The 113,036-nt window shown below is 69.7% G+C and carries 105 protein-coding genes and 6 pseudogenes (2 of these 111 running past the window's edge); 49 read left to right on the top strand and 62 right to left on the bottom strand.

What is annotated here, in order from left to right:
- On the top strand, positions 1-348 hold the 3' portion of the coding sequence (locus OHT57_RS31505) for an oxidoreductase (protein ID WP_328750028.1). Its footprint begins 501 nt before the window's first position; 348 of the gene's 849 nt are visible here — the last part of the coding sequence; its start codon lies off the left edge, out of view; the stop codon is at positions 346-348.
- 85 nt (positions 349-433) lie between these two features.
- Here OHT57_RS31505 and OHT57_RS31500 read toward each other — a convergent pair whose 3' ends face one another.
- Positions 434-841: an ATP-binding protein gene (locus tag OHT57_RS31500; RefSeq protein ID WP_328750026.1), complete on the bottom strand. Its 408-nt coding sequence runs from the start codon at positions 839-841 to the stop codon at positions 434-436.
- Between the two features lie 223 nt (positions 842-1,064).
- Between OHT57_RS31500 and OHT57_RS31495 the strand changes: the two genes are divergently transcribed.
- From OHT57_RS31495 to OHT57_RS31485, 3 genes are all read left to right on the top strand, one after another.
- Entirely contained in the window at positions 1,065-1,916 is an 852-nt protein-coding gene (locus OHT57_RS31495; protein ID WP_328750024.1) for a helix-turn-helix domain-containing protein, read from the top strand.
- 8 nt (positions 1,917-1,924) lie between these two features.
- Complete coding sequence (locus OHT57_RS31490) at positions 1,925-2,125, top strand: DUF397 domain-containing protein (RefSeq protein ID WP_328750022.1); 201 nt, start codon at positions 1,925-1,927, stop codon at positions 2,123-2,125.
- A gap of 75 nt (positions 2,126-2,200) precedes the next feature.
- Positions 2,201-2,881, top strand: a complete 681-nt coding sequence (locus OHT57_RS31485) for a class I SAM-dependent methyltransferase (protein WP_328750020.1) — start codon at positions 2,201-2,203, stop codon at positions 2,879-2,881.
- 239 nt (positions 2,882-3,120) lie between these two features.
- Here the strand turns inward: OHT57_RS31485 and OHT57_RS31480 are convergent, their stop codons facing one another.
- Positions 3,121-3,849: an SDR family oxidoreductase gene (locus tag OHT57_RS31480; RefSeq protein ID WP_328750017.1), complete on the bottom strand. Its 729-nt coding sequence runs from the start codon at positions 3,847-3,849 to the stop codon at positions 3,121-3,123.
- A gap of 76 nt (positions 3,850-3,925) precedes the next feature.
- On the opposite strand from OHT57_RS31480, the gene OHT57_RS31475 reads away from it, so the two are divergent.
- On the top strand, positions 3,926-4,303 hold the full coding sequence (locus OHT57_RS31475) for a MerR family DNA-binding transcriptional regulator (protein ID WP_328750015.1): 378 nt from the start codon (positions 3,926-3,928) through the stop codon (positions 4,301-4,303).
- Between the two features lie 170 nt (positions 4,304-4,473).
- Here OHT57_RS31475 and OHT57_RS31470 read toward each other — a convergent pair whose 3' ends face one another.
- The 15 genes and pseudogenes from OHT57_RS31470 to OHT57_RS31400 form a co-directional block, all read right to left on the bottom strand.
- A complete protein-coding gene (locus tag OHT57_RS31470; protein WP_328750013.1) occupies positions 4,474-5,172 on the bottom strand; it encodes an alpha/beta hydrolase in 699 nt (232 codons plus the stop codon).
- A 405-nt stretch (positions 5,173-5,577) separates the two neighbouring features.
- Complete coding sequence (locus OHT57_RS31465; protein ID WP_328750011.1) at positions 5,578-6,030, bottom strand: barstar family protein; 453 nt, start codon at positions 6,028-6,030, stop codon at positions 5,578-5,580.
- Positions 6,031-6,040: 10 nt separating this feature from the next.
- Positions 6,041-6,253: a hypothetical protein gene (locus OHT57_RS31460; RefSeq protein WP_328750009.1), complete on the bottom strand. Its 213-nt coding sequence runs from the start codon at positions 6,251-6,253 to the stop codon at positions 6,041-6,043.
- Between the two features lie 114 nt (positions 6,254-6,367).
- Positions 6,368-6,814: a hypothetical protein gene (locus OHT57_RS31455; RefSeq protein WP_328750007.1), complete on the bottom strand. Its 447-nt coding sequence runs from the start codon at positions 6,812-6,814 to the stop codon at positions 6,368-6,370.
- Positions 6,814-7,683: pseudogene (locus OHT57_RS31450) on the bottom strand (RHS repeat-associated core domain-containing protein); the annotation flags it as partial. The gene OHT57_RS31455 and the pseudogene OHT57_RS31450, both read right to left, overlap by 1 nt.
- A 225-nt stretch (positions 7,684-7,908) precedes the next feature.
- Positions 7,909-8,094: a hypothetical protein gene (locus OHT57_RS31445; protein ID WP_328753543.1), complete on the bottom strand. Its 186-nt coding sequence runs from the start codon at positions 8,092-8,094 to the stop codon at positions 7,909-7,911.
- A 218-nt stretch (positions 8,095-8,312) separates the two neighbouring features.
- A pseudogene (locus OHT57_RS31440) lies at positions 8,313-8,726 on the bottom strand (ankyrin repeat domain-containing protein); the annotation flags it as partial.
- A 334-nt stretch (positions 8,727-9,060) separates the two neighbouring features.
- Positions 9,061-9,477: a contact-dependent growth inhibition system immunity protein gene (locus tag OHT57_RS31435; protein ID WP_328750005.1), complete on the bottom strand. Its 417-nt coding sequence runs from the start codon at positions 9,475-9,477 to the stop codon at positions 9,061-9,063.
- Between the two features lie 41 nt (positions 9,478-9,518).
- Positions 9,519-14,216 carry a putative T7SS-secreted protein gene (locus OHT57_RS31430; protein WP_328750003.1) on the bottom strand — a complete coding sequence of 1,566 codons (4,698 nt, stop codon included), beginning with the start codon at positions 14,214-14,216 and terminating at the stop codon, positions 9,519-9,521.
- Positions 14,216-14,818 carry a hypothetical protein gene (locus OHT57_RS31425; RefSeq protein ID WP_328750001.1) on the bottom strand — a complete coding sequence of 201 codons (603 nt, stop codon included), beginning with the start codon at positions 14,816-14,818 and terminating at the stop codon, positions 14,216-14,218. Before OHT57_RS31425 ends, OHT57_RS31430 begins: the two co-directional genes overlap by 1 nt.
- A complete protein-coding gene (locus tag OHT57_RS31420) occupies positions 14,815-15,216 on the bottom strand; it encodes an SseB family protein (RefSeq protein WP_328749999.1) in 402 nt (133 codons plus the stop codon). The genes OHT57_RS31425 and OHT57_RS31420 overlap by 4 nt, the downstream gene beginning before the upstream one ends.
- 117 nt (positions 15,217-15,333) lie before the next feature.
- Positions 15,334-16,398, bottom strand: coding sequence for a hypothetical protein (locus OHT57_RS31415; RefSeq protein ID WP_328749997.1), 1,065 nt, complete (start codon positions 16,396-16,398; stop codon positions 15,334-15,336).
- A 97-nt stretch (positions 16,399-16,495) separates the two neighbouring features.
- A complete protein-coding gene (locus OHT57_RS31410) occupies positions 16,496-17,437 on the bottom strand; it encodes an N-acetylneuraminate synthase family protein (protein ID WP_328749995.1) in 942 nt (313 codons plus the stop codon).
- A 14-nt stretch (positions 17,438-17,451) separates the two neighbouring features.
- A complete protein-coding gene (locus tag OHT57_RS31405) occupies positions 17,452-18,717 on the bottom strand; it encodes an N-acylneuraminate cytidylyltransferase (protein WP_328749993.1) in 1,266 nt (421 codons plus the stop codon).
- A gap of 35 nt (positions 18,718-18,752) precedes the next feature.
- A complete protein-coding gene (locus OHT57_RS31400) occupies positions 18,753-20,096 on the bottom strand; it encodes a DUF6716 putative glycosyltransferase (RefSeq protein ID WP_328749992.1) in 1,344 nt (447 codons plus the stop codon).
- Between the two features lie 198 nt (positions 20,097-20,294).
- Between OHT57_RS31400 and OHT57_RS31395 the strand changes: the two genes are divergently transcribed.
- The 6 genes from OHT57_RS31395 (at position 20,295) to OHT57_RS31370 (ending at position 26,416) form a co-directional block, all read left to right on the top strand.
- Positions 20,295-21,281: a glycosyltransferase family 2 protein gene (locus OHT57_RS31395; protein ID WP_328749991.1), complete on the top strand. Its 987-nt coding sequence runs from the start codon at positions 20,295-20,297 to the stop codon at positions 21,279-21,281.
- The gene (locus OHT57_RS31390) at positions 21,281-22,624 is read left to right on the top strand and encodes an alpha-2,8-polysialyltransferase family protein (protein WP_328749989.1); all 1,344 of its coding nucleotides are present in this window, start codon (positions 21,281-21,283) and stop codon (positions 22,622-22,624) included. Before OHT57_RS31395 ends, OHT57_RS31390 begins: the two co-directional genes overlap by 1 nt.
- A gap of 135 nt (positions 22,625-22,759) precedes the next feature.
- Complete coding sequence (locus tag OHT57_RS31385; RefSeq protein WP_328749987.1) at positions 22,760-23,611, top strand: FkbM family methyltransferase; 852 nt, start codon at positions 22,760-22,762, stop codon at positions 23,609-23,611.
- A 108-nt stretch (positions 23,612-23,719) separates the two neighbouring features.
- Positions 23,720-24,742: a glycosyltransferase family 2 protein gene (locus tag OHT57_RS31380; protein ID WP_328749985.1), complete on the top strand. Its 1,023-nt coding sequence runs from the start codon at positions 23,720-23,722 to the stop codon at positions 24,740-24,742.
- On the top strand, positions 24,732-25,151 hold the full coding sequence (locus tag OHT57_RS31375) for a GtrA family protein (protein WP_328749983.1): 420 nt from the start codon (positions 24,732-24,734) through the stop codon (positions 25,149-25,151). The genes OHT57_RS31380 and OHT57_RS31375 overlap by 11 nt, the downstream gene beginning before the upstream one ends.
- Positions 25,148-26,416: an NAD(P)/FAD-dependent oxidoreductase gene (locus OHT57_RS31370; RefSeq protein WP_328749981.1), complete on the top strand. Its 1,269-nt coding sequence runs from the start codon at positions 25,148-25,150 to the stop codon at positions 26,414-26,416. Before OHT57_RS31375 ends, OHT57_RS31370 begins: the two co-directional genes overlap by 4 nt.
- Here OHT57_RS31370 and OHT57_RS31365 read toward each other — a convergent pair.
- From OHT57_RS31365 to OHT57_RS31355, 3 genes are read right to left on the bottom strand one after another with little or no spacing between them, the layout of a single operon-like run.
- A complete protein-coding gene (locus tag OHT57_RS31365; protein WP_328749979.1) occupies positions 26,406-28,097 on the bottom strand; it encodes a hypothetical protein in 1,692 nt (563 codons plus the stop codon). The two genes, OHT57_RS31370 and OHT57_RS31365, sit on opposite strands and share 11 nt — an antisense overlap.
- A 7-nt stretch (positions 28,098-28,104) precedes the next feature.
- The gene (locus OHT57_RS31360; protein WP_328749977.1) at positions 28,105-30,438 is read right to left on the bottom strand and encodes a glycosyltransferase; all 2,334 of its coding nucleotides are present in this window, start codon (positions 30,436-30,438) and stop codon (positions 28,105-28,107) included.
- Positions 30,435-31,898, bottom strand: coding sequence for a glycosyltransferase family 29 protein (locus OHT57_RS31355; RefSeq protein WP_328749975.1), 1,464 nt, complete (start codon positions 31,896-31,898; stop codon positions 30,435-30,437). Before OHT57_RS31355 ends, OHT57_RS31360 begins: the two co-directional genes overlap by 4 nt.
- A 239-nt stretch (positions 31,899-32,137) precedes the next feature.
- On the opposite strand from OHT57_RS31355, the gene OHT57_RS31350 reads away from it, so the two are divergent.
- A complete protein-coding gene (locus tag OHT57_RS31350; RefSeq protein WP_328753377.1) occupies positions 32,138-33,259 on the top strand; it encodes an acyltransferase family protein in 1,122 nt (373 codons plus the stop codon).
- 78 nt (positions 33,260-33,337) lie between these two features.
- A complete protein-coding gene (locus tag OHT57_RS31345; RefSeq protein WP_328749973.1) occupies positions 33,338-34,210 on the top strand; it encodes a class I SAM-dependent methyltransferase in 873 nt (290 codons plus the stop codon).
- Here OHT57_RS31345 and OHT57_RS31340 read toward each other — a convergent pair.
- Complete coding sequence (locus OHT57_RS31340; RefSeq protein ID WP_328749971.1) at positions 34,197-34,853, bottom strand: TetR/AcrR family transcriptional regulator; 657 nt, start codon at positions 34,851-34,853, stop codon at positions 34,197-34,199. The two genes, OHT57_RS31345 and OHT57_RS31340, sit on opposite strands and share 14 nt — an antisense overlap.
- 70 nt (positions 34,854-34,923) lie before the next feature.
- Between OHT57_RS31340 and OHT57_RS31335 the strand changes: the two genes are divergently transcribed.
- Positions 34,924-36,321, top strand: a complete 1,398-nt coding sequence (locus OHT57_RS31335; RefSeq protein ID WP_328749970.1) for an FAD-dependent oxidoreductase — start codon at positions 34,924-34,926, stop codon at positions 36,319-36,321.
- A 65-nt stretch (positions 36,322-36,386) separates the two neighbouring features.
- Here OHT57_RS31335 and OHT57_RS31330 read toward each other — a convergent pair.
- Positions 36,387-36,698: pseudogene (locus OHT57_RS31330) on the bottom strand (methylmalonyl-CoA mutase family protein); the annotation flags it as partial.
- A 206-nt stretch (positions 36,699-36,904) separates the two neighbouring features.
- Here OHT57_RS31330 and OHT57_RS31325 point away from each other — a divergent pair.
- Entirely contained in the window at positions 36,905-37,720 is an 816-nt protein-coding gene (locus OHT57_RS31325) for a L,D-transpeptidase family protein (protein ID WP_328749968.1), read from the top strand.
- A 221-nt stretch (positions 37,721-37,941) separates the two neighbouring features.
- Here the strand turns inward: OHT57_RS31325 and OHT57_RS31320 are convergent, their stop codons facing one another.
- From OHT57_RS31320 to OHT57_RS31310, 3 genes are all read right to left on the bottom strand, one after another.
- The gene (locus OHT57_RS31320) at positions 37,942-39,060 is read right to left on the bottom strand and encodes a hypothetical protein (protein ID WP_328749966.1); all 1,119 of its coding nucleotides are present in this window, start codon (positions 39,058-39,060) and stop codon (positions 37,942-37,944) included.
- Positions 39,060-39,722, bottom strand: a complete 663-nt coding sequence (locus OHT57_RS31315; protein ID WP_328749964.1) for an RNA polymerase sigma factor — start codon at positions 39,720-39,722, stop codon at positions 39,060-39,062. The genes OHT57_RS31320 and OHT57_RS31315 overlap by 1 nt, the downstream gene beginning before the upstream one ends.
- Before the next feature lie 341 nt (positions 39,723-40,063).
- Positions 40,064-41,629 carry a hypothetical protein gene (locus OHT57_RS31310; RefSeq protein ID WP_328749962.1) on the bottom strand — a complete coding sequence of 522 codons (1,566 nt, stop codon included), beginning with the start codon at positions 41,627-41,629 and terminating at the stop codon, positions 40,064-40,066.
- Positions 41,630-41,820: 191 nt separating this feature from the next.
- Here OHT57_RS31310 and OHT57_RS31305 point away from each other — a divergent pair, with 191 nt between their 5' ends.
- Positions 41,821-44,736 (top strand): AfsR/SARP family transcriptional regulator, encoded by a 2,916-nt coding sequence (locus OHT57_RS31305; protein ID WP_328749960.1) that lies wholly within the window; start codon positions 41,821-41,823, stop codon positions 44,734-44,736.
- A gap of 106 nt (positions 44,737-44,842) precedes the next feature.
- Here OHT57_RS31305 and OHT57_RS31300 read toward each other — a convergent pair whose 3' ends face one another.
- The 4 genes from OHT57_RS31300 to OHT57_RS31285 form a co-directional block, all read right to left on the bottom strand.
- Positions 44,843-46,441 carry a glycosyl hydrolase gene (locus tag OHT57_RS31300; protein WP_328749958.1) on the bottom strand — a complete coding sequence of 533 codons (1,599 nt, stop codon included), beginning with the start codon at positions 46,439-46,441 and terminating at the stop codon, positions 44,843-44,845.
- A 113-nt stretch (positions 46,442-46,554) separates the two neighbouring features.
- Entirely contained in the window at positions 46,555-47,931 is a 1,377-nt protein-coding gene (locus OHT57_RS31295) for a hypothetical protein (protein WP_328749956.1), read from the bottom strand.
- Positions 47,932-48,055: 124 nt separating this feature from the next.
- A complete protein-coding gene (locus tag OHT57_RS31290) occupies positions 48,056-48,250 on the bottom strand; it encodes a hypothetical protein (protein WP_328749954.1) in 195 nt (64 codons plus the stop codon).
- A gap of 112 nt (positions 48,251-48,362) precedes the next feature.
- Entirely contained in the window at positions 48,363-48,764 is a 402-nt protein-coding gene (locus OHT57_RS31285; RefSeq protein ID WP_328749952.1) for a DUF4913 domain-containing protein, read from the bottom strand.
- Between the two features lie 151 nt (positions 48,765-48,915).
- Between OHT57_RS31285 and OHT57_RS31280 the strand changes: the two genes are divergently transcribed.
- Positions 48,916-50,352: a hypothetical protein gene (locus tag OHT57_RS31280; protein ID WP_328749950.1), complete on the top strand. Its 1,437-nt coding sequence runs from the start codon at positions 48,916-48,918 to the stop codon at positions 50,350-50,352.
- An 80-nt stretch (positions 50,353-50,432) separates the two neighbouring features.
- On the opposite strand, the gene OHT57_RS31275 is transcribed toward OHT57_RS31280, so the two are convergent.
- Complete coding sequence (locus OHT57_RS31275; protein ID WP_328749948.1) at positions 50,433-52,085, bottom strand: hypothetical protein; 1,653 nt, start codon at positions 52,083-52,085, stop codon at positions 50,433-50,435.
- A 280-nt stretch (positions 52,086-52,365) separates the two neighbouring features.
- Between OHT57_RS31275 and OHT57_RS31270 the strand changes: the two genes are divergently transcribed.
- On the top strand, positions 52,366-52,845 hold the full coding sequence (locus tag OHT57_RS31270; RefSeq protein ID WP_328749946.1) for a DUF4913 domain-containing protein: 480 nt from the start codon (positions 52,366-52,368) through the stop codon (positions 52,843-52,845).
- A gap of 84 nt (positions 52,846-52,929) precedes the next feature.
- On the opposite strand, the gene OHT57_RS31265 is transcribed toward OHT57_RS31270, so the two are convergent.
- Complete coding sequence (locus OHT57_RS31265) at positions 52,930-53,964, bottom strand: C40 family peptidase (RefSeq protein WP_328749944.1); 1,035 nt, start codon at positions 53,962-53,964, stop codon at positions 52,930-52,932.
- 163 nt (positions 53,965-54,127) lie between these two features.
- Here OHT57_RS31265 and OHT57_RS31260 point away from each other — a divergent pair, with 163 nt between their 5' ends.
- Together OHT57_RS31260 and OHT57_RS31255 are read left to right on the top strand one after the other, a co-directional pair.
- Complete coding sequence (locus tag OHT57_RS31260; protein WP_328749942.1) at positions 54,128-54,523, top strand: DUF3592 domain-containing protein; 396 nt, start codon at positions 54,128-54,130, stop codon at positions 54,521-54,523.
- Entirely contained in the window at positions 54,520-55,752 is a 1,233-nt protein-coding gene (locus OHT57_RS31255) for a DUF418 domain-containing protein (protein WP_328749940.1), read from the top strand. Before OHT57_RS31260 ends, OHT57_RS31255 begins: the two co-directional genes overlap by 4 nt.
- Here the strand turns inward: OHT57_RS31255 and OHT57_RS31250 are convergent.
- From OHT57_RS31250 to OHT57_RS31215, 8 genes are all read right to left on the bottom strand, one after another.
- The gene (locus tag OHT57_RS31250; protein ID WP_328749938.1) at positions 55,655-57,463 is read right to left on the bottom strand and encodes a type IV secretory system conjugative DNA transfer family protein; all 1,809 of its coding nucleotides are present in this window, start codon (positions 57,461-57,463) and stop codon (positions 55,655-55,657) included. The two genes, OHT57_RS31255 and OHT57_RS31250, sit on opposite strands and share 98 nt — an antisense overlap.
- Positions 57,460-59,262 carry an ATP/GTP-binding protein gene (locus OHT57_RS31245; RefSeq protein WP_328749936.1) on the bottom strand — a complete coding sequence of 601 codons (1,803 nt, stop codon included), beginning with the start codon at positions 59,260-59,262 and terminating at the stop codon, positions 57,460-57,462. The genes OHT57_RS31250 and OHT57_RS31245 overlap by 4 nt, the downstream gene beginning before the upstream one ends.
- Complete coding sequence (locus tag OHT57_RS31240; protein WP_328749934.1) at positions 59,259-60,752, bottom strand: SCO6880 family protein; 1,494 nt, start codon at positions 60,750-60,752, stop codon at positions 59,259-59,261. The genes OHT57_RS31245 and OHT57_RS31240 overlap by 4 nt, the downstream gene beginning before the upstream one ends.
- Positions 60,753-60,907: 155 nt before the next feature.
- Positions 60,908-62,149, bottom strand: a complete 1,242-nt coding sequence (locus tag OHT57_RS31235) for a hypothetical protein (RefSeq protein WP_328749932.1) — start codon at positions 62,147-62,149, stop codon at positions 60,908-60,910.
- Position 62,150: 1 nt separating this feature from the next.
- Entirely contained in the window at positions 62,151-62,918 is a 768-nt protein-coding gene (locus OHT57_RS31230; protein ID WP_328749930.1) for a hypothetical protein, read from the bottom strand.
- Positions 62,918-63,232: a hypothetical protein gene (locus OHT57_RS31225; protein ID WP_328749928.1), complete on the bottom strand. Its 315-nt coding sequence runs from the start codon at positions 63,230-63,232 to the stop codon at positions 62,918-62,920. Before OHT57_RS31225 ends, OHT57_RS31230 begins: the two co-directional genes overlap by 1 nt.
- Before the next feature lie 80 nt (positions 63,233-63,312).
- Positions 63,313-63,594, bottom strand: a complete 282-nt coding sequence (locus OHT57_RS31220; protein ID WP_328749926.1) for a hypothetical protein — start codon at positions 63,592-63,594, stop codon at positions 63,313-63,315.
- Positions 63,591-64,157, bottom strand: a complete 567-nt coding sequence (locus OHT57_RS31215) for a hypothetical protein (RefSeq protein ID WP_328749924.1) — start codon at positions 64,155-64,157, stop codon at positions 63,591-63,593. The genes OHT57_RS31220 and OHT57_RS31215 overlap by 4 nt, the downstream gene beginning before the upstream one ends.
- Before the next feature lie 426 nt (positions 64,158-64,583).
- Here OHT57_RS31215 and OHT57_RS31210 point away from each other — a divergent pair, with 426 nt between their 5' ends.
- The 3 genes from OHT57_RS31210 (at position 64,584) to OHT57_RS31200 (ending at position 67,074) form a co-directional block, all read left to right on the top strand.
- Complete coding sequence (locus OHT57_RS31210) at positions 64,584-65,420, top strand: lytic transglycosylase domain-containing protein (protein ID WP_328749922.1); 837 nt, start codon at positions 64,584-64,586, stop codon at positions 65,418-65,420.
- 11 nt (positions 65,421-65,431) lie between these two features.
- Positions 65,432-66,307: a hypothetical protein gene (locus OHT57_RS31205; protein WP_328749920.1), complete on the top strand. Its 876-nt coding sequence runs from the start codon at positions 65,432-65,434 to the stop codon at positions 66,305-66,307.
- 182 nt (positions 66,308-66,489) lie between these two features.
- A complete protein-coding gene (locus tag OHT57_RS31200; protein ID WP_328749918.1) occupies positions 66,490-67,074 on the top strand; it encodes a sigma-70 family RNA polymerase sigma factor in 585 nt (194 codons plus the stop codon).
- Between the two features lie 25 nt (positions 67,075-67,099).
- On the opposite strand, the gene OHT57_RS31195 is transcribed toward OHT57_RS31200, so the two are convergent.
- The 8 genes from OHT57_RS31195 to OHT57_RS31160 form a co-directional block, all read right to left on the bottom strand.
- Positions 67,100-70,033: an AfsR/SARP family transcriptional regulator gene (locus OHT57_RS31195; RefSeq protein WP_328749916.1), complete on the bottom strand. Its 2,934-nt coding sequence runs from the start codon at positions 70,031-70,033 to the stop codon at positions 67,100-67,102.
- Between the two features lie 83 nt (positions 70,034-70,116).
- Positions 70,117-70,863, bottom strand: a complete 747-nt coding sequence (locus tag OHT57_RS31190; protein ID WP_328749914.1) for a hypothetical protein — start codon at positions 70,861-70,863, stop codon at positions 70,117-70,119.
- The gene (locus tag OHT57_RS31185) at positions 70,860-71,477 is read right to left on the bottom strand and encodes an RNA polymerase sigma factor (protein WP_328749912.1); all 618 of its coding nucleotides are present in this window, start codon (positions 71,475-71,477) and stop codon (positions 70,860-70,862) included. The genes OHT57_RS31190 and OHT57_RS31185 overlap by 4 nt, the downstream gene beginning before the upstream one ends.
- A 289-nt stretch (positions 71,478-71,766) precedes the next feature.
- Positions 71,767-72,189, bottom strand: coding sequence for a hypothetical protein (locus OHT57_RS31180; protein ID WP_328749910.1), 423 nt, complete (start codon positions 72,187-72,189; stop codon positions 71,767-71,769).
- Between the two features lie 144 nt (positions 72,190-72,333).
- Positions 72,334-72,915: a hypothetical protein gene (locus OHT57_RS31175; protein WP_328749908.1), complete on the bottom strand. Its 582-nt coding sequence runs from the start codon at positions 72,913-72,915 to the stop codon at positions 72,334-72,336.
- A gap of 76 nt (positions 72,916-72,991) precedes the next feature.
- Entirely contained in the window at positions 72,992-73,495 is a 504-nt protein-coding gene (locus OHT57_RS31170; RefSeq protein WP_328753376.1) for a hypothetical protein, read from the bottom strand.
- A 96-nt stretch (positions 73,496-73,591) separates the two neighbouring features.
- The gene (locus OHT57_RS31165) at positions 73,592-74,356 is read right to left on the bottom strand and encodes a DUF4328 domain-containing protein (protein ID WP_328749906.1); all 765 of its coding nucleotides are present in this window, start codon (positions 74,354-74,356) and stop codon (positions 73,592-73,594) included.
- A 144-nt stretch (positions 74,357-74,500) separates the two neighbouring features.
- Positions 74,501-76,150 (bottom strand): beta-N-acetylhexosaminidase, encoded by a 1,650-nt coding sequence (locus OHT57_RS31160; protein ID WP_328749904.1) that lies wholly within the window; start codon positions 76,148-76,150, stop codon positions 74,501-74,503.
- Positions 76,151-76,305: 155 nt separating this feature from the next.
- Between OHT57_RS31160 and OHT57_RS31155 the strand changes: the two genes are divergently transcribed.
- From OHT57_RS31155 to OHT57_RS31120, 8 genes are all read left to right on the top strand, one after another.
- Positions 76,306-76,854, top strand: a complete 549-nt coding sequence (locus OHT57_RS31155; RefSeq protein WP_443053505.1) for a 2-oxo-4-hydroxy-4-carboxy-5-ureidoimidazoline decarboxylase — start codon at positions 76,306-76,308, stop codon at positions 76,852-76,854.
- Between the two features lie 191 nt (positions 76,855-77,045).
- On the top strand, positions 77,046-77,426 hold the full coding sequence (gene sdhC / locus OHT57_RS31150) for a succinate dehydrogenase, cytochrome b556 subunit (RefSeq protein WP_079076942.1): 381 nt from the start codon (positions 77,046-77,048) through the stop codon (positions 77,424-77,426).
- 5 nt (positions 77,427-77,431) lie between these two features.
- The gene (locus OHT57_RS31145) at positions 77,432-77,914 is read left to right on the top strand and encodes a succinate dehydrogenase hydrophobic membrane anchor subunit (RefSeq protein WP_328749899.1); all 483 of its coding nucleotides are present in this window, start codon (positions 77,432-77,434) and stop codon (positions 77,912-77,914) included.
- A gap of 22 nt (positions 77,915-77,936) precedes the next feature.
- A complete protein-coding gene (sdhA, locus tag OHT57_RS31140; RefSeq protein WP_328749898.1) occupies positions 77,937-79,691 on the top strand; it encodes a succinate dehydrogenase flavoprotein subunit in 1,755 nt (584 codons plus the stop codon).
- Positions 79,691-80,470, top strand: a complete 780-nt coding sequence (locus tag OHT57_RS31135; RefSeq protein ID WP_328749897.1) for a succinate dehydrogenase iron-sulfur subunit — start codon at positions 79,691-79,693, stop codon at positions 80,468-80,470. The genes sdhA and OHT57_RS31135 overlap by 1 nt, the downstream gene beginning before the upstream one ends.
- 148 nt (positions 80,471-80,618) lie before the next feature.
- Complete coding sequence (locus OHT57_RS31130) at positions 80,619-81,239, top strand: hypothetical protein (RefSeq protein ID WP_328749896.1); 621 nt, start codon at positions 80,619-80,621, stop codon at positions 81,237-81,239.
- A gap of 3 nt (positions 81,240-81,242) precedes the next feature.
- Positions 81,243-81,587 (top strand): hypothetical protein, encoded by a 345-nt coding sequence (locus tag OHT57_RS31125; protein ID WP_328749894.1) that lies wholly within the window; start codon positions 81,243-81,245, stop codon positions 81,585-81,587.
- 95 nt (positions 81,588-81,682) lie between these two features.
- On the top strand, positions 81,683-82,369 hold the full coding sequence (locus OHT57_RS31120) for a hypothetical protein (protein ID WP_328749892.1): 687 nt from the start codon (positions 81,683-81,685) through the stop codon (positions 82,367-82,369).
- Here the strand turns inward: OHT57_RS31120 and OHT57_RS31115 are convergent.
- Entirely contained in the window at positions 82,307-83,119 is an 813-nt protein-coding gene (locus OHT57_RS31115; RefSeq protein WP_328749891.1) for a hypothetical protein, read from the bottom strand. The genes OHT57_RS31120 and OHT57_RS31115 overlap by 63 nt on opposite strands.
- Before the next feature lie 807 nt (positions 83,120-83,926).
- Between OHT57_RS31115 and OHT57_RS31105 the strand changes: the two are divergent.
- The 5 genes and pseudogenes from OHT57_RS31105 to OHT57_RS31085 all read left to right on the top strand — a co-directional run bounded on the left by OHT57_RS31105 (position 83,927) and on the right by OHT57_RS31085 (position 87,813).
- Positions 83,927-84,713 (top strand): annotated as a pseudogene (locus tag OHT57_RS31105) (hypothetical protein).
- A gap of 103 nt (positions 84,714-84,816) precedes the next feature.
- Positions 84,817-84,960, top strand: a pseudogene (locus OHT57_RS31100) (site-specific integrase); the annotation flags it as partial.
- 146 nt (positions 84,961-85,106) lie between these two features.
- Positions 85,107-86,327 carry an MFS transporter gene (locus OHT57_RS31095; RefSeq protein WP_328753375.1) on the top strand — a complete coding sequence of 407 codons (1,221 nt, stop codon included), beginning with the start codon at positions 85,107-85,109 and terminating at the stop codon, positions 86,325-86,327.
- A gap of 356 nt (positions 86,328-86,683) precedes the next feature.
- Complete coding sequence (locus OHT57_RS31090) at positions 86,684-86,824, top strand: hypothetical protein (RefSeq protein WP_328749890.1); 141 nt, start codon at positions 86,684-86,686, stop codon at positions 86,822-86,824.
- Positions 86,825-87,222: 398 nt separating this feature from the next.
- Complete coding sequence (locus tag OHT57_RS31085; protein WP_328749889.1) at positions 87,223-87,813, top strand: ATP-binding protein; 591 nt, start codon at positions 87,223-87,225, stop codon at positions 87,811-87,813.
- Between the two features lie 170 nt (positions 87,814-87,983).
- On the opposite strand, the pseudogene OHT57_RS31080 reads toward OHT57_RS31085, so the two are convergent.
- From OHT57_RS31080 to OHT57_RS31070, 3 genes and pseudogenes are all read right to left on the bottom strand, one after another.
- Positions 87,984-88,232, bottom strand: a pseudogene (locus OHT57_RS31080) (Tn3 family transposase); the annotation flags it as partial.
- Positions 88,233-88,567: 335 nt separating this feature from the next.
- Positions 88,568-88,963 carry a DUF2752 domain-containing protein gene (locus tag OHT57_RS31075; RefSeq protein WP_443053634.1) on the bottom strand — a complete coding sequence of 132 codons (396 nt, stop codon included), beginning with the start codon at positions 88,961-88,963 and terminating at the stop codon, positions 88,568-88,570.
- A gap of 73 nt (positions 88,964-89,036) precedes the next feature.
- Positions 89,037-89,519, bottom strand: a complete 483-nt coding sequence (locus OHT57_RS31070; protein WP_328749888.1) for a TM2 domain-containing protein — start codon at positions 89,517-89,519, stop codon at positions 89,037-89,039.
- Between the two features lie 125 nt (positions 89,520-89,644).
- Between OHT57_RS31070 and OHT57_RS31065 the strand changes: the two genes are divergently transcribed.
- The 4 genes from OHT57_RS31065 to OHT57_RS31050 all read left to right on the top strand — a co-directional run bounded on the left by OHT57_RS31065 (position 89,645) and on the right by OHT57_RS31050 (position 91,883).
- Positions 89,645-90,055 (top strand): VOC family protein, encoded by a 411-nt coding sequence (locus tag OHT57_RS31065; protein WP_328749887.1) that lies wholly within the window; start codon positions 89,645-89,647, stop codon positions 90,053-90,055.
- A 174-nt stretch (positions 90,056-90,229) separates the two neighbouring features.
- Entirely contained in the window at positions 90,230-90,625 is a 396-nt protein-coding gene (locus OHT57_RS31060; protein WP_328749886.1) for a hypothetical protein, read from the top strand.
- Entirely contained in the window at positions 90,622-91,122 is a 501-nt protein-coding gene (locus tag OHT57_RS31055; RefSeq protein ID WP_328749885.1) for a thiol-disulfide oxidoreductase DCC family protein, read from the top strand. Before OHT57_RS31060 ends, OHT57_RS31055 begins: the two co-directional genes overlap by 4 nt.
- Positions 91,123-91,133: 11 nt before the next feature.
- Entirely contained in the window at positions 91,134-91,883 is a 750-nt protein-coding gene (locus OHT57_RS31050) for a TetR family transcriptional regulator (protein ID WP_328749884.1), read from the top strand.
- Between the two features lie 5 nt (positions 91,884-91,888).
- On the opposite strand, the gene OHT57_RS31045 is transcribed toward OHT57_RS31050, so the two are convergent.
- Entirely contained in the window at positions 91,889-94,300 is a 2,412-nt protein-coding gene (locus OHT57_RS31045) for an MMPL family transporter (RefSeq protein WP_328753373.1), read from the bottom strand.
- A 167-nt stretch (positions 94,301-94,467) separates the two neighbouring features.
- Between OHT57_RS31045 and OHT57_RS31040 the strand changes: the two genes are divergently transcribed.
- Positions 94,468-95,193 carry a response regulator transcription factor gene (locus OHT57_RS31040; RefSeq protein ID WP_328749882.1) on the top strand — a complete coding sequence of 242 codons (726 nt, stop codon included), beginning with the start codon at positions 94,468-94,470 and terminating at the stop codon, positions 95,191-95,193.
- The gene (locus OHT57_RS31035) at positions 95,190-96,650 is read left to right on the top strand and encodes a sensor histidine kinase (RefSeq protein WP_328749881.1); all 1,461 of its coding nucleotides are present in this window, start codon (positions 95,190-95,192) and stop codon (positions 96,648-96,650) included. Before OHT57_RS31040 ends, OHT57_RS31035 begins: the two co-directional genes overlap by 4 nt.
- An 18-nt stretch (positions 96,651-96,668) precedes the next feature.
- On the opposite strand, the gene OHT57_RS31030 is transcribed toward OHT57_RS31035, so the two are convergent.
- The 4 genes from OHT57_RS31030 to OHT57_RS31015 form a co-directional block, all read right to left on the bottom strand.
- Positions 96,669-97,085 carry an ATP-binding protein gene (locus OHT57_RS31030; RefSeq protein ID WP_328749880.1) on the bottom strand — a complete coding sequence of 139 codons (417 nt, stop codon included), beginning with the start codon at positions 97,083-97,085 and terminating at the stop codon, positions 96,669-96,671.
- A gap of 122 nt (positions 97,086-97,207) precedes the next feature.
- Positions 97,208-98,764, bottom strand: coding sequence for an ABC transporter substrate-binding protein (locus OHT57_RS31025; RefSeq protein ID WP_328749879.1), 1,557 nt, complete (start codon positions 98,762-98,764; stop codon positions 97,208-97,210).
- 337 nt (positions 98,765-99,101) lie between these two features.
- Positions 99,102-100,400: a metallophosphoesterase gene (locus OHT57_RS31020; protein WP_328749877.1), complete on the bottom strand. Its 1,299-nt coding sequence runs from the start codon at positions 100,398-100,400 to the stop codon at positions 99,102-99,104.
- A gap of 6 nt (positions 100,401-100,406) precedes the next feature.
- Positions 100,407-100,667, bottom strand: coding sequence for an SCO4848 family membrane protein (locus tag OHT57_RS31015; RefSeq protein ID WP_328749876.1), 261 nt, complete (start codon positions 100,665-100,667; stop codon positions 100,407-100,409).
- 91 nt (positions 100,668-100,758) lie between these two features.
- Between OHT57_RS31015 and OHT57_RS31010 the strand changes: the two genes are divergently transcribed.
- Complete coding sequence (locus tag OHT57_RS31010; RefSeq protein WP_328749875.1) at positions 100,759-102,048, top strand: D-alanyl-D-alanine carboxypeptidase family protein; 1,290 nt, start codon at positions 100,759-100,761, stop codon at positions 102,046-102,048.
- On the opposite strand, the gene OHT57_RS31005 is transcribed toward OHT57_RS31010, so the two are convergent.
- The 3 genes from OHT57_RS31005 to OHT57_RS30995 form a co-directional block, all read right to left on the bottom strand.
- Positions 101,993-102,904, bottom strand: coding sequence for a YihY/virulence factor BrkB family protein (locus OHT57_RS31005; protein WP_328749873.1), 912 nt, complete (start codon positions 102,902-102,904; stop codon positions 101,993-101,995). The two genes, OHT57_RS31010 and OHT57_RS31005, sit on opposite strands and share 56 nt — an antisense overlap.
- A 97-nt stretch (positions 102,905-103,001) precedes the next feature.
- Complete coding sequence (locus tag OHT57_RS31000; RefSeq protein WP_328749871.1) at positions 103,002-103,982, bottom strand: decaprenyl-phosphate phosphoribosyltransferase; 981 nt, start codon at positions 103,980-103,982, stop codon at positions 103,002-103,004.
- Positions 103,979-104,494 carry a phosphatase PAP2 family protein gene (locus OHT57_RS30995; protein WP_328749869.1) on the bottom strand — a complete coding sequence of 172 codons (516 nt, stop codon included), beginning with the start codon at positions 104,492-104,494 and terminating at the stop codon, positions 103,979-103,981. The genes OHT57_RS31000 and OHT57_RS30995 overlap by 4 nt, the downstream gene beginning before the upstream one ends.
- A gap of 133 nt (positions 104,495-104,627) precedes the next feature.
- Between OHT57_RS30995 and OHT57_RS30990 the strand changes: the two genes are divergently transcribed.
- Positions 104,628-106,034 (top strand): FAD-binding oxidoreductase, encoded by a 1,407-nt coding sequence (locus OHT57_RS30990; RefSeq protein ID WP_328749868.1) that lies wholly within the window; start codon positions 104,628-104,630, stop codon positions 106,032-106,034.
- A gap of 46 nt (positions 106,035-106,080) precedes the next feature.
- A complete protein-coding gene (locus OHT57_RS30985) occupies positions 106,081-106,836 on the top strand; it encodes a decaprenylphospho-beta-D-erythro-pentofuranosid-2-ulose 2-reductase (RefSeq protein WP_328749866.1) in 756 nt (251 codons plus the stop codon).
- Between the two features lie 27 nt (positions 106,837-106,863).
- Here the strand turns inward: OHT57_RS30985 and OHT57_RS30980 are convergent, their stop codons facing one another.
- On the bottom strand, positions 106,864-107,448 hold the full coding sequence (locus OHT57_RS30980; RefSeq protein WP_328749865.1) for a 2'-5' RNA ligase family protein: 585 nt from the start codon (positions 107,446-107,448) through the stop codon (positions 106,864-106,866).
- 181 nt (positions 107,449-107,629) lie between these two features.
- Positions 107,630-108,622, bottom strand: coding sequence for a tryptophan--tRNA ligase (gene trpS / locus OHT57_RS30975; protein ID WP_443053633.1), 993 nt, complete (start codon positions 108,620-108,622; stop codon positions 107,630-107,632).
- A 217-nt stretch (positions 108,623-108,839) separates the two neighbouring features.
- On the opposite strand from trpS, the gene OHT57_RS30970 reads away from it, so the two are divergent.
- The 4 genes from OHT57_RS30970 to OHT57_RS30955 all read left to right on the top strand — a co-directional run bounded on the left by OHT57_RS30970 (position 108,840) and on the right by OHT57_RS30955 (position 111,909).
- The gene (locus OHT57_RS30970; protein WP_328749862.1) at positions 108,840-109,400 is read left to right on the top strand and encodes an RNA polymerase sigma factor; all 561 of its coding nucleotides are present in this window, start codon (positions 108,840-108,842) and stop codon (positions 109,398-109,400) included.
- Complete coding sequence (locus OHT57_RS30965) at positions 109,387-110,304, top strand: hypothetical protein (protein WP_328749861.1); 918 nt, start codon at positions 109,387-109,389, stop codon at positions 110,302-110,304. Before OHT57_RS30970 ends, OHT57_RS30965 begins: the two co-directional genes overlap by 14 nt.
- Before the next feature lie 227 nt (positions 110,305-110,531).
- Entirely contained in the window at positions 110,532-111,134 is a 603-nt protein-coding gene (locus tag OHT57_RS30960; RefSeq protein WP_328749860.1) for a hypothetical protein, read from the top strand.
- A gap of 79 nt (positions 111,135-111,213) precedes the next feature.
- Positions 111,214-111,909: a hypothetical protein gene (locus OHT57_RS30955; protein ID WP_443053504.1), complete on the top strand. Its 696-nt coding sequence runs from the start codon at positions 111,214-111,216 to the stop codon at positions 111,907-111,909.
- A 63-nt stretch (positions 111,910-111,972) separates the two neighbouring features.
- On the opposite strand, the gene OHT57_RS30950 is transcribed toward OHT57_RS30955, so the two are convergent.
- Positions 111,973-113,036: the 3' portion of a glycine hydroxymethyltransferase gene (locus OHT57_RS30950; protein ID WP_328749858.1), read on the bottom strand. It continues 388 nt past the right edge of the window; the window shows 1,064 of its 1,452 coding nt (coding positions 389-1,452); the start codon falls outside the window, past its right edge; the stop codon is at positions 111,973-111,975.

The following is a 113,036-nucleotide window of genomic DNA, read 5'->3' as shown; positions in this document are numbered from 1 at the left end:
GCCCAACTCGCCGAGGCCCGGGCGATCGCACCCGTCGCGGCGGTGCAGAACCGGCACACCGGTGACATGGCACTGCTGGCGGAAAGCGAGGAAGCGGGCATCGCTTACGTTCCGTACTTCCCGCTCGGCGGCGGAATCGGCGGCGGCACGCCCGACGCCGAACGGCTCGACAAGGTCGCGGCACGTCTGGGCGCGACCTCAGCGCAGGTTGCGATCGCCTCGCTGCTGGCGACCTCGCCGACGGTGCTGGCGATTCCGGGTACCGGTTCCCTTGAACACCTGATGGAGAACCTCGCGGCGAACGAGCTCAGCCTCAGCGACGAGGACCTGTCCGACCTGCGGGGCTGACGGGCCGGCTCCGGAAGTGGCTTGCCTGCCATGCCCGTTGCCCTTGCAGCTTGGCCGACCCCCGAAGGACGCCCGGGGTCGGCCACTAAGCCGCGGCCAGTTCGCACCACACGTACTTTCCTCGATTGCCGCCCCTGGACAAGGGCTGCCATCCCCACAGATCGGCACAGGCCCGCACCAGCGCCAGCCCTCGGCCCTCCTCGGCGTGCGGCTCGAACTCCCCCGGCGGTTCGGGAGGTTCGGGATCCGCGTCCCAGGCCCCGATCCGCAACACCGCCGCCGCGTGACGCACCCTGAGCGCGGCCGGCCCCTTGGTGTGCCGTACGGCGTTGGAGACCAGCTCCGTCGCGAGCAGCTCAGCGGTGTCGACCAGGCGGATCAGGCCGTGCATGGTGAGGATGAGCCGGAGGGTGCGGCGGCTGACGGTGACGGCTCGGGGGTCGTTGGGGATGTACAGGGTGTATTCCCAGGGTTCCGGCTCGTTTTCGGGCATGCAGCAGCTCCGTTTCGGTGATCGGGGATGCGGTAGGCAGGCGGTGGCAATGCCGCAGGCGTCATGGCAGGACGGGACGGTGCGCTTCCGGGATTCCGCTGTTCCGCAGAGTGTGCGTCGCACCACCGAAAGTAGACCTTAGATTTAAGAAACGGCAAGCCGATCGCGTAATCTGAACCCGAACGAGTCGTGCCCACAGGCACGTTGAATCGAAGGGTGGTCGATGGGGACCAAGCGCGAGCCCACAGCCCGGCAGATGCGTCTGGCGGTCGAGTTGCGCAGGCTCCGCGAGGCGGCAGACCTGAGCGCCCGCGAGGCAGCGGCGCTGCTCGGAGTGAACTCCGTCCAGATCAGTCAGATCGAGTCGGGTGTCTCGGGTGTGAGCGAGAAGCGCCTGCGCCTTCTCGCCGCCAACTACTCCTGCTCAGACAGCGAATTGATCGGCGCCCTGATGGTCATGGCGACCGACCGGAGCCGCGGCTGGTGGGAGGAGTACCGAGGGCAGTTGCCCTCGCCGTTCCTCGACCTCGCCGAACTGGAGCACCACGCCACCTCGTTGCGGGAGGCTCAGTTCCTGTACATCCCCGGCCCGCTCCAGACGGAGGACTACGCCCGCGCCGTATACGCCTACCGGGTTCCCGAACTTCCCCAGGATGCGCTGGAGTTGCGCGTCGAACACCGAATGCGACGCAAGGTGATCCTCGAAGGCTCCACCCCCAAGCCGTACGAAGCCGTCATCCACGAAGCAGCGCTGCGCATCATGGTCAGCAACCGCGCCGCCTCGCGAGCCCAGCTCTTCCGCGTCCTTCAGCTCTCCGAAGCGGACCACATCACTGTCCGCGTCATCCCTTTCACCCTGGAAGAGTTCGCAGGTGCCGCGGGCGCCATGACATATGCGGGTGGAGCGGTACCCAGGCTGGACACGGTCGTACGGGACGGTCCTCACGGTGCGACCTTCATCGATGCCGAAGCCCAACTCGGCGCTTTTCGAACGCTCTTCCGTAAAGTGAAGGCCGTGTCGCTCGCCCCGGAGCGGTCGCGGGACTTCATCCACAGACTGGCGAAAGAGCTGTGAGGCACCCCATGGACACCCCCGGCAACTGGCGGAAGTCGTCCTACTCAGGCCCCGGCGACGGCGACTCCTGCGTCGAGATAGCGAACTCCCCCACCCACATAGCCATCCGCGACTCCAAGACCCCGGCCGGGGCCAACCTCACCTTCCCGACCGGAGCCTTCACCGCCTTCCTCGAAACGCTGAAGTCGCCGCAGTCCACCGCCCGATGACCGCCAGGAAAACTCCACGCGGCGCTCCGCAACTTCCCACCCGCCGCCCCGAGTCGCCCCGCTAGGGTGCAGCGCGTGAACGCCGAGACCCCCGACTTCATACGGGCCACCCGAACCGCGTACGACACGATCGCCGATGCCTACACCGAGCAGTTCTCGGACTGGGCCGGCATCCCGCTGCTGGACAGAGTTCAGATCAACGGCTTCGCGGAGCTGGTGAGGGAACAGGGCACCGGCCCGGTGGCGGACGTGGGCAGCGGCCCCGGCCACGTCACCGCCCGGCTCTCCGCGCTCGGACTCCAGGTCTTCGGCGTGGACGTCTCACCGCGGATGGTGGAACTGGCCCGCCGGGCCCACCCTTCCCTGCGCTTCCACGTGGGTTCGATGACGTCCCTGGACCTGCCGGCCGAAACCCTGAACGGGATCACCGCCCTCTACTCGATCATCCACGTCCCCGACGACCACCTCCCGAGGGCGTTCGCCGAGTTCCACCGCGTCCTGAAGCCAGGTGCGCACGCCCTGATCGGCTTCCAGTACGAGCCCGGCGGCGGCCACCTCCACCTCACCGAGCGCTTCGGCCAAGAGATCTCCCTCGACTACCACTGGCGCACCCCGGACGAGGTGGCGGAACACCTCACGGAGGCGGGCCTCCAGGTGATCGTCCGGGTACTGCGGGAAACGTTGAACGAGGAGAAGTACGCCCGGGCGTTCCTGGTGGCGAGGAAACCGGCGCAGGAGAGCGTCGCTGGCACGTGATACCGGCTTCGGCGTGCCAGAAGCTCGGCCAGGGCCGAAGGTAGATCCAATCTTCGTAAGAGCTGCTTTGCGGTACTGAGGTTGAACTCATGGACGGCTGCCTCGCCGAGACCGGCCTGACATGGCCATCGGACCCGCGAGATCGGTGCCACGAAACCACGAGTTCAACCTCAAGTAGCGGAGTTCGAGCGGCCGTTGGAGAAGCAGCCGACCGAAGTCCGTGCGGCCCGAGGGGCCCCTCAGGTCGCCATCAGCGCCGCCAGGGCGCGGTCCATCGCGGCGTTGAACTCTTCCGGCGTCAGCGGCAGACGGGACTTGATGTCCCGACTCCACTGGTCGGCGAGGACCTCGGCGGAGCCCGCCTCGACACCGTCGAGCGCCGCGTCGGCCAGGTCCGACGGCGCCAGCTTGTCCACGGGCCAGCCCGCCGCCATGTCGGTGTCGGCCAGGCCGAGGTGTACCGCTGTGACGAGCGTGCCCTGCTCGGCGAGCTCAAGGCGGACGCCGTTGGTCATGGCCCAGGCGGCGGCCTTGGTCAGGTGGTAAGCGTTGGCGCCCGCGCCCCCGAACCACGACATGGCGGAGAGGACGTTGACGATCGCGCCCCCGCCGTTCCTGGCGAGCGTTGGCGCGAACTCCCGGATCATTCCCAGGTGGCCGAACGTGTTGGTCTCCAGCTCGTGCCGCACCGCGTCCAGCGAACCGGTCACCAGGTCGGTCCCCGTATTGATTCCCGCGTTGTTGATGAGCAGCGAGACGTCCGGGGCGGCCTCGGCGGCGGCCCTCACGGATGCGGGGTCGGAGATGTCGAGGGGCAGTACCTCGACCCCGGGCAGGTCCACGGTCTCCGGTCGGCGGGCCGTCGCGTAGACCTTGCGGGCGCCCCTTTCGAGCAGACGCTGGGCGAAGGCGCGGCCCAGGCCGCGGTTGGCTCCGGTGACAAGGGCAACTGAGTTGTTGATGTCCATGGCCGGTACGCTAAAACCTGACGCTAACGTCAGAGGCAAGCGCTGGTCGTCAGGGCCAGGGGTGAGAGGAATCACCATGACCGTCACAGACGTCGCGGCCGAGCGGTTGATCCGCATCGGCGAGGTGGCACGAGGTGCCGGTGTCTCGGTGCGCGCCGTGCGCTACTACGAGCAGCAGGGGCTGCTCATCGCGGAGCGCAGCCCGTCCGGCCAGCGCCTGTACCGGCAGGACGCCATCCCCCTGGTCCGCTTCTTCCAGCAGATGTTCGCCGCCGGCCTCACCAGCCGAAGGATCAGCGAACTCCTGCCGTGCTGGGACTCCGGGCACACCGACGCCGAGCAACGAGCCATGCTGCGAGCCGAACGCGGGCGTATCCAGGCCAAGATCGACGACCTGCAGGGCGCCCTGGACCACCTCGACGGAGTCATCGCGATCACGGACACGCACCCGTAGGCAGCTGGTCCTACGCGAAGGCCTCCGGCTGGTCCAGGACCACGGGCATCACCGTGCACCCGCGGACAGTCGGCTGGCTCTCGCTGCGCCCCGACATGCGTGCCGTACGCAGCAACCAAATCTGCCCCGGCTCGCCGTCCTCTACGAGACGGCCGTCTTCATCTCAGCCGTCAACGAGTGGTTGTGACTCCTTCGTCTCGCCTGCGTGGGGTGTCGGTGGCGAGCAGTTCCTGCAGGAGTTCAACGATGAGATCAGGCTGTCCTACGAACGGGGAATGGCCCGTCTGCCACTCGCGCACGTCGCTGCAGCGCGAGGCCATCTTCCGCTGCAGGACCGGGTCGATGGCCCGGTCCCGTCCACAGACGACATAGGTGGAGGGAGTGTGCTTCCAGCTGTGGCGCTCTGGGACTCCTCGCCCACAGCCGGGGGCTTGCGCACGCAGCAGGCCAACCGCCCAGGCGGCGAGAGCTTGGGGACAGTCGCCGTAGAGAGTGTCGGCAGCCCGGTCGGGGTGCAGGCTGGTCGAGCCGTCGGGCTCGGGGTTGACCGCGTCCTGGAGGTGCGGGGACGCCCCTCCCAGACCGGCCGCGCTCTCGCCGACATCCGGAACGAAGGCCGCCAGGTAGACCAGGTGTCCCGCTCCGCACACCCCAGTGATCACTGACCCGCCGTAGGAGTGACCGAGCACAATCGGAGGCTCCTGCAGCGAGTCAATAGCTGCCTGGACCGCGGCTGTGTCAGCGGGCAATGAGCCCCGGTGGAGCTCGGGAACGACAACCTCGGTTCCTGCGGTCCGCAAGCGTTCTGCCACCACGGCGAAGTGCTCGGGACGGTGATACAGGCCGTGAACGAGCACCACGGCGGCCAATTCACCTACCTCCTCAGGTCGGTGTCAGGCCAGTGATCCTAGCTGCGGACCATGGCCGGCCATCACTCACCGCCTTGATCCACTTCCGATACACGTTCTACCGCCGCCAGGCAGCCCTCGACCATGAAGATCACGATCTACTGCTGGAGTACCGGGAGCACTGCGCTGGTCCTTTGCGCCAGTTCTCCGACAGGAAGACCGTGGATACATGCCCACATCAACAGACCGGGGCGTGGCGACAACTTTTGTAAGGCGCCCAGAACAGTATGGGGAAGCTGTGCTTCAGGTGCTTCCCAGGAGTGCGTCGTAAAGAATACCCATCGAAAGGGGATTCATCCCGCCCGAAGCAGAGGTTGATCGCATCAACATCTACTTCACGTTGTCGAACTGCAGGCAGGAGTGGCGTCAGTCTTCAGCGAGCTCCTTGCGGAACTCTGCGCACGCCTCAGGAGGACACAGGAGCAAGACAGAGAAGGTGACCTTCGTCCTCTCAGGAAAGTCAGGCTTCCTCGCCCAGTATTCAGCGGCACCCGAAAGTATCCGGAAAAGAGTGCGACGCTCATCAGGACTGCTGGCCAGAATAGAATCTGCGTCCTCAATGATCAGCCGATAGCGGGTTGTACTGATCCAGTTTAGATCCTCAATGCAATCACGCAAAGCGTTCCAGCTCCACCCGAAATAACTCGGAAGGCGCAGATTTTCATAAAACTGATTAAAAACACCGTCAGTATCCGACATTTCCAGCCCTTGCATTCTTGCGATAAAGGCGGAGCCGGTGGGTGGTAGAGCATCGATGATAGGAATGTTAGCGTCCGCGGAAATTACACGGATCCACGGAGGAGTGTCGCCCTGAAGCAAGAGATTCCACCTACAACTCGATGGGGCGGTAGGTGAGAGCCTTGTCCACCACTTCCTCGGCTCCCAGCTTGGGGGTGTTGTAATAGATCAGGTCGATAACACGAGGATGCAAGACACTCGACTTCAACTCCTCAATCATTCGGTCCTCCTCCCCTTCGGGAAGACCAGCATCGATGAGATGTTGAACCATGCGAACCAATTCCTCGCGAGTTTTCTTCACCATGACCCATCACCCTAGTCACCCACGGCTACGTCACCTCCTGCGACCCCAGCCGAAACCGCTCCTACGCCGACTTCACCGCCGACCTCGCGCAGTGGAAGTGACGAGATCCCATCACTACAGGGGTTCGCTGACATCCAGGCTGACAATCCAGTACTGGTATTCCTCAGCCGTTACGCCGCAAATGTGGTGCCCACTGATTGACCGAGAAACAAATTCCACCTTTCCTTGGTCATCAATCAGGCGTGACACATCGAATTCCGGTGTCCAGCGAACGCGCACCCATCCGACTTCATGGCTTCCCGTGCTGACAATCGTGATCAGGAAAGAGCCGTCTTCGGAAATCACTCCAGACAGCCGGGCATTCTGAAGCCAGAGAGAGTTCAGCCGCGAGGCAATGTCTTCTCCCCCCAGGGGAGTGCTGGCAACTGGCCGCACTTCAAAGTTTGCAATCGACATCCACGCCTGATCAACAGAAGGGGGTGGCTGATTGCCAGAGATTTCGATTACTTCCAGGCCGCTTACCTGAAGTTTCTCAAGCAAGACCTTCTCATGCCGGGACATTAATTCCCTCCATTGTGGAAGAAATGGTGATCTCCCCCTGGCTTGTCGAGCGCCCTGTACCTCTCCATGGTCCTGTAACCTTTCACCGTCCTATCCCAACCGAAATTCACTTCGCTTCGCGTCTGGTCTTCAAGCGTGCGACCCTTCGGCGCACTGGCATGGAAATGTGGTCCTGCCGGATCGTGCGTGTGTTCCACGATCACGCGGGACCCGTTCTCGGTCTCGAATTGACGGAAATTTCCCCAGTGGGTTTCGTCAGGAGAGTAGACGTGACCGGGCATGTTCTTGAGTGTCTTGTCCCCCATGACAACCCACTCTGCGTCCGGGGTCGTTCCGTACGGCACTCCCGCCACCTCAAACGCTGCTTCTTCCGCATCCGCACGCCTTTCAAACGGGTTGCCTCTTTCGCCCTTCGGGATGCATGGCGTGAGACCAAGGGGGTCAGCCCAGGTCAGAGGGTTGTCTACGTAGGTGGCGGGGTTGGGCGCGGGGGTGAGGCCCAGCGGGTCAGACGTGGTGTAGCGCGCCGTCTCGGGGTCGTAGTAGCGGAAGTAGTTGTAGTGAAGTCCGGTTTCGGGGTCGAAGTACTGGCCCGGGAAGCGGAGCGGCGTATAGGCGGTGCTGTCCGCCGTCCACACCGTGGTGCCCCAGAGGGTGCTCCGGGTGCGCCAGGCGATATCGCCCTGTTCGTCGATGAGTTCGGGCGGTTTGCCGACCAGGTCCGTGACGATTGCGAAGAAGCGGGAGTCGATCTCGTCCTGCGGGGCGTCTACGGCCGTGATGCGTTCCGTCTGGGCGATCGGCTGTCGGCCCTGGTGGTCCCACGTCAGCGTGACCGGGTTGGGGAGGGACAGGGACGTGCTGGTCTGTCGTGTTTACATGTGAGCCGCGTTGTTTCAGTTGTCCGACGCGGGGACTTCTTGCATATGACCGATGATCAAATCAAGATCCGACAAGGCAATACGACAGAATTTCTGATCCCGGGTGTTGATGAAGTGGACAACTTCCGCAAAGGCTGGATTCTCAAGCCCGCCCGCTTCATGCAGAATTCGGGAAGGTAGCAGAAGCCAGTTCCTTCTCGTAGTGTCGAGTTTCTACTCAACCTGAGTCGTCAATCCCTCAACGGAATCTTCGATGAACTGCGAGATCTCTTCGCTGGGCGCCTTATAACGCCAACCGATGTACGGAATCTGCAAGTAGCCGTATACAGGGTGAATTTCTGCGGGCAATGAGAACCATGCAAGCTCTCCAAACCTGCCGAGAGACTGCATGGCTTTCATGCTGCGAGTCGACATTCAGGAATCCCTTCGCTCGTCACCGAAGGGGATCGGAATATTTGCCATTTTGGACCACAAGTTTCTTTCCTGGATTGAGTAGACGAATTACTCTCTCGTAATCGCCGTAAGGGATTGGATCTGATCTCATCGCCGGGTCGTACACATATCGTCCGTCTGTGTGGACATCGCGATAGCGATATTCCGTCACTGTTCGACCCGCATCGTGCTCCTGCTGCCCTGAGGATTTCGACAGTGTCGGGGTGGAGGCCATTGTCCGCCCAGTCCAGCGGGGACCAGCCTGCGCCGTGGTCTTCGCGGAGGGTGGGATCGGCGCCATGCGCCAACAGTTCCCGGACCGTTGCGGTATGTCCCCAGCAAGCTGCTGCGCACAGCGGGGTGCCCTCCGAGCCGGGGCCGCTGCTTTCAGCGTCAGGGGAAGCCCCGGCCTCCATGAGCAAGCAGGCCACCTCAGCCTCTCCCTGAACCGATGCCAGGTACAGAGGCGTGGTGCCGTCGATGCTCCTTCTCTCCGGACTTGCTCCACTGCGCAGCAGGGTCCTCGCGCTCCTGGCGTCACCTGACAGGATTGCCTCGAAAAGGCGGTGAGAGAGCTTCTTCTGCTGCCGCTGCTTCATAGCCGGTGAGGCTAGCGACCATGGGCGCGTCAGACCACTCATATCCATTCGTTGATCATCGCGACCGGCCACAGTGGCCTGGTAGCGGACGGTGATCTTGATTCCTCTATGAGCTCGTAACAGGATTACGGGTGGGGGCCTTTTTGAGGCGTCGCCAGCAGATGAGGCTGCATGCCAGGGAGACGAAGGTGCCGCTCGGGCCAAGGCGGCAGTAACGGCTCGATCAGCGCCCACAAGTCGTCGTCCACGATCCACGGCCGAGCCGTCGCACCCACCCGAACGATCAGACCGTCGCAACAGTCACGCCCGACCAGGACCGTTCAACAAGATCGCGTTACGAGCTCTCAGGAAACGCTGCCAAAAACGCCTCAACCTCGCGCTTCTCATAGGCCGACAGATCGGTCAGCAAGGTTACGGCTCCTTTTAGCTCGCGCGCGAGCTCGGGATGAGCCATCCATACTTCCGAACTTCTCGTGACCACCGCATAAAGCAAGTCACCGTCGATGAAGCCACCAGCAGGCTGTTTAAGCGCTTCGTCCCGAAGAATCTCCACCGCCAGAGGGAGCAGCCACGGCAAGCCAACATCCTGGCCGATCAAACGTGCCAGCTCATCGGGTTCCAGCGTTCCGATAGGTCGTCGGCGCCACTCGTGGACCGTTCTGACCAGTGACGTCGCATCGGCAGGCGGGTCTCCCCAGCGTTCGCCATCCAGTTGTTCAAGGGACTTGGTGCGATCGACAGATTGCGACATCATCGGATCCTTTCATAGTGGATTCGCATTGCTTTTCTCCGTCACCGATGACCTATGGAGTGCAGGAAGCCGTTCAGCCGGTCAAGCTCTTCAATGGCTTCCTTGCGTTTCTTGATCAGAATTTCCATGCCACGTCCAGTTATACCTGCGGGCGGCTTCTCCAGCTCTCGCTCAAGAGCCAACCTCACATTGTCCAGGCCATTGCGTGCCCCCTTCAAATCCGCAATATGATCGAAGGGCGTGCCGTCAGGCTTGCGTGCCACGACCTCGCCTTGCGCTTCACGCCTAGCCGCATTGTAATGGTTGTGATTGGGCTGCGAGTTTATCTCCCCAATCGGATCCTTCTTGATGTTTTCAAGCTTCCTGATCGCCTTCATGGCGTCTTCCCGCAAACCCAGGTCACGATATGGGGAGAGGCCGAGGGAATCGGTCCAGGTATGAGGGTTGTGGACGTACGCGACGGGGTTGTCGGCGGGGGCCAGACCGAGGGGGTCAGGGGTGGCGTAACGGGCCGTTTCAGGGTCGTAGTGGCGGAAGTAGTTGTAATGCAGGCTGGTTTCGGGGTCGTAGTACTGCCCGGGAAAGCGTAGAGGGGTGTACGCGCTGCTGTCGGTGGGCCAGGCTGTCTTGCCCCACAAGGTCGAGCGCTTGCGCCACGCGATGTCACCGCGTTCGTCCACCAGTTCCAGAGGGGTTCCGACAAGGTCGGTGACGATGGCGAAGAAGCGGGAGTCGATCTCCTGCTGGGGCGCGTCGGCCGCGTTGATGCGTTCGGTTTGAGCGATCGGGTGCAGGCCCTGGTGGTCCCAGGTCAAGGTGACAGGGTTGGGCAGGGACGCCGAGGTAGTGGTCTGCTCGCACAGGGTGGTGCCGTCCCAGACGAAGTCGACTCGCTCGATGACTGTCTTGCCGTCGCTTGCGAGGCGGAGCTTTGCCGTGCGGCGGCCCAGGGGGTCGTAGGTGTACCGCCAACAGGTGCCATCCGGTGTGGTGGCCGACGTCAGGCGGTTTTCTGCGTCCCATTCGTAATGCCAGGTGTCCGGTCTGCGGGACAACCGGGTCTTCTGGCGGAGGCTCATCCGGCCGGCCGCGTCGTATTCGTAGCGGACGCTGCCCGCACGGGTGATGCGGGTGCCGGTGTAAGCGCGGTCACCCGTCGCCCCTTGGCCCGGGTGAGTGGACGGCCAGGCAGCCCGTGTCTGGTTGCCCACCTCGTCGTAGGCGTACGTCTCTGTCCAGTTCGCCGCATGGACCGTGGTGACCCGGCCCACCGCATCGAGTTCGAAGCGGCGTGCACCGTTCAGATGGTCGTCGACGGCGGTCAGGTTGCCATCCGCTCGGTAGGTGTAGGCGCGGTGCTGGAGGCGGTGACCAGTCGGGGCGACGACGTCCTGTTCCGTCAGGCGCCCGAGGGAGTCGAAAGCGTGGGTCAGGGTCAGGGACTCGGCCACGTTGCGGGACAGTTCACGGCCTGCCTCGTCGTGCGTGAAGGTGAGGGTGCGGCCCGACGCCACCATGGCAGTACGGTTACCGGCCGCGTCATAGGTCCAGGTGCTTGTGGCGCCGGCGGGAGTGGTGCGGCTGATGCAGCGGCCCAACTCGTCGTAACCGTAGGTGAGGGAGCGGCCATTGACCGTCTCGGCCAGCGCACGTCCCATGGTGTCCCTCTGCACGGTCACCACCGCGTCCGGTCCCGTTGCCCGGATCAGAGCACCCGGCGGATCGTACTCGAACGTCGTGACCGCTCCTGCCACTTCCTTGCGGATCACCTGGCCCAGAAGGTCACGCTCGAGGTGAACGGTCTCGCCCGATACGGTGGTTGTGGCTATCAGTTGGCCGATCGTGTCGTGTCCATAGGTCAGCGTCCGGTCGTCGAAGTCGGTCTCCGCCGTCAGGCGGCCCACTGAGTCGTACTCGTAATTCCAGGTCAGACCCTGCGGGTTGGTCACCCTGGTCAGGCGTAGTTCTGTGTCGTGGTCGAAGGTGTAGCGGGTGCCGTCCGGGCCGGTGCGGGCGGACATCAAGTCGAAGTGGGTGTATTCATAGCGCGAGACTGCGCCCAGGGCATCGGTGTGGGTGGTGCAGTTGCCCTCGCCGTCGTACGTCCACGATTCGCTTGTGCCGTCCGCGGCTGTACGGCGAGTCAGGCGGCCCTCCACCGTCCACTCCAGGTGGGTCACCGCTCCGGTCGGATCCGTGATCGTCACCGGGCGGCCGAAGGCGTCGCGTTCGTAGCGTGTCACCGCGCCCAACGGGTCGGTGATCTCCAGGGTCAGGCCCCCGGCGTTGCAGCGGACCAGTGCGACCTCCCCGAGAGCGTTGGTGACGGATTCGAGGTGGCCACGGTCGTCGTAGGCGAAGTGGGTGGTTGCCGCGGACGCGTCCGTCACGGCGGTGCAGTTGCCGTACGCATCGAACCGTTGAGTGACATGCGTGCCGTCGGCACCGGCCACCGTGACAGGCAGGCCCTGGTCGTTGTAGGCGATGCTGGTGTAGCGACCGTCGGGACGGATGGCCAGAACCGTGCGGCCCACCTCGTCGTAGGTGTAACTGCGCGTGCGGCCCAGCGGATCGGTGACGGTGAGCGGGCGGTTGGCCTGGTCGTAAGTGGTGTACGTCGTAGCGCCGTCCGGGGCTGTCAGCGCTGCCACTTGCAGGTCGCTGTTGATCTCGTATCGCGTGCTGTGCCCCAGCGAATCGACCGCCGTGACGATCCGATTGCCGGAGATCGGGTCGGGGTCGCCATATGTGTAGGTGTAGCGCAGGTGGCCCTTCTGGCCGCCCTGCGCGGTGCAGCGGTCCTCGTCGTCGTAGGCGTAGTGGTACGACGAGCTGTTCGTATCCGTCCAGGCGGTGATACGGCCGAGGGTGTCGTTGGCGAAGCGGGTGGGCAGGCCGGAGGACTTCGTCACCGTCGACAGGTGGCCCCCCGCGTCATAACCGAAGCGGACCAGCTCGATGTCTGCGGCCGAGGCCAGGTGCAGGGCTGTTATCCGGCCGCCCTCGGTGGTGATCTTCAGGTGGTAGCCGGCCGAGTGCACGATCCCGGTCGGGGCGCCCTCGGCGTCGTACTCGAAAGTCAACCACTGGCCCGAGCGGTCGATGATCTGGGAGAGCAGGGCGATGCCGTTGCCGTCGCCGCCCGGGCCCGCGAAGTCCCAGATGCGCCCGGTTTCCGGGTCGGTGACGGTGTAATCGCCGTAGGCGTCTACCGTCAGTGGGTGGCTTTCGCCGGCCAGGGGCAGGGTCGGGACGCCGGGGGCCGGGTGCGGATATGCCAGCAAGGAGCCGTCCCCGCGGACGAAGACGGCACCTTCCGCGTCGATCTCCAGGCGCTGGTCGGCCGTCGACGTCCAGCACGGGCCGAACCAGCGGCCCGCCCGGTACGACGACTCGAACTGGCGGGAGAAGAACAATGGCAGCCGGGCGGGCAGGGTCACATCCGTCTGCGGCAGGGACATACGTCCGGTGGCCATGTCAATCGGATCACCACCCAACGTCTTGCACCACAGTTGCCGGGCGACGTCCCGCAGCCCACTGCCGACGCTTCTGCGTGCGGCGCTCGTTGCGGCGTCCCTGCCAACTCCGCGCAGAGCATCACGCGCGGCTGCCCGGCCCACGCCGCCCGCGCCCTTCCCCCCGATCAGGTTCGAGAACAGATAGCCCGCCGAGTCGCCCGGGTCGCTGGACCACCCCGTGCCCAGCAGCGACATCGGCAGGCGTTCCGGGTGGGCCGCCGTGCCGACCAGGCCTGCCAGCAACATGCTGGAGTTCTTCGACCACTCGCCGGGGTGGGTCAGGTTGTAGGGGTCCAGGGGGTTGGCCGTACGGGCCAGTTTCAGCATGTCCGTGCCGCCGCGCAGGAGGCCGCCCAGGACGTGGACCGAGTTGAGCTGGGTGCCGACGAACAGGTCGGTCGCGTCGGCGGCCATGCGGTCCGTGAATTCCGGCTTCGGCGGGGCCGACTCCAGGGCCGCCGATATGCGGCGGCGGGCCTCGTCGGCGGAGTCCGTGCGCTGGCGGCGGGCATGCGTGAGGATGTCCTGCGCATCCGCACGGGCCGCCGTGCCCGGGTCGACGAAATCGCCGGGCGCTGTCGGTTTCACGCCCGGGTCCCGGCCCGCCTCGGCGGTCGCGTTGTAGCGGTCGGCCGCCTGGTTGTACGCCGTCACCTTCGCGTCGTAGGACTCCGCCGCCCGCCGGGAGGCGTCCTGCGCGGCGCGGTAGGCGTCGATCGCCGCCTGCGCCTGCTGCTGGGCCCACCCCACCATGTCCGCGTACGCCTCCAAAGCCCCGGACGCCGCCGTGCACGCGTCCGCCGCCGTCAGCCACTGCTTCGGCTGTACGTCGAACTTGGCGCGGAAGGCGTCCGCCGCCTGGCCCCGCCACTCGCCCGGGTCCAGCGAGCGCATGCCCTGGCCGACGTTCTCGAAGGCGGCTGCGAACTTCCGTAGATGTCCGGCCCGTTCGCGGAGCGCCCCCGCGCTGCCGTGGATCAGTTCCTTCGGGTCCTCGGTCTCGCCCAGCGCGCGTTCGGAAACCGTGCCGCCCAGGCGGTTGTTCACGCTCTCGCCGAAGTCGCGGACCTTCTCGGCCGCGCCGTCCGCGCCCACGTCCGACAGCAGTCCCGCCGTCTTGTCCGCGCCCCAGTCGACCGCCTCGCCGACACCCTTGTTCAGACCGCCGGCCGCGCTCTCCAGCCCGTCGCCGAGCCCGTCGACCACATCCCCGAAGCCCATCAGCCCTCACCCTCCGACTTCGAGGAGTCCGCAGAGGGCGGCCCGCTCCACTGCCAGTCCGTGTCCGGGTCCAGGAACGCGTCCGGTGTCACCGTCGATGTCGAAACGTCTTCCGCCGCCTGCGACCAGGCCGCCTTCACCTCGTCCTGGCCGGACGTGAAGGACTCCGCGCTGTAGTCCGCGTTCGCCACCTGCGAGACCGGGTTGTCCTTCAACGTCTCTGACCAGGAACGCGCCTTGACCTCCTCCGGGGAGAGGTAGGGGTTGCCGGTGCCGGCGGTCCACACCGTCTTCAACGTGTCCGAGACGTACTGCTCCTGCTCGTGGTAGATCCCCGCCGACAACCCCAGTCGGCCCGCGAACTCGTTCGCGTCCCCCATCAACGAGCGCACACCCCAGCCCCAGCGGTCGCAAAAGTCCCCGAAGACCTGCTGAAGACCGTCGTCTCCCGCCTCCAGGCCGGTCAGCGAGAGGTCGTCGAAGCCGCGGCCCAGGTTCGCCTCGATGTCGAAGCCGAACTCCTTCAGCTCCGCCATCGCCTGGTTGATGCCTTGGGTGATCCGCTGCATCGCCTCCGGATCGACCTGGTAGCCGTCACTCATGCCGCCCCAGCCCCTTCCGGAGTGGCATCCACGGCGACCGCGTCCGGCACGATCCCCTCAACCGGCGGCAGGACGAACCCTGTTGGGCTGCCCGCGTCCACCGCGATGCCCGTCGGACCGTCCACCCTCGGGATCACCTGGTCCAGCAACCGCGCCCCGAACACCGGCACCCAGTCGGGTGCGGCCTCACCTCGCGCCTCGGCGAACCGTTCCAGCGCCGCGACATCCGTGAACGCAAACAGCCACCGGATGCCGCCCGACTCCGCCGACAGCAACGAGCCGTCCACCACCGGCACCAGCACCTCGCTGCGCCGGAACTCCCCCACCAGCGCCCGCAGATCACCCTGCCCGGTCGCCGTCAGTTCCGTCAGCCGTTCCCGCAACGCCTCGGCACTCACGCCAGCCGCCCCCGTCGTAGCCATCGTCGAACGTCGCACAAGTGAACGACGATGCTAGACGATGAAGCTGAGCAGCGGCTCAGGCGTTTTCGGCCACCCGACCGAAGCCGAGGAGGCTCAGCCCGCCACCACCGCCGACAGCCGGTGCACACCCTTCGCCGTCCCCGTGACCCCCGACAGGAACCCCTGCGCGCGGGGCGACGCCGTCGCCGTCAGCCAGTCCGGGTCGATGTCGCAGACCGAGACGCGGACGTCCGTGCCGGCCAGGGCCAGGGGGAGGGTGTGGACAACTGTCGACGGGAAGCTGAGGATCGTACGGCCGATGGGGCCCCGGCGGGCGATCAGTTCCAGGGGGAGGTCGGGGCGGACGATCTCCAGGCCCGTCTCCACGGCCAGCCGGTGGAGCTTGTCCGTGGACTCACGGCGGTGGGCGAAGTAGCGGGTCGTGCCGTGGGTCTTGGCGAGGCCGGTCACCGCCTCCAGATAGCGCTCGCCGTCCACCACGCCCGTCTCCACCAGCGAAGTGCCCACCATGTCGGCGCCCTTGGTGATGCGGGGCGGGCCGAAGCGGGAGCGGGTCCAGGCGAAGGTGTTGGAGGAGACCGTCACCCCGGCGGGCGTCTCCTCCATCGGCATGGAGGAGAAGATCTGCACCGCGCGCCCCTCACCCGGTGTCAGGCGCTTGCGGGCCGCCGCCGAGACCGGGGCGAAGGCCAGGTCCCGGGGGCTGGGACGGCCGCCCTTGCGGTGCCAGCGCACGAGGCGTTCACCGCGGGCGAGTTGGGCCACGAACTCCATGGTGGCCGTGCCGTCGTCGACGACGACGAGGTCGGGGGCCTTGGTGATGGTCAGCAGCAGCTGTACGTAGCGGGAGAAGGGGTCGCCCAGGACGATCCGGTCGGCCTTGCGGAGTCTGCCCGCGAGGCCCCCGATGGTCTGGAAGGGGGCCGCGGGGCCGCCTCTGGCCTCCTCCCAGCGGACCTCGTGGCCCTCGCCGCGGGCGAGTTCCGCCATCCGGCGCAGCTGGCCGCGGGTCATGGGATCGGTCGGGGCCAGCACGACGAGGGTGAGCTCCGCGCCGGGCGCGTGGGCGTGCGCCCATTCCAGCACGTTCAGCAGCTGGACCGGGCTCTCGACGAAGGCGAGAGTGTGGGAGCCGGTGTTCCCGGCGCGGGGGCTCATCGACGTACGACCGTCCCGTCGTAAGGCGCTCATGGGCGCGGGTGACGAACACCGGGTCCCCGGGCGGACAGCCGCCGGGGACCCGGTACCTGGTGGGTCAGACCGAGACCGGCTCGCCCGCGGCGGCGGCGATCTCCGCCTCGGCGACGACGCCCGAGACGCGGCGCAGCTTCTTCATGGGGCCGAGCTCGGAGTCGTAGACCTTCTTGACGCCGTCGCCGAGGGAGGCCTCGATGGTGCGGATGTCCCTCACGAGCCTCTGAAGGCCCTGCGGCTCCACCGACGCGGCCTGGTCGGAGCCCCACATGGCGCGGTCCAGGGTGATGTGGCGCTCGACGAAGGTGGCGCCGAGGGCGACCGCCGCGAGGGTGGTCTGCAGGCCGGTCTCGTGGCCGGAGTAGCCGATCGGGACGTTCGGGTACTCGTCCTGGAGGGTGTTGATGACGCGCAGGTTGAGCTCCTCGGCCTTGGCCGGGTAGGTCGACGTGGCGTGGCAGAGCAGGATGTTCTCCGAGCCGAGGACCTCGACCGCGTGGCGGATCTGCTTCGGGGTCGACATGCCGGAGGACAGGATGATCGTGCGGCCCGTCTCGCGCAGGGCGCGCAGGAGCTCGTCGTCGGTGAGGGAGGCGGAGGCCACCTTGTGGGCGGGCACGTCGAACTTCTCCAGGAAGGCGACGGCCTCGGTGTCCCACGGGGAGGCGAACCAGGCGATGTTCCGGCTCTTGCAGTACTCGTCGATCTGGCGGTACTCGTCCTCGCCGAACTCCACGCGGTGGCGGTAGTCGATGTACGTCATCCGGCCCCAGGGGGTGTCGCGCTCGATGTCCCACTGGTCGCGCGGGGTGCAGATCTCGGGGGTGCGCTTCTGGAACTTCACGGCGTCGCAGCCGGCCTCGGCGGCCACGTCGATGAGCTTGAAGGCGTTCTCCAGCTCGCCGTTGTGGTTGATGCCGATCTCGCCGCAGATGTAGACGGGCTGGCCGGGACCGGCGATGCGCTCGGTGCCGAAGGTGCGCAGGCGGGAGTTAACAGACATGGCGGGAACGTTCCTTAACTGTCGAGGGAGTCGAGAGAGGGGCCGAGGATCCAGCTGGCGATCTCTCGGATCGCGCCGTCGCCACCGGGGACGGTGGTGACCGCACGGGCGGCGCCGCGTACCACGTCGTGGGCGCTCGCGACCGCCACGGGCCAGCCCACGAGGGCGAAGCACGGGAGGTCGTTGACGTCGTTGCCGACGTAGAGCACGCGCTCGGGCGCGATGCCCTGCTCCTCGCACCACTGCTTCAGTGCGAGGTCCTTCCGGTCGATGCCGTGCAGGACCGGGATCTTGAGTTTCCGGGCCCGGGCGGCGACGACCGGGTTCTGCTCCGTGGAGAGGGTCAGCATCTTCAGGCCGCTCTTGCGCAGGGCGGCGATGCCGAGGCCGTCCCCGCGGTGCACGGAGACGAACTCCTTTCCATCGGCGTCGATCAGCACCCGGTCGTCGGTCTGGGTGCCGTCGAAGTCCAGTACGACCGCGTCCACGTCGTCGGCGGTCGGCAGTGAGCCTGCGCGGTCCGCGTCGAACAGGGGGGCCAGGGCGCGGGCGCGGGCCAGGTCGTGCGGGTCGTCGATCTCCAGCACGCGCGCGGGGTCGGTGCGGACCAGTTCGGTGCGGCCGAAGAAGCGGTGCCGGTGCTTGCGGAAGCCCGGTGCGTCCATCGCGTAGGCGGCGCCGGTCTCCAGGAAGTCCTGGGGGCGGTCCTGGCGGCGGGGGCGGTAGGACTTGTCGTGGTTGACGCCGTAGCCGCCGCCGGTGGCCGCGTCGGCCTCGGTGACCGTGCCGGCGTCGGCCTCGGTGTCCGCGTCGCGCCACACGAAGCCGTGGAAGGGGGCGACGGTGACGGCCGTGTCGGCGCCGTTCTCGGCGATCGCGGCGGCGACCCCGTCGATGTCCTCGCGGACGATGAACGGGCTCGTGCACTGCACGAACACCACCACGTCGACGGCGGCGCCGTGCAGGGCCTCGTGGGCGTCCATGGCGTGCAGGACGGCGGCCTCCGAGGTCGCCGTGTCACCGGCGATGGCGGCGGGCCGCAGCACCACCTCGGCGCCGGCCTCACGGGCGGCGGCGGCGATCGCCTGGTCGTCGGTGGAGACCAGGACGTCTGTCACCAGCCGGGTGGCCAGGCACTCGCGCACCGCCCGCGCCACCAGCGGCACTCCCCCGACGGGAGCGAGGTTCTTCGCGGGCACGCCCTTGGAGCCGCCGCGCGCGGGAATCACCGCGAGCACCCGGCGCACCGAAGGGCCTTGGCTCGTCTGCGGGTTGGACATCGGGTCTGCTCCTTGGGAAGGGCCTTGGAAGGTGGTCACAGCTCCCCCATCCGCCGGATCACCGGAGCCACCCGCTGAACCCCGTGCCGGTAGGCGCCGCGTGCCGCGCGGCGGACGATCTGGCGGACCGGGCCCGGCTCCTTGTCGTGGGCGGGGGCGCCCGGCAACGGCGTGCCGTCGGGGCCGAGGTGGTGGCGGGCGAGGATGCCAGGGACGTAGCCGGGGGCCGTCGTGGGCGTGTAGTACGGGGTCAGCGGGGGCCGTTCGGGCGAGGCCAGCAGCTTGGTGATGCGCTCGCGGGCTGCGTCGAAGGCCTGCGCGTACGAGCCGTCGACGGCGACGCCCTGCCGGCCCACCCACTCCTCGTCGGGCACCGGGCGGTACCCCTCGTCGAGCTGGTCCCAGGAGGCGAGGCAGCCGGAGCCCACGAAGTGGTGGTTGCCCAGGACTTCCCGCACGCCCAGATCGGTCAGGACGACCGTGGGGATACGGCGGTGCAGCGACTCCAGCGCGGCCGTGGAGCTGATCGTGACCAGCAGGTCGGTGCGGTCGAGGACCTCGCCCATGTTTCCGTACACCAGGCGGAAGTTGGCCGGCGGGTCGAGCCGCTGGACCAGCTTCTGGTACGGCAACTCCTCGATGTGAGTGGTGTGTTCGCCGGGCCTGGAGCGCAGCTTCAGCAGCACCTCGCGCTCGGGATGCAGCCGGGCGTGGGCCACGAGCCGCTGCAGCAGGTACACCCGGTCCCTGCGGTTGTCCGGCACCGAGGGCTGGACCGCGAACACCACGGTGTACGGGTCGTGTTCGCCTTCGTACGCCGCGCCCCCGAGGAACGGCAGCGCCACCTCGGTCACGGACGAGGCGTCCGCGCCCACTCCCTCGTACACCGCGCGGAAACGCTCGGCGTCCTGGCGGGAGTTGGCGAGGACGAGGTCGGCTCCGTGCCGCAGGAGGAGGCCGTCGGCGAGCTTCTCGTAGACGACGCCGACGTAGCCGGTGACGACGACGGGGCGCTTTTCGAGGCCCTCCCACACGCGCTTCAGCCCGTGCAGCATCGCCTGCACACCGCCGCCGACCAGGGCCAGGACGACGATGTCGTACGACGTCTCGGCCATGGCGCGCAGGAACTCGACGGCGGTGACCTCCCGCAGGGAGTCCGCGCGCACCCCGACCTCTTCGAGCTGGCGTGCGGTGGGCGTGGCCCGGCCGCGCAGCAGGAATCCGTCCAGCGCGAGACCGACTTGCGCCCCGCCTCGCGGTCCGGCTTCCATGGACGGACCCGGGGCGATGCGGTCGGCGGTCAGCGCACCCCATTTCCAGCGGGTGTCGGAGTCCGCGAGGACGGCGATTCGAAGTGGCTTCGATGTACTTGGCGGCACGACGAAGACGCTAGGAACCAATTTCAAGGTCCTGCCCAACCGCGAATCAACGAGAAGTTAACAAAAGCCCACCGAGAGCCGAACTGGCCCGCCGAAGACCGGGAAGTACACGGGATGCACCGTTCCGACACACCGAGTTCACCCACAGTCTCTTTGCCGGAAAGTTCCGCTGCCAGACCGCCTTCTAGCGTTTTGCGGGTGCCCAAGCTCTCCGTCATCGTGCCGTTCTACAACGTGCAGCAATACGCCCCGGACACCCTCCGGAGTCTTCGCCTGAATGCGCGGCGAGATTTCGAGTTCGTGCTGGTGAACGACAAATCAAAGGACGAAACTCCGGCGATTCTCGACCGTGCGGCCGAGGAGCTCTCGGACGTCGCCCAGGTGCAGGTCATCCACCACGAGACGAACGGAGGGCTCGCCACCGCGCGCAACACCGGCCTGGACGCGGCGCGGGGCGAGTACCTGACGTTCCTGGACGGCGACGACTGGCTCGCGCCGGGCTATCTCACGGAACTGGTCGCCGCCATCGAGGGGTTGGGTTGCGACTTCGTGCGCACCGACCATGTGCAGACCGTCGCGCGCGCCCGCACCGTGCACCGGGTGCCGATCGGGCGGCGGAACGAGGTGCTGAACCCGCGGGAGTCGATCCTGCCCGCCGACCGCTCGACGTCCGTGGACTACGCGTACGCGTGGGCGGGCGCCTACCACCGCCGTCTCCTCGACAGGGGCCTGCTGCACTTCACCGACGGGCTGCGCACGGCCGAGGACCGGCCGTGGATCTGGAAACTGCACCGCGAGGCCGAGTCGTTCGCCGTGGTGAGCCTGCTGGGCGTGTTCTACCGGCGTGGGGTGGCCTCCTCCCTCACCCAGATCGGTGACGCCCGCCAGCTCGACTTCATCCGTGCCTTCGACCAGGTCATCGAGGAGACGGCCGCGGACCCGGACGCCGACCGGCTGCTGCCCAAGGCGGTGCGCACCTACTGCGCGATCATGGCCCACCATCTCTCCGACGAGTCCAAGTGGGAGCCGTCCGTGGCCAGGCAGCTGCGGGCGATGTGCGCGGCGGCCATCAAACGGATGCCGCAGGACGCGCTCGGGGACGTACTCGACACCATGGACCTGCGTCGCTCCGCCGCACTGCGGCGACTGCGGCGGCGGGTCACCTCTACCAAGGCGGCCGCGTGATGTCCCCCCGTACCCCTCACACCACGCAGATCTTCTGCGCGTCCACGCTGTACGGCGCGGTCACGCTGGCCGCCGCGATCGACTCCGACCTCTTCGAGGATGCCGAGCGCCGGGTGCTGCTGGTGTTCAACAACACGGCGACACCGGAGACCTCGACGCCGCTGGACGAGATGCCGGGCTTCGCGCCGCTGCGCGACCACTTCGACGCGGTGCTGTCCTGGAACGAGGCCATCTGCCCCTTCCACCCGGGCGCCTGGACCCCCCGCCCGGACGACGTCCCCCTCTTCGAGCGCTATCTGCGCCTGCTGTGGGGACTCGGCGACGACCGTGTCGAACTGGTCATGGAGTCCATCCAGGTCACCCCCGCCCTCGCCGTGGCCCAGCTGTTCACCGGCGCCCCCATCGACGTCTACGCCGACGGCCTGATGAGCTACGGCCCCACCCGCAACAAGCTCGACCCGCTGGTCGGCACGCGGGTGCGGCGGCTGCTCCACCTGGACCTGATCGCGGGCCTCACGCCGATGCTGCTGACCGAGTTCGACGTGCCGCCGGTCGTGGTGCCGACGTCCGCCTTCCTGAAGGCGATGGGTGAACTCACCGCGGCCGTCGAGGAGTTGCCGCCACTGCCGGACAACGCGGCGCTGCTGCTCGGCCAGTACCTCTCCGCGCTGGACATCCTCTCCCCACAAGAGGAGGAGGACCTGCACGTACGGATGCTGAAGGGCGCGGTGGCCAAGGGGCACCGCTCGGTCGTCTTCAAGCCGCACCCCAGCGCGCCGGCCCGTTTCAGCCGCGCCCTGGAGGCCGAGGCCGAGTCGCTCGGCGTGGACCTCACCGTCCTGGACACGCCCGTGCTCGCCGAGGTGCTGTTCGAGGAGGCCCGGCCCGCGCTGGTCGTCGGCTGCTTCTCCACCGCGCTGTTCACGGCCTCCGCGCTCTACGACCTGCCGGCCGCCCGCATCGGCACCGACCAGCTGCTGCAGCGGCTGACGCCCTACCAGAACAGCAACCGGGTCCCGGTGGTGCTGGCCGACGCGGTACTGCCGGACCTGGAGGGCCGCAAGGGGGAGGAGTCGGTCCCGGCCGACACGCTCAACGCCCTGGTCGCAGCGCTGAGTTTCACTCTGCAGCCGCAGATCCACCCATCACTGCGCCCGGCCGCGGAACGCTATCTCGCCAAGCACCTCGGCCCGCGCACCCGGCGCTACTTCAGGAAGAAGCGCCTGACCTCGCTCGGTCTGCCCGGCGGCATCCCGAAGCGCCTGGGCTTCCTGCCCCACAACGCGACCGCGCGCCGGATGGTGCGCAGGGCGCGGGCTTTGAAGAAGGCCGTGAAACGCTGAGCGAAACAATGGGTGAACGACGGGAATCCCGTGTGCGACCCCTTCGGAAAAGGCCAGGTCATAAGCTACTGACCTGGCCTTTTCGATATGTGCAGGACCTGTGACAATCCCACGGGGCGCCCCTACGATCGCGGAATGCGTATCACCCAGCTCGAAGAATCCAACGCCCGCATGCTGGCGCACGCACCATCGGTCCGGCCGGTGGCCACCAGCGACATCATCCGGATCCACCGGAAGAAGTTCCCTTATCGCGGCTATGTGGAGATCGACTCCCCTTACTGCCCGCCTTTTCTGATGTTCTGCGTGAATGACGACGCGGTCGGCCTGGACACGCTGTGGAACGGCCGGTTCGGCTACGAGCCCGGCAGCCTCGCCACCTGGTCCCGGCTCGCCGCGACGAGCGCGACGAGCGCGACGATCGCGGACGTCGGGGCGCACGTCGGCTACTTCTCCATGATCGCCGCCCTCGCCAACCCGAAGGCGAAGGTGCACTCCTTCGAGCCCGTGGACCAGATCCACGCCCGGCTGTCGGTGAACGTCCGGTCGAACGGCGCCCAGAACATCAGACTCCACCAGGCGGGCGTGTCCAGCGCGGCCGGCTGGGCCGAGATCAGCGTCCGCTTCGCGGGCAACCTCCTGTCCACGGGCTCGACCCTGGAAGGCGGCGCGGCCGACGCCGAACACAAGCGGATCCGTCTGCTGTGCCTCGACGAGGTGTTCGCCGAGACCAAGCTGGACCTCATGAAGATCGACGTCGAGGGGCACGAGCTGTCGGTCCTGGAGGGAGCCCGCCAGGTCCTCAAGCGCGACCGGCCGACCGTGCTGCTCGAAGCGCTGCGGGACGTGGACATGCAGATCCTCCTCGCCGAGTTCGACTCCCTCGGCTACGACTGCCACTGGATCACCGAGCACGACGGCACACTCGTCCCCTGGTACGCGCCCCGGCCGCCCAAGACGCGGAACCTGCTGTTCACGCCGAACGACTGACCCGCCGGCCGGCCGGAGGCAGAGGTGGGAGGGAAGCGAAAGGGGGCGGACGGCTCCCGGCCACGGCCAGTTCGACGGACGTTCACAGACCTTCCATAGCTTCTCCCAATGGCCCAGCAGGACGTTCGACCACGCATACCCGATGTCGTCCCGGCGCAGCCGGCACCGCCGGAACGGCAGCCCGTCCGCCGATCCCTCGTCTCGTACGTCCTCCCCGTCTACGACGAGGAAGACGGCATCCAGGCGTTCCACACCGCGCTGGCCGCGGCCCTTGCCGAACGCCCCGAGTTCGACTACGAGCTGCTGTACGTCAACGACGGCTCCGGCGACGGCTCACTGGCGATCCTCAGGGATCTCGCCAAGAACGACGAACGGGTCCGGGTCGTCGACTTCGCCCGCAACTTCGGGCACCAGATCGCCATCACCGCCGGGCTCGACCTCGCGCAGGGCGACGCGGTGATCGTGATGGACACCGACCTCCAGGACCCGCCGAAGGTCAGCCTGGAGCTGGTCGACGCCTGGCGGGCGGGTGCCGAGATCGTGCACGCGCGCCGGCGGTCCAGGCAGGACACCGCGTTCAAGCGGGCCACCGCCCACCTCTACTACCGGGTCCTGCGCTCCTCCACCGACGTCGACATCCCGCTGGACACCGGGGACTTCCGTCTCCTGGACCGGCGGGTCGCCGACGAGCTGCGCAAGTACCGTGAGCGCAGCCGGTTCGTGCGCGGCATCGTCGCCTCGATGGGCTACCGGCAGACCGAGGTGGCCTTCGACCGCGACGAACGGTTCGCGGGCGAGACGAAGTACCCGCTGCGCAAGATGGCCCGCCTCGCGATCGACGGCATGACCAGCTTCTCCACCGCACCGCTGAAGATGATCACCCGGCTCGGTTTCGTGGTGCTCGCGCTGTCGCTGCTCGGCATCCTCTACGCGCTGGCCATGAAGTTCTTCCGCCCCGACATCACCGTCTCCGGCTGGACGATGATGATGTGCGTCGTCCTGTTCCTCGGCGGCACGCAGATGCTGTCGCTGGGGGTCATCGGCGCGTACATAGGGCGCATCTACAGCGAGGCACAGGGCCGGCCGCTGTATCTGGTGCGTGACGTGATCGGCGGCGACGGTGACCGCTGACACCACCTCGACGACGGCCACCGCACCGGACCGGCGGCGCGTCTCGCGGCAGCTGCTCAGCTACACCCTGATCGGCGGCAGCGGGGTGGCCATCGATCTCGTCGTCTTCCTGCTGCTGCACAACACGGCCGGCATGGACGAGCAGCTCGCCAACGCGATCAGCACCACGCTCGGCATCGCCAACAACTTCGTGCTGAACGCGCGGTTCACCTTCGAGCGCCGCGACCGTCTCGTCGTGCGCTTCCTGCGGTTCTACGCCGTCGGCCTGACCGGCATCGTCCTGACGAACCTGCTCTTCCTCGCCTTCACCGACGGTCTGGGGATCGACGCCAACCTGATCAAGGCGGGTTCGCTGCCGCTGGTCCTGGCGCTGCAGTTCGTGCTCAACAGAAAGTGGAGCTTCGCATGAACCTCGGCATCATCGGCGCGGGCGCCACCGGCCTCACCGCCGCCTGGGACGCCGTACGCGCCGGCCATCAGGTCACCGTCCTGGAGGCGGCCGACGAACTCGGCGGCCTGGCCGCGTCGTTGGAGATCGGCGGGGTCCCGCTGGAGCGCTACTACCACCACATCTTCCGCAGCGACAAGGCGATGATCGCGCTCATCGAGGAGCTGGGGCTGGGTGACGCGCTGCGCTTCCACCGGCCGACCACCGGCATCTACCGGGGCGGGAAGCTGATCGACTTCACCACGCCCTTCGACATGCTGCGCTTCCCGGAGTTCGGCCCGGTGGACGCCGTACGCTTCGCCGCTTCGTCGGCGGCCCTGAAGGCGGTCCGCAAGGGCGACCGCTTCAACGACCTCACCGCGCTGGCCTGGCTGCGCAAGTGGGCCGGCAAGAAGGCCACCGCCTCGATCTGGGAGCCGCTGCTGCGCGGCAAGTTCGGGGAGCGCGCCGAACAGGTGTCGATGGCCTGGCTGTGGGCGCGGATCCACTGCAGGACCTTCGAACTCGGCTATGTGGACGGCGGGTTCGAGCGGGTGTACGCGGCGCTCAGGGACGGGATCGAGGAGCACGGCGGGAAGGTGGAGTTCGGCAAGTCGGTGGAGTCGATCCGGCAGGACGGGGCCGACGAGGCCGTCGTGACCTGCGCGGACGGATCGTCGTACGGATTCGACCGGCTGATCGTCACCACCCCGCAGCCCGCTTTCGCGAAGGCGGCCGGGCTGCCCGACGACAGCACACTGTGGAAGAACCAGTACCTGGGCGCCACATGCTTCGTCCTGGAGCTGGACCGCAGTGCGATCCCGTACTACTGGCTCAACATCAACGAGCCGGACTTCCCTTTCCTCGCGGTGGTCGAGCACACGAAGATGATCGATCCGTCCGTCTACGGCGGCCGGCACATCCTCTACGTCGGCAACTACGTGGAGCGCGAGGACCCGCGGTTCACCACGGACCCGGGCGAGCTGCTCGACTCGTTCGTGCCGTACCTGAAGCGGATCAACCCGGCCTTCGAGAAGTCCTGGATCCAGAACTGGCACTTCTCGAAGGCCGGGTTCGCCCAGCCGGTGGTGACGCCCGAGTACCGTGCGCTGATCCCGGCCCATGAGACGCCCATGAGCCGGGTCACGCTGGCCACGATGGCGCAGATCTACCCGCAGGACCGGGGGCAGAGCTACTCGGTGGCGATGGCCCGCGAGGTCACGGCCTCACTCGGGCTCAACGCCTGACGCACAGCACGAGCCGCTCCCCCGGGTCCCCGGCGGGGCAGTCGTACACCGCGGTGATCCGGCGCCACAGCTGCGGGTCGACGTGGCCCGGCTGGAACCAGGGCCGCTCCAGCACCGCGTACGGGGCCGGGTCGTGGTCGACGCAGTCGGCGTTCTCCTTGAACGACTTCAGTTCGGCCACGTCCGGCAGGTAGCGGGTGCGCTGGAGGAACGTGGCGATCGGGTAGCGGCACTGGGCCGGGTGGTCGAGGTCGTACGCCGTCTCGCCGAACGCCAGGTACAGCACCGGGACGCCGGCGGGCAGTTCGGCGGCGATCCGGTCGACCTGGTCCGCCGTGCGCCGCTGCTGCTCCAGGTACCCGGAGCCGGTGACGGTGACCTTGCCGTGCAGCACGAGGTGCGGGGAGCCGGGCCAGATGCTCGCGGCCAGCAGGACGACGCCGGACAGGGCGACCAGGACGGCCGAGCGGTTCCTCAGCCGCTTCTCCAGCAGGACGTCCACCGCGGCCGCGAGCAGTGCGACCAGGCCGGCCGCCCAGACCTCCCACGGCCGCTGGAACCTACCGGGCAACTGGGCGTACACCACCGGCAGTACGCCGTACAGCAGGGACACCGCCCCGAAGCACCAGGGCGGGGACCTGCGCGTGCCGCCCACCGCGACGCCCCAGACGACCGCCGCCACCACGGGCATCTGCGCGCCGTGGTAGAGGAACCAGTTGCCCTGCACGACCACGACGGCCTGCGCGGCGAGGCCGATGAGCACGGCGATCACGAGGAGTTCGGTGCGGCGCAGCCGGCCCCGCACCCGGGTCAGGACGAGCAGCAGCGCGCCCGGCAGGAGCAGCAGCACCGGACTGGTGACCGCGCGGTCGGCGAGGAAGTCCACCGTGCGTCCGAGGATGAAGTGCGGGTGGATGCCGGTCCGGCTCAGCGCGGACTGGTTGATCTGCGGCATGTCCTCGGTCCACTGCCACTCGTGGGTGCCGGCGAGGGCGCTCAGCCCGAACAGGGCCAGGGCGGCAGGGATGCCGGCCGCGGCGATGCGTACGGCCCGGCCCCGGTCGACCGCGTAGACGAGGAGCACCCCGATCGCGGCGGTCGCGGCGGTGGAGTACTTCATCATCACCGCGAGGCCCAGCGGGAGCGCGGCGAGCAGGGCGGCGGGCCAGGGCCGCCGCGGGCCGAGGGCGGCGGCGGCGCCGAACACCGTGAGGACGACGGCCGCCCACTCCGGCTGGAGGAAGTCGTTGCGGGGAGCGAGGGCCAGGGCGAGCCCGGTGGCACCGGCCGTCAGCACTGCCTCGCGGACCGTGACCCGGCGCTGCAGTGCCACGTACAGGGCGTAGGCCGCGGCGGCGGCGAGCAGGACTCCCGCCGCGTTCATCACCGCCTCGCGGACCGCCGTACCCCCGAAGAAGGCGAGCCGGTCCAGGAGTGCGACGAACCACCGGTAGAAGTACGGGCGGTGGGTGAAGACCTCGGAGGGGGAGTAGCCGGCCGCGCGGCCGGTGCGCAGGGCTGCCAGGACGTAGTGGAGGTCGCCGGTGAGACCGCGGGTGAGCACGGTGTACACCACGGCGGCCACGGACGGCACGGCGACCGCCGCCCACCTGAGGGGTGAGCGGCGGCCGCCGGGCGCGGTGGGCCGTACGGACGTGTCGCCGGCCAGTGTCGTCGTCATGGTGTGCTCAGCCGCCCAGCAGGACCCGCAGGTCGGCTGCGTTGGCCTCGGTGACCTTCCACAGCTCCTGCTGGCGGCCGTGGACGTCGGCGACCGACCCGTCGTGGTCGGCGAGCAGCTCCTTCGAGCGCTCCACCAGACGGGCGGCGAGATGCCGGTCGTGGACCGAGACACCCCACTCGGGCCGCTCGATGTCCCGCAGGAAGTACGCCATCTTCGGGTGCGAGATCAGGCTGATGATCGGCGTGCCGCAGCCGAAGGGGATCATGCCCGCGTGACCGCGCATGCCGATGACCAGCTTGGTGCGGGCGTAGAGGTCGAGGATCGCCTTGTTGTCGAAGTCGTACATCGGGATGACGGGCATCGAGATGCCGTGCTCGCGCCGCAGGTCGAAGACGATCTTCTCGTCGTCCAGTGAGTGCGCCGCGCACTGGACCTCGGCCAGCTCGCCCAGGTCCCGGACGGCCTTGGCCATCTGGGCCAGGAAGTAGTCGTAGTCGTGGCCGAAGCGCAGGCCCGCGCGGTCGTAGGCGGCGTTGAGGAGGATCGTGTCGTCGCGCTTCACCGGGTCCTGCCAGCCGGGGACCAGTTGGCGGGTGACCGTCGTCGGACAGGGCTGGAAGCGGATCTTGTCGTGGAGGTGGGACGGGACCATGGCCCGGACCTTCTCGATCGAGCCGTGGTTGCGCAGGCCGAAGAAGGAGGACTGCTCGACGAGGAGCCGGAGCGAGTCGCGGAAGCGGCCCGCGCGGTAGGACTGGCCGTCGAAGGCGTTGAAGCCCACCGCGAAGACCGCGATGGGTACGTCGATGCGCTTCAGGAGCTCGTCGGGGACGTTCCACTGCCAGGCGCTGTTGCCGTTGGGCATGGTGTCCGGGATGAACAGGCCGCCCCCGCCGATGACCATGCCCCGGCGCCGGTTGACCCGCTGGAGTGCGGCCTCGTCGAAGAGCCGGTGGGCGTGCACCGGGTGCCAGCGGCGCGAGGTGGTGTCCGGGCCGAAGGCGGAGCGGACGCTCTCCGGGAGGAGCTTGTCGCCCGCGTTGCCCTGCCGGTCCATGTAGAAGGCGACGTGCGCCAACTGGTCCTCGGGGGCGCCCAGTTCCTGTGCCGGCACGGCGGCCGCGCGCTGCGCCCACAGCCGGCTGGAACGGTGGGTCGGGTCGACGGACATGCCGGCGGTGGCGTGCCGCAGGGCCTCGGTGTTGTCGCCGCTCACCCAGGCCATCTGGGCGAGGCGGGCGTACGCGGTGGCGGCCCGGTTGGGGGCGGCGGCGGCCAGCAGGAGCTGTGTCCTGGCCTCGTCGTAGCGGGAGACGCTCATCAGGGCGTGACCGAGGACCTCGTGCGGCCAGGCCTCGTCGAGCGGGATGCGGACGCTGCTCAGGATGTCGACGGCGTGCTGGTAGTCGCCGGACGCGATGTGGGCGGCGGCCACCTTGCGGGCCACCTCGACGTCCGCGGTGCGCGCCACGTGCGGGGTGCCGTAGTGCACGACCAGGTCGTGGTGGAGGCCGCCGGGGGACTCCATGTACGCGGCCTGGAACTCGGCGTCGGACAGCTCGAACTCGCGCCAGCGCTCCTCGGCCCGGCTGTAGCCGGTCTCACCGCCCTGCCAGGGCTTGTGGCGGCCGGTGAAGTGCAGGATCGCGGTGTCGTCGGGGACGGGCAGGTCGCCCGACAGCCGTCGCTTGACGAAGTTGTAGCGGGCGTCGAGGCGGACGAAGTCGCCGTCCAGGACGGCGTTGAGGATGCCCTGGTCGTGCTTGTCGAGCTCGTAGTCGCCGGAGCGGCCGCACGTGTCGAGCTTCGCGCAGAACGCGTCGCTCAGGTACTCGCGCTGGATGACCAGCAGGCCGGAGTTGAGCTTGTGCTGTCCGTAGAAGAACTGCGGGACGGCCGCCAACCCCTCGCGCAGCCGCAGGAGTTCACCGAGGTCGCCGAGGACGACCATGTCGGTGTCGAGGGTGATGACGGTGTCGTACTCGCGCAGCTTGAAGACGTCCAGGATGAAGTACGCCTTGCGGACCAGGTAGTTGTCCTGGTCGCCCTTCTTGTACGCGTCGTAGTGGTCGGCGTCGACCCGCTTGAGGACGATCCGCGGGTGCAGCGCACGGATCTTGGCGATCGAACCGGGGCGCAGGTCGTCGTAGAGGACGACGAAGTCCTCGCACACGCCCGGGTTGGACAGGGCGAGGCTGCGCAGCAGGACGAGGAAGCCGGGCAGGTAGTTCTCGTCGACGAAGCTGGCGAAGGCTGTCTTCCGCTTGCCGGTGAGGGCGTGCGCGTCGGTCACCGGGGCCAGGGGGGCGGCGGTCCCGATCAGGGAGTTGCTGGTCATCGCAGGGATATCCTCATGTCGGTCACGCTCTGGGCCCGCTCCATGACCCATGCCTTCTCGCTGGTGTATTCGTGCACGGATGTGATGGCGAGCTTCATCGCCTCCTGGAGTCGGTAGGCGCCGCTCTCGTAGAAGTCGAAGCCGATCAGGTCGAGCTTCGGGCTCACGTCGAGGAAGTCCAGCAGCCACAGCATGTTGAAGCCGGAGGTCGGGATGCCCGACCAGACGTCGGTCGAGACCTTGCCGATGTTGCGCACGGGCCAGCGCAGCGACTCGTCGCCCAGGTAGGTCTGGGCGCCGGGCACCAGGCGGTTGCGCAGCGAGTACTTCCAGTCGCCGGAGACGCCGCCGAAGACGAGCCGGGTGGTGACCTGCTGGTCCCAGTTGAAGCCGTGCTTGTGGATCGTGGCGTGGACGTCGGTCCTGCTGCCGGTGTGCTTCGGGTCGATCCTGTACGAGTTGAAGCGGACGACGATGTCGTACGCGTCGATCTCCTTGCCCATCGAACTCGCGCCGACGCGCCCGGAGTTGGCGATCAGGCAGATCGACTTGCCGGCGATCAGGTTGCGGAACTCGCCCAGGGTGATCCACTGCACGCCGCCGACGGTGGGGTCGTCGACCGGGCCGCGCATGCGGTTGCGGCGCTGCTCGGCGTAGAGCTCGACGGCCTCGGTGAGGGCGGTGAGATCGGTGTCCTCGGTGGAGCGCAGGTCGAGGTACTGACTGAGCAGTTCCTGGCGCTCCTGCACGGGGGCGCTCTCGCCGGCCAGCGAGAGGAGCGCTCCCACCAGCCGGGGCTCGGCCGCGGCCCAGTCGGCGACGGCGTGCGCGGCCAGCCCCTCGGCCCACACGTCGGTGGCGGGGCGGCCGGAGAAGGCGCGGGCGCCGGGGACCTGGCGCGTGAGCAGCTCCAGCAGCTCGCGCTCCTTGTCCCCCGCGATGCGCAGGCCCGCGATGCGGGCGCGGACACCGAAGCCGTCGTCGTCGGTGAGGCTCAGGTACTTCTCGTACGCCTCCAGGGCCTCGGTCTCCTCGCCGAGCGCCTCCAGGAGCCGGGCGCGCAGCCGCCAGCCGGCGCGGGAGTTCTTCCGCTGGGCGAGGACGGTGTCGCTGATGATCAGGGCGAGGTTCAGCTCGTCGTCGTAGCCGCACTCGAGTGCCTTGTTGGCGACGGCCAGCAGGACGTCCAGCAGCTCGGCCGGAATGTTCACGGAGGGGCTCGACGCCCCCTTGACGGCCCGCTTCAGCAAGGCGGTCGCACCGGACGTGGGGGGCGTCGCCGGGGCGGCCGTGGCGGTGGTCCCCCACACGACGAGCAACTTGCGCAGCTGTTCACCGAGTTCCACGCGGCGGCGGTCGACGCTGCCCACGATCTTGCCGCTGTGCGCCGCGCAGGCGCGCAGGCATTCGTCCAGCTCCCCGCCACGCGCGCGTGCACGTCTCTTCTGGACCGTCGTCATGGCACTCCTGTTGTTTTCTCACCAAAGCAAAGGCAAGTTCATGGGTTTACTGCAACGTGAGGGGATTGTGGGCGAACTTAGGAAGCCAAAACGACATACAGGTGAACTCACCGGGACCAGAAGGCCAATCGTTGGTCCGGCGAGTAAGACATCCCCGTGATTCGGACTAACGTGCTGGGCGCGTCCACAGCAGTCACTTAGGCTCTTCAGAGCTTGCGAAGGGGATATCCGTGACCAGCATGACCGTCCGGCCGGCACCCGACCTGCCCCGGCGGCCGGAAGGGCCACTGCCCGCACCACGCCCCCGGGAGACCCGGCTGCGGGCCCTGGACGGACTGCGACTGGTGGCCGCGCTGATGGTGGCCGCGTACCACTACGGCGGCCGCGGCGGCGACATCACCCGGGCCTGGGGAAATTCCGCACAACACCAGTTCCCGACGCTGCACACCTATTTCTCCTACGGCTGCCTCGGCGTCCAGGTCTTTTTCGTGATCAGCGGATTCGTGATCTGCATGAGCGGCTGGGGCCGGACCCTGCAGTCGTTCTTCGCCTCCCGTGTCTCCCGGCTGTTTCCCGCCTACTGGGCGGCCGTCCTGCTGGTCACGGCGGTGTTCGCGCTGCCTGCGGTCGCCTACAAAGCACTGTCGCCGAGCGACGTCATGGTGAACATGACGATGCTTCAGATGCCGCTGGGCGTCGACCGGGTGCTGGGTGTCTGCTGGACGCTGTGGGCGGAGGTCCGCTTCTACGCCTTGTTCGCGCTGTGCGTGGTCCTGCCCGGGGCCTCCCGGCGCCGGGTCGTCATGTTCTGCGCGGGCTGGACACTGGCGGCGGCGATCACCCAGACCCTGCACCAGCCGCTGCTCGACATGGTGTTCATGCCGGAGTACGCCTCCTTCTTCATCGGCGGCGTCGGCCTCTACCTCGTCCACCGCGACCGGCGGGACGTGTACGCGTGGGGCATCGTGGTGGTCAGTTTCCTGATCGGGCAGCACTACGCGGTCAAGTCGCTGTGGAACGTGTCCGACCCCAACGCCTTCGCGCACCGCACCTCGCTGGGCATCGTGCTGGTGGTCGCCTTCGGCTTCATCGCGGTCGCGGCGATCGCGCTGGGCTGGCTGGGCTGGGCGAACTGGCGCTGGCTGACGGTGGCCGGGGCGCTGACGTACCCCTTCTACCTGGTCCACGAACACCTGGGCTGGGTGGTCGTCCACGCCCTGCACCGCAGTCTGGGCCTCCCGTCGTCGGTGACCTTCGCCCTGACGATCGCCGTGATGCTGTCGCTGGCCTGGCTCATGAACCGGTTCGTCGAGAAGCCGCTGGCCCCACGACTGCGTACGGCGCTCGGCAAGGCACGCTGAACCAAGGCGTGCGGAGCTGTTCACCTGGCGTTCGCTTCTCCGCCCGCGCGACAGCCGCCGGGTGAGCAGACTGGACTCATGGGTGACGCACAGCAGACGTACACGTATCCCGGTGAATTCCGTGACGTACCCGGGTGGTTCCCGCCGCTCGACCAAATGCTGTTCAGCTGGTTCCTGCGACGTCAGGAGAAGCCGGGTGACCTGCTGGAACTGGGCGCGTACATGGGCAAGAGCGCGATCCTGCTCGGGCAGCACCTGCGGGACGGCGAGCGGTTCACGGTGTGCGACCTGTTCGGGGGCGAGGCACCGGACGGCGCCAACCGCGCGGAGACCACGAAGTCGTACGCCTCCCTCACCCGGCAGGCCTTCGAGCGGAACTACCTCTCCTTCCACGACGCCCTGCCGAGAGTGATCGAGGGGCCCACCTCGGTCGTCCCCGGCGAAGTGGCGCCGGGCACCTGCCGGTTCGTCCACATCGACGCGTCGCACCTGTACGAGCACGTGTACGGCGACATCGGCGCCGCCCGCGAGATCCTGCTCCCCGACGGGATCGTCGTCCTGGACGACTTCCGCTCCGAGCACACCCCGGGCGTCTCGGTCGCCGTGTGGGAGGCGGTGCTCAACCGCGATCTGCGGCCGATCTGCCTCAGCACGCAGAAGCTGTACGCGACCTGGGGCGATCCGGAGCCGGTCCAGGAGGAGTTGCTGGCCATGCTCCAGGAGCGCACGGACGTCGGCCTGAGTGTGCAGGAGGCGGCCGGTCACCGGCTGGTGCGGGCGCGGGCGCAGAAGATGCAGGCGCCGTCGTTCCCGCGCTCCCGGCACTATGTGGAGCCCGTGGCCGCGCCGAGCCCTCCTCCGCGGCCGCGGCGCTCTCCGGCCCGCCGGATCGCCGTGGACCTGCTGCCGCCCGTGGTCACACGCGCGGTGCGGAAGGTCAGGGCGCGGTAGGCCGGTACTGCTGCTCGATTCCCGCCAGCACCAGGGCCAGCCCCTCCTCGTAGTGCCGGTCGAAGTCCTGGAAGATCTCCGCGCCCGCCGCCGCCGACAACGGGAAGCCGGCCATCACCTGCGCGCGTTCCACCACGTCGAACCCCTCCCGGCGCTCGCCCGGCAGGGGCTCCACGCCCTGTTCCTCGGTGACGAAGCCCAGGGTGTAGAAGAACGACGTCGACGTGGCCCGGACCGCCTGCGCGAGGGTGAGACCGGCGGCCGTGAACAGGCGCAGGGTCTCCTCCATCTGCTCGACGTGGACCAGGCCCGTGAAGCGTGAGCCGCTGTAGACCTTGGCGCCGTCGCGGTAGCCGAGCAGGGCGGTGCGCAGTCCGCGGTTGGACTTGAGCAGCCGTTCGCGCCAGGTGTCGGTGGGGTCGAGTTCGGCCCCGGCGATCATGCGCCGGAACATCTCCGTCGCCATCTCGTCGAGCAGCGCCTGCTTGTCCTTGAAGTGCCAGTACAGGGCGGGGGCCTTGACGTCGAGTTCCCTGGCGATGGCCCGCAGGCTGAGGCCGTCGAGGCCGACCTCGTTCAGGAGCTTCAGGGCGGTGTCGGCGACCCTCGCGCGGTCGAGGGGCGGGCGTTTCTCCGTACTCACACTTGACAGCTTAACAGCGTTAAGGGCACCCTCGGAGCCGACGGCACTTAACAGTGTTAAGGAGATAAGTGTGAACACGGACGTACTGATCGTCGGCGCGGGCCCCACCGGCCTCGCCCTCGGCATCGACCTCGCCCGGCGCGGTGTGGACGCGCTGGTCGTGGAGAAGGCGGACCGGCTGTTCCCGGGCTCACGTGGCAAGGGTCTCCAGCCGCGCACCATGGAGGTCTTCGACGACCTCGGCGTGCTCGACGCGATCCTCGCGGTCGGCGGCGAGTACCCCGTCGGGATGGTCTGGCAGGACGGCGAGCGGGTCGGCGAGCACCGGATGTTCGACCCGGCCGAGTCGACGGAGGACTCGCCGTACAACGCGCCATGGATGGTCCCCCAGTGGCGCACCCAGGAGGTGCTGTCCGCACGGCTGGAGGAACTGGGCGGGCGGGTGTCCTTCGGCCGGGAGGCCGTGGGGTTCGAACAGGACACGGAGGGGGTGACCGTACGTTTCGCGGCGGGCCAGGACGTCCGCGCCCGGTACGTGGTCGCCGCCGACGGCGGGCGCTCGGTCGTCCGCCGCACGCTCGGCATCGGCATGACCGGCGAGACGGTCGACCCCCACCCGCTGCTCGTCGCGGACGCCCGCATCACCGGCCTGGACCGGGACAACTGGCACATCTTCCCGCCCCGCGGGGAGGGCTCCGGCTATCTCTCGATCTGCCCGCTCGCCGGCACGGAGGACTTCCAGGTCGTGGCCCAGTTCCCGGAGGGCACGCGGGTGAACCTCTCCCTGGACGCCGTCCGCGAGGTCGTCGCGGCCCGATCCCACCTCGCCCCCGAGGCGGTGACCGAGATCCGCTGGGCCTCCGACTTCCGGCCCCGCGCGGCACTCGCGGACAGCTTCCGCTCCGGCCGGGTCTTCCTCGCCGGTGACGCGGCCCACGTGCACTCCCCGGCCGGCGGCCAGGGTCTCAACACGAGCGTCCAGGACGCGTACAACCTGGGGTGGAAGCTGGGCGCGGTGCTGCGGGCCGGTGCCCCGGCCGCCCTCCTGGACACCTACGAGGAGGAGCGCCGCCCCATCGCCGCGCAGATGCTCGGCATCTCGACGGGCGTGCACCGAGGAGAGGTCCGCCGGGGCGAGGCGACCCGCCAACTGGGCCTGGGATACCGGGAGTCGTCCCTGACGGAGGAGACGCGCCCGGCACCGGGCGGACTCCGCGCGGGCGACCGCGCCCCCGACGGCAAGCTGGCCGGCGTGCGCCTCTTCGACGCGTTCCGGGGCCCGCACTGGACGCTGGTCGCGGTCGGCGTCGAGACACCGCGGCTGCCGGACTCGGTGCGGGTGGTCACGGGTGACGACCAGCCGTCGTACGGAAAGGGGCTGTTCCTGGTGCGTCCGGACGGTTACGTCGGCTGGGCCGGTGACCAGGCGGCCGGGCTCATGGACCACCTGGGCCGGTTCGGAGCGTGAGGGCGATCAGCCGTCGAGGAGCGTGTCCACCGAGAGGTCGACACGGATGCCGACGGACTCCGACAGGCCTTCAGCGCGTCCTTCATCGGGTACAGGACGTTGTCCTCGCCCTCGGCCGCCTTCTTCAGGGCGGTGAGGGCCGCGTCCACCGCGGGCCGGTCGCGCTCCGCGCGGAGCCTCGTGAGGCGTTCGGCCTGCTGGGCCTCGATGGCGGGGTCGACCCGCAACGGTTCGTACGGCTCCTCCTCGTCGAGCCGGAAGCGGTTGACGCCCACGACCACCCGCTCGCCGGAGTCGGTCTCCAGGGCGACGCGGTAGGCGGAGCGCTCGATCTCGTCCTTCTGGAAACCGTGCTCGATGGCGGCGACCGCGCCCCCAGGTCCTCGGGACCGTAGACGGGTTCGATGGGCCGTCCGGACTCCGGCTCACGCGTCATGCCCACCACCGTGTTGCGGTCCCGTACAGAACGCCGCCGGGTCGTTCGCGACCGGGCCTGCGCGGGGAGACATCTCGGGGGATGTGGGTGAGACGGCAGGGGGTCCGGATGCGTAGTACGGGCATGAGTACGGCCATGAGGACAGCCATGGGGAGAGGGGCCGCCGCGCTGCTGGTCCTGGCGGTGGCCGGCGGCTGCACCGTGCGGTCCGACGGGGACGGGGACGGCAAACGGCATCTGCCGGTGCGGATCGAGGTCCCCAAGCGCAGCACGCCGCCCGCGGAGGACGACCGGAAGCCGAGCGCGACACCGCCGACCGGTTCCGCCGCGCCCGCCGTGCTGTGGTCGCGCGGCGACTCCGGGCGGGATGTGCGGGAGCTCCAGGCCCGGCTGCGTCAGGTCGCCTGGCTCTACGACGGGCCGACGGGGTCGTACGACGACCTCACCGAGCGGGCGGTCGAGGGGTTCCAGGGCAAGCGCGGGCTGCCGAGGACGGGGAAGACCGACGCGGTCACCTGGCAGCGGCTGCTGAGGATGACGCACGAGCCGGGCAAGTGGGAGCTGTATCTGATGGGCGGGCAGCCGGCCGACGCGCCGGACGCGCGCTGTCTGACCGGGCGGGTGCTGTGCATCAGCAAGACGAGCCGGACACTGCGCTGGATGATCGACGGGCGGACGATGCGGACCGTGTCGGTCCGTTTCGGCTCGGTGGGCACACCGACCCGGGAAGGTGTGTTCAGCATCTACTGGAAGTCCCGCCACCACGTGTCGACGCTCTACGACTCCCCGATGCCGTACGCGATGTTCTTCAGCGGCGGCCAGGCGGTGCACTACTCCGCGGACTTCGCGGCCAACGGGTACGCGGGCGCCTCGCACGGCTGCGTCAACGTCAGGGACGAGGCGGCGATCGCGGACCTGTTCGGCCAGGTGCGGAACGGCGACAAGGTCGTCGTCCACTGGTGAGTGCCGCGAGGGAAGTAAGGGGCGCGGACGGGACCGGGGGAACGTGTCCCGCCCGCGCCGAGTGCACGAGCCGTAGGTACGGGGGGAACCCCGGCTCTGTGCGACGGCCGATGACCAGTCGGCTCACTCACTACTGCGCCACAGCGGCCGAAAACGTCACACGCACCGCGACCGGATCCGCGGCGGACACGGAACGGGCAGGCCGGCGGGGTTCGTAAAGGTCAGAGCGCGCTGTATGTCGGGCTCGGGTCCGGGCCCGGTGACATCGTTGCCTGGTGCGAGGCGATCGGGACGCCGGAAGAGGTGGTGCCGCTGCCGCTGGGCGTGCCGCTGCTGGAGTTCCGGAGGCTGTTGCGGGGGGCCGTGAACTGACCGCCGCTGTCGCCGTTCCCGTCGCCCCGACCGCTCTTGCCGTCGCCCTCGTTGTCCTTGTTGCCCTTGTTGTCGCCGCGGCCTTGGTACCCGCCCTTGCCGGTGCCCTTGCGTCCGTCGGGGCCGGCCTTGGTACCTCCCTCGGCCCTCTCGGACAGGACGCCCTTGCAGTACGTCCACACGCGCGGCGCGCCCCCGGCGGCGTCCTCGAGGGAGCGCTTGCGGAACGGGGCGAGTTTCTTGCCGTCGCCGATGTCGCGGCAGGCCGAGGCGGCTCCGTTCCAGTCGCTGCCGGGACGGACACGCAGGCCCCCGGAACCCGCCCCGGCGTCGCCGCGTGCCGTGTCGGGCGAGCCGGCCTCGCCCGAGGGGGAGGCGTCCGGTGACGGGGTGAGCCCCGGGACGAAGGACGGAGGAGAGAGGTACGGGCGGTCCGGAGTGGCGGTCACCGAGACCGAGGTCCCGGGATCCGGATCGTCCTCACCGGACGGCCCCGGCGTTCCGGTTGCGGCCACGACCGCGGCCCCGCCCACCACACCGGCGGCCAGTACGGCGGCGAGTCCGAAGTGCACGGGACGGCGCCGGCGAGCCGACTTGTGGACCGGGGCGCCGATCCGCACGAGACCGGCGTCGGCGGGTCCGCCGTCCCCGGCCCGGTGCCGGCCCCCCGAGGACGGGCTCACCCAGTCGTCCGTACGTTCCGCGCGCACCTTGCGGAACGCGGCCAGCGCGGCCTCCTCGCCGGGCAGTCCGACGCCGGCCGACATGGGTTCCGCGGTCAGCGCCGCCAGGGTCTTCGCGAGCCGTTCGGCCTGGTCGCGGGAGGCCGCGTCGACGCTCTCCAGTGACTCGCCGCGCAGCAAGCGCTCGGCCGTCTCCGCGTCCAGCCACCGGCCGGGGGCCCGGCCCGCGACGGAGCCGCCGGCGGACTCGGCGTCCTCCGGATGGACACAGCGATCGTCGGCCATCACATGTCCTTCTGCGTCCGCGGACGCGTATGCGTCACACTCGCGGACGTCACCGCACGGTCCTGCGGTTCTCGCTGGGGTGGCAGGGCATCGAGCGCGCCGGCCGATTCCGGATCCTCGCCGAGGAGCTCGGCGAGCCGCTTCAGACCCCGGTGCGCGGCCGTCCGTACCGCGCCGGGACGCTTGCCGAGGGTCTCGGCCGCGGTCTTGGCGTCCAGGCCGACGACCACGCGCAGCACCACGGCCTCGGCCTGGTCCTGGGGCAGCCGGGCGATGAGCGAAAGGGTGCTGCCGGTGGCCAGCGCCTCGATGGCCTCGCCCGCGGTGTCCGACTCGGCGGGCTTCCCGGTCAGTTCGGTCTCGTCGCCGCCTATCACCGGGCGGCGGCCGCGCATCCGGATGTGGTCCAGGGCCCGGTTGCGGGCTATCCGGGCCGCCCAGCCGCGGAAACGGTCCGCGTCGCCCTCGAAACGGTCCAGGTCACGGGCTATCTGGAGCCAGGCCTCTGAGGCCACGTCCTCCGCTTCCGGATCGCCGACCAGTGTCCGGACGTATCCGAGCAGCCGCGGGTGCACGGCGCGGTACACAGTCCGGAACGCGCTCTCGTCCCCGTCCTGTGCCGCAAGCACCGCGGCGGTCAGCTCCGCGTCGTCCCCCAGCACCCGTGAATCCTCAATACGTGGTCGCGATCGATGGTCGCCGCTTCGAGCCGTCGAGGGGTGTGGTGATCGTTCGACAGTCGGTTTGATCAGTCACATTCCGCGCTCGGAGCGAAAGGCACGTTACGACCTGAAACCGTTGCTCGTCCATGTCCGTACAAAATGCAACTACCTCGTGATCCTGGGGCGGGGCCCGGTGCGGTGTGACAGAAACCGCACTCTTGGCGCTGACAGAAGTACGGGCCGCCGCGCGGCCCGTTCCGCGCGACGGCCGGGGCCTCTCCTGTGGGGGGTGGCGGCCCCGGCCGTCTCCGCGGTTTCCGGCTCCGCCCAGGGACGATGCTTCACACCCAGAGCTTGACGGCTTCGAGCCAGCGCGTGTTCTCAAGGGCGCCACCGAAGATGAAGCCAGGGCGTGGGTCGGCGCAGTCCGAACTGCCCCAGTCGTAGCCGTGGACTTTGGCGTTCCGGCAGACGTGGCCGCTGCCGATGTTGATGGCGAAGCCCGTCATGTACGGGGCGCTCGACTTCGTGCTGCCGATGTAGTTGTTCTTGCCGTCGCCGATGACGGCGGTCCACTGTGGTGCCCACTTGCCCTTGCCGTCGGTCGACCGGGCGTCGTGCACGAAGGCGTTGGCGGCCGAGCCGCCGCCGCCGTACACCGCGATGTTGAGGGCCTTGATCGGATGGGTTCCGCCCGTCGTTCCGGCCAGCGTGCCGTCACACACGGGCTTCTGCCAGCCCTGTCCGGAGAGGTATGCGCGATAGCAGATGTGCCGCCCGGACGGGTCGTTGCGGTGGAGCCGGTTCACAGCGGTGGCGGCGGTGTCCTGCCGGGGCTTCGCGGTCACGGTGGCCCGCGGGGGCTTCGCGGTCACGGTGACCGTGATCTCTCCCGCCCCTCCCCCGCTCTTCGGGGCCTTCGCACTCTTCGAGGGCTTCGGCCTGGCCGACGGCGAGGTGACTGTCACGCTGGGCAGTGGGGACAGTCTGCTCGCGGAGGAGGAGACGGTCGGCGCCGCCCTCTCGGCCTGAGGAATTCCGCTCGTCTCGGCGCTCGAACGCGCAGCCTGTTTCTGGCGCCCTCCGTCGTCCGAGGCACCACTGCCCAGGATTACCAGTGGAACGATGACGAGGGCGGCCACGCCGAGGGCCACCGGCCCGACGACCAGCGGCTTGTGGAGCAGCCCGGGGGACCCGTACTCGTCGTCCGACTGACGTGATCCGTTCCCCAGGGCGACCCTTGAGATCGGTCGGGCGGCGAGGGGCGGGGGCGGCCCGGTGAGTCGGCGCTGCCGCTGCTGCTCCAGTGTGTACGCCTCGACGTCGAAGTCGTCATCGTCATCGTCGTCACCGTCACCGTCACCGTCGCTGACTTCGGCTTCGGCTTCGGCTTCGTCGTCTGGTTCGTCGTCGGATTCGCCGTCGGATTCGGTGAGATCGAGAACGTCGTCATCGTCAGTTTCGGCTGCGGCTCCGGCTGCGGCTCCGGAAAGGCCGGTTTCCGCTACGGGTCCGTACGATTCCGCGCGTCCCGCGTGTTCGGTGGGCTCGCCCACCTGCTCCTGCTGTTGCTCCAGAAGGCTGCTGGAACCGTCGGGGGCGACCTCGACGAACGCCACGTACCCCGCCGAGGGGTCGGAGATGGTCGCCGTCACGGTGGCGTTCCGGTCGCGTGCGTACCTCTGCAGTGTGTCGAGGATCGCGGCGTCGACCGCCGTTCCTTCCGCCACCGGTACGGGTTCGCCGTCGATCGCGGCCGAGCCGTCTCCGGAGATGATCACCGCGTAGCGCGGTGCCGGCTCGGACACGTCCCCGGCGGATTCCGCCTTACCGAGATCCACTGGTTCTCCGGACACGGCGTGGTCGTCCCCCGTGGTCCGCTCGTCCGTCTCTTCACCCCGGCTCATGGCAATTCCTTTCTGACGCTTCCCGGCCGCACGGCCCCGGTCGGGAACGCCGTGACAGTCCCCGGCTGTCGCAACGGGCGCCGTACGGGAACGGTTCAATTCCCGCGGAGACAGAACAGCGACGACCGGGACGAGAGGGGCGCGCTTCGTCAGATGACTGTGGTGGGACGGCTGTTGAGTACAGTCAGAGGGTGAGCGGCTACGGAAACTGCGTGCGTTTCGCCGTGCTCGGGCCGGTTCGGGCATGGCGGGGTGAACAGGAACTGGACCTCGGTTCGCCACAGCAGCGGGCCGTCCTGGCGACGCTGTTGTTGCGGCGAGGACGCGCTGTCTCACTCGCCGAACTCCTCGACGCGGTCTGGGGCGAGGAGCAGCCGACGGCTGCCGTGTCCGTCCTTCGGACCTATGTGTCGCGCCTGCGCAAGGTACTTGAGCCAGGGCTGGGGGCGGACGAGACCCGACGGATGGTCGTGTCGGTCGGGGACGGGTACCTGGTCCGTCTGCCGGAGGACGGCCTGGATCTCGCCGTGTTCGAGCAGCGGGTCACGGAGGCAAGGAAGCTGCGCGCCGCCGGGGAACTGTCCGCCGCCGCGACGTTGCTGCGCGCAGCGCTCGACGAGTGGCAGGGAGCGGCACTGGGCGGTCTCCTCGGCCCCCTGGCCGAGTCCGAGGGCTCCCGGCTGAACGAGCAGCGACTGGCCACGCTGGAGACCTGGCTGGACATCGAGGTCGAACGCGGACGCCACGGCGAAGTGATCGCCGAACTGATCTCGTTGACCGGCAAGCACCCACTGCGGGAGCAACTGTGCCGCCTGCTCATGCTGGCGCTCTACCGGTCCGGGAGGCAGGCCGAGGCACTGGCCGCCTATCGCAGTACGCGGAGCACCCTGGTGGCCGAACTGGGCATCGAACCCGGCGCGCCGCTGCGGGACCTGCACGACCGCATACTGGCGGCCGACGCGACCCTGGACCCCCGCCCGCCCGAGGGGCCGGCTTCCCCGGTGTCACCCGCCTCCCCGGCCGTCGTGCATACGGCCCGCCCGGCACAACTTCCCGCCGACCTCCCGACGTTCGTCGGCCGATCCGCCGAACTCGACCAGATCCGGGCACTGTTACCGGAGCAGAGCGGGGCCCCGGCCACGGTGGTGATCAGTGCGATCGGCGGCATGGCCGGCATCGGCAAGACCACCCTGGCCGTGCACTGGGCGCACGAGATAGCCGACCGTTTTCCCGACGGACAGCTCTACGTCAATCTGCGCGGCTTCGATCCGACCGGCTCGCTCGTGACGCCGGACGAGGCCATCCGCGCCTTCCTCGGCGCGCTCGGTGTCCCGCCGATGCGGATCCCCGCCGGCCTCGACGCCCAGACCGCGCTCTATCGCAGCATGCTCGCCCAGCGGCGGATGCTGGTCCTCCTCGACAACGCCCGCGACACCGAACAGGTCCGCCCGCTGCTGCCCGGGTCCCCCGGCTGCCTGGTCATCGTCACCGGCCGCAACCAGCTCACCGGCCTGGTCGCCGGCGAAGGGGCGTATCCGCTGACCCTGGACCAGTTGACGCCCTCCGAGGCATACGACCTCCTGACGCGCCGTCTCGGCACCGCCCGGCCGGCGGCGGAACCGCAAGCGACGGACGAGATCATCACCCGGTGCGCCCGGCTGCCACTGGCGCTGGCCATCGTCGCCGCCCATGCCGTCGCCCACCCCGGCTTCCCGCTCAGCGCCATCGCCGAGGAACTGCGCGACAGCCACGGCAGCCTCGACGCCTTCACCGGCGGCGACGACATCACCACCGACGTACGGGCCGTCTTCTCCTGGTCGTACAAGGCGGTGTCCGCCCCGGCCGCGCGCCTGTTCCGCCTGCTGGGCATACACTCCGGACCCGACATCTCCGCGCCCGCAGCCGCCGCCCTCGCCGGGCTCCCCCTGCGGGAGGCCCGCAGTCTGCTCGTCGAGCTCACCCGCGCCCACCTGCTGACCGAGTACTTCCCGGGCCGCTACACCCTGCACGACCTGCTGCGCGTCTACGCCGCCGAACGCGTCCGCGCCGAGGAGACGCCGCAGGAACGGAAGCGGGCCATGGAGCGGCTGCTCGCCTGGTATCTGCACACCGCTGACGCCGCCTACCCGCACATCACCCCGAAGCGTCGCCGGATCGGCCTGGAACCGCCACCGGCCCGCTGCCGGCCCCTGGAGTTCAGGACGCACGACCAGGCTCTGGACTGGTGCGAGACCGAACGGGCCAACCTGGTCTCCGCGGTGCACCAGGCAGCCGGGTCCGGCCTGCCGGGTATCGCGTGGCGACTGCCCGCGGTCCTGTGGGGGTTCTTCTACCTTCGAAGCCATACGCACGACTGGGTCGACACCGCGCGGGTGGGACTGGCCGCCGCCCGCGCGGACGACGACCGCCTGGGCGAGGCGCAGGGTCTCGCGGACCTGGCCGCCGCACTGCGCGGTTCGGGTCGCCTCGACGAGACCATCGACCACCTCACCCAGTCGATGGTCGCCTACCGAGAGCTCGGGGACGCGGGCGGCAGGGGGGCGGCCGTGTCCAACCTGGGCGATGCGTTTCTGCAGTCCGGCCGGCTCGGCAGGGCCGTCGAGTACATCCGCCGGGGGCTGGTGATCGAACGGGCCATCGGCAGCGCCTGGGGGGAGGGAATCTCCCTGTGCAACCTGGGCGACGCCTACCAGCGGCTCGGCCGGTTCGACGAGGCCGTCGACTGCCTGGAGCAGGCCCTGGACCTCCTGCGCGCCAACGGCAACCGCTGGGTCGAAGGCGTCACCCTCGACATCCTCGGCACGGCCCACCGCCGGCTCCACCGTTACGACGACGCCGTCGAGTACTACCACCAGGCGCTCAGAACACACCGGGACATCGGCAACCGGTGGGGAGAGGGTCACACTCTGGGCAACCTGGGTGACGCCCACCTGGCCGCCGGCGAACCGGAGGCCGCCCGCGACAGCTGGCGGCAGGCACTGGCGATCTTCGTGGAGTTCGACCACCAGGACGCCGAGAAGGCCCGCGAGAGGCTCGGCCGGCTGGAGGACGGTCCGCCGGACCCGGACTCCGACGTGCAGAGAGCTACGGCGGGGCGGGGCGCCTGACATGAGTCTCCGATCGATCACGACCCGGCCGTGGCCCCGGGGGCGAGGACACGGCCGGGCTGCATCCGGACAACGGATGACAGGTGAGGACGGTTCAACTCCCGGGTCAGCTCACGTCGTGGTAGACACGGCCGCTGGCGTTGGCGGTCGTTCCGTCGTAGAGGCCGGTCGGGCTCGTCTGCGTGGACAGCGTGAACCACGCGTAGCGCTCGACGAAGTCCAGGCCGTCCATCATCTGCACCGATGACTTGATGAAGTCGGTCTGCTCCTGCTCGCCGGGGTAGCGGGGAGCACCCTGGGAGAAGTCGATCAGCCCGTACTCGGTCAGCCAGATCGGCTTGTGGTAGCGGTCCCAGACGGCCTGCAGGTAGCCGCGCAGCTGGTTGGCGGCGTCGGGGCCGAAGTCGGCGCCGTACCAGTGCAGGGGAATGAAGTCGACGCGCAGGCCGCGGTCCGAGGCTCCCTGCATGAAACGGTCCAGCCAGCCTCCGGCGACGTCGGCGCCGGAGGCGACCGCGGGGGCGCCCAGGCGCAGGCCGGTGGACTCCAACCGGGGCCAGAGGTCCAGGGCCTGCTCGGGTGTCAGGTTGGCCTGCGTGGCGGAGTCGGGCTCGTTGAAGCCGAGCAGCTCCTTGCTGCCGTTCTGAACGGCCGCGCCCAGTTCGGCGTCGGTGACCGAGCCGGGACCCCAGATCATCGGGACGTAGTCCACGCCGTCCGGCTTGGTGACCGCGCCGGTGGAGGAGGCCCAGTTGTAGTACCAGGACGCGCCGGACCCGGCCAGCGCCTGGGAGGCACCGTCGACGGGGTTGAGGCTGACGCCCTTGCGGGTCGGGGCGGCAGTGGTGACGGGGTTGGTGGCAGGGGCGCTGGTGGCGGGGGCGGCCGGGGTGGTGCTGCCGGTTCCGAAGGCGACGGTCAGGCCGCTGCACTTGGTGCACTGGTACATGACCCTGTTGCCCGGCTCGGCGTCCTGCTTGGACCAGGCGTACGCCGTGGGGCACTTCTGGTTGACCATGTCGCTGTACGGGGTCTTCGCGTCCCGGTTCGGATTGACACACACCAGCGGCTGCCCGGTGCCCGCGTCCTTGGTGAGGTTGTCGGCCGGGCAGGCGGACAGCAGATCCTCGGCACAGCCCGCTACCGCGCACTCGCCGCTCGCGGGCGGTGAGACGTCGTTCGGCGTGATGGTGACCGCGGCGGCGACCGCGTCCACGTAGCTGACGTCGTACCAGGGAGCCGCGGAGTCGGCCGGGTCGAAGTTGAACTCGGCGAGTCCGGTGGGCTGTTGACCGAGGGAACAGCGGTCGGCGTACGGTCCGCAGTCACCGACGGCACAGTGGAACGTGCTGCCGCTGTCGCCGGTGCAGCCCTGGCGGGCGAAGAAGGTACCGCGCCAGTGCCCGGCGCCCGCATGCTCGGGGATGCCGATCGTGGCGGACTGCCCCGGGTCCAGCGTCGGCAGCCCGGTGAGTGCGGCCGAGCCGTCGGCGTTGACCTCGCTGCCGACCCAGATACGGCTGCCGGTGCGGTTCTGCAGGGTGATGGTGTGGTCGGCGACGGCGGCGGTCGCGGTTTCGTTGATCTTGGTGTCGCCTGAGCGGTGGGCCTGGACCAGTACGGCGGTGCCCGAGACACCGGCGACGACCAGGAGCAGTGCCAGAAGGAACGATGTGCGTCTGCGCATGGAGCGCAAGGTGCGCATGGAAGATGCCTCTCCTTGGGGCTCGTGGGGATGGACGACTGGGTTGCACCAGCACAGGCACGACGGCCCGGGTGCGGTGGAAGGTTCAGCCGGCCGTGAAGTTGCTCCTGCGGCTACCGAGCTGCCCTGGAGGAGGCGGTGTTGGAGCGGACGTGGGTGGGAGCGGCGGAGGTGGGACGAGCCGACGAGGACGTTCCGTCGCCGTTCAGGACGGCCTTCTGCTGCTCGCCGAGAACCTGATGACCGGCCTCGCCGATGAGGGGTGGAACGGCGGGCGCGTCCGAGGAACCGGCCCACGTCCCCGTCGCCTGTCCGGCCTCCCGGAACGGGTCACTCTCTCGCACCGGAGCGGACTGGTCGGAACCGGCGGTGAGCCGCGCGACGGTCGCCTGCTCGACCGCGTTGAAGGCGACCGCGTCACTCATCGAGCCCAGGCCGCGCTCGCTGGGAGTGACGGTCCGCCACTCCCGCTCCACGCGTGCGGCTTCCAGGAACGGATCGCTCTCCCCCACCTCGGCCGGGCTCCCGGCGCCGGCGGCGGCACGCGCTATGGATGCCTGCTCGACCGCGTTGAAGGCGACCGCGTCACTCATCGCATCCGGGCCGCGGTCGCGGGGGTTGACGGTGCTCCATTCCCGCTGCACGCGTGCGGCTTCCTGGAAGGCGATGCCGTCGCTCATCTCGTTCTCCCGCGGGAACGAGAAGCCGCTTCCGCGCTCCGCGACCGGCCGCTCAGGGGGTGCGGTGCGCTCCCAGCGGGCGCGGAGCTTGGCGAACTGCGCCTCGTCGTCGGCCATGATGGCGGCCCTGGCGTTCTCCATGGCCTCCGCGGCGGTGACCTCCCGCCGCGGCTCGGGTCGCGGAGCAGCGCTGCCCACTTCCCGCAGGTACGCGTTGTTGGCGTACTCCGCGACGGCGGGCATGCTCAGGGCGTTGCTGTCGTACGCCTTCTGCCACTTCCCCTTGGATCTGAGCTGCTGCAGAACCGCGTCCTCGAAAGCCTCGCGTTCGGCTCTCGGCAGCCGGCCGACCATGTCCTGGAAGCCGGTCCTACCGGTGCGGCGCGACTCCGGCGCGACCGGCTCGGCCTGGCGCTGGGACGCGGAGGACCGCCGTGGCTCGGCCCGGGCGGAGGGCTCACCTTCGCGCCCGGGGGACTCGCCCCGCTGCCCTCCACCGGCCGCCGAGCCTCCGCTGAGCGCCGTGTCTCCCCCGGACGTCGGGGCTCCCCGTGATGCCGGAGCTCCTTCCGCCGGCCTCGACCGGCCTCTGAGGCGTTCGACCAGGCGGCTCAACTCGTCGGCCAGCCTGTCCCAGGCGTCCGCCCGGCGCCTGCGGCCGACGGGGTTCAGGCGGCGCCAACCCCTCGTCATGCGGTACTCGGCGTCGACCAGGTTGCGCGCCAGTTGGGCGTGGCCTGTGGAGGGCCTCCGCCGCCTCGGTTCCTTCGTCAGACGCCGCCTTGAGGGCGCCTCGTTGCCGTATGCCACGGTGCCCCTCTTCCGGGTCGGGGATGCTGACACGAGAGACAACGGGTCGTCGGCGCCCGGCGGTTCAGCCGCGTCCGATCTCTACGCGACGGCACGGACGAAGTACGGAAACCGACGGGAGGGCCTACGCCCTGTGCAGCTCGAACCCGGGTGGCAGCGGCAGCAGTTCGGGGACCGGCGGGGAGTACTCGATGGGCGGGGCGTTTTCCGCCGGCCCTGACGGAACCTGACGGGAGTACGGCCCGTTCGCCTCCGCCGCGGACCGGCGCCGCTCCAGCAGACCCTGTGACGCGAAGGGCCACACTCGGGCAACGGGCATGTCCGTACCTCCATGATCGATCAGCTGCGAGGGGGTGTCGGCCGGTCGCCGACACGGTGCTGTCCCACGCAACGGGCCACGCCCATCGAACGGTTCAATCCTTCACCCGGGTTCAAGCCGGGTACGGATCCATCCCCGGCGCCTCCTTGGCGCGGTGTGAGCCGACCTTGCAGCCCGCGAAGGGGCCCGCGGGATCCCGCAAGGAGGCCATGACATGGGTGAGATGGTCGCGGTGCCAGGTCGAGGGTCCGCCGGCCCCGGAGCCGGGACCGGTGAGCTCCTGCCATGCCATCCACAGTCCGTACAGTTGCGCCACCGCCTCCTTGTGCTGCCACCAACTGGAGCACCAGGGGGCCATGGAGGTGACCTCCCTGCCGTACACCGGCAGCAGCAGATGGCGGACCCACAACGTCAGCCGGTGCAGCCCGTCCTCGTACTCGGATCCGTCCATGTAGACGATGAAGGCGGGCCCTTTCCCCTGCTCTTCCGCCGGTTCCGCCGCTTGGGTCGTCATGTCCGTACTCCGTCTGCTCAGTGGGTTCTCGTCACCAGCACGACGGGGAGCCGCGCCCGGTGGTTCAGATCGCACTGAACCCCCGGACGTGCACGGGCCGTTGTGCGTGACAGCCGGCGGCGCTGGGTCGCCGTCCCAGGGAGGTACCTGCATGCCCGAGCGTGATCCGGCCAAGGAGCCGGAGCGGGTCCAGATGATCTGGTTCGGAGAGGAGCTGAGCGACAACGCCAAGGCGGGACTACGGGCGTTGAGCCAGCGGTTCCCGAACTCCCAACATGAGCTGGTGGTGCTGCCCCGGCGTCGTCCGGGAGACACCGGGCGGCAGCATGTGCAGGAGCTCATGGACGGATACCGGGCGGAGGCGGAGGCGCACGGCGTCCAGGTGCGGCACGTTCGCGACGACACGAGGAAGCTGGCCGAGGGCCTCGGACCGAAGTACAGCCACCAGTCGGTCGAGGACATCTTCAACATGGAGATGTCCAACGCGGGGTACATCGCCGCGAAGGATCTCACTACGTACCTGCTGCGGGGAACCGAAACCGGTCTGAGTGTGGACCTGTCGCACCACCACATGACGGACGAGGAATGGCAGGCGGTCCAGCAGGACGAGAACTTCTCGCCCACCGCGGCGGCGCCGTTCGACTTCTCCACCGCGGAGTTGAAGGTCGTCGACCTCTCGCACGGCCAGGACGCCAATATGCGCAACGTCCTGAACGCGGACTTCCAGGCGATGACGGAGCAGCACGGCGACGCGGACATCGAACCTCAGATGATGCGCCACCTCGACACCTTCGCCATCTACACACGCGAGGGCACCCGGGGGCAGGAGGCGGCCAAGACGGCCGCGGTCATGCACATGGGCTACCTCGCCAAGATGGCCCAGGACGAGGTCCTCAAGGGCAACGTGACCTTCAACCCGAGGGACAACGACAAGCGGTTCCGGCCCGACACGGTCAATCTCGCGGGCAACAACGTTCTGGGCGCGAAGTACAACACGCAGGACCCGAGGCGCGAGGACGTCATCGGGCGCATGAACATCAGCGCCCTCGCCGACGGCATTCACGCCGCCTTCGGCACACCCACCACACCGCCCGGCGGTACCAGCACGGACATGCCGACAATCCAGGTGGACCAGGCGACCTGGGACGACATCACCATGCGGGCGTTCCGGGTCGGCGATGTGCGGGTGCTGCCGCAGCTGAGCCTCGGCAAGGACAACCAGGGTGCCTGGCGCACCGAACCGACCCAGGACCCGAGCGACCTGACGAACCTCAAGGGCGAGAAGATCACCCTGGTCCAGGCCAGCAACATGGGTGTCAGCAGGGCGGCGGAGCTGGGCATGGAGGGGCTCGACAAGCCCGCCCACCTGCCTTATACGGTGGAGCGCTCCACGTCGGCCGGTAACTCCCCCCGCCGCACGCCGAGTCCGTTGTCCTCCTCGGACGAGAGCATGGGGCGGACCGCCAGTGACGTGGCCGCTCTGCCGATGCCCCGGACGCCGTCGCCGGAGTCGCCGCACCTCACCGATGCCGCGGCTTCGACGACGGCCGCGAGGTCCAAGGTGGTGCGGGCGGCCACGCTGCGGTAGCCGTGCACAGGAAGGCGGCGACGGGACCGGCTTCCCGTCGCCGCCTTCTTCGTGCACTCCGGGGACCCGGGCAGAGGACGTCAGCGGCGTCGTCCCCCCGCGGCCCACCTGACCAAGGCCGGGACCTCCTTGGGGGCCTTTGCCTTGCCCTTGTCCCTCCCCTGACGGCTGCGCGTCGACTGCGAGTCCGACGGTTCCTGGGCCGGCTGACGGTATTCCTGCGTCAGTGGAATGCCGCCACCGGCGGAGTCCGACGAGGAGCTGTGCACCGAGTCCCCGTGTTCCGAACCCCCGTGCACCGAAGTCTCGGGCGGGCTGGGGGTCCTGTCCCCCAGCGGAACGCCGCCCGAAGAACTGGACGTCGCACTCCGACCCGCGTAACGGGAGTCGTCATACGTGGGGTTGTACGTCGCGGTGTTCACCGGCTCCGGCGGGACGGGGTACGAGCTGTCACCGACGAACGCGCCGCCGCTGTAGTGGCCGGGGTCGATCATGAACTCGGAACTGGCCGACGACTCCGGGTAGAAGAACTGAGGGGGCCGCGTGGTCGACGGGGAGAACTCGCCGCTGGAACCGCCACTGACGGACATCCTGTGCATGCCCCCGGTCAGTTGGTCGGGGGTGAAGTCATTGAACGGCGGCGGCATCGCGGGAAGAGGGAAGGTGGTCGGGGCCTCACCGGCCCCTCGTTCCTGGGCCTCCCGGAAACTCCTGATCTTCTCCTTGAGTGTCTGCTTGCCCTGAGCCAGAGCGGCCAGTTCGTTGCGCACGTTGGCTTCGGTCAGCGCGCGGCCCGTCAGCCCCTGCGTGTTTTCCAGCGCGACGCCACTCGCGGACGAGGCCCTGGAGAGCTCCTCCGGGCTCAGCGAGATCTGGCCGTCTCCCGCGTAAGGGTCGACCATGCAGACGACCGCTGAGGGGTCGTTGAACACCTCGTGGAAGTTCGCGAGCGAGAGATTGGACGAGGCGCTCTCGTCGGAGCTGCTGGGAGAACTGGACGAACTGCCGTGGGCGTTCCGTTCCTTCTCCCTGTTCCGCCACCGGTTCTGCTTGTCCGCGAAGTCGGAGTCCGGGGACGGGATGCGGTCGAACGATCCCTGGCGTCGGACGTCGAAGCTGTCCTTCGTCGCCAACGACCAGGTGGCCGAGTCGGCCGAGTCGCCCCTGAAACCCATCAACTTGACGTGCATGTGGGGGACTTTGCCCTCCTCGATGAGCTTCTTCAGGTGCGGCCACTCGTACTTCGTCAGTACGCTGCCCGCCACCCGGCCACCGAGCATCACCCCGGTGACCGGCCCCTCTGCGCCATCCACGTAGTGGCCGGACATGTGCTCCCAGAGCCGGGCCTGCACAGGGGCGTCGGACCAGGATCCGAACCCGAAGTTCTTCCCGTTGAAGATCTTGCCGGGGGGCGACGTCTCCAGGATCAGCCCGCCGGCCTCCGCTGCCTTCTTCGCCGGGTAGTACGGTTCCGACTTGCTCCACAGGTATTTGCGCTTCTTGGTCTCCTTCGCCACCGCGGCGAGTGCCTGCGTGGAGAGCCTGTGATGCCCGTTGTTCCTGTACTCGTCCCGCCACCACTTGGCCGGGACGTGCAGCGCCTGGAGGCGGTCGAACTGGGCCACGAGGTTTTCCGCCGCGACACCGGCCCACTCCTCTTTGGGTGTGTACCCTTCCGATATCCACCTTCCGTTGTCGGACAGCTGGCGCATGTAGCCGTCGAAGGCCGACATGAAGGCGGCATCCTTGTGGAGGCCGTACCTCTTCAGCTCTTTCCTTGCGGCGGCTTCATCCCTATCGAATGCTGACCGATCGAATTCCGCCATCGTGAGATTTCTCCTCTTCGGAGTGACAACTGCTCTTGTTGTGCGGCTGGGCGGTCTCGTGGCTTCAACGGGCCCTGCCCCCATGCGGTTCAATCCGGCTCCCCGACCGGTGAACCGCGCGCCGCCCGGACGCGTTTCAGCCAGATGAAACCTGTGTCTGCACCGCGCATCAGAAGGGAGCGTCACGATGACGGTCCGGGCCCCTGGACTCGATCACGCGACTGAAGCGCCGACCACAGCCTCCGGCGAAGTCCCGCAGCCCGCCTCCGCGCCGAAGTTCATCCTCTACTTGCAGGGACCCGAGTACGGGCAGTCGCTGCGCCAACTGACCCTGTGGGTGCATCACGTGCTGTTGCCGGTCTACGGCCGCGAGGTCACCTCCATGGCCCCGTGGTGCTCACGTTGGTGGGAACACCGAGAAGCCGTGGCCCAGTTGCACGCCCTGTGGCTTGCCTGGGGCGAGCTGAGCGACACCGGCTCCGAGTCCGGTCTGAGCGGTCCCGCCAGCTGGCACCGGGACTACTTGAACCCGGTCATGCACATCCTGCGCGACCCGTCCGGGCCGTTCGCCGGCTGCAAGCCCGGCTCTCACCGTGCGAAGGAGTCACCGCCCGTCGACGCCACCGACCCGTTCGGCCCGCCGCCCCAGCCGAAGAGCCGGACCTGACGATCGCGTCGAGTCGCGGACGGCGATGAGGGGGCGGGCCCTGTCCCGGCGGCCCGCCCCCTCATCGCCGTCCCTGCCCGGCTGTCACGCCTCCGGCCGCACCACCCCCAGTATCTGCATCGACGCCGCCGGCGACTTGTACACGTACCGCCCCGGACGCGGCGCCGAGATGATGTCCCCGCCCCCGACGTAGATCGCCACATGGCTCGCGTCGGAGAAGTAGATGATCAGGTCACCGGGTCGCATGTCCTCGATCGGGACGTGCTTCAGCTGGGCCCACTGCATCTCCGACGTGCGGGGGATCGTGACGCCCGCCGCCAGCCACGCCTGGGACGTGAGGCCGGAGCAGTCGAAGGAGTCGGGGCCCTCGGCGCCCCAGACGTAGGGCTTGCCGATCTGCTGCGCGGCGAAGGCGATGGCCTTCTGGCCGGCGGTCGTCGTGTCGGTGCCGACCTTCTTGAGGATGCCCGTGCTCTCCCACTTCGCCTGGGCCTGGTCGGACTGCTTCTTCTCCAGGTCGGCGAGGCGTTGGCGTTCCTTCGCCGCCAGCGAGGACTCCAACAGCTTCGCCTCGGCGATGTGCTGCTCGATCGTCCTGCGCTGCGTCGCCATCGCGTGGCGGCTCGCCTGCAACCGCTTCAGCTCGGCCGCCGCCTCGTCCGTGCGGGTGCGCAGGGCCGACTTCGTCGTCTTCAGGTCGGTCAGCAGGTTCTGCGTGTTCTGCTGGGCCCGCAGGGCCAACCCCGCGTTGTCCAGGGCCCGTCCGGGATCGCGGGCCAGGGCGAACTGCAGCTCGGCGGGCATGCCGCCGCCGCGGTACTGGGCCCGGGCCGCGGCTCCGGCAAGGGAGTTGAGGCGGGTCAGTTTCGCCTCGGTCGTGCGGACCTGGGAGTCGAGTGAACCGACCCGCTTCTTCTGTGCCTTCACCTTGCCGTCAGCCGCGTTGTACTTGTCGGTCGCCACCTCCGCCCGGTGGTACAGGCTCTCCAGCTCCTTCTGTACATCGGTGAGGGTCTGGGGGTCGGCCTGGGCGCCCTGTTGGGTCGCCGCCGTGAGGGCGCAGGCCAGGGCGACTGCTGTCGCCGCCCGGTAGCCGTGGGTGCGCAGGGGCCGTCTCATCTGGGCCGAAGCTCCCTTCGTACGCGTCGGTCGGGGTTGGACCGTGAGATCCGTCCGCACAACGGGGGCCACCCGTCCGGCGGTTCAAGGGGGGCGTGAACCAGTGGCACCACGGATCCGTTGTGCGCGAGAAGAGGTGCACGGGTCGGTGAAGGGGACTGTTATGAACGCCAGGCTGCTGCTGCTTGCCCTGAGCACGGGGCTCGGCCTCGGGTTTCTCCTGCTCGCCGTCCGGCAGTTGGTGACCATGGCACGGCTGTGGGCACGTGGAGTGCTCGTGACGGGTGTCGTGGCACCGCGAGTGCCGGGCGACCGACGGCGGACCGGACTCGTGGTGTTCACCGACCACCTGGGGCGGACCATCGTCATGGATCCGGGCGCGTACGGGTCGCTGAGCGGACTGCCGCCGGTCGGCGGGACGGTGCCCGTGGTCTATCCGCGCGACCGGCCCGAGTCGGCCAGGTTGTGGACCGCGCGGTATCTGCTGTCACCGGCGCTCGGGTGGTTCCTTTCGTCAACCGTGGCCTTCGCCAGCGGGACCACGATGGTGACGCGGTGAGGGAGCGCGAGGCGGTCCGTCCCGGGCGGGTCCAACACGTCGATGTGCTGCGCGGGTTCGCCCTGTTCGGCATCCTGCTCGTCAACGCCCAGCTGATGGCGGGTCCCTACACGGCGTTCGGGGGTGGTCCGCACGCCTGGGGCGTCGACCGGGCCGCCGCCCGGGTGGTGACCGCGACCACCACCCTCTACCAGCTGTTCTCCTTCCTCTTCGGCTACAGCTTCGTCCTTCAGGAGCGCTCCGCCCGGGAGTCGGGAAGCCCGTCCGCCCCGCACCATCTCCGGCGTACCGCAGGGCTGTTCGGACTCGGTCTCGTCCACGCCGTGCTGCTCTATCCCGGCGACATCCTGATGACGTACGCCGCTCTGGGACTGATCCTGTACGGCCTGCGCGGCCTCTCCCCCCGGGCCGCCCTGCGGGTCGCGGTCTGTCTGGTGGCGGGCCTGGCCGTGCTGCTGCTCGGGTACGGGCTGCTGACCGTCGCCTTCACCGAGCCGGTCACCCCGGCCCAGTACGCTCCCGAGGCCGCGCGCGTCGTGGCCGCCTACCGCGGCGGTTTCCTGTCGGTGGTCGGGGCCCATCTGCGCGAGCTGCCGACGGCTCTCGGCGCGAACCTGATGTACACCCCCGACATGCTGGCCGCGTTCCTGGCCGGCCTCGCGGCGGCCAAGGCGGGGCTGGTGGAGCGACGGGGGCGGGACCGGCGGTGGCTGCGAGGGGTCGTCGTACGGTGGCTGCCGGTCGGCCTGGCCGGTGGTGTGGTCACGGCCTGCTGTGCGAACGGGCCGCTCGACAGCCGGTGGTTCCTGGTCGGGCACGCGGTGTCGCTGCTGACCGCGCCCGCGCTCACGGCGTCGTACGCGTGCGGGCTGCTCCTGCTCCTCAGCGCCGTGCGCCCGGCGGCGGCCCGCGTGCTCGCCGCCTCCGGGCGCATGGCCCTCACTCACTACCTCACCCAGTCGCTGGTCCTCGCGCTCGTCTTCACCGGGTACGGCTTCGGTCTCTACGACCGGGTCGGCACCGCCGTCGTCCTCGCCGGGTGCGTGATGCTGTACGGCGCCCAACTCGCCCTCGGTGTATGGCTGATGGGGCGAGTCAGGTACGCACCGGCCGAGCTGGTATTGCGGACCGTCACGCTCGGGCGGAGCCCTGGTAGCTCTCCACGGCGTTCTCCTTGTCCAGGCTCAGGCCCAGCCCCGGCAGCAGACGAGCCGCTGCGCGTTCCGTGATGGCCGCCGTCTCCGCCTTCGCCGCCGCCGAGATCGCACCGGCGCCGGGCTCCTTGTACCAGGGGCGCAGCCGGATCAGGGCGGGCTTGACGCCGGTGGCGAGGAGCAGGGCGGTGCCCTTGGGGAGGGCGCGGATCCTGTCGGGCGGCAGGACGGATTCCTGCCGGTAGGAGTAGGAGCGTGACGTGCCGTCCTTGCTGCGGGAGACGCTCGGTGTCTTCACATCGTGCTGGCCGACGAGCGTGGAGATCTTCTGGACGAAGTCGGCGTCGTCCAGGCCCGCGCCGAGGAGTTTGATGGTCGCCGCGCTCCACAGCGCGTCCATGCCGACCTCGCCCCACACGCGGGCGCCCTGGCGGTAACTCTGCAGCAGGGTCACGACGTTGATGCCGCGCGAGCCGAAGTGCGAGTAGAGGTCGGGGAGATCGGAGATGCGGCACACGTTGGCGGCCTCGTCGAGGACCGCGGTCAGCGGCGGGTCGAGCCGGCCGCCCATGCGTTCGGCGGCGACGACGCCGGCCCGCATCGTCGCGTCGGCGAGCCCCGCGATGACGCCCGCCGCGGAACCACCGCCATCCTTGGACAGCAGGTAGAGGGTGTCGGTGCCGAGGACGTGCCGGTCCGGGCGGAACTCCGGGAGTTCGGGGTCGGGTGTGACCCAGGCGAGGATCTCGGGGTCCAGGAGGCAGGAGGCGGTCTGCCGGGCGGTCTCGTAGATGCCGTCCCGGGTCTCCACCGCGCCGCGTACGGTGCCCTGCAACTGCTCGGCCATCGCGATGAGTCCGACCTCGCGGAGCAGGTCGACCGGGGTGCGGTCGGCCGGGTCCGCGAGCCAGCCGAGGAGTTCCGGCAACGGGGTCCGGCTGCGCGCGGCGGCCAGGAAGAGAGCCGTCAGGGTGTTCTGCGCGGCCGAGATCCAGAAGTCCTTCTTCGCGGTGTCGTCGTTGACGGACGCCACGAAGTGGCCGGCCATCCGGCGGGCGCCCTCGATGGTGTGGCACTCACCGAGGAGGTTCCACCACATGGCGCGCGGGGTGTGGGCGATGCCCTGCGGGTCGAACGTCCAGACCGCGCCCGCCTTCTCGCGCTCGGCGCGGGTGACGGCGTACACGTCGGACTTGTTGGAGGTCAGCAGGACCGCGCCCTGGGCGCGCAGCACCCGGGGGACGGCGATGCCGGTGGACTTACCGGCGCGGGGCGCCATCAGGTCGAGCTCCACGTCCTCGTAACTGCTGCGCAGTTCGGGGCCCTTGGGGTCGAGGTCGCCGAGGAGGTTGCCTGTCTCGTCGGGGTGGAGCCGTTCGCGGCCTTCGAGGGTGGGGCGGAGTTCGCGGGCGCGGGCCTCGATGCCCTTGGGGAGCATGGCGGCGAGTTCGCGCCGGCCTGCGAGGCCCTTGGGCGCTCTGCCGCGCTCGATGAAGAAGTTGACGAGGAGTGCGGCCGGCACCGCGATGAGCGCCAGCATGCCGAACATGCCCGCGTAGAGCACGGCGGCCGGTGTGCCGGGCCACAGCGCTGTCGGTCCGTGGGAGACCAGGGTGACGATGGTGGACCTGGCGAACGGCGGGGCGTCCCAGCCGTAGCCGGCGAGCCCGGCGCCGAAGGTGCCGCCGGCCCAGGCGACGGTGAACGCGAGGAGGCCGGTGCCGGCGACGGCGGTGATGGCCCACGGCAGTTGCTCACCGAGGTCGCCGCTGCGGGGTCCGCTCATGCGGTCCACCCCCCGGCCGACGCCTCGACGGCGGGGAACCCGGGGTCGCCGGGGAGGGCGAGGGGAGCCAGGTCGCCGGGGAAACCCAGCGGAATGGGCCCTTCCTGGGCGGCCCGTGCGACATCGGCGGCGGCGCGGGCGGCGGCCCGCTCGATGGCCGCCTCGTTGGTCGTCCAGCGGGTGTTGGTGTTGTGCAGTTCGCGCTCCGCGTCGGTGATGGCGACCTTGATGGGGATACCGGGGCGACCGCCGACCTTGATGAGGAAGCGGCCCCGGCCCGGAGGTTCCTCGTCCTCGCCCCGGACGCCCCAGCCCGGGGGCGAGGACCAGGACGACACGAGTTCGATCTCGCGCCGGGACAGTCCGACCACCTTGCCGAGGTCCACCATCTCGGTCTTCGGCAGACCGGCGCACACCACCATCCCGGCCCGCTCGACGAAGCCGCGCGCCTTGGCGCGGTCGGCGTCGGTACCGAGTGCCTCGGCGTCCTTGAGGGTGTGGGTGATCTTGGCATCGCCGAGGCCGAGGGAGCGGTTGAGGCGGGTGAGGGCGTCGATGCGGTCGACGATGCCGGAGGCGGCGCGCAGCGGGCGCCACAGTTCGTCGAGCACGGTGAAGAACCAGCGCCGGGGCGCGAGTCCGGCGTCCGCGAGGGCGTGCGAGGCGGCCACCGTGCCCAGCCCGTCGGACCAGGCGGCGAGCATCGCGGCAGCGGTGAGCTGGGTGTCGGCCTCGCCGATGCCGGAGATGTCGATGCATACGGCGGACGCGTTCGCGTCGATCCGGGTGGACGTCTCGGAGGCGAAGGTGTCGCCGAGCGGGCCGTCGAGGATGCCGAGCAGGGAGCGGTGCAGCGGGTCGACGGCGTCCCGGTAGCGGGCGTCGTCGCCCCGGTCGAGGGTGACCGCGCGGACCCGGGCGGGGCCCTCGGTGAGGACGCGCAGCACGTCCGGCAGCAGCACCGTACGGCCGGGAGGGGTGCGTTCGCGCAGGTGGTGCAGGACCGCGGAGAGTACGGACTGTTCGTGGTCGTCCATGGGACGGCCGCGCACGATGGTGATGAGGGCGGCGACCATGTTCAGGACCCGGCCGTGGGCCTCGGCCTTGAGGACCTCGCCGGCCTCGCCGCCGATCTTCGCGGCGGCCTCGCCCATGGCGCCGGGGTCGAGGACGTTGATGCCGCCCCGACCGCGGCCGATGGAGATGACCTGGCCGCCCAGCGCGCGGACGGTGTCGGCGTAGTCGGGCTTGAGGTCGCCGAGGACCAGCGGGACGACACCGGTCGCGGCGAGCCCGATCAGCATCCGGTTGATGAGGGTGGACTTGCCCAGGCCCGGCATGCCGAGCATGAACAGTGAGGGGTTGGAGATGTAGCGGGCCCGGGTGAACCAGTTCAGCGGGTCGCCACAGACCGTGGCGCCGGTGAACAGGTGCTGTCCGAGAGGCACTCCGGTCATGGGTGAGCCCGAACCGGCGGCGAACGGCCACATACCGCAGGCCTGCACGGTGGTGGCGCGCCACATGGTGGGCGGGTCCATATAGCCGACGCGTCCGCCGCCCGCACCCTGCCAGCCGCGGGCCGGGACGTACGGCTCCCTGGGCTTGGCCGGGGCCTTCTGCCTGCCGCCGCGCTTGGCGTCGGGGGTGGCCTTGGCCTGCGCGGACTTCTTCCCGGACGGCTGCGACCCGAAGACGTCCGGGCCGAACCGGACCGGCCCGCCGTCCGGTTCCCCGAACGACTGCTCCTCGGCCAGGCGGTCCTCCCGCTCGGCCTGCTTCTGCTCGCTACGGCGGCTCACAGCGCCTCCTGCAGTTCGTGCGGGACGAGGGTCTGCTCCCACGGAAGGATCCCGGCGGGCAGGGTGCAGCTGAAGGCCGCCGCCTGCATCCGGTCGGCGGGGCGCATCAGCACCCGGGAGGCCGCGGTCAGGTTGCGTACGGTGACGCTGGCGTCGGCCAGTTCCGCCATGCTGTCGACGGTGACCGTCAGCATCAGCGAGAACTCGACGAGTCCGGCGCCGGACGCCTCCTCGTTGGCGGTCTGTTCGGCCGCCCGCACCTCGGAGGCCGCGCGTGCCTGCACCATGCCCTTGCCGGACGAGGCCATGAACTGCGCGCTGCGCCGGTCGGCCTCGACGATCCGGGCCGAGGTGGCGGGGTCGATGGCCCGGTAGACCAGGGCGACCCGCTTGCGCCGGGTGCCGGGGGCCGCCTCCAGCATGCCGCGCAGCACCGAGGAGCGGATGGTGCCGCGTGGCGCCAGGGTCAGCATCCAGGTGCGGGAGACACCCGAGTCGTGCTGGTAGGCGTTGACCGTCTCCACGGCGGCGGCGGGTCCCGCGTCGTCCCACTCCAGGCCCGTTCCGCCTTCCAGGGCACGGGCGTTGAGGACGTCGGCGGCGACCGCGGGGTCGTAGGCGACCCGGACGACCTCGGCGATCCGTTCGGAGGACAGCGGGTAGGCGGCGCCGCCGCCGGCCGCCACCAGGCCGCTGAGCAGGCCCGGGATACGGATGGCGAGTTCGGTGATCACGTCCTGTTTCTTGCGCTTCTGGCCCGCCGGGTTGCCGTAGGTGAGGGTGACGTAGGTGTGCATCTCGGAGGAGGCGCTCGGGTAGCGCTCGACGACCTCCTCCATGACGGCGCGGGCGGCGGGCGGCGCGTCGGGGTGGATGCGGGGCAGCACCTCGTGGGCGAGCCGGGTGCCGGGGTCGGGGGCGGTCTCCACGATCACGGTGGCACCCTTCAGCCCGGGTTCGTGGGAGAGCCGGGCCAGCCACTCGCCCCACAGCGCGACCCAGACGTCGACCTGGTCGGGGTCGATGAGCGAACCACCGTCGGGGTCGCAGCCCAGGACGATCGTGTACAGGTCGCGCTGGGGATGGTGCAGGATCCCGAAGGGGCGGTCGTAGGCGTCACGCCCCTCGGTCGCGGTGACCTTGTTGAGCAGCCCCGGTGGGCGGAACCGGCCCCCGGGCCGTGCGGACAGCGGGCCCGATACGTAGAGGTGCGCGCCCGCGGCCTTCCGGCGCCACCAGCCGACACGCAGGGCGAACAACTGGTAGACGTTGCGGCCGTCCTGGGTGCGGATGGCGAGCGGGATCAGGAACAGGACGACCGGCACGAACACGATCACCGCCGCGTACAGCGAGATCAGCGACGCCAGCAGCGTGGCGACGAGTCCGCCGAAGATCACGAAGGTACCGAGGAGCCCGAGTGGCCCGAGCCCCGCCCGCCTCGGCCTGCGCCAGTTCCCGTAGGTCGGGTGGGAGACGGCTTCCGTGGACATGTGACCGGTTCCTCTCGTGAAGTGACGTGGGTACAGCGCGAGTTGGGGGCGGATGGGGTGACCGCCGGGCTCCCTGGGGGGAGGGAGCCCGGCGGCCGTTCGTCAGGGGAGGCGACGACGGGCGTACGGCCCGGGTGTCGTCGCCTCCCCCGGGCTCACTTGTTGTTGCCGAGTTCGCCGTCGGCGCCCTCGACGGCGCCGGAGACGGTGGAGCCGGCGACCTGGGCCGCGGCCACTGCCGCGAGGACCGCGATACCGGCCGGGCCGCCCATCGCGGCGGCTTCCTTGCTCGCGCCCTCCGCGGCCTTGCCCCCACCGCCCGAACCGGATGAACCGGACGAACCGCTGGCGCCGTCCGACCCACTGGAGCCGGATGAACCGCTGGCACCGTCCGAGCCGCTGGAACCGGACGAACCACCGGACCCGGACGAGCCGCTGGCACCGCCGCTGCTGCTCGCTCCGCTCGGGCCCGCCTGTCCGCCGCCACCGCCGCTCATGGCGCCGACCTGCACGGCACCGGTGGCCAGTTGGCCGCCCGCCTGGCCCATGGCGGCCATCGGGTTGCCCGTGCCCATGGCCGCGGCGGCGGGCACGATGAGTTTCAGCAGCGCGGGAAGCGCGATGGCGGAGAGGAGCATCACGCCGATGCCGGCGATGCGGGTGTTGACGGTTGCGCCCGTCGCTCCGTTCTTGCCGGCGGTGATCATCGACATGCCGGCGTTCAGCACGAGAGCGACGGCGGGCTTGTAGAGCAGCCAGGAGATCATCCAGCCGAGGTGCTTGCGCCACCAGCCGGCGCCCCAGTCCGTCATCGAGGCAGCGGCGGCCATCGGAAGGGTGCCGAGCATGATCATCATGACGCCGAGCCGGATGTACATCAGGATCATGTGGAGAATGCCCGCGAGCAGCAGCAGGAAGGCGAGGATCAGCAGCAGGAAGGACTGGATGTTGCTGTCGTCCCCGCAGGCGCCGATGTGGTCCAGCGCTGTCTGCACGGAGTCGTTGAACAGGTAGGTGGAGTAGTCGTCCGCGATCTTCGCGGCGGCCACGCAGATGGTGGTGGCGGCGCCCGAGACGAGGACGACGCGCATGATGCCCTTGAGCGCGGTGACGCCCGCGGTGCCCTTGCGCTCGATGGCCATCTTGCCGGCCGCGAACACCAGCGAGCCGACGGCCAGATAGACCACGATCCACGATGTCTTGTTGCTGAGGTCGTGCGAGGTGGTCGTGTCGTTCAGGGTCGGAACGCTCTCGGCCAGCCCCGCGAACACCGCGATGGCGGCGGCGAGGATGGACTTCGCGATCAGACCGATGACCGTTCCGACGGGGTCGCCGAGAAAGCTGAAGAAACCGGTGATCGCGTCGGCGAGCGGATTCCCGTTGCTGCAGGCCGCCACGTCAGACCCCCCAGAGTGTGTAGCCGACGGCGCTCTGCTCGGAGGCCAACTGCGAGTACAGTCCGCCGCTTCCGTCGGGCTGGATCTTCCAGTCGCCGCCGCTCCAGCGCACGTCGACGCTGGTCCTGGCATAGCCTTGCGCGCTCTTGATCAACAGTCCGACGCTCGCCGCCCTGCTCGTGTACGAGGTCACCTGGAACCCGGCGTACGACGAGGTGGCCGGGGCACTGTCCGTACCGTCCGTGTCCGGCACGGCGGTGCGCTGGAACACGAACAGTTCGCGCCCCTTCCCGGCGACGACCTGCTGGTCGGTGACGGTGCGCCACTGGGATCCGCTCATCCGGGTGGGGATCACAGTGGCGGCCAGCGCGGCGCCCATGGGTGTGTGCGCGAAGCACCACCACACGGCGCCCTGGATTCTGGTCGGCCCCGCCGAGGCGGAGACCGGCACCCTCCCGATGTCGAGCGTGCGCCAACTGATGTCCTTGGGTACGGATGTGGGGATCGCGTCGCCCGCGCTGTCGTCGGTACGGCAGCCGGCCGGGCGGCCGTCCTTCTTGGTGGAGGTACCGGAGAGCGGGCCGTCGGACGCCGACGCCTTGACACGGTCACCGGTGCCCGAGCTGGACGTCAGCGCGGTGACCCCGCCCAGGACGACGACCAGCCCGAGGAACCCCGCCGACGCCTGCCAGCTGCGCTGCTTCCAGTACGGCCCGGTCTCCTCCGACCGCCGTTCTCCGCGCCGGAACAGACCGGCCGCCCGTCCCATCAGAAGACGAACTTGACGAGCGGGCCGGCCGTGGCCACCAGGACACAGCCGCCGAGCACCATGCCGAGGCGGCTCATGTGCTCCGAGCTCTCACCCCGCTTGACGGAGATGGCCATCATCGCGCCGGTGACCAGCACACCGCAGACGCCGGCCGCGGTGCCGGCCCAGGCGAGGATGCCGAGGACGAGGTTGACCTTGTTGGTCAGTTGGGAGGGGGCGTTGCTCGTCGGCTGGGGAACGTCGCCGGTGCCGCCGGTGGCCGGATTCGGAACTGCGGCGGCGAGGAAGTGGGTGGCTTCGAGCAGTGCGGACATGGAGAGTCTCCGAGGAGTCGGCGCCCGGCCTGAGCGGTGGGCGAGAGGGTGGACTTGCGGTACTGGAAGGCGTGTTGGCCCTAGGGGCCCTGAAGGGTCAGGTCGCCCAGGAACAGGACGAGCGGACCGGCCGTGGTGGCGAGCACGCAGCCGAGGACGACGTAGAAGACACCGCGGAAGTGCTCGCCGCCCTCGCCCGGGTCGCCTCGGCGCAGCTGGAGCGCCATCTGCATGCCGACGATGATCAGTCCGGCGACGCCGCAGGCCGAGGCGCCCCAGCAGAGGGTGTTGAGGATCGTCTTGCCGTCGGCGCCCGGGTCGTAGGCGGCCAAGTACTGGGCTCCGGAGAGGAGTTGACTCACGACAGGGCTCCCTCGCCGTAGAGCTCGCCGCCCACCAGCTTGGAGAGCGCGACGAGTTGCCTGGGTACGTACTTCGGGTGGTCGCCGGTGCGCCACGCCGGGATCCACGGCACGCGGTGCACGCGGACGACGGAGCGCAGGACCCGGATCCGGCGCAGCAGACTGAGCGGCAGCCGGCCGGGGGCGTCGGCGAGGAGGACCACGGCCAGCAGTTCGAGTCCCTGCGGAGCCTTGCCGTCCTTGAGCGCGCCGAGCGACTGGGAGACGGCCCGCAGTCCGGCCGCGCTGGTCCTGCCGACCAGCACGATCCGGTACGGCTCGCCGCGGGCGGGCTCCGGCCAGCGGTCGCCCAGATCCACTCCGCCGAGGGCCTCGACCAGCGAGGTCGCACCGGACCCGCCGTGCGCCTTGACCCATCCGACGTCCTCCCGCGACCTGCCCCGCGCCGCCGTCCTGGGCCGCTTCGGCCGACCCTGGCCGGACTCCGCCGCGCGGGCCGGAGCGGCCTTGCGTGCGGGGGCGGCGGAGCGGGGGGCTGCCTGCCGCGGCGCGGGCTGTGCCACGGCCTGTGCCCGAGGTGCCGGAGCCGCCTGCCGCACGGGGGCCGACGGCAGCCCGCCGCCGAAGCCGTGTTGCGGGGAGTACGCCGACCGACCGACAGGGGCCTGGTGTCCGGCCGGTGCGGGAGATCCGGCCGGTGCGGGCGCGGGACCGTCCGTCGCCGGGGGTGCCGGCGGCGCCGACTGTGTGGACTTCGGTCCCCTCACCCATGACTGCGGGCCCGGCGGTGTCGCCGAAGGAGTGCCCATGATGTTCTTCCCGCCTCCCTCTTGACTGCTCGTACTTCCGCTGCTCTGACTCATCCGGTTTTCCACTGGTTTGAACTTTTTGGCTGTGCGGCCCGTTTCGATTCACCGGGGCCGTCGGACGACACAACGGGCCATGTGGCCACAGCGGTTCAAGCCGGGATGAGAAGAAGGCGGACAGAGATGGGTGCGGGAGAGAGCGAGGAGGGCGGCGGCTCGAAGGCCGTCATGTACGGGGTGGCCGGCGCCGGCGTGGGCGGCTGCGTGATGATCCCGCTCTCCCTGGCGGGCGCCGTGCCGCTCATCATCATCTTCGGCGGCTTCGGTGTCCTGCTGGCCCCGCTCATCGCGCTGATCCTGCTCTTCGGAGGAGGCGGCGGCAGCGCCGACAACTACAGCAGCGACAACGACACCGCGAACCAGATGCTGACCGTCCTCCAGGGCGACGGCAAGGGCGAGTTGGACACCTCCACCGTCCCCGAGGACCTGGTGGACCCCATCCAGAAGGCCGGCAAGCTGTGCGACGCCATCGGCCCGATCGTCATCGCCTCCCAGGTGGAGAAGGCGTCCGGCTTCAACGCGACCCTGGTCGGCCCCGGGGGCGAGGTGGGCATCTCGCAGCTGCCGCCGGACGTTTTCAAGCAGTACGGCAAGGACGACGACAACAACGGCAAGACACAGGCGACGGACAGCGCGGACTCGATCATGGCCCAGGGCCGCTACATGTGTGATCTGGCCGACCAGGGCCAGAAGTTGATCGACGACGGCACGATCGTGAAGTCCACCGACAAGAACGGCACCACCACCAACAGCGTCCTGGACCTCGCTCTGGCCGGCTACGCCATCGGGATGGACGCCGTGAAGACGGCCAAGGGAGTCCCGCAGTCGAACGACGCCCTGAGCTACGTCCTGTCCATCCGCGCCCAGTTCGCCAAGTACCAGGGCATCGCCGCCCCGCCCACGGGCGCCACCCCCGGCGTCACCCCCAGCTTCACCGACACCGCCGAACCCGCCGCATGAGGAGGACAGCCATGGACCACTTCGAGGTGTACATCTGCGACGAGGGCCTCGCCGAGATCGACGGCGACCCGCTCGTCCCCGCGCCGGGCCAGTCCGTGCACGAGGCCGTGCTGGACCAGTTGCAGCGGCACGCGCAGGAGCGCGACGCCGCCGTCGAGGCGACCGTCAAGAACGGCCCCGGCGCCGCCCACTTCGTCCTCCAGGTGCTGCCCGACGGCTCCAGCCACATCCTCGCGTACGACGCCGAGGAGGCACCGGAACGCGAACCGCAGCCGGCATCCCCGCCGGACCCCGAGCCGGCCTCGGCGTCGTCCCCCGGCGTCACTCCCCCGCCCTCCACGGGCCCCGCCGCCTCCGCCGTCGCCACCGCGGTCGCCCGTGCCCGCGGCATGGCCGCCGCCCGTACCGCCGCGCAGGAACCCGCCCCCGGCGTCGACCTGCCGCCCGCCGAACTCGCCGAACAGATCGGCCGTATCAACGCGTTGGCGACCACCGGCCGGCTCGACGAGGCGTTCACCGACGCGACCGCACTGCGCGAGAGCCTGACCGGTTCGGTGGGCGCCGAGCATCCGCACGCGGTGGAGGCGCGGTCTCTGGAGGCGTACCTCGCGCACCTGCGCGGCGACTACCGCGAGGCTGTCGTGCTGGCGCTGGCCGTGGCCCGGATCCGGTGCGGGGCCGGGGACCAGCGGGCGCCGACGGAGGTGACTCGGGCGGCGGCATCCTGGCAGCAGCTCGACGACGAACGGGCCGTTGTCGTCCATGGACGCGAACTGCTGCACATGTGGGGCATGTTGAAGCGTCGCGGTCCGCTGCCTCCCGGCCACACCGAACTCGCCCGACTGGTCCACCGGCACGTGGAGGCGCTGGAGGGGGTGTACGCCTGAATCCCCGCGGGCCACCCCGCGCACTCCCTCCGCGCACCACGGCTGACCGGCCCGTCAATCGGTTCGTGCAACGAGCGTCAAACGGACGTGGACCGTCCCTCGGAACACTCCGTTCCCCAGGAGACCCCGCTCCGGCCCGCGATCGGCCGGTGCAGGTCGACCCAAGGAGCAGGAGTACATCCATGAACGTGACGGCCATCGGATCGGCGAGCGCGGTCTCTCCCGAGGAACGGGCGCTGCGCGACCTCTACCTGGAGCACGGGCCGGCCCTCTACTCGTACGTACTGCGCATGCTGGACGGGGACACGCACCGCGCGGAGGACGTCCTCCAGGAGACGCTGCTGCGCTGCTGGAACAGCCGGAACCTGACCGACGGCGAGGGAATGGCCGTACGCCCGTGGATGTTCCGGGTGGCCCGCAACCTCGTCATCGACGCGCACCGGACCCGGATGGCGCGACCGTTGGAGATCAACGGCGCCACCTGGCTGGGCGACATGTGCGCCGAGGTCGACGACATCGAGCAGATGCTGTCGTCCCTGGTCCTGCACAAGGCCCTGCAGAAGCTCACGCCGGCCCACCGTGAGGTGCTCCTGGCGACGTTCTTCGCGGACCGCACCACCCAGCAGGCCGCGGACGAACTCGGGATTCCGCGGGGCACCGTGAAGTCCCGCGTGTACTACGCGCTGCGCAGCCTTCGCCTCGCCCTGCGGGAGCAGGGGATCGCGGTGGAAGAGGTGTGGGAGGAGGAGACCGACGTGGCGTGCTGACCGACGGGCAGGGCCTGTGAAGGCGTCAGTGACCGGCCGCTGCGTCCGGCTCGTCGGTGTCCAGGGCGCGCAGGTCCACGCGCACGTCCTCGGCGTCCGAGTGGCCCATCTCCTCCAGCAGCGCGAGTGCCGAGCGCAGCGCCTCGCGGGCCGCGTCCCGGTCGCCGATGGCACGGCGGGCGGCGGCGAGGTGGCGCAGGACGTCGGATTCGAGAAAGCGGTCGCCGATTCCGTGGAAGAGCTGCGCCGACAGCTCGAAGTGCTCGATGGCCCTTTCGTGCCGACCGAGGTGGTGATGGGCGTAACCGATGGTGTCCTGCGTCGCCGCCGCGCCGTAGGGGTCGCCCATCTCCTCGTAGAGGAGGAGGCCTTCCCGACCGCAGTCGAGTGCCTTGTCGTGGTCGCCGATCAGGATGTACGTCCAGGCGACCTGGTTGAGCACCCCGGCTTCGCCGTTGAGGTCGCCCTCGGCCCGGAACAGCGCGCGTGCCTGTGCGTAGTGGTCGAGGGCGGCGGGGCGCCGGTCCGTCCGGTTGGCCAGGTAGGCGAGGCCACGATGGACACGGGCTTGTCCGAACGGGTCGTCGGTGTCCCGGAACAGGTCCAGCGCACGTTCGAGGTACCGCAACGAGGGCTTCGCGTGGTTGAGCTGGGAGTGGGCCACGCCCAGACCGCACAGGGAGTACGCCTGGCCGGTGGGATCGCCGAGCTTCTGAGCCGCTCCCAGCGCCACGCTGTTGATCTCCAGGAGGTCGTGCCAGAAACCGAGCCGGTTGAAGTAGACGTCCAGGGCGGCGGCGATGCGCCAGGCGTGTTCGTCGTAGCCGTGGGCGGCGGCGTGTTCGACGATCGCGCGCAGGACGTACCGCTCCGTGCGCAGCCAGGCGGTCGCCTGTGCCCGGTCGTTGAACCCGAGGGGCTCGCTGCCCGTTGTGCTCGACGGCAGGGCGATGGTCTCGCGGAACGGATCGAGGACCGAGGAGGCGTTGTGGGCGGTGTGCAGGAAGTGGTCGTGCATCCTCAGCAACGCCGTGCCGCGGGCGCTCTCGCTGTCCTCGGTCTCGGCGAGTTCGCCGGCGTAGGCGCGCAGCAGGTCGTGGAAGACGAACCGCCCGGGGGCGCGTTCGATGAGCAGGCTCGCCCCGGTGAGCTCGTTCAGCAGGGCGCGGACCTCACGTGGTGGTGCGCCGGTCAGCGCGGTGGCCGCGGCGGTGGTGATGTCGGGACCGGGATGCAGGGCGAGGCGGCGGAAGAGCCCGGCCGCCCCGGGCGACAGGGCGTGGTACGACCAGGAGAACACGGCACGGACATCGCTGCCGACGACGTCGCCGACGAACGCGTCGAGGCTGCCGTGGTCGTGCCGGAGCTCCTCCGCGATGGCGGCGAGCCGGAAGTGGGGATGGTGGGCGGCGCGGGCCGCCACGATGGCCAGGGCCAGCGGCAGCCGGGCGCACAGCTCGGCGATGGCGGCGACGGCCTCCGGTTCGGCGTCGACGCGGGCGCTGCCGAGCCGCCGGGTCAAGAACTCGAACGCTTCCTCGGTGCTCAACAGGCCCAGCGTGATCGGATGTGCGCCGTGCCCGGCGACCAGGCCGCTGAGCCGGCTGCGGCTGGTGACGATGACGAGGCTGCCGGGTGTGCCGGGCAGCAGCGGCCGTACCTGGTCGGTGTCACGGGCGTTGTCCAGCACGATCAGGACGCGCCGGTCGGCGAGGACGCTGCGGTAGAGGGCGGCCTGCGCGTCGAGTTGCTCGGGGACGGCCTGCTGAGCCACACCGAGCGCGACGAGGAACATCTCGATCGCGGAGCCGGGAAGCATCCGGGAGCCGTGCGGGTCGTAGCCGCGGAGGTTGACGTAGAGACTGCCGTCGGGGAAGCGGTGGGCGATCCGGTGGGCCCAGTGCACGGCGAGAGTGGTCTTGCCCGTCCCGGCCATTCCGTCGACGACGCCGATGACCGCGGTGCCGGGCGGACCATCACCCTCGGGCAACAGGGTTGCGACATGGTCGAGTTCGGCGCGACGACCGGTGAACAAGGTCAGGTCGGCGGGAAGTTGGGCAGGGCCTACGGCCCCGGTCCGGCGGGCCGCCGACGGAGCGTCCGGTTCCTGGTGAGGCCCCGCACCGGGACTGTCCGGGGCATGGGTGCCGTCGGCCGGTGTGTGGAGCGTCGGCTGAGCGAGCGCGAGGTCACCGGCCAGAAGTCGTGCGTGTACGGCACGTAAGGACGGGCCCGGCTCGATGCCCAGTTCGTCGACCAGGGTGCGGCGCGTCCTGGCGTAGGCCTCCATCGCTTCGGCCTGCCGCCCGCACCGGTACAGGGCGGTCAGCAGCAGCTCGCTCACGGCCTCACGCAGTGGATGCGCGTCGCGCAGCGCCAGCAGTTCCGGCACCACCGCCTCGTGCCGACCCAGCTCCAACTCCATGGACAGCCCCAACTCCAAGGCGCCCAGCCGCCGTTCGGCCAGATCGGTCCGTGCGGCTTCGGCGCGGGGACCGGGTACTCCGGCCAGCGCCGTACCCTCCCCGGCGGCCAGCACGGTACGCAGCGAACGGACCGCGCCTGCTCTGTCGCCGGCGGCCCGGTGGCGCTCGGCCCGCGCCACCGCCTCCTCGAACTCGGCCAGGTCACTGGAGACCCTGTCGGTCCGTAAGGCGTATCCGTCGCCGATGAAGACCAGCAGCCCGGACGGCTGTCCCGGTGTCCGCTCGGGCTCGATCAGCCTGCGCAGTCGGGAGATGTAGGTGCGCACCATCGCGACAGCGCCCTGCGGCGGCTTTGCGCCCCAGATCCCGTCCACAAGATCGGCCAGGGCGACCGCCCGCCCCCGGCTCAGCAGCAGGGCCGCGAGCACGGCACGCTGCTGAGGGGAGCCGAGCGCCAGTTCGGCAGGCCCCCGCCAGGCACGCAGCGGGCCGAGCAGGGAGAACCGGAGGGTCTCTGATCCACTTTCCTCCACGGTGCAGGACAGTAGCCGCCGATATGCCGAACGTCAGATCGAAAAGGTGATTCCAGCCAGATGTTGGCGACCGGCCGTACCGGTCACCGCTTCCTGGACTTCTTGTCGGACCCGTTGTTCCCGGCGTTCGCGTTCGCCTCCGCCTTCCGCTTCCCCGGCTCCGCGCCGTCCGCGCCGTTCGTCGCCGTACCGGCCGTCAGCGCGGCGCAGTACGCGCTGACGTCCGCCTCCCCGCCCGCCGCCGTGACGAGCCGCCGGAACGCCGTGGCGTCCGGCGCCTTGCCGCGGTCCCGGAGCTTCTCGTACACGCGGCAGTGGGCCAGGGTGTTCTGCGCGGTGGGCGGACGGCCGGCGGGGGCCGCGGACACGGACGGCCGGGAACTGCTGTGCGCCTCGGCCGGCGTGCTCGCGGCGACGCTCGGGCGTACGTGCCCCTTGCCCGCCTCGCCTCGCCCGAGGTCACCGCCGATCGCCGCGTAGGCGACCCCGCCGAGGGTGAGACTCGCGAGCAGCACGCAGAGCGTCGTCCGCAGCGACCGTACGGTCCGCCGCCGGGCGCGGGGCCGCCAGTCGTCCCGTCGCCGGGTCCGTGCCCGGTGCGCCCCCGTGTCCCGGGCGACCCGGAACGCGGCCACGGCCCGCAGTTCGGCCTCGCCGTCGGCCTTGTCACCGCGAAGGGCCACGGCGAGCAGCGCTTCGAGGGGGCCGCCGCCGGAGGCCGGCTCGGGCCCGGGTGGCCCAGGGGCGGGGCGGCGGTCGGGGAACCCGGAGTTCCGCTCGTCACCCATCCCGTGGCCGTCCCTGTCCGACGTCGTGTCCTCACCTGTCATGTCGACTCCCCCAGCGTCCCGGTGCCGTCATCCGTCACACCCTCGGCGCCGAGCTGATGCGCCAGCCGCTTCAGGCCCCGGTAGGCGGCGGTTCGCACCGCGCCGGGGCGCTTGCCGAGGACGCGGGCTGCGGCGGGGCCGTCGAGACCCACGACGACCCGCAGCAGGACCGCCTCGGCCTGGTCGCGTGGAAGGCCCCGGACCAGGTCCAGGGCGTACTCGGTGGAGAGGGACTCCAGCGCCTGGTCGGGGGTGCTGTGCGGGCCGGGCAGATCCAGCATGTCCTGTTCCAGCGCCGTCGCGCGGGGCCGTACCCTCTGCCGGCGCAGATGGTCCAGGGCCCGGTGCCGGGCGATGGTCGCGGTCCAGCCGCGGAAGCCGGCCCCGTCCCCCCTGAACCGGCCCAGGTCCCGGGCGATCTCCAGCCAGGCGTCGGAGGCCACGTCCTCGGCGTCGTCCCCGACCAGCCCGCGCAGATATCCGAGCAGTCCGGGCTGCACCAGCCGGTAGGCGACCGCGAAGGAGGCCTCGTCGCCGTCCTGGGCCCGCGTGACGGCCGCGCCCAGTTCCCCGTCGTACGCCTGCACGCGGCGGGGTTGCCCTCCCTGACCCAAGAACTTTCCCGTCCGTACCGGTTCATGGCGATTCCGTGCCGGCCGGCGCGGTCACCCCTGCCCATGTCCCCTACGGGCAACAGCGCCTGACTGCACAGAAGTGTCACAGCGTGCCGCGCGTTTCGGGCGCCCCCACGGACCGTCACCGTAGCGAGTCGTCGTGGCCGTGCGGACAGACCGCTCAGCATGCAGCGGAGGGCGTGGCTGACGCTCGGCGCGGTGGTCCGGATCCATAGCAACGGGCGTCCGGGCAGCGTCTCCGGTCACGGCGTACATGCCTCCGCGGTCATCACCCCGCGGCACCCGTCGCGTCCCGGCACAGCAGCCGCAGCGAACCGTCCCCGGCGAAGCAGCGCCGGGCCTCGTCCACCGGGTCCCACAGCCGGCCGTCGGGCGTACGGACCCAGTGCTCGCCGCCGGTCGCCCACCACTCGGCACCGGTCTGGCCGACGACGACCTCACCCGCGTATGCACCGAACCCGCGCAGCACGGTCTCCACGGCGGCATACGGCGCGCCCTCCCGCCGTATCTCCTCTATCAGCCGGTCGACCCGCCACAGGCTCTGCGCCGAGTAGTCGAGCCGCACCCGCGCACCCTCGCGCAGGGCCGACACCGCGTCCGCCGCCCACCGCACGGGCTTGGTCGCGGCGGACGGCCTGGGAGCGGAGCCGGGGCCCTGGCGGGTCGTCGCATGGGTCGCATGAGTCGTCACATCAGTCGTCACATGAGGGACAGCGTCCCGGCGGGGTGATGCGTAACGCGGATCAGGGGCTATCACCGGGACCGGTACAGAATTGACGCACCTTCACCGCATCCCTCGCCGGACAGCCACAGAACCCTCTCGTCGACGCGCACCTCACCGGCGCCGTCTGCTCCTGCGTGACACCACCGCGCGCAGGACCCGACGCCCTTCCGTCGACACCGCCAGGGCGGGACGCAGGCCTGCCGGGCCGTGGCCGGCGAGGAGGTCCAGGACGGCGATCTGGCGGCGCAGTTCGGCGGCGACGAGGGGCGACATGCCCTCCGTACGGCCCTCGCGGCGGGCCTCGACCGAGTCGGCGTCCTTCAGAGGGTCGAGCAGCCGGTGGATCTGCAGCGCTGCGACCGAGCAGGCGTCGGCCCACACCCGCAGTGCGGCGGCGGACCGTTCGGCGGGCGCCGCGGCGAGCATCCGACGGGCCAGTGACACGGCCCCGCCCTCACCGGAGCCGGCGAGGTCCCCCACGCCGAACTCCGTGTCCCCGCCCAGCTTTCCCCGCACCTGCTCCAGCCGCTCGCCCCACTCCCCGGCGGCGGCGTCGTCCGCGAGTGCGGCCCACAGGGGGCGGAGGATCTCGTCGTCGTCGCCCAGCAGCGGTACGCAGCGATCCAAACAAGCCAACCCGCCGACGGCCAGGCCGCGTTCGTCGGCCTGGCCGATCAGCTCCACCAGACTCATCCGCGCCTCCCTCGCCGAGCGGTGCCCCCACACGGAACACGCACTTCCCCTTACTGCGTGCGACGGCCCGGGAGTGTCACAGGGGCACCACACCGAGCCGGTCGAGCATACGGAAGAAGAGGTTTTCGGCCAACAGGTCGGGTTCGGCGTCCAGTACGTCGAGCAGCGGCTCCTCGGCCACCTCGTGCCCCGCCTCCGCAGCCCAGGCGACGGCTCGCGCGGCCGCGTCCCTGGGTTCGAGGAAGTAGTCCTCCAGGGTCAGCCCCGCGTCGCCGCCCTCGATGTACCCGGCCATGGCGGCGCGGGCCAGACAGGTCGTCCAGGCCCCGCTCTCCGGCCCCGCCGCCTCCAGGACGACCGAGGCGCTGTCCATGACGTACCCGAAGAGCGCGGGCGAACCGGTCTCCAGGGCGAGGGCGTTCATGCTTCCGACGTCGCCCTCGGCGTTCGCGTACTCCCAGACCTGCCATCCGCCGGGCGCCGACTCCCGCAGGACCATGCCCTCCGCACCGGCCAGCGCGTCCAGCTCAGCGAGGGGCCGCTCGCCGCGGCCCACGACGAAGTAACCCCAGAAGCCCATCCCCGGTTCCCCCTGGCTGCTCGGCACGTCTCGACACGACTCGGGCCGAATAGACCACATTCGTACGGCAGTTCGCAGCAGGAAGGACGAAATCCGTCACACGGTGACGGGCGCCAGGGGGCCCCGGGCGGCCTTCTCGTTCTGCATCCGGGTCAGCCGCAGCACGACGACGGCGGCGAACACGGCGGCGACGAGGTCGATGCCGTCCGCGAAGAACATGTGGACCATCGAGTCGTGGATCTCCTGGAAGGTGCGGGCGTCCGACGCCGTACTGGCCACGAACCGCCCGGCGACGTTCGACACCAGCCACAGCGCCCACCAGACGTTGACCAGCGCGTGTCCCTCGGGCTTGCTCCCGGGGCTGCTCGCGTCCCAGATGTCGAGCATGACCCGGCGCGGGTACCAGAGGCTCACGAACGGCACGAACCAGCCCGCGATCACCCAGCCGCGCGCCTTGCTGTGTCCCTCCGGGGCGAACACCTCAGCGTTGACCCGCACCCGCCAGAACCAGATGACGTAGACGACGGCACAGGCGAACAGCACGGCGACCTGCGCGGAGCCGGCCACCCAGCTCAGGGTGTCCGTCAGGTCGGCCCGGTCCCATACGTCGGCCCCGTCGTGGCCGTCGACGAGGTCGCCCGTGACCTCGTACCGGAGGAAGTCCGCGACGAGGGCGAACACGTCGACGGCCGCGACCAGCCCGAGCATCGCCACGACGGCCCGGCCGAGCCCGACCGGGGAGCGCAGCCAGACCTTGGGCGAACCGACCGGCGGGGCCTGGAACCCGGCCGGGGTCGCGCAGTTGGTGCACAGGGTGCCGTCGGGGTCCGCTTCGAAGTGATGGCAGCGCGTGCAGAGCATGGCGGGTCCCCCGGTGTGTGGATGTGCGGCGGACTGCGGATGATCCGGTCGGCCGACCGCGCAGGTTCTCCCCAGAGCCTCACGCGCGGCATGCGGAACATACGGTTCGCCGGCACCCTCCGTCCACAGGGAATCCCGGGTTCCTCAGCCCAGCCGATCCCCGAGCGCCTTGAACTGCGTCCAGGTCAGAGTCGGCTTCCCCGGATCCCACAGCTTCTGGACCGTCGCCCGCAGGGGCATCCTGATCCCGGCCGCGACCTGGTCCTGCGTCTGCGCGTTCGGGTAGTCGCACCACACCGCGAAGGCCCCGCCGAGGATCTGGCCGTCGTACTGCGAGGAGACGGCCGTCGTGCCGCGCAGGACTCTCGGCGTCCACTGCTCGTAGATGCGCCGCCCCGTCGGATAGACGAAGGTCTGCGGCTCGCCGAGGACGTAGTACAGGAACTCGTCGTTGTAGTTGACGACCTTGCGCCCCGCACTCAGATACGCCACGGGCGGCCGGGCGCCGATCTCCTTGCCCGTCCAGTAGGCGACCCGGATGTCGGCGGCGGCCCGGACGGACGTGTCGCGGAAGAAACCGTCGTTCCACGCCTGCGGGATCTTGCCGTGGGCACGGACGGTGTGGGCGCGGTCGTTGAGCCATCCCGTCGTCAGGTCCGCGACGGTGGCCCCGGAGCCGTAGGCCTTCCTGGCGGCCGCGGCGAGCTGCGGGTAGGTCGTCGCCGGGCTGGACACCGTCAGCGCCCGGTACTCGTCGCCGCCGAGGTGCCAGTCGGCGCCGGGGAACAGCGTGGCGTACTCGTTCAGCAGGTCGTCGACGATCTTGGCGGAGGCGGGCTCGGAGATGTCGACGGCACCCTGCGGCGCACTCCCCGACGCGCTGCGCAACTGCAGTTCGGGGTGGGCGGCGATGACCGCGCCCAGATGCCCGGGAGAGTCGATCTCCGGTACGACGGCGATGTGCCGCTGGGCCGCGAGGGCGACGATCCGCCTCACCTGCGCCTTGGTCAGATGGTTCCTGGACACGATCTCCGGGTGCGAGTCGGACTCGATCCGGAAGCCCTGGTCGTCGGAGAAGTGCAGCTGGAGCCGGTTGAACTTCAGGTCGCCCAGCTCGCGGACCCGGTCCTCGATCCAGCCGGCCGTGAAGGGCTTGCGCGCGATGTCCAGGGAGAACCCGCGCACCGGCTCGGCCGGCTCGTCGCGCACGACGCCCTCCGGCGCCGTACCGCCGCCGTGCACCTCCTGCTTGAGCGTGCGGGTGCCGTAGAACACGCCCGCGTCGTCCGCCCCGCTGATGACGACCCGCCCGCCGCGCACGGTCATGCCGTACGACTCCGGGTCCGCACCCTCGTCGTCGTTCAGCGTCAGCCGTACGTCCCCGGCGCGCACGTCGCCCTTCTGCCCGGCGTACGTCAGCCCCAGCTCACCGGCGAGGAGGCGGCCCTCGTCGGCGAGGTCGGCGTCGTCCACCACCACACGCAGCCCTGCGGCGGGACGCCAGCCGGGGCCGCGCGCCGGGGTGTGGGCGCGGACGGCCGGGATGGTGCGGGGCGTGGTGGACAGGGGGTAGGAGCGGGTGGGGCTGGGAGTCGGGCTCGGCGCCCTGGAGGAGGCCGCCGATCCCTGCGGTCTGCCCGAGGCCGACTGGGCCTGTGACTGGGCCGACCCGGCCGGGGCACCGTCGTTCCCCGCCCACAGCGCCAGACCCACCCCGGCCGCGACGGTGGCGGCGACCGCCCCCGCGATCAGCCCGCGTGCCTGCTTCTCCGATCGCTTCCTGTGCTGACTCACATCGTCAACCTAGGGCCTGGCACGAGATGATCACGTCCACCACACGTTCCGAAACTCTCCCGTGCGGGTGAAATTCGGGCATCCGTCGGACAGGTCATGTCCACACTCGATAACGTGACGTCACACCTCTCACAGCTTCCTCTGCCGAAACACACGTGACGCCCACACAATTTCCTGGCCGAGTGGCCATACCGCCCCTGCCCACCGTCCTGGGCGCCTTCAACATCGCGCCCGCCGAAGAGGCCCGGTCCCTCCTTCTGAGCTGCCTGCACAGCCTCCGCTGGGCTGAGCGGGTCGCGGCACACCGCCCGTACCCGACCGTGGACGCGCTGCTGGCCGCGTCGGACGAGGCGGCGTACGACCTCACCCCCACGGATCTCTCCGAGGCCCTGGCGGGCGAGACCCTGCCGGTACTGCCGGACGGCGCCCACTCGGCGGCCCACATGGCCATGGACGCGGCCCACGCGGCCTACGAGGCCCGCTTCGGCCACGCCTTCGTCATCTGCCTGGACGGCCTGCCCGCCGGTGAGGCCCTGGACCACGCGCTGGCAGGCATCCGGTCACGATTGACAAACGATCCGGAAGACGAGCGGGTGGTGGCGGCAGAGGAACTCCGCCGCCTGGCGAGGCAGCGGCTGGTGACCTCTCTGCGGGGCGTGGGACACCGCGCGACCAGCCCGCACGGCACCGCACCCGGCGCATAACAGTCCAGACCGCCTCATCGGCCGCCCAGTTCCCCCATCCGCGTGCCACTTTGATCACACAGGCAGGCCCCGGCTGAGCCCGGCGGCAGCGCATGGATACGATGCTGAGGGCCGGTGGACCGTACCCGGCCGGGCCCGACCGACCGACACAAGCCGGCGGGGCCCCAATCCCCGCTCCCGGAGGGACTTCCGTGCCGGCTGGAACGCTGTACCGCGGCCGGGAAGGAATGTGGTCCTGGGTGGCTCATCGAGTCACCGGCGTCCTCATCTTCTTCTTCCTGTTCGTTCACGTGCTGGACACCGCTCTCGTGCGTGTCTCCCCCGAGGACTACGACAAGGTCGTGTCCACGTACAAGACCCCGCTCGTCGCGTGCCTGGAGTACGGCCTCGTCGCCGCCATCCTCTTCCACGCGCTCAACGGCCTGCGCGTCATCGCCGTCGACTTCTGGTCGAAGGGCCCGCGCTACCAGAAGCAGATGCTCTGGTCCGTCGTGGGCCTGTGGGTCGTACTCATGATCGGGGCGATCTACCCCGTCCTCGGCCACGCCGCTCGTGAACTGTTCGGGAGCTGATACCGATGGCGACCACTGAAACCACCGCTTCCGGTATCGGCCCCGTCGAGGGTGACTCCGGCTACGGCGTCACCAACCCGGCGCCCCTCATCGAGGCCCCGCGCAAGCGGACCAAGAAGACGCCGAAGTCCACCCGCGGCAACTTCGAGATGTACGGCTGGCTGTTCATGCGGCTGTCCGGCATCGTCCTGGTCGTCCTGGTCATCGGGCACCTGCTGATCCAGCTCGTGCTCGACGGCGGCGTGTCGAAGATCGGCTTCGCGTTCGTCGCGGGCCGCTGGGCGTCCCCGTTCTGGCAGGTCTGGGACCTGCTGATGCTGTGGCTCGCGATGCTCCACGGCGCCAACGGGCTGCGCACGATCATCAACGACTACGCGGAGCGCGCGAACACCCGGCTGTGGCTCAAGGGCCTGCTCTACACGGCCACGGTGTTCACCATTCTGCTGGGCACGCTGGTGATCTTCACCTTCGACCCGAACATCCGCTAGGCACGGGGCTGAGGAATTCCTGATGAAGATCCACAAGTACGACACCGTCATCGTCGGCGCGGGCGGCGCCGGCATGCGCGCCGCGATCGAGTCGACGAAGCGCAGCCGTACCGCCGTGCTCACGAAGCTCTACCCCACCCGCTCCCACACGGGTGCCGCGCAGGGCGGCATGGCCGCCGCGCTGGCCAACGTGGAGGAGGACAACTGGGAGTGGCACACCTTCGACACGATCAAGGGCGGTGACTACCTGGTCGACCAAGACGCCGCCGAGATCCTGGCGAAGGAGGCCATCGACTCGGTCCTCGACCTGGAGAAGATGGGCCTGCCGTTCAACCGCACCCCGAACGGCACGATCGACCAGCGCCGCTTCGGCGGCCACAGCCGGAACCACGGCGAGGCCCCGGTCCGCCGCTCCTGCTACGCGGCCGACCGCACCGGCCACATGATCCTCCAGACGCTGTACCAGAACTGCGTCAAGGAGGGCGTGGAGTTCTTCAACGAGTTCTACGTCCTGGACCAGCTGATCACCGAGGTCGACGGTGTGAAGCGGTCGGCGGGCGTCGTCGCGTACGAACTGGCGACCGGCGAGATCCACGTCTTCCAGGCGAAGGCCGTGATCTACGCGTCCGGCGGCTGCGGCAAGTTCTTCAAGGTGACGTCGAACGCGCACACCCTGACCGGTGACGGCCAGGCGGCCGTGTACCGGCGCGGGCTGCCGCTGGAGGACATGGAGTTCTTCCAGTTCCACCCGACCGGCATCTGGCGCATGGGCATCCTGCTGACGGAGGGCGCCCGCGGTGAGGGCGGCATCCTCCGCAACAAGGACGGCGAGCGCTTCATGGAGAAGTACGCGCCGGTCATGAAGGACCTCGCGTCCCGTGACGTCGTCTCGCGCTCCATCTACACGGAGATCCGCGAGGGCCGCGGCTGCGGTCCCGAGGGCGACCACGTCTACCTCGACCTCACGCACCTCCCGCCGGAGCAGCTGGACGCCAAGCTGCCCGACATCACGGAGTTCGCGCGGACCTACCTCGGTATCGAGCCGTACACGGACCCGATCCCGATCCAGCCCACCGCGCACTACGCCATGGGCGGCATCCCGACCAACGTCCAGGGTGAGGTTCTCACCGACAACACCACGGTCGTCCCGGGCCTGTACGCGGCCGGCGAGGTCGCCTGCGTCTCAGTCCACGGCGCGAACCGTCTCGGCACGAACTCGCTGCTGGACATCAACGTGTTCGGCCGCCGAGCCGGCATCGCGGCCGCCGAGTACAGCCAGAAGGCGGACTACGTCGAGCTGCCGGACAACCCGGCGGAACTGGTCCTCGGCCAGGTGGAGGCGCTGCGCTCGTCCACCGGTACGGAGCGGGTGGCGGTCCTGCGTCGCGAGCTCCAGGAGACCATGGACGCGAACGTCATGGTGTTCCGCACCGAGCAGACGATCAAGACGGCGGTCGAGAAGATCGCGGAGCTGCGCGAGCGCTACAAGAACGTCTCGATCCAGGACAAGGGCCGGCGCTTCAACACCGACCTTCTCGAGGCGATCGAGCTCGGCAACCTCCTGGACCTCGCCGAGGTCATGGCGGTCTCCGCGCTGGCGCGCAAGGAGTCCCGCGGCGGTCACTACCGCGAGGACTACCCGAACCGCGACGACGTCAACTTCATGCGCCACACCATGGCGTACCGCGAGGTGGGCGACGACGGCACCGAGTCCATCCGTCTCGACTACAAGCCGGTCGTCCAGACCCGCTACCAGCCGATGGAGCGTAAGTACTGATGGCAACCCCTGTTCTGGACAAGGCGGACGCGGCCGGCGAGCCCGAGCCCGGCTTCGCCGACTCCCCCTACATCACGATCACCCTCCGCGTGCGCCGCTTCAACTCCGAGGTCTCGGCGGAAGCGGTCTGGGAGGACTTCCAGTTCGAGATCGACCCGAAGGAGCGCGTCCTCGACGCCCTCCACAAGGTCAAGTGGGACATCGACGGCACGCTGACGTTCCGCCGTTCCTGCGCCCACGGCATCTGCGGCTCGGACGCCATGCGGATCAACGGCAAGAACCGCCTTGCCTGCAAGACGCTGATCAAGGACATCAACCCCGAGAAGCCGATCACGGTCGAGCCCATCAAGGGCCTGACGGTCCTGAAGGACCTGGTCGTCGACATGGAGCCGTTCTTCCAGGCGTACCGGGACGTCATGCCCTTCCTCATCACGAAGGACACGAACGAACCGACGCGCGAGCGCTTCCAGACCGCGGAGGACCGCGAGCGGTTCGACGACACGACGAAGTGCATCCTCTGCGCCGCCTGCACGTCCTCGTGCCCGGTCTTCTGGAACGACGGCCAGTACTTCGGCCCGGCCGCGATCGTCAACGCCCACCGCTTCATCTTCGACTCGCGTGACGAGGCGGGCGAACAGCGCCTGGAGATCCTGAACGACCGCGACGGCGTCTGGCGCTGCCGCACCACGTTCAACTGCACGGACGCCTGCCCGCGCGGCATCGAGGTCACCAAGGCGATCCAGGAAGTGAAGAGGGCGCTGATCACTCGGCGGTTCTGACCTTCTCAACCTCGCCTCAGGGCCCTGTTTCCTTCACTTGGGAAACGGGGCCCTCTGGCGTTTTGGCCGGTTCGCCCTCCTGCCAGTGAGTACATTTCGCCGTCACACTCCGAAGCACGTGTTCTGTGGCGCTGTCGGAGGGGGAGGCGTGACGGAATACCAGGCGCCCACGGGCGAGAAGGATCCTTGGGCTGCACCGGAGCCCTACGGCTACGGACAAGGCAGCGCATCAGCCCTATTCATCGCAGCACCTCTCCTCACGGCCGCTGCGCTCAGTCTGGCCGGAGTGGTCGGGGGCGCTGACGACGAGTTCCAATGGCCCGGCCCCACTCTGCTACTCCTCGTCACCGCAGCTCTCGCGCTGATCGCGAGCATTCAGTTCGCCTATCACGCCCGCCTGTATCTCTATTCCCACGGCGATCTGGAGTCCTGGCTGGGTCCCGCGCACGTCAAGGCCTTCGCTTCGGACCTGCGGGTGAAACAGGAAAGGGATCAGGAGGTCTGGTCCAGGTATCAGTTATGGGCAGTTCATGCCTTCAACTCCGGCACCATCCTGCTGGGGATCGGAATCGCCGCAGCCCTGGTGCCGCCAGACTGCGGCAGACAGATCGAGTGCCGGTGGGCAGCGTCCATAGTCGTGTTGACGGCCACATTGACTGATGCGGTCTGGGTGATTTACATGCACATGAGCGCATTCGGAAAGACAAATAACTGGTTCTACGCAGCCGTGCGACGACTCATCGGGGTACGGCTCAGAAGGAGGGGATGACACTTGTTCACCCACACCGAACTGCCAGGTTTTCCGCCGCCCTTGGCTCCACCGGAAAGAAGGAAGCAACCCATCTGCTTCCAATGTCGCCGGATCGTCGTCCCCGACGAACCAGAGGACTGGGCCGGTTACCAGCCGCAGCATCTCCAGGCCTGGGAAGCCACACTGTCATCTCCCGATCCAGTGACCGGCACGTTATTCCCAGACCCTCTCGGCAAGGAACCGAAGCACCATCCGGAGTGCGAATACCGCGAACTCCCGCCTGTCGTCATGTGGTTCATGGACAAGCCGACCGCCCTCATCTACCGCCAAAAACTCTGGGAAGCCCGTCGGCGATCCACCGAATGAGCGCCCCGACCCGCTGCCTGCCCCGTCTCCCCGCCGCACTACGATGACACCGCGCGCCGCCACCGCAATGCGGCGAGAGTGGGAGTCGGCCGGCGATGGTGGAGGACAGGCAGCGGGCGTCGCGGGGTAGAAGTAGGCTCGGACTGCTCGCGGTGGTCGTCGGCTGTTCTCTCATCGGTGACCCCGTGCAACGCGCCTATTCCACATGGGAGTTCACCGCCAGATGGTGGCCTTGGGCGCTACTTGGCCTGGCCACGTTCAATCTGTTGCGCACGGCCATGTCTCCCGCCTCTCTTATCGCTCCGCTCGTGCTCGCCACCGTGTCAGCAGCGGCATTGCTGTCGGCAGGCGATATCAGCACCGGCATGATCATCGATTTCGGGCTGCCCGCAGTGTTGGCAGTCGGCGGTTCTTTGCTCATCGGCACGGCAGTTCCGGACCAGCCGAGCAACCACTGGAGCCGGACTCTGACGACGGGAAGGATCGTCATACCCGCGGACGCGGCCGGAACCCTCACCCTCCGGTCCGTGCTCGGCGAGTTGAGGGCCGATCTGACGCGAAAATCGGCGGGAAGCCCGACCACGGTGAACATCACCGCCGTCGCCGGCCATGTGCGGGTGGACATCCCACGCAACCGGTGGGTCGAGGTGAATGCTTCGGGAGCCCTCCTGACGCGCATAACCGAGACGGGCCCCGCCCCCGATGAACTACCAGATCCTTCAACCGGATTCGTCATCCATGTGCTCGGCGTATGCGGATCGGTCGGCATTGCGCGAGTGTGACCGGCCCCCGCCATGACGATAGGCTCTGTGAATCCGTCCTTGTCCCGTGAACCGGGCGGTGACCTCGGCGAAGGTCTCCTTCTCGGTCACCGGGTCCTCCGGCAATGGGTGGTGCAGCGCATCGAGCAACTCGAACCGGTGCAGGTCGTAGACCACATGCATCAGCCCGGAATAGGCCTGTGCCGCGATGACCGCTCCCTTGTAGGCGACACCCGCAAAAACTACCGGGCCACCGCACAGCCACCAGGAGTTCGGCTCGTCATAGAGAGCTACACCGTATGTCAGAGCCACAGCCAGGAAGCTCCAGCAAAGATTGACAGCAGTATCCAGAGCGTCTCTCGTCGAATTCAGCGCTTCGGACATGCGGTCCGAGATCTGCATATAGATTCGCGGCCACGAGGCGAGTGTAGAAAGACCGTATCGCTCACCCGCACTCAGCTCACCGGCCCGCAGGGCATTGCCCAGCGCGGTCGGCAGCAGAAGATCCACGGGCGGACGCGCGCCCAGTCGGCGACCGGCGTCCGCGCGCACCTCACGGGCCTGCGCGCTTGGCGCCGTTTCCCCCACCCGCTCACGCAGCACCTCCCACCGCCTGCGCTGCACTTCGACCAGCACGCCGGCGAGCCCGGCGGTCGCAGGCCAGCGGTACCAGTACCCCTCCAGCACCCGCACCGCGCGCACCTGAAACGGTTGGAGCAGCAGGGCCAGTATCGACGTACATCCGACGAGGACTGCCAGGGTTCCGGCCATGGCCGCTGGGGTCCCCGGGAGCACTCGTTGCCAATGGCTGGGCCCGCTGAAGGCACCTGCTCGCAGCGCAGCCCAGACGGAGGCGACAAAGAGAGCGCACGGCGCGAATTGCACCGCCAACACCCGCCGCACGAAGTCCCCCATTGGTCCGGCTGACTTGGGCACCTGTCTCAGGCGTCACTGAACGCTCATCAGTATGACTTCCGGGCATGGGTGGTGGCACGGACGGAACAACGGCAGGTCGGTTCAGCTCTCCCCCATAGCGCGTCCGGGACGCTGGACGACGCCGTCAGGTCGACCTCGGTGTCAAGGGGACGGAGACTTCGAGGCGTCCGTGGATGATGCCGGTGACACCGTAAGAGTTCATGGCCGGGTCGAGTTCGTAGACGACAGGGAAACTCTGGTCGTCGTCCTGTTCCACACGTCAGAAGACTTGCCGCAACGGGGCGTTGTCCGGCAGACGCATCGTCCGGCTGTGGAATCGTTTCGGCTGCCTCATGAAGACGAGGCTCCCGTCGATCAACTGTGCGGAGGGAGGCCCGGAATCCGGTCGAGGCCGTCCGCGGTCCAGCCTCGGCCAGCGGTATGCCAGATCGTCGTCAGATGCGGCGCTCATCGGTGCTCCCACGGGGCGGAGTCTCGCCAGTCGCTTCAGCGCAGCGAAACCGCAGCCGCCTCCCTCAATGAGTGATCCGGTGGAAAGACTCACCTTCGTCGAACCTGCGAACAGGGCACTCCCAGGGTCAACACCGGCCAAGCCCTGTGTGCTTATTGTGACTTGTGTGGCGCCAGTCGCAGACTGCTCCCATGGCACTCCTGAGGAAATCCGCCGCCACGCTGTGCGCCGCCGCGGCGGTACTGCTCGCGACACCCCCCCACTGCCTCCGCGACCCCCGCTCACCACGGAACACTTGCCCGGGAGAACTTCGACCGGCTCCCGCTCGGTGCGGTCGCCGAGGGGCCGGGCTGGACCACCGACGTCTCCGACGGGACGCTGACCGTCGTTCCCGGTTCCACCGGTCGCGGCCGTGAGCTTCGGATTCGTACCGACGGCAACGGTCGGGCCTTTCTCGTGTTCGACGACCTCAAGGCGCCCGGCAACAGCTTCTGGGGGCGGGTGCGGCTGCGGGTCGCAGGGTTCCCCAGTGCGCCGGACTGGGCCCACTGGACCGTCGCCGAGGCGTCCGGGGCGGACTCGCCCACGCTGGTGCGGCCGTTGGGCGGGCAGTACGCGCCGACCGACGGCGCCAACTTCTGGGGCGTCGGGTCCGATCTGGGGCCCACCGGGGACTGGACGTCCTGGAAGACCTCCTCGCCGGCCGTCGCCGGGAGGTGGCAGTGCGTCGAGTTTCATCTCGATGCCACCGACAACCGGGTCACCGTGTACCTGGACGGCGTGGAGCAGTCCGCCCTGACCGTGTCCACGAAGGAACACGGGGGCACCGCGGACGACTTCGTCTTTCCTGCCTTCGACAGGCTGAAGCTGGGCTGGCAGCTCTACCAGGCGGACCCCACGCCCTCGTCGTACGACATCCGCATGGACGACATCGCGCTCGGCACGCGGCGGGTCGGCGGTTGCGGAAACGGAGACTGAGACGGAGGCTGAAACCGGGATTGCGCCCGGGTGTGCCGGGCGTGATCCACTTCGGCGGTCATGAGCTGAGTGGCCTCTGAGGAAAGGCTCCGGGGGTAGGGGGCAAGGCGCCTCGCTGCTGATGCTGATGCTGATGGCAAAGTCACTGCACTAGAAGCCGGAGAACGTCCGCCGCTACTTCGTGCCTTCCCCCGATGCGAGCTCGAAGTTGACCAGTCTGCTCGCACCTGGCGACAGCAGCCGGTGAATGTGCGGTGCTGCCGTGACCGGTGCGTGTCCACGTCCGCGTCTCCCCCCGGTCCCATGTGGGCCGTGGTGAGAACTGGGGCACGCGCTATAATGCACCAGTCGGCCTTCGGCGCCCCAAGTTGGGTGCGCGCGGAGGCTTTTTTCATGCCTTCTGACACATCTGCCTCCGCCACACCTCCCACCACCTATCGTGACCTGCTCCGCAGCCGTGAATTCGTCGGCCTGTACGCCAGCTTCATGCTGACGGTCGCCGCGAGCACCTTGTCGGGCTTCGCGCTCGGCACGCTGGTCGACCAGCAGACCAAGTCCCCGTTCCTGACCGCGGTGAGCATGTACAGCGCCACCTTCGCGACGGTACTCGGTGCGCTGACGCTGATGTCGGTCGCGGACGGAAGCCGTCCTCGCCGGACCCTTGTCGCGCTCCAGTGCGTCTCGCTCGCAGGTGTTGCCGCACAGGCGGTTCCAGGACTGCCGCTCCCCGCCCGGTTCGGTCTGCTCCTTGTACTGGGGTTCTTCCAGTCCCTGGGAACGGGGGCGCGGATGGGGCTGCTCGCCGAAGTGGTGCCGACCTCCACCTATGCACTGGCACGTTCGCTGATGAACATCACCTCGGGAGGCATGGCCATCCTCGGCTACGCCATCGGCGCCGCACTGTTGCGGTACCTGAGCCCGCAGGAGGTCTTCGCCGTCGCGACAGTCCTGACCGGCGGCGGACTGATCATTGTGGCGGTGACGGTCCGGGAACGCTCGATTCGTCTGACCCGTCGCCCCGGACTGCGCCAGACCTGGACGACGAACATCGAGCTCTTCTCCCACTCCGGCCAACGCGCGCTGCTGCTAAACCTGTGGGTCCCGAATGGCCTGATCGTTGGCTGCGAGGCCCTGTTCATCTCCTACGCCCCCCGTCACGCCGGCATCTTCCTGGCCGCCGGATCTGCTGGCATGCTCCTCGGTGACCTGACTGTCGGGCGACTGCTCACCGCCGAGCAGCGACGCCGCTACGCATTCGCCCTGCGACTGCTGCTCGCCGCCCCCTACCTGTTGTTCGCCGTGCACCCGCCCGTGCTGGTGGCGACAGCCGCAGTGTTCATCGCCAGTGCTGGCTTCGCCGCCACCCTGCCTCTCCAGGAACAGCTTCTGGAGTTGACCCCTGATCCGGTCCGTGGCCAGGTCCAGGGAGTTGAGTCCGCCGGCCGGATGACGTGGCAAGGTATCGGAGCCGCGATCGCCGGCGGCATTGCCCAGCACTTCACTTCTGGTACGGCCATCACCTTTGTGGCTGCCGTCTCCATCGCCATCACCGTATTCTCCCGGCCCTTCGTGGTCCGCGCCCGAGCCGTCCGCGTCCAGGCGGCCAACGCATAGAGACCCCACGAAGGTGCGAGCGGCGGGCGCGGCCAGACATGTCCGCCGCGTCTCGCTACTCGTCGACAGCGCCCGGGGCACGGAGGGGCCGCATTCCGCCAGGCAGCTCGGGACGCTGGAAGGAGTAGCGGCCCAGCATCTCCTTGTCTGGACACCTTCGAGTGACGCTCGAATCGGCGCCGTGGCGGTGGAGGTGCAGGGTTCGTTGGTCCACCTGAGTGCAGGCTCGGGCAGGCCGGTATGCGGGTGGTCAAGGAACGCAATGGCGGTGTCGTACGGCGCGTGCGGTTGGTCGACGGCGACGGTGAACAGGTCACGGCGGCCTGCCGGTTATCCTCGGGCACCGCAACGCGCAGATGTCCGCCCCCTACTCCCGCATCAGCGACCCCGTCCTGAAGGAGCCGCACAAGAAGGTCATCGCCGCCGGTGGACGAATCGCGGGCCCGGCCGCGGAGGAACTGCTGACCAGCCGGATCGGCGAGGACACCCTGAACTGACTCAAGATCAACTTCTTCAAGACCGAACTCGAACTCGGCCACTGCCTGCGGGCACCCGCCGAGGGACCCTGCGAGTGCGACCTCTACCTCCGCTGCTCGAAGTTCCTCACCACGAGCGAGTAGGCACCGCGCCTGCGACCCCGCCTCGCCCGTGAACAGCAGCTCGCCCAAGGCGCCGTCGAACGCGGCTGGCCCCGCGGGGTCGAACGACACAAGGCCATCGCCGAAACGGGTCTGCGGCCTCCTCGCCGATCTCGGAGAGAGCGCCGAGCCCGGCCCGGGCGATCACTGCTGAGCGGTTGATTTCGGCAGCCTCAACGAAAGCCCCGACCGATACTTGTCAGATGGATGGATCAAGGGCCTCTTGGGTCAACACCACGCACGATTGGGCCGGCATCGTGGACGCGGACCATCTCGCTCAGATCCGCCAGGAACCAGCAGAGTTCGCTCCGGGCGGACCGGGACACCTTGTTCTTGAGATCGTTGCTTATGCCGCTGACGAGGCAGCGAGCCGGGACGGCGGACGGTGTGTGGTCACGCTGAATACCGACGGCTCCGTCTCGGTGCAGGATGACGGACGAGGCACCGACACTCGGACCGGCGAGCATGGCCAGGTGGTGAAGAAGCCGGTCATGGCCACGAAGGACCTTCGGTTCTTCGACCTCCCAGAGCCGGAACGGCTTCCGGACGGATATCCGCGTCGCGGCATGTCCGTCGTCGCAGCGCTCAGCGAGTGGCTGATTCATACCAACCGCCGTCTCAACGGATCCTGGACCCAGCGCTATGAGCACGGCGTCCCAGTGACCGATCTGGAGCCCGTCGAGGCCGACGGGTCCACGGGCACCTGCGTCCGCTTCCTGCCAGACGAAGCCCTGCGCTCGCAGTGGTCGTTGGCCGCGGGCGATCTGGCGCGGTGGTCCGAGCACTGGCCCGACCTGACTGTCCACCTCGAAGGCCAGCACGGCGACGGGGACTGGTCAGGTCCGTGACCGCGGGGCGTCACGACCGAATTGCACCAGGGCGAGCGGCCCGGTCTACCCTCGACCCTCCGTCCCAACGCCCGGCCTCGGTGGCCTGGAGGCGGTAGGCGCTGGAGCGGGTCTCGATCAAGGGCACTTGAAGTTGAGCCGGGTCCCGCACACGGAAAATCGTCCAGATAAACGTTGATGTGATGGCGGACGAACGGGGAGAGACGGGCGATGCCCTCATCGCGGACGTCGAAGCCGTCGGCGCGGAGCTGTGAGGGCGGCGTCCAGGTAGCAGGTGTTGAACAGTACGAGGGCGTTCAGGACAAGGCCCAGGGCGCCGATCTGGTCCTCCATGCCGTCCTGGTAGCGCTGGTAGAGCTGCCCGGCCGGCCGTGGAAGATCTTCCGGGCGAGGGCGTGGCGGCTTTCCTGGAGGTTGGCCAGCGGCGACAGGCTTTCCAGCCCCTCAGGCCCGGATCACTACAGGCCTGACAGGCCTCGCCGCGCGCGGAAGGGATACAGACCGGCTGATCTACGACGCCTACCGGTCCCGAGAGTGTAACCGGCCCGCGGCGCGGCCGAGTTGGGCTTCGGGACAATGCAGCGGTACCGGTCGTTCGGGGTGCGGAGGTCGTGTGCAGGGCTACCTCCGCGTGTCCGGCCGTCGTGCCGTCGACCGTCCGCGGCAGGCGGCAGGCGGCAGGCGGCAGGCGGCAGGCGAGAGTGCCGGCCAGGGGGTGGTGGTCCACTCCGGGCCGGGACGGGCCGCCGGTCTGTCAGACGATGTTGCGGACCACCGTCCAGGTCACGGCGACCGCGAGGACGGCCAGTTGCGCACGGGGGCTCAGTGTGGGGCGCCAGCGGCGGCCGTGCAGGCCTTCCCACGCCCAACGGCCCAGCAGGACGAGGGCGTAGGGGGAGGCGAGCAACAGGACCCGGTTGTCCAGCCAGGCCTCCGTGAAGTGGCCGTGCATCAGGTCGTACACCATGCGGGTGCCGCCGCAGGCCGGACACAGCAGGCCGGTGAGCATCCGGAACGGGCACTGCGGCAGGACGTGGCCGGGTTCGTGCGGGTCGGTGCGGTAGAGGTACACGGCACCGGCGGCTCCCGCGGCGAGCACCGCTGAGGGCGCTGCCGCGGGGTGGCGCAGCGGGGACCGCCGTACGGGCACGGCGGGTGCCGTGCCGGACGCGAGGGATTCGGAGGGCGCGGGCCCGGCCTCGGAGACGGCGGGGCCCTGCGCCCTAGCTCCGGAGGATCCGGCCTTGTTCATCGGTGTGATCGTTCCCGGTGAGCAGGAGGATGCCGTCGATCAGCGACCAGACGCCGAACCCGCCGCAGGTGAAGAGCTGCGCGAGCCCCATCCCGACGTTGCCCAGGTAGAAGCGTCCGACGCCGAAGCCGCCGAGGGTGATCTGCAGAATGCCCGCGATGACCTTCGACTTGTCGGAGTACGGCCGCCCGTAGGGGTCGTAGCCGTAGGGGGCGTTGGGGTCTCCGGTGTACGTCCCCGGAGGCGGGTAGTAGCCCGGGGGCGGGTAGGCGCCGGGAGGCGGATAGCCGGGAGGCGGGTACCCCTGCTGCTGATGACCCTGCTGCTGCCCGTACGGGCCCGACGGTCCGGAAGGTCCGGGCGACCCGGGTGGTCCGGGCGGGCCGGGCGGGTCCGACGGCTGGTGCGGATAGCCGTACCCGTCGGGGCCTGGCTGCGGTTGCTGCTCGCTCAAGAGGACTGCTCCTGGGGACCGAAGCGGGAGAACCCGCGAAAAGACGACAATGAGCCTGGTCATCATGCACGACGGACACCGCGTCGCAGAAGCCCGTTCTGTCACCCCCGGCTTAATCTGACGACATGTCAGATGACCAGTCGTACGAACTGCTCGGTTTCGACAACGTACTGCTGCCCGTCGGGAACCTCGGCGAGGCCGTCTCCTTCTACGAGCACGCGGGGTTCACGGTGGGCTTCCGGCTCGACGAGGCAGGGATCGCCGTACTGAAGGTCGGCGGTGAGACGCCCGGGATCCTGCTCCGCCAGGAGGAGGCACTGGGGCATCGGCCGCCGCCGTGGCCCGCCACGCGCGTGTGGCTGGAGGTTCCCGACGCCAGGACCGCCGCCCGGGAGCTGCGCGCGGCCGGGGTCGAGCTGCTCGACGAACCCTTCTCCGTGGCCACCGGCTGGACCGTCGAGGTCGCCGACCCCTGGGGCAACGTCCTCGGATTCACCGACTACACCAAGCGCCCGGAACTCGCCCGACGAACCTGAGGCGACGGGCGACGGGCGACGGGCGAACCGTGGCGCACGACGTACGACGTACGACGTACGACGTACGCGAGAGACGTGACGCACACCTCTCCGCACGCGAGTTGAACACGTTCAAAAGCAGGTCTAGAGTCTCTCCCGTCAGCGTTTTGAACGTGTTCAAGAAGGGGGAGGCGCATGGACCGCACGGTCGTCGCCTACGTCATCTATCTCGTCGTCAGCATCGCCCTGACCATCTGGGTGGCCCGCACGCTCAGCAGGAACGGGCGGATCTTCCTCGCCGACGTACTGCGCGGCAACGAGAAGCTCGCCGAAGCCGTCAACCACCTCCTGGTGGTCGGTTTCTACCTCGTGAACCTCGGCTTCGTCGCGCTGTACCTCAGCGGCGACGGGACGATCGACAACACGCGCGGCGTCTTCGAGGCCCTGTCGACCAAGGTCGGCGTGGTGCTGCTGGTGCTCGGAGTGATGCACCTGGCCAATGTGTACGTGCTCAACCGGATCCGCCGACGGGGCGCCATGGAACGGGAGCAGGTACCGCCGGTGGCACCGCAGGACTGGGTCCGGGCATGACGGGAGCCACGGGCGTCTCGGCGGACCGCATCCCGGTCCGCCGGCTCACCGTCCTGTACGACGCCCGGTGCGCGCTGTGCGCCTTCCTGCGCGACTGGCTCGTACGGCAGCCGCAGCTGGTGCCGCTGGAGTTGGTGCCGGCGGGATCGGAGGAGGCCCGGCGGCGGTTTCCCGGACTCGACCACCGCGCCACCCTGGAGGAGATCACCGTCGTCGGCGACGCGGGACAGGTCTACCGTGACACCGCCGCCTGGATCGTGACCTTGTGGGCGCTGCGCGAGCACCGGCCGCTCGCCCACCGGCTCAGCACTCCGGCCGGGGCACGCCTCGCGAAGGGCGCGGTGCTCGCCGCCGCGAAATGGCGGGGCGCTCAGTGGCAGGGCGGGCAGTGGGGCGGTCCCGCGTACCGCCGTGAGGACGGCTGGGCCTACGACCCCGGACGTGGTTGGGTCCACAGCCCGCCGGGGTGCGACAGCGGCGGCCGCGCCACTGGTTAGGCTCTCTTCCCGTGCCTGCGAACAACGACGGCCCCGACGAGGGCAGTACCCCGAGCAAGTCCGAGACGAGCAAGTCCGAGCAGACTCGCGCGCTGATCCTGGAGACCGCCATGCGGCTGTTCCAGGAGCGGGGGTACGACAAGACCACCATGCGGGCCATCGCCCAGGAGGCAGGTGTCTCCGTCGGCAACGCGTACTACTACTTCGCCGGCAAGGAGCACCTGATCCAGGGCTTCTACGACCGGATCGCCGCCGAGCACCAGGTGGCGGTCCGGGATGTCCTGGCCCGGGAGAACGACCTGGAGGCGCGCCTCGCGGGCGTGCTGAAGGTCTGGCTGGACATCGCACAGCCTTACCACGAGTTCGCTGTGCAGTTCTTCAAGAACGCCGCCGACCCCGACAGCCCGCTCAGCCCCTTCTCGCCCGAGTCGGAGCACGCACGCGTGGAGGCGATCGCCGTACACCGCGAGGTGCTGCGGGGCGCGACGAAGACGAAGGTTCCCGAGGAACTCCGGGACATCCTGCCCGAGTTGATGTGGCTCTCCCAGATGGGGCTCGTCCTGTACTGGATCTTCGACCGCACGGAGGGCCGCGAGCGGAGCTACCGGCTCGCGGAGCGCGGCGCCAAGCTCACCGCGAGGGGCGTGTCGCTGGCCCGGTTCCGGGTGCTGCGGCCGCTCGTACGGGAGGTGCACGAGCTGTTCACGGACTTCCTGCCGGGGATGACGAAGGTGATGCCGGACCCCGGCAGGAAGTCGTAGCCACGTCAGTTGACGGCGTCCACCTCGCCGTCGGCCAGCTCCACGTCATGCACCAGCGGGCCCTCACCCACCACGACGTGCCGAGCACGGGAGCCGTACGAAGCGGCCGTGGCCGCCAGCAGATACGTGCCCGGCGCCGGGACCGAGACGATGTACGAGCCGTCGGCCAGCGACATCACGCGGTCCAGTTGCCGGCCCCCGGCCGACAGCAGGGTCAGCGCCACGCCCTCCACCGGCTCCCCCTCCGTCGTACGGACGAAGCCGTGGACGGCCGATGCCGGGCCGCCCCGCGCGGGAGCCTCGGTCGGCGCGGCCGGCTCCTCCTTCGGCTCGACCGCGAGGTGCGGCAGCCGCTTGTCCAGCCACTGCGGCAGCCACCAGTTGGCGTCGCCGAGCAGATGCATCGCGGCCGGCACCAGGGCGGTACGCAGGATGAAGGCGTCCAGGGCGACCGCGGCGGCGAGTCCCACGCCGGCCATGGCGGCGCCGTAGTCGCCGCTGAGCACGAACGCCAGGAAGACGCAGACCATGATCAGGGCGGCGCTGTTGATGACGCGGCTGGTCTCGGCCAGGCCGACGCGTACCGCGCGCGCGTTGTCCCTCGTGTGGACCCACTCCTCGTGCATCCGGCTGACCAGGAACACCTGGTAGTCCATCGAGAGGCCGAACAGGAGCGACAGCATGATGATCGGTAGGAAGGCCGCGATGGGGCCCTCCTTGCCGAGGCCGAGCATGTCCAGGCCCCAGCCCCACTGGAAGACCGCGACGAGGACACCGAAGGAGGCCGCCGCCGCGATCAGGTTCATCAGGGCGGCCGTCAGCGGGACCACCACCGAGCGGAACGCGATCAGGAGCAGCAGGAAGCCCAGGCCGATGATCGTGGCGACGAACAGCGGCAGCCGGTCGGCCGTCACCGACGCGAAGTCCTTGGAGACCGCCGTGACGCCGCCCACATGCGCCTGGACGCCCGCGTCCGGGATCACCTCGTCGCGCAGGGTGTCGATGAGGTCGTCGGTCTCCTTGGCCTGCGGTGAGGTGGTCGGGACGACCTGGATGACGGTGACGCCGCCCGCGGGGGGCGCGGCGGCCACCTGGGCCACGCCCCGGGTCTGCCGGATGCTCGTCACCAGGGACTCGCCCGCGTCGCCGGTCACGACGACCTGGAGCGGTCCGTTGAAGCCGGGGCCGAAGCCCTCGGCGAGCAGGTCGTACGCCTTCCTGGTGGTCGACGAGGCATCGTCGTTGCCCTGGTCGACGGTGCCCAGGCGCAGGGACAGCAGCGGCAGGGCGAGCAGCGCCATCACGGCGATCGCGAGGACCGCGACCGCGCGCGGGCGGCGTTCGACGGTCGCGGACCAGCGGGCGGCGAGGCCGCCGGCACGGTCCGTCTCGGGGCCGCTCGCGGCGAGCTTGCGCCGCTGGCGGCGGCTGAGCACCCGGTGGCCCAGGAGGCCGAGCAGGGCGGGCAGCAGGGTCACGGCGGCGAGCACGCTCAGGACGACGGTCAGCGAGGTGCCGATGACCACGCCGTCCAGGAAGCGCAGGTTGGTCACCAGCATGCCGGCGAGCGCGATGCACACCGTGCCGCCCGCGAACAGCACGGCCCGCCCGGAGGTGTCGAGGGCGGCGACCGCCGACTCCTCGGGGTCCAGGCCGCGTTGGATGCCCTTGCGGTGCCGGGTGACGATGAACAGGGCGTAGTCGATGCCGACGCCCAGGCCGATCAGTGTGGAGAGCAGGGAGGCGAGTTCGGGCACGTTGGTGACATGGCTGAGCAGGGTCGTGGAGAACATTCCGGTGCCCACGCCGAACAAGGCGATCAGGATCGGCAGCAGCATCGCGAAGAGCGAGCCGAAGGCCAGGTAGAGCACGACGGCCGCCGCGAGGATGCCGACGATCTCGGCGGTGCCGGTGGGCGGCTCCTGCACGCGCGTGATGGCCTGCCCGCCCAGTTCGACCTGGAGGCCGTCACCGCGCGCGTGCTCCGCCGCGTCGACGACGTCCTGCACCAGGTCCTTCGGTACGGCGTTCGCCTGCTCGGCGAAGGTGACCTGGGCGTACGCGATCCGCCCGTCCCGGCTGATCTGTGCCGCGCCCCGCGCCCCGTACGGGTCGGTGACCTCGCCGACGCCCTTCATGGCGCCGATCTCCTTCAGGGCGGGCTCGATCCGGGATCGTACGGACGCGTCCCGTACCGAGCCCTGCTCGACCTTCCACACCACCGTGTCGGTGTCGCCCGCGCGTTCCGGGAAGGCCTTCGCCATCTGGTCGTACGCCGTCTTGGAGTCCGTGTCGGGAAGCGAGAAGACGTCCGCGTAGTTCGTGCCCGCGGACGAACCCGCCGCGCCGAGCCCGAACAACGCCCCCACCCACAGCAACAGGACCACCAGCCGGTGCCGGTAGCACCAGCGTGCCAATGCCGCCACGCTCAACTCTCCTCAGTAGGTCGGTCGGTTGGTCCCCCAGGTCCTGGCAACAGGATCGGCGGCGGCACGCACGCGTGGACATGGGATGCCCATGACTCTCAAGGAACTCCAAAGCGGCAACCGGCCCCACTGTCAGTGGCCCGGCCGATACTGGGGTCATGACTGGGGGAACGGCTGAGGGCCTGGCCGGTGGAGAGAGCGCGAATCCGGGCACCGTGCTGGTCGTGGAGGACGAGGTGAGCATCGCCGACGTGCTCGCCATCGCCCTGCGCTACCACCGGTTCGAGGTGATGGTCGCGGGCACCGTCCGCGAGGCGCTCGCGCTCGCCGGGCGGACCAGGCCGGACGTTGCCCTGCTCGACGTCATGCTGCCCGACGGCGACGGCCGTGCCCTCGGCCGCGAACTGCGCGCCCAGAGAGCGGACCTGGCCCTGGTCTTCCTGACCGCGCGGGACTCCCCCGCCGAGATCGTCGGCGCTCTCGGCTTCGGCGACGACTACATCACCAAGCCGTTCAACATCGACGAGGTCGTCGCCCGGATCACCGCGGTGCTGCGCCGCACCCGCCCGGCCGACGTCCTGCCGCAGCGCCCACCGCTGCGGTACGGCGACCTTGAGCTGGACGAGACGACGTACTCGGTGCACCGCGACGGACGCACGGTCCAGCTCACCCCCACCGAGTACGCCCTGCTGCGCTTCCTGGTGCGCAACGGCGGCCGGATCGTGCCCAAGGAGCAACTCCTGCGCCATGTCTGGCAGTACGAGCACGCCCCGCCCGAGTCGACGGTCGTCGAGACTTACATCAGCTATCTGCGGCGCAAGCTGGACGCCCTGGGACCGCCGGTGATCACCACCCGGCGCGGTGTCGGATACGGGCTCGCATGAAGGTCCGCCTGCCCCGTTGCCGGCACGGCATCCACTCGCTGCGCGGCAAGCTGACGCTGGCCAACGTGGCGCTCCTCGCCATCGGCATCGTCGCGGCGACCGCCGTGAGCGTGATGGGCATGCGGTACTACCTGCTGGACCAGATCGACACCGAACTCATCAAGACCCGGGACTCCCTGGGCGGTTCGCAGCTGACCCTGCAGCAGATCGACTCGCTGAGCATGCTGGGGTTCGTGCGCGACCGGCTCGTTCCGGCGCAGCGGGAATCGAGCGGTGCGCACTCGGCGGAGACCGTGTTCGCGGCCGTCGACGTCCGGGGCGAGCCGATCGGGATCCTCGGCTTCGATCCGACCGAGTCCCAGCAGAGCCTCGCGCAGGCGGCCGGCGACCCGCGCGCGCTGGCCGACGACTCCGAGCCGCACGACGTCACCCTGGACGGCTCCGCCTACCGCGCCACGGCGACCCGGCTCGGTGACGGCACCTACGCACTGATCGCCGCGCCCACCGACGTCCTGCACCAGGGCGTCGCCAAGGCCGTCCGGCTCGACCTCGCGATCGGCAGCCTGCTGCTCGCGCTGCTGGCCTGTCTGACGATGTTCAGCGTCCGGCGCCGGATGCGGCCATTGGAGGACATGGTGGAGACGTCGTCGGCGATCGCCGAGGGGGATCTGACCCGGCGTGTCCCCTCCAGCCGTGAGGCCACCCTGGAGGTCGAGCAGCTGCGGGTCGCCCTCAACTCCATGCTCCACCAGGTCGAGTCGGCGTACCGCACGCGCGAGCGCAGCGCGGCCCAGCTGCGCAGTTTCGTCGCCGACGCCTCGCACGAACTGCGCACTCCGCTGTCCGCGATACGCGGCTACCTCCAGCTGTACGACAAGGGCATGCTGCGCGACCAGGAGGAGCGCAAGCGGGCCTGGGACCGGGTGCTCGCGGAGACCGACCGCATGGGGCGGCTCGTGGACGAGCTGCTCACCCTCGCCCGCCTCGACCAGCAGCCCGAACTGCGCCTGCGCAACGTCGACCTGAGCCGGCTGGTGCGAGACGCGGCACAGGACCTGCGGGTGCAGCAGCCCGACCGGCCCGTCGAGGTCGCCGCCGAGGGCTCCTTGCTGGTCCGGGCCGACGAGTCGGGCCTCAGACAGGTCCTGGGCAACCTCCTGGGCAACGTCCGCACGCACACGCCCGCCGACGTGCCGGTGCGGCTGGGCGTGGAGCGCGAGGACGGGGTCGTACGGCTGTGTGTCGCCGACGAGGGGCCGGGGCTGTCCACGGACGACGCGGCACGCGTCTTCGACCGGTTCTTCCGGGCCGGCGGCGGCGCGGGCAGCGGGCTGGGCCTGGCGATCGTGCAGGGCGTGGTCCGGGCCCACGGCGGCGAGGTGACGGTCCGCACGGCCCCGGGTGAGGGACTGGCCGTGACGGTCATCCTGCCGGCCCGGCCGGTCGTGCGGCCGTGACTGCGCCGATCCGGCCGCTCAGTCGGCGATGTCGGCGATGTCGGCGATCACCAGGGCCCACACGGTCTTGCCGTGCCGTCCTCGGTTCCACACCCCCCACGCGGTGGCGATGTTCTCCACCAGGTGCAGGCCGCGGCCGGTCTCCTCCCCCGCGCCGACCACCCGCAGCCGGGGTTCGAGCCGGCCCTCGTCGGAGACCTCTATGAGGCAGGAACCGTCGGCGAGCGCGGTCACCGCCACCTCGAACTCCCGCTCCAGGAGCGGCCCGTGACGCACCACGTTGGTGGCGAGTTCCGACACCAGCAGCACCGCGTCGGCCAGGGCCGGATCGTCCGGTCCGTGCCCCCAGTCGGCCAGATGGTCCCGGACCCGGCGCCGGGCGAGACCGACGGAAGCCGGATGCCGTGGCAGCCGGAAGGAGTTGCGTCTCAACACGTTTGCTCCTCACCCCACGCACACCTCCGTCACATGGTGCTGCGTTGAGTGGCTGCCCGGCGTCACTCGGGCGAATGTCAGTTCCATGAAAACTCGTCAGATACGGCGCGATCGCGTCGGCGTCAGATCCAGTCGAGGCGCCAGAGCCGGAAGACTCCGGTGCCGTCCGAGAGGTACTGGCCGCCGACGACGTCCTCGCTGCTCACGACGTACTCCTTGGCCTGCCACAGGGGGATGGCCGGGACATCGCGGGCGATGTCCCCCTGCAGACGGCGGAAGTCCTGCTCGGCATCGCCGCGGTCGGCGTATCGCTGGCTGTCCTGAATCAGACCGTCGACCTCGTTGCTGCTGTAGCCGGTGTTCATGGTGCCGTCGGTGCCGACGAGCGGGGCACCGTAGGTGTCCGGGTCCGGATAGTCGGCCACCCAGCCGACCGCGTAGGCGTCGAGCTTCCCGGTCGCCCAGCGCTTTTGGAAGTCGGTCCACTCGTAGCCCTTGAGCGTCACCTTGAACAGGCCGCCCGTCTCCAGCTGCTTCTTGAGCTGCTTGGCCTCCGCCGCGGCGGAACCGCTGGTCAGGCCGTAGCCGTAGGTGAAGCTGACCGGCGTGGACACGCCGGCCTCGGCCAGCAGGGCGCGCGCCTTCGCGACGCTCGGCTCCGGGTAGGTGTCGAAGAACGACGTGGTGTGGCCGGTGATGCCGGTCGGGATCAACGAGTAGAGCGGGTCGACAGTCCCCTCGTAGACCGAGGCGGCCAGCTGCTCCCGGTTGATCAGCCAGGCCATGGCCTGGCGCACCTTGGTGTCGTGCAGCGGCTTGCCCGAGCGGGTGTTGAGGTAGAGGTTGCGGATCTCGGAGCTGTCGGCCTCCGAGACGCGCTGGCCGGGGTCGCTCGCGTTGAGTCCGGCGAGCACGTCCGGTGGCAGCTGGCGGTAGGCGACGTCGATCTGCTTGGCCTTCCAGGCCGTGTTCAGCTTGGCCGAGTTGCCGTAGTAGACAAGCTCGACCGGGCGGCCTGCGCTCTTGTTGGCACCCTTGTAGCTGCCGTTGGGCGCGAGGACCGCCTTCTTCGCCTTCGTATACGTCGTCAGCTCGTACGGGCCGGTTCCGTCGACGCCGTTGTCGGTGCGCAGGGAGGCGGCCGGGTACTTGCTGCTGTCGACGATGGCGCCGGCGCCCGTGGCCACCTTGAACGGGAAGGTCGCGTCGGGCGAGGAGAGCTTGAAGGTGACGGTCCTGCCGCTGGCGTCGACCGACTTGAGGGTGTCCAGCAGGGCGGCCGGTCCGACATCGGAGTTGATCTTCTTGACCCGGTCGAAGGAGTACTTGACGTCCTTGGCGGTCATTTCACGGCCGCTCGGGAAGGTGAGCCCCTCGCGCAGCACACAGCGGTAGGTGAGCAGATCGCTGCCTTTGAACCCACAGCTCTGGGCGGCGTCGGGCACGGGCGTGGCGCTGCCCGGCTCGAAGGCCAGCAGCGACTGGAAGACGTTGTTGAACAGCGCCCACGAACCGGCGTCATAGGCGCCGGCCGGATCGAGCGAGGTGACCTCGTCGGTCGTCCCCACCTTGATTGTCTTGCCCAAGTCCTGATCGGACGGGAGCAGCTGCCAGCCGCCCACTCCCACGACACCCAGCACAAGCAGCGTCGCGAGAATCCGCACGCGAACCGACCGCATCGGTTAGCCCTCCCCGGACCCCTACGGGTCCCAGTGCATACGCCACCCCCTAGTGGCGCGAATCACCTAAGCACAGGTGTTTCACCTGGGGGAAGGGGGGTTTGTCGAGTTGGGCAAGACGTTACCGCAAGGGGTTTCAGCCCTGTTTCACAGGACTCCCACAGAGTCTCCGGCCAATGGTCGACGAACCATCACGTAACCGACCACGCCGACGTACGAAGACGGACGCAGACGCGCGCCGCACGTCCTGGTCGCACAGGTGCCGCAGGAGCCGCTGCACAGGCTTGTGCAGCAGCCTGGCGCGCGGCCCAGGTCCGTACGGCCGGCGGGCCGCCGTTCAGGCCTGCTTCGACGCCAGTTCGATCACCGTGATGTCCGACGGGGCGCCCACGCGCGTGGGCGGGCCCCAGGCGCCCGCGCCGCGGCTCACGTAGAGCTGGGTGTCGCCGTAGCGCTCCAGGCCCGCGACGGTCGGGTTGGCGGCCGCGGCGAGGAGGTTGCCGGGCCAGAGCTGGCCGCCGTGGGTGTGGCCGGAGAGCTGGAGGTCGACGCCGTGGTCGACCGCGTCGTGGATCTGCACCGGCTGGTGGGCGAGGAGCACGCACGCACGCGTGGTGTCCCGGTCGCCGAGGGCCTTGGTGAAGTCGGGACCCTGGCCCTCGCTCTCGCCCGCGATGTCGTTGACACCGGCGAGGTCGAACCAGGCCAGTTCCGTACGGTCGTTCTCCAGCGGGCGCAGACCGAGCCGCCGTACCTCCTCGACCCACTGCTCGGCGCCGGAGAAGTACTCGTGGTTGCCGGTCACGAAGTACGAGCCGTGCCGCGCCTCCAGCTGGGCGAGGGGGGCCGCCGCCGGGCCGAGGTCCTTCACGCTGCCGTCGACCAGGTCGCCGACGACCGCGATCAGGTCGGGCCGGGTGGAGTTGATGGTGTCGACGACCTTCTGGGCGAAGCCCCGGCCGAGCACCGGGCTCAGGTGGATGTCGCTGACCACCGCGATCCGGTAGCCGTGTCCCGCGCGCGGGAGCTTGGCCAGCGGCACGGTGACGCGCTTGATCCTGGGGCCGCGCAGCACGCCGTAGGTGCCGAGGCCGACGGTCCCGACGGCGGCCGCGGCGGCGGCTCCCGCGACGGCCCTGGAGACGAAGAGGCGGCGCGAGGGGGCAGCGAGCTCTCGCGGTGCCTGGGGGCCCGGTCCGTCCCCGGTCGGCCCCTCGGGCGAGCTCACGGCTTCCCCGTCGGCCTCCTGCCGGTCTGCCGCCGCTCCTGCCGGTACCCGCTCCGGATGCGGCACGACGGCCACGGCCGGCGCACAGCGCCTGTCCCGGCGTTCGAGGAAACGCCGCAGCAGGGGTCGTACGGCCTCTCCCGCCACGACCGCGAGCAGGAGGTAGATCGACAGCGCCAGCCACAGGAAACCGGGCCATGCGAGCGCACGCTGGAGCCAGAAGGGGGCTCCGGTGCGCTCCGCGGCCAGGGCGGCGACCGCCAGCACCCAGCCGCCGCCGATGACCGCCGCGCCCACCCGGCGGGCCCGTCCGGGGCCGCCGGTGGTGTCGCGGAACAGGCGGCGCCACAGGTACCAGTTGGCCGTCACGAGGACGGCGAGCGCGAGCAGCGCGAAGACGATGACCACGGAGTGCTAACTCTCGGGGGTCGGCTGTGAGTTCCGGCGCAGTGCGCGGATGCCACGCAACCCGATCAGCCCGACGACCGTCCCCAGTACGAAGGAGACGACAGCCAGCAGCAGGTGCACCCAGAAGTACGCCGTCGGGTCGCCCGCGTCGTCGAAGGCGAGCCCGCTGGCGTCCGCGACGAGGTTCTTGACGAAAGTGATCCAGATGATCCAGCTCCACACCCCGAAGGCGAGCAGGAACCAGGAGACGGGGCGGCTGAGCTTCATGGGTCCAGTATCGCGAAGCGCCGGCAGGTCCGGCGGCCGGGGTGGGAAGGCCGGCGGGACTTCACACTCCGCGGCATGTACGTTCCTGAGCGTGTCCGCTCCCAAGAAGACCGCAGGGCGATCCCTGCTGGTCACCTCCGCCGCCGCCCTGTCGTCCCTCGCGCTGACCGCGCCCGTCGCTCTCGCGGCCCCAAGCCCCACACCGAGCGCCACCCCCTCGGCCACTCCCCCGGCGAAGATGTCGGGCGTGGGCGGCGCGCGGCTCGGCCAGGCCGGCACACAGGTCAATCTGGCGAGCGGGGTCCCGGTGCTGCCGAAGGACATCACGGCGCGCTCCTGGATCGTCACGGACGCCGAGTCCGGCGATGTGCTCGCCTCGCACAACGCGCACTGGCGGCTGCCCCCGGCGAGCACCATGAAGATGCTCTTCGCGGACACCGTGCTGCCGAAGTTCCCCAAGACCGAGAAGCACAAGGTCGTCCCCTCGGACCTCGCGGGCATGGGTGCCGGCTCCAGCCTGGTCGGCATAAAGGAGGGCGAGACGTACACGGTCCACGACCTGTGGCTCGGCGTCTTCCTTCGCTCCGGCAACGACGCCGTCCACGTCCTGTCGGCGATGAACAAGGGCGTCGCCAAGACCGTCACGGAGATGAACGAGCACGCCGAGGAGCTCCAGGCCCTCGACACGCACGTGGTCAGCCCCGACGGCTACGACGCCCCCGGCCAGGTCTCCTCGGCCTACGACCTGACCCTGTTCGCCCGCTCCGGACTGCAGAAGAAGGACTTCCGCGAGTACTGCTCGACGGTCACCGCGAAGTTCCCGGGCGAGACGAAGAAGAACAAGAAGGGCAAGACCGTCCGCAAGTCCTTCGAGATCCAGAACACCGACCGGCTGCTGAGCGGCGACTACGACATCTCGCAGTACCCGGGCATCGCAGGTGTGAAGAACGGCAACACCACCAACGCCGGCGCCACCTTCACCGGTGTCGCCGAGCGGAGCGGCAGGGTGCTGCTCGTCACCGTCATGAACCCGTCGAAGGAAGAGCACAACGAGGTCTACAAGGAGACCGCGAAGCTCTTCGACTGGGGCTTCAAGGCGGCCGGCAAGGTGGCGCCGGTGGGTGAGCTGGTGCCGCCCAAGGGCACCGCGCGGTCCAGCGCCCAGCCAGAGGCCTCGGGGGAGGCCGGGGGCGGCTCGGGGGACACCGGGGCCTCGGCCAAGCCGGTCGCCTCCGCCACGGCCGACGGCGGCTCCCGCGGCATGGAGACCGCCCTCGCGATCACCGGCGGGCTGCTGGTGCTGCTCGCGGGCGCCGCGTTCCTGGTCAACCGCCGCTGGCCACTGCCTGATCTGGTGCGTCGTCGCTCGTCTCGTCCGTGAGCTCCCGCTCCTTGCTCCCCGTCGCCGTCCAGGCGGCGCAGAACAGCACCAGCTTGGCCGTGAAGTTGATCCACAGCAGCAGGGCGACGGGGACGCCGAACGCGCCGTACATGTTCTTCGTCGCCACGCCCTGCATGTAGCCGCTCAGCAGCAGCTTCAGCAGCTCGAAGCCGACCGCCCCGGTCAGCGCGGCGACGAACAGGCGCCGGCGTGCCGGCTCGACACCGGGCAGCAGGGTCAGGACGTACAGCAGGAGCAGGAAGTCGGCGAGTACGGCGATCGCGAACGCGGCGATCCGCAGCAGGACCCGGCCCGCGCCGCCCTCCTGAAGGCCGAGTCCACCGCCGATCCAGTCGACCAGTGCGGAGGCGACGGTGGAGATGGCGAGCGTGGCAAGGACGGCGCCGCCGAGCCCGATCAGGATGCCCAGGTCCTTGCCCTTGCGCAGGACCGCGTTCTCGTCCTCGTCGGCCAGCTCCCACACCGCGCGCAGACACTCGCGCATCGAGCCGGCCCAGCCGATGCCGGTGAACAGCAGGGCGGCGGCTGCGATGAGCCCGACGGTGCCGGCGTTCTGCACCAGGTCGTCGATGTTCAGCTGCTCGGAGATGCCGGGCACCTGGTCGGCGATCTTGTTCTGGAGGTCGTTCTGCTGCTTCGTGCTGAGCGTGGCGGCGGCCGCCGCGGCGGCCACGGTGAGCAGCGGGAACAGCGCGACGAAGCTGGTGAACGTCATCGCGGCGGCCAGCCGGGTCCACTTCACCCGGTCCAGCCGTTCGTACGACCGCCACACGTGTGTGGCCGTCAGGCGCACCCAGAGCGGCCCGACGACGGGGAGTCTCTTCAGCCAGTCCATGATCGGATCTTGCCCTCCGTGCGGAAGACCGATGTGCGGGTACCCCGAGAAATCGGGGTGATGGCGTGTGCCGTGCCGGTGGGTTCACGGCACCCTGCTACCACTTGGCCACCGCCAGGCCGTACATGGCGAGCCATGTGAGGGCGATGAGGGCGAGTGCGCGGTCGCGCAGGACGACGTCCTCGGGCTCGCCCGCCGTGCCGCGGTCGGCGAAGACGGCGTATCTGAGGATCGCGAGGATGAAGGCGACGACGGACAGCTGTCTCCAGGGCAGCAGGCCGGGGTGCGGTCCGTGGCCGCCCTCCAGGGCCCACAGGCAGTAGCCGAGCACGGCGCCCCCGGCCGCGAGCTGCCACACGAAGCGCAGGTAGCCGGTGGTGTACTCGGTGAGCAACGCGCGTGTGGCGCCCGCTGTACCGGCCATCTGGACGGCCTCGGAGTAGCGCTTGGCCGACACCATGAACAGCGCGCCGAACCCGGTCGTGATCAGGAACCAGCGCGAGAGCGGGATGCCGAGCGCGAGCCCGCCCGCCGCCGCCCGCATCAGGAAGCCGGACGTGACGACGGCGAGGTCGACGACGAGGACGTGCTTGAGACTGAGGCAGTACGCCAGTTGCATGCCGACGTACGCCGCCAGGAGCGCCGCCACCGCGGGTGAGGTCAGCCGGGCCGCGAGGAGCGGCGCGAGGACGCCCAGGGTGCCGCCGATGGCGTAGGCCACGGGGACCGGGACCTGTCCGGCGGCGACCGGGCGGTGGCGCTTGACGGGGTGGGCGCGGTCGGCCTCGGCGTCCCGTGCGTCGTTGATCAGGTAGACGGCGACCGCGCAGGCGGTGAAGAGGACGAAGACGAGGGCGAGCCGGGTCAGGGCGTGCGGGACCAGGAGCCGGCCCGCGGCGGCGGGGGCTGCGGCGACCAGGACGTTCTTGGCCCACTGCTTGGGGCGGGCCGTCCGCAGGAGGCCTCGGAGGAGGGCGGCCAGGGTGTGCGGTCGGGGTGCAGGGGGGCGGCGCGGGGGCGTGCGCTGTTCCAGGACCGCAGGGCGCGTGCTGTTGGCAAGGGGCGCTGTTTCCGTCACGCGCGCTCCCGGTTGTCGAGGATGCCACCGGTCATCCAGCGGGATCCGATGCGCGCCGTGAGGACTCCCAGGGCCGCGCCCGCCAGGACGTCCGAGGGGTGGTGCACGCCGACGACCAGGCGGGAGACGCACATGGCGGCGGCGAGGGGCGGGACGGGGTACGCGCCCAGCGTGCCGTAGGCGACGGCGGCGGCCGCTGCGGAGGTCGCGTGCGAGCTGGGGAAGGAGTACCGGCCCGCCGTGCGCACCAAGGGCTCCACATGCGCGGGGCGCGGACGCCGTACCACCCGCTTCACTCCCATGCTGACGACATGCGCGCCCGCGGTGAGCGCCGCACCGCGCAACCAGGCGCTCCGGCGCGTGCCGTCCACGGCGGCCCCGGCCAGCCCCGCCGCGAGCCACAGCGCGCCGTGCTCACCGGCCCAGGACAGGGCCCGCGCGGCCCCGGCGACGCGCGGGTCGGCGCCGTGGGCCCGCAGCGTCGAGAGAATGTGGTGGTCCATGCCGTCCATGGGGACTTACTGTTCACGTCACCACGACCGGAACTCCGGCAATATTGAGCGACATCCCATTAATCACCCATTTCGGGGAGAGTAGGAATGTTTCAAGGCGGATCGGTCTCATAGCGGCGATACGGTCACCGTCATGTCCGCCGACACCTTTCCCGTCACGGGATGGGGCCGCACCGCCCCCACCGCGGCCCGTCTGACCCGCCCACGGAGCTACGAGGAGGCCGTGGCCGCCGTCCGGGGCTGCGGGGCCCGTGGCGGCATCCCACGGGGCCTGGGGCGGGCGTACGGGGACGCGGCACAGAACGCCGGCGGCGCCGTGTTCGACATGACCGGCCTGGACCGCGTCCACGCGATCGACGCAGACGGCGGCACCGTGCTCTGCGACGCGGGCGTCTCCCTGCACCGGCTCATGGAGGTGCTGCTGCCGCTCGGCTGGTTCGTGCCGGTGACGCCCGGCACCCGCTATGTCACCGTCGGCGGGGCGATCGGCGCGGACATCCACGGCAAGAACCACCACGTGGCCGGCTCCTTCTCCCGCCATGTGCTGTCCTTCGAACTCCTCACCGCCGACGGCGAGATCCACACCGTGCGCAAGGGCACGCCCCTGTTCCACGCGACGACCGGCGGCATGGGCCTGACCGGGATGATCCTCACCGCGACGGTCCAGCTCCAGCCGGTCGAGACCTCCTTGATGGTGGTCGACACGGAACGCGCGCGTGACCTCGATGATCTGATGGCCCGTCTGACGGCGACCGATCACGACTACCGCTACTCGGTCGCCTGGATCGACCTGCTGGCCCGCGGGGCGGCCACGGGGCGCGCGGTGCTGACCCGAGGGGATCATGCGCCGCTGGAGGCGCTGGAGCGTCAGGGGCTGTCGGGTACGCGCGCGATGCCAGGGCCCGGGACGCCCGGTGCGGGCACACGTGCGCGTAGAGACCCGTTGGCCTTCCGGACCCCGCGCTTCCCGGCACCGCCCGTCCTCGTGCCCGAAGGGCTCCTCAACAGCACGAGCGTGAGGCTGTTCAACGAGTTCTGGTACCGGAAGGCGCCCCGCGCGCGGACCGGCCGGCTCCAGCGGATCTCCGCCTTCTTCCATCCCCTGGACGGCGTGCCCCACTGGAACCGGATCTACGGCCGCGGCGGCTTCGTGCAGTACCAGTTCGTCGTCGGACACGGCCAGGAGGAAACCCTGCACCGGATCGTGCGGCGCGTCTCCGCGCACCGGTGTCCGTCCTTCCTCGCCGTCCTCAAGCAGTTCGGGGACGCCGACCCGGGATGGCTCTCCTTCCCGGTGCCCGGCTGGACCCTGGCCCTGGACATCCCGGCCGGTCTGCCCGGACTCGGCACCCTCCTCGACGAACTGGACGAGGAGGTGGCCGCGGCCGGCGGGCGGGTCTACCTCGCCAAGGACTCCCGGTTGCGGCCGGAACTGCTCGCCGTGATGTACCCGCGCCTCGACGACTTCCGGGCGCTGCGCGCGGAACTCGACCCGCAAGGGGTGTTCACCTCGGACCTGTCCCGCCGCCTCACCCTCTAGCCGGCCGTAAGAGGCCGTCTGGCAGGTCGTCTCAAGGAGCTGTTTCGTGAAGGACGCCTTCGGTATCCCCCAGTCCCTGCTCATCCTCGGCGGCACGTCCGAGATCGCGCTGGCCACCGCCCGCCGCCTCGTCGTCCGCCGCACCCGCGCGGTGTGGCTGGCGGGGCGCCCCTCCCCGGCCCTGGACGCGGCCGCAACGGAACTGCGCGCCCTGGGCGCGGAGGTCCACACCATCGCCTTCGACGCGCTGGATCCCGAGTCGCACGAGGCGGTGCTCGGCAAGGTCTTCGCGGAGGGCGACATCGACATGGTGCTGCTCGCCTTCGGGATCCTCGGCGACCAGGCCCACGACGAACGCGAGCCGGTCGCAGCCGTGCGCGTCGCGCAGACCAACTACACGGGCGCTGTCTCGGCCGGCCTGGTCTCCGCGCGCGCGTTGCAGACCCAGGGCCATGGGTCGCTGGTCGTGCTGTCCTCCGTCGCCGGCGAGCGGGCCCGCCGCGCCAACTTCATCTACGGCTCCAGCAAGGCCGGCCTCGACGCCTTCACCCAGGGCCTCGGCGACGCCCTCCACGGCACCGGCGTGCACGTCATGGTCGTACGCCCCGGATTCGTGCGGTCGAGGATGACGGCCGGTCTACCGGAAGGGCCCCTCGCGACCACTCCGGAAGCGGTGGCTGTGGCTGTCGAACTGGGCCTGCGACGGCGTTCGGAAACGGTCTGGGTGCCGGGGGTACTGCGGGTGGTGATGTCGGCGGTCCGGCACGTCCCGCGGGGGCTGTTCCGGCGGCTGGCGCTGTAACTACGGTTACAGCGGCTGTAACCGTAGTTACAGCTGGCCCGTGGGCAGGGAACCGCGTTCGACATGGCCCGCCTGGGACGGCACGACCAAGCCGCCGAAGGGAAACTCGCGCAGCTTGCGCCACACCCCGTCGGGGCCCTGTTCGTAGAGCGCGAATCCGGTGCACGGCCACGCGGCCTCGAAGGTCGCGAGCTCCTCGAAGGCGCGGTCCATGGCCGCCTCGTCGATGCCGTGCGCCACCGTGACGTGCGGGTGGTACGGGAACTGCAGTTCCCGCGCCACCGGTCCGGAGGCGTCACGCACCTGCTTCTGCAGCCAGGTGCAGGCCTCGGCGCCCTGGGCGACCTGGACGAACACGACCGGTGACAGCGGCCGGAAGGTGCCGGTGCCGGACAGCCTCATCGGGAAGGGCCGGCCCGCCGTGGCGACCTCGGCGAGGTGCGCCTCGATGGCGGGCAGCGCGGTGTCCTCGACCACGGTGGGCGGCAGCAGGGTGACATGGGTGGGGATTCCGTGAGCCGCGGCGTCGCCGAAGCCCGCACGCCGCTCCTGGAGCAGGCTGCCGTGAGGCTCCGGGACCGCGATCGACACACCGATCGTTACGGTCCCCACGTCGTCTCCTGTTCTTCCCTGTCGTCCTGTCGGATTCGTTCCCAGCCGTCCGCCTATCGACTGTACGGCCACGGCTGTGCTGTGGGCAGGCGCGGGAGTAGTGATGTGCAGCGCTCTGTCCGGTGGTGCTGGTGTGCGGTGGTGCGCCTCGCGCCCGGTGGGCGGTCGGCCGGTGTCCCGCTCAGTGCTTGGCGGGCAGGAAGCCCACCCTCTCGTAGGCCTGGGCGAGGGTTTCCGCGGCGACCGCGCGGGCCTTCTCCGCGCCCTTGGCGAGGATCGAGTCCAGCGTCTCCGGGTCGTCCAGGTACTGCTGGGTGCGCTCCCGGAAGGGCGTCACGAAGTCGACGACGATCTCGGCGAGGTCCGTCTTCAGCGCACCGTAGAGCTTGCCCTCGTACTGCTGCTCCAGCTCCTGGACGCTCACACCTGTGAGGGTCGAGTAGATGGTGAGCAGGTTGCTGACGCCGGGCTTGTTCTCGGTGTCGTAGCGGATGACGGTGTCGGTGTCCGTGACCGCGCTCTTGACCTTCTTGGCGGTGGCCTTGGGCTCGTCGAGGAGGTTGATGAGGCCCTTCGGCGTGGACGCCGACTTGCTCATCTTGACCGTCGGGTCCTGGAGGTCGTAGATCTTCGCCGTCTCCTTGAGGATGTACGGCTTCGGGATCGTGAAGGTCGCGCCGAAGCGGCCGTTGAAGCGCTCGGCGAGGTCGCGGGTCAGCTCGATGTGCTGGCGCTGGTCCTCGCCGACCGGGACCTCGTTGGCCTGGTAGAGCAGGATGTCGGCGACCTGGAGGACCGGGTAGGTGAACAGGCCGACGCTCGCGCTGTCGGCGCCCTGCCGGGAGGACTTGTCCTTGAACTGGGTCATGCGGGAGGCCTCGCCGAAACCGGTGAGGCAGTTCATGACCCAGGCGAGCTGGGCGTGCTCGGGGACATGGCTCTGGACGAAGAGCGTGCAGCGCTCCGGGTCGAGGCCCGCGGCGAGGAGCTGGGCGGCGGCCAGGCGGGTGTTGGCCGTGAGCTCCTTCGGGTCCTGCGGGATCGTGATCGCGTGCAGGTCGACGACCATGTAGAACGCGTCGTGGGACTCCTGCAGAGCCACCCACTGGCGGACGGCACCGAGGTAGTTGCCGAGGTGGAACGAGCCTGCGGTGGGCTGGATCCCGGAGAGCACTCGGAATGCGGACAGCGGCGCGGGGCGCCCCGCCTGAGGGCGGTGGTGGGCGACGGGTGGGCGGTCAGAGGCCATGCTCACCATTCTCTCAGGTGTCGGGGGTCGATCCGGAACCAGCCGGAAACAGATGCGCCACGGGTGGGAACCGATTCGGTCCGGGCGGTGTACCAATCGTGTGAGGACGCGGGAGGGGGGCCGCATCGTCGATGAGGCCGCGGTGATCGCACGCGTACGCGCCGGAGACCCGGAGGCGTACGCGGAGCTGGTGCGTGCCCATACGGGCATCGCGCTGAGGGCGGCCGCAGTGCTCGGGGCGGGTGCGGACGCGGAGGACGTGGTGCAGCAGGCCTTCGTCAAGGCGTACTGCGCGCTGGGCCGCTTCAAGGACAGCTCGGCGTTCAGGCCGTGGTTTCTGTCGATTGTGGCCAATGAGACGAGGAACACAGTGCGGACGGCTGCGCGTCAGCGCACGCTCGCCGGCCGTGAGGCGGCCTTCGCAGAGGCCGAGCCGTTGATACCGGAATCGGCGGACCCCGCGGTGGCGGCCGTGGAGATAGAGCGCCGTGCCGCGCTGGGGTCGGCGCTGGAGAAGCTGAGCGAGGAGCACCGTCTGGTCGTCACCTACCGCTATCTGCTGGAGATGGACGAGTCCGAGACGGCCCAGGCCCTGGGCTGGCCGCGGGGGACGGTGAAGTCCCGGCTGAACCGCGCGCTGCGCAAGCTGGAGAAACTGCTGCCCGATTTCGAACCTCGGAAAGGGGGTGATGAGCGTGAGTGAGTCCTACGGCGGTGAGGGCGCCGACAGCGCGCGTGCGCGCGCTTCCCGGCTGCCCGAGGAGCTGCGGGCGCTCGGGCGTTCGCTGGACGCGCCGGGTGCGGGCGGGTCCGAGTCGATGGTGGAGCGGGTGCTGGAACAGATACTCGCCGAGCGACTGCCGGTCCCGGTGACCCGGGCGCCGGGGCGCGCCGACCGGCTGCGGGCGGTGCGGCGATGGACGCGGCTGCGGTGGCGTTCGCTGACCGTGACGCTGTGCGGGCTGCTGGCGGTCCTCGCGCTCACTCCTCCGGTGCGGGCGGCAGTCCTGGACTGGTTCGACTTCGGTGGCGTCGAGGTGCGGTACGACCCGTCGGCGGTGCCTTCGCCGGGTGCCGAGGTGCCCGGCTGCGGACGCTCGGTGTCGCTCGCGCAGGCCGAGCGGCGGGCGGGGTTCGAGCCGCTGGTGCCGTCGGCGCTCGGCCCTGCGGACGTGGTGACGGTGACGGCCCAGCCGCAGGGGCGGTTCCTGGTGAGCCTGTGCTGGCGGGAGCGGGGGAAAGCCATCCGGCTGGACGAATATCCGGCCCGGTTGGACATCGCCTTCACCAAGACCGTGCGGGAGCAGCCGGAGTGGCTCTCACTGCGCGGGGACTCCTCGGACCCGGTGACGGCCCATGACACGGCTCTGTGGTTTCCGCGGCCCCACCTGCTCAGTTTCTGGCTCATGGACCCGGGTGGTTCCCGCTACACCCGCGAGGAGCGGACCGCCGGGCCGACGCTGCTGTGGATGCACGGGTCAGGGGTCCTGGACCTGCCGGACGTGACGCTGCGCCTGGAGGGCGTGGCGTCGAAGGCCCGCGCACTGGAGGTCGCGAAGTCCCTCGGCGGGCCGACGAATTCAGGTGCGGAGAAGTCCTCGAAATAGTGCGCCGGAGGTGGGAACCCCGTCGGGCCGGGCGGTGTACCAGAAGTGACACGCGGCTCGCGGACGGGCCGCACGGGGATCGTCTGCTGGGGGTTGGCATGAAGGGACTCAAGACCGGCCGAAGGAACCGATGCCGTGAACTGGCGGCAGGATTGGGCGCGTTGGCGGCGGCGCTCGCTCTGACGGTGTGGAATGCGCCCTCCGCGTCGGCCGGTGGACCTACGAGCGTGCTCGTGGTCTCGCCGGAGAGCGGGGAGACCGCATCGCTCTACTACTCCGACAAAGAGTTCGGAGAGTTGCAGCGGTTGCTCGACATTCCGGGTGCGGGCACCTGGGCCAAGCCGCCCGAGGCGACTCTGGCCGCCGCCCGGCAGATCAACGTCACATGGATGCTGCACGACGTCTCACCGTGGCGGATGGACCAGGTCTTCCCACTGCCCGACACGGACCACGTGTGGATACGCACGAACAACCTGCCGGAGTCGGTGAACAGCCACTGGTACCAGCCCAAGGACGCGGCCCGCATACGGGCTCTGCTCGATGACTTGGGCGTGATGGGCAAGGTCTACGGCGGGGGTGGCGCCGTCTTCCCGACGTCCGGGCAGGAGTCGGGGAGTGGCGCAGGGGCGGTCCACACGGAAGCGGCGAAGACCTCTGCTCGCCTCGGCCCGTCAGCGACGGCTGGTGACGGCGCCGGATGGTGGTGGGCGCTTCCGGGCCTGGCGGCCGGAGCCGTACTGGCTCTGGCACTGAGACCGTTCGCGCTGCGGAGGCCTTGGGGCCGCCTGCACCAGGAGCCGGGCCCGCGGCAGGAACTGCGCGATGTGTGACGGAGGGAGGTGACCGGGAGCTTGAGACAGCGGGCTGAGCCGATAGAGGGAGATGGCAGTGCGGAGGAGAGACACAGGGATGCGGCTCGGGCCGCGCAGGGCGTTGGCCGTGTTCGCACCGGCGGCGGTGGCGGTGACCGTGTTCGGGGCGCCGACAGCCGACGCGGCGACGCAGCCGATGCAGGCAGCGGGCCTCGACAAGCCCGACCTGGCAATGGTCGTCACCGGCGGCTCGGGCCGGACGAAGGCCCTGCGTTCCGACGAGCCTGATTTCGCTCGCCTGTGGCAGCTGCTCCAGCCGACGTACACCGGCACGGAGCGGGTGTCGGACGCCTGGGAGGAGGGCCGGTATCCGTCGGTGCGGATCACCGTGGTGTGGGAGCTGACGGGTGTCGGTGGCTGGCCGCAGACGAACGCGGCGCCGGGTGGTGATGTGGCCGTGGAGCGGCAGGACCAGCTGTTCCTGGCCGCGGACGGCACACCGTGGGTCCGCACGGATCCGGCGCCGGAGCAGGAGGACGACGACATCCGCTGGCACCGGGCGCCCCGAGCGGTCTTCGATCGGCTGGACCGGGCGGGGCTGTTGGGCGGCGGTGAGGTCGAGGGTGCCGGCGAGCCCGGGGGCCTGGCGGGGGACGCCTGGTGGGCACTGCCGGGGCTCGCCGTGGGGTTCGCGGCCGGGGCCGGCGGCACGCGGCTGATACGCCGCGCGACGGCCCGGCCGGGAGCCGGACCGCCGCGCGAGGGGCCACGACAGGAACTCATCGATCTCTAGAAGCCATCGTTCCTTGACAACTCAAGAGCGTGACGTGCCGCCCGGCATCGCCGGGGCCGTGGTTCAGCCGAGGTCGACCTCGGGGTAGAGCGGGAAGCCCGCCACGAGGTCGGTGGCCCGGTGGGAGATCTCGTCCGCAACCTTCGGGTCGAGGATGTGCTGGGCCTTGGAGGGCGCACCCGACTTGGTGGTGCCGGACTCCGTGGTGGTGAGGACGCGGTCGATGAGGCCGGCGACCTCGTCCATCTCGGCGGTGCCGAGACCACGGGTGGTCAGAGCGGGGGTGCCGATGCGGATGCCGGAGGTGTACCAGGCGCCGTTGGGGTCCGCCGGGATGGAGTTGCGGTTGGTGACGATGCCGGACTCGAGCAGGGCCGCCTCGGCCTGGCGGCCGGTGAGGCCGTAGGAGGAGGCGACATCGATCAGGTTGAGGTGGTTGTCGGTGCCGCCGGTGACCAGGGTGGCGCCGCGGCGCATCAGGCCCTCGGCCAGGGCGCGGGAGTTGTCGACGATGCGCTGGGCGTACACCTGGAAGGAGGGCTGACGGGCCTCGGCGAGGGCGACGGCCTTGGCTGCCATGACGTGCGGGAGCGGGCCGCCGAGGACCATCGGGCAGCCGCGGTCGACCTGGTCCTTGAGGGAGTCGTCGCACAGCACCATGCCGCCGCGCGGGCCGCGCAGGGACTTGTGGGTGGTGGTGGTGACGATCTGGGCATGCGGGACCGGGTCGAAGTCGCCGGTGAGGACCTTGCCTGCGACGAGACCGGCGAAGTGGGCCATGTCGACCATGAGCGTGGCGCCGACCTCGTCGGCGATCTCGCGCATGATCCGGAAGTTCACCAGGCGCGGGTAGGCGGAGTAGCCGGCGACGATGATCAGCGGCTTGAACTCGCGGGCCGAGGCGCGCAGAGCCTCGTAGTCGACGAGACCGGTGACGGGGTCGGTGCCGTAGGAGCGCTGGTCGAACATCTTGCCGGAGATGTTCGGGCGGAAGCCGTGGGTGAGGTGGCCGCCGGCGTCCAGGGACATGCCGAGCATGCGCTGGTTGCCGAAGGCCTGGCGGAGTTCGGCCCAGTCGGCGTCGGAGAGGTCGTTGACCTGGCGGACGCCGGCCTTCTCCAGAGCGG

It is taken from the genome of Streptomyces sp. NBC_00285 (assembly GCF_036174265.1).
Taxonomy (GTDB): Bacteria; Actinomycetota; Actinomycetes; order Streptomycetales; family Streptomycetaceae; genus Streptomyces.
The sequence above is the reverse complement of the archived record's forward strand: the minus strand, read 5'-3'. Positions and strand labels throughout refer to the sequence as shown.

What these genes read in the sequence shown, in the direction of transcription:
- OHT57_RS31145 (WP_328749899.1), top strand. Translation starts at nt 77,432, where the DNA reads ATGGCGACCACTGAAACCACCGCTTCCGGTATCGGCCCCGTCGAGGGT.
- OHT57_RS31025 (WP_328749879.1), bottom strand. Translation starts at nt 98,764, where the DNA reads ATGCGGTCGGTTCGCGTGCGGATTCTCGCGACGCTGCTTGTGCTGGGT.
- OHT57_RS31320 (WP_328749966.1), bottom strand. Translation starts at nt 39,060, where the DNA reads ATGGCCGACGATCGCTGTGTCCATCCGGAGGACGCCGAGTCCGCCGGC.
- OHT57_RS30955 (WP_443053504.1), top strand. Translation starts at nt 111,214, where the DNA reads ATGCGGCTCGGGCCGCGCAGGGCGTTGGCCGTGTTCGCACCGGCGGCG.
- OHT57_RS31270 (WP_328749946.1), top strand. Translation starts at nt 52,366, where the DNA reads ATGACGGTCCGGGCCCCTGGACTCGATCACGCGACTGAAGCGCCGACC.
- OHT57_RS31425 (WP_328750001.1), bottom strand. Translation starts at nt 14,818, where the DNA reads ATGAGTGACGGCTACCAGGTCGATCCGGAGGCGATGCAGCGGATCACC.
- OHT57_RS31455 (WP_328750007.1), bottom strand. Translation starts at nt 6,814, where the DNA reads ATGTCCCGGCATGAGAAGGTCTTGCTTGAGAAACTTCAGGTAAGCGGC.
- OHT57_RS31225 (WP_328749928.1), bottom strand. Translation starts at nt 63,232, where the DNA reads ATGTCCGCACTGCTCGAAGCCACCCACTTCCTCGCCGCCGCAGTTCCG.
- OHT57_RS31165 (WP_328749906.1), bottom strand. Translation starts at nt 74,356, where the DNA reads ATGCTCTGCACGCGCTGCCATCACTTCGAAGCGGACCCCGACGGCACC.
- OHT57_RS31430 (WP_328750003.1), bottom strand. Translation starts at nt 14,216, where the DNA reads ATGGGCTTCGGGGATGTGGTCGACGGGCTCGGCGACGGGCTGGAGAGC.
- OHT57_RS31290 (WP_328749954.1), bottom strand. Translation starts at nt 48,250, where the DNA reads ATGCCCGTTGCCCGAGTGTGGCCCTTCGCGTCACAGGGTCTGCTGGAG.
- OHT57_RS30990 (WP_328749868.1), top strand. Translation starts at nt 104,628, where the DNA reads ATGTCCGCCGACACCTTTCCCGTCACGGGATGGGGCCGCACCGCCCCC.
- OHT57_RS31205 (WP_328749920.1), top strand. Translation starts at nt 65,432, where the DNA reads ATGGACCACTTCGAGGTGTACATCTGCGACGAGGGCCTCGCCGAGATC.
- OHT57_RS31435 (WP_328750005.1), bottom strand. Translation starts at nt 9,477, where the DNA reads ATGTCGCAATCTGTCGATCGCACCAAGTCCCTTGAACAACTGGATGGC.
- OHT57_RS31035 (WP_328749881.1), top strand. Translation starts at nt 95,190, where the DNA reads ATGAAGGTCCGCCTGCCCCGTTGCCGGCACGGCATCCACTCGCTGCGC.
- OHT57_RS31230 (WP_328749930.1), bottom strand. Translation starts at nt 62,918, where the DNA reads ATGGGACGGGCGGCCGGTCTGTTCCGGCGCGGAGAACGGCGGTCGGAG.
- OHT57_RS31090 (WP_328749890.1), top strand. Translation starts at nt 86,684, where the DNA reads ATGTCCGCCCCCTACTCCCGCATCAGCGACCCCGTCCTGAAGGAGCCG.
- OHT57_RS31060 (WP_328749886.1), top strand. Translation starts at nt 90,230, where the DNA reads ATGGACCGCACGGTCGTCGCCTACGTCATCTATCTCGTCGTCAGCATC.
- OHT57_RS31390 (WP_328749989.1), top strand. Translation starts at nt 21,281, where the DNA reads ATGTCCCCCCGTACCCCTCACACCACGCAGATCTTCTGCGCGTCCACG.
- OHT57_RS31380 (WP_328749985.1), top strand. Translation starts at nt 23,720, where the DNA reads ATGGCCCAGCAGGACGTTCGACCACGCATACCCGATGTCGTCCCGGCG.
- OHT57_RS31300 (WP_328749958.1), bottom strand. Translation starts at nt 46,441, where the DNA reads ATGCGCACCTTGCGCTCCATGCGCAGACGCACATCGTTCCTTCTGGCA.
- OHT57_RS31210 (WP_328749922.1), top strand. Translation starts at nt 64,584, where the DNA reads ATGGGTGCGGGAGAGAGCGAGGAGGGCGGCGGCTCGAAGGCCGTCATG.
- OHT57_RS31240 (WP_328749934.1), bottom strand. Translation starts at nt 60,752, where the DNA reads ATGTCCACGGAAGCCGTCTCCCACCCGACCTACGGGAACTGGCGCAGG.
- OHT57_RS31365 (WP_328749979.1), bottom strand. Translation starts at nt 28,097, where the DNA reads ATGACGACGACACTGGCCGGCGACACGTCCGTACGGCCCACCGCGCCC.
- OHT57_RS31095 (WP_328753375.1), top strand. Translation starts at nt 85,107, where the DNA reads ATGCCTTCTGACACATCTGCCTCCGCCACACCTCCCACCACCTATCGT.
- OHT57_RS31190 (WP_328749914.1), bottom strand. Translation starts at nt 70,863, where the DNA reads ATGACAGGTGAGGACACGACGTCGGACAGGGACGGCCACGGGATGGGT.
- OHT57_RS31015 (WP_328749876.1), bottom strand. Translation starts at nt 100,667, where the DNA reads ATGAAGCTCAGCCGCCCCGTCTCCTGGTTCCTGCTCGCCTTCGGGGTG.
- OHT57_RS31250 (WP_328749938.1), bottom strand. Translation starts at nt 57,463, where the DNA reads ATGAGCGGACCCCGCAGCGGCGACCTCGGTGAGCAACTGCCGTGGGCC.
- OHT57_RS31345 (WP_328749973.1), top strand. Translation starts at nt 33,338, where the DNA reads ATGGGTGACGCACAGCAGACGTACACGTATCCCGGTGAATTCCGTGAC.
- OHT57_RS31170 (WP_328753376.1), bottom strand. Translation starts at nt 73,495, where the DNA reads ATGGGCTTCTGGGGTTACTTCGTCGTGGGCCGCGGCGAGCGGCCCCTC.
- OHT57_RS31175 (WP_328749908.1), bottom strand. Translation starts at nt 72,915, where the DNA reads ATGAGTCTGGTGGAGCTGATCGGCCAGGCCGACGAACGCGGCCTGGCC.
- OHT57_RS31260 (WP_328749942.1), top strand. Translation starts at nt 54,128, where the DNA reads ATGAACGCCAGGCTGCTGCTGCTTGCCCTGAGCACGGGGCTCGGCCTC.
- OHT57_RS31325 (WP_328749968.1), top strand. Translation starts at nt 36,905, where the DNA reads ATGGGGAGAGGGGCCGCCGCGCTGCTGGTCCTGGCGGTGGCCGGCGGC.
- OHT57_RS30995 (WP_328749869.1), bottom strand. Translation starts at nt 104,494, where the DNA reads ATGGACGGCATGGACCACCACATTCTCTCGACGCTGCGGGCCCACGGC.
- OHT57_RS31310 (WP_328749962.1), bottom strand. Translation starts at nt 41,629, where the DNA reads ATGAGCCGGGGTGAAGAGACGGACGAGCGGACCACGGGGGACGACCAC.
- OHT57_RS31350 (WP_328753377.1), top strand. Translation starts at nt 32,138, where the DNA reads ATGACCGTCCGGCCGGCACCCGACCTGCCCCGGCGGCCGGAAGGGCCA.
- OHT57_RS31285 (WP_328749952.1), bottom strand. Translation starts at nt 48,764, where the DNA reads ATGACGACCCAAGCGGCGGAACCGGCGGAAGAGCAGGGGAAAGGGCCC.
- sdhA (WP_328749898.1), top strand. Translation starts at nt 77,937, where the DNA reads ATGAAGATCCACAAGTACGACACCGTCATCGTCGGCGCGGGCGGCGCC.
- OHT57_RS31415 (WP_328749997.1), bottom strand. Translation starts at nt 16,398, where the DNA reads ATGAGCCCCCGCGCCGGGAACACCGGCTCCCACACTCTCGCCTTCGTC.
- OHT57_RS31065 (WP_328749887.1), top strand. Translation starts at nt 89,645, where the DNA reads ATGTCAGATGACCAGTCGTACGAACTGCTCGGTTTCGACAACGTACTG.
- OHT57_RS31370 (WP_328749981.1), top strand. Translation starts at nt 25,148, where the DNA reads ATGAACCTCGGCATCATCGGCGCGGGCGCCACCGGCCTCACCGCCGCC.
- OHT57_RS31135 (WP_328749897.1), top strand. Translation starts at nt 79,691, where the DNA reads ATGGCAACCCCTGTTCTGGACAAGGCGGACGCGGCCGGCGAGCCCGAG.
- OHT57_RS31055 (WP_328749885.1), top strand. Translation starts at nt 90,622, where the DNA reads ATGACGGGAGCCACGGGCGTCTCGGCGGACCGCATCCCGGTCCGCCGG.
- OHT57_RS31360 (WP_328749977.1), bottom strand. Translation starts at nt 30,438, where the DNA reads ATGACCAGCAACTCCCTGATCGGGACCGCCGCCCCCCTGGCCCCGGTG.
- OHT57_RS31275 (WP_328749948.1), bottom strand. Translation starts at nt 52,085, where the DNA reads ATGTCGGCCTTCGACGGCTACATGCGCCAGCTGTCCGACAACGGAAGG.
- OHT57_RS31490 (WP_328750022.1), top strand. Translation starts at nt 1,925, where the DNA reads ATGGACACCCCCGGCAACTGGCGGAAGTCGTCCTACTCAGGCCCCGGC.
- OHT57_RS31355 (WP_328749975.1), bottom strand. Translation starts at nt 31,898, where the DNA reads ATGACGACGGTCCAGAAGAGACGTGCACGCGCGCGTGGCGGGGAGCTG.
- OHT57_RS31265 (WP_328749944.1), bottom strand. Translation starts at nt 53,964, where the DNA reads ATGAGACGGCCCCTGCGCACCCACGGCTACCGGGCGGCGACAGCAGTC.
- OHT57_RS31005 (WP_328749873.1), bottom strand. Translation starts at nt 102,904, where the DNA reads ATGGACTGGCTGAAGAGACTCCCCGTCGTCGGGCCGCTCTGGGTGCGC.
- OHT57_RS31405 (WP_328749993.1), bottom strand. Translation starts at nt 18,717, where the DNA reads ATGTCCAACCCGCAGACGAGCCAAGGCCCTTCGGTGCGCCGGGTGCTC.
- OHT57_RS31495 (WP_328750024.1), top strand. Translation starts at nt 1,065, where the DNA reads ATGGGGACCAAGCGCGAGCCCACAGCCCGGCAGATGCGTCTGGCGGTC.
- OHT57_RS31120 (WP_328749892.1), top strand. Translation starts at nt 81,683, where the DNA reads ATGGTGGAGGACAGGCAGCGGGCGTCGCGGGGTAGAAGTAGGCTCGGA.
- OHT57_RS30965 (WP_328749861.1), top strand. Translation starts at nt 109,387, where the DNA reads ATGAGCGTGAGTGAGTCCTACGGCGGTGAGGGCGCCGACAGCGCGCGT.
- OHT57_RS31480 (WP_328750017.1), bottom strand. Translation starts at nt 3,849, where the DNA reads ATGGACATCAACAACTCAGTTGCCCTTGTCACCGGAGCCAACCGCGGC.
- OHT57_RS31040 (WP_328749882.1), top strand. Translation starts at nt 94,468, where the DNA reads ATGACTGGGGGAACGGCTGAGGGCCTGGCCGGTGGAGAGAGCGCGAAT.
- OHT57_RS31410 (WP_328749995.1), bottom strand. Translation starts at nt 17,437, where the DNA reads ATGTCTGTTAACTCCCGCCTGCGCACCTTCGGCACCGAGCGCATCGCC.
- OHT57_RS31280 (WP_328749950.1), top strand. Translation starts at nt 48,916, where the DNA reads ATGCCCGAGCGTGATCCGGCCAAGGAGCCGGAGCGGGTCCAGATGATC.
- OHT57_RS31115 (WP_328749891.1), bottom strand. Translation starts at nt 83,119, where the DNA reads ATGGCCGGAACCCTGGCAGTCCTCGTCGGATGTACGTCGATACTGGCC.
- OHT57_RS31200 (WP_328749918.1), top strand. Translation starts at nt 66,490, where the DNA reads ATGAACGTGACGGCCATCGGATCGGCGAGCGCGGTCTCTCCCGAGGAA.
- OHT57_RS31475 (WP_328750015.1), top strand. Translation starts at nt 3,926, where the DNA reads ATGACCGTCACAGACGTCGCGGCCGAGCGGTTGATCCGCATCGGCGAG.
- OHT57_RS31460 (WP_328750009.1), bottom strand. Translation starts at nt 6,253, where the DNA reads ATGGTGAAGAAAACTCGCGAGGAATTGGTTCGCATGGTTCAACATCTC.
- OHT57_RS31445 (WP_328753543.1), bottom strand. Translation starts at nt 8,094, where the DNA reads ATGAAAGCCATGCAGTCTCTCGGCAGGTTTGGAGAGCTTGCATGGTTC.
- OHT57_RS31385 (WP_328749987.1), top strand. Translation starts at nt 22,760, where the DNA reads ATGCGTATCACCCAGCTCGAAGAATCCAACGCCCGCATGCTGGCGCAC.
- OHT57_RS31500 (WP_328750026.1), bottom strand. Translation starts at nt 841, where the DNA reads ATGCCCGAAAACGAGCCGGAACCCTGGGAATACACCCTGTACATCCCC.